Raw genomic sequence first — 110,579 nt, 5'->3', positions numbered from 1 at the left:
CTCTGCCCATGCACGACCTTGATCTCACCAGTCTTCGGCTCTTCGTCGCGGTCTGCGAGACGCGAAACATCGCGCGCGCCGCTGAACAGCACCACATCGTCGCGTCCGCGATCAGCAAGCGAATTGCCCAATTGGAGAGCACGTTGGGCAATGTGCTGGTGGAACGCAATCGTCGCGGTGTCGCCATCACCGGCGCAGGCGAGATCCTGTTGGAACATGCGCGGGGCATGCTCGCCGGCGCGGACCGGGTCGCGCGCGACATGGCTGCCTTTGGAAAAGGGATCAAGGGCCAGGTTCGTGTTCTCGCCACGGTCTCGTCCATTGCCGAGTTCCTGCCCGACGACATCGCTTCGTTCCTGCAGATCCCCGAGCATCGGGAGATCCGGATCGACATCGAGGAGGCCCTGAGCCGTGATGTCGTCAGCAGCTTGCGAGAAGGCCTGGCGCCTCTCGCAGTCTGCTGGGACGCTGCGGACCTCGAGGGCCTGCAGACACGGCCCTATCGGAACGACCATCTCGCGATCATCACGAGCCCATCGCATCCGATCGCCAGCAAGAAGCGGTGCGCATTCGAGGACACACTCGACTACGACCATGTGGGGCTGCCGGCATCGACAGCCGTCCACACGATGCTCGCGCGCGCTGCCGCCATCATCGGCAAGCCGATCAGCTACCGAGCGGTCGTTACGACCTTCGATGCGTCACTGCGCTGTGTGCGCGCGAACCTCGGTATCGCAGTGGTTCCGCGCGAGGTCGCGGAGCCCGTTGCCTCGACCTATGGACTCAAGGTGCTTCCGCTGACCGACCCTTGGGCAAAACGCAGCTTTGCCATCTGCTTCTATGACGAGAAGCGGCTCTCGCCGGCGGCGAGGGCGCTGGCTGCGCACTTGCAATCTTTGACGACAACGCGCCGGGCTCCCGCTCAACGTCCAGGGTAGCGAAGGGCATTCTGCCGTTCCAGTTCGGCATCTTCCTGCTGCCAAAACATCACTGGTACCGCCAGTTGATGAGGTCTAGAGTGGCTCCCATCAAGGAGACATGCTGCGCCACGCGTCCAGGCGCAGTGGGACACATGACCACATCACTATTGCTCGAGCCGATCGACTTCGGCCCCTACCGACTGCCCAATCGCGTCGTCATGTCGCCCATGACACGTAACCGCTCCCCAGGCGAATTGCCCAACGCGCTCAACGCGGAGTACTACGCGCAGCGCGCGACCGCCGGTCTGATCATCTCTGAATCGACGGCCATCTCGGCCGAAGGCCTGGGTTGGCCTGAGACGCCCGGCATCTTCACGGACGCGCAGCAGGCAGGGTGGAAGCGTGTGACCGAAGGCGTGCATCGCCACGGCGGGCACATGTTTCTCCAGCTCTGGCATTGCGGCCGCAACTCGCATCCATTGACCCAGCCAAGTGGGCAGATGCCGATCGGGCCGTCGGCCGTGCAGCCTTTCGGCACGGTGCGCACGCGCGAAGGCCGACTGCCGCTGCAGGTGCCGCGCGAGTTGCCCGTCGAGGAAGTCGGCCGCCTGATCGATGACTATCGAGCCGCGGCGCGGCGAGCCATGGCCGCTGGCTTTGACGGTGTCGAGGTGCATGCCGGCAATGGCTACCTGCTCGACCAGTTCCTGCGCGACTCGTCGAATCTTCGCACCGACGCCTACGGTGGCTCGCCCTTGAATCGTTGCCGCCTCATGCTCGAAGTGGTCGCTGCCGTGAAGGAGATCTGGGGTGCCGACCGCGTGGGCGTGCGGCTGTCGCCGACCAGCCCGTCCAACTACCAACTCTCCGACTCCGATCCCGGGTTGCTCCTGGCCACGGCCCTGGGTGGACTGAGCAGACTGGGCGTCTGCTACGTGGCCGTGGTCGAAGGGTCGTCGAATGCGCTGCCGCCGACGTGCGAACTCGACTACGCCGGGCTGCGGACCTTGTTCAAGGGCCGGTACATCGCGAACAACGCGTTCACCCAAGCCCGTGCCGAGGAGGTGCTGAGAGAGGGACGAGCTGACCTTGTCTCCTTCGGTCGCCTGTATATCGCGAATCCCGATCTGGTCCGTCGCTTCGCGCTGGATGCGCCGCTCAATCCCTTGAACAACGACAGCATCTACACGCCCGACCACCGCGGGTACACCGACTATCCCGCGATGGCCGTCGAGCCTGCGGCAACGGCCGACCAATGATTCGAAGACACACGAGAGACATCATGAACTTCTTCAAACACCTCGCCTTGCCGGTCTTGATCTGCGCCATTGGCGGCGCAGCCGGTGCCCAGAGCGGACCGTCCGACTACCCGACCCGGCCCCTCACGCTGGTGGTTCCTTACAGCCCGGGCGGCGGCGCGGACGTCATCGCGCGCGCCGTCGCCAAGACGATGAGCGAATCGCTGCGGCAACCGGTCGTGATCGACAACAAGCCGGGCGGCGCGGGCCAGATCGCGGCCGCGTACGTCGCGAAAGCACCGCCGGACGGCTACACGCTGCTGCTCAACGCCGACAGCATCTACACGATCAACCCTATGCTCAAAGGGAAATCTGCCGAAGATGCATTGGCCCATCTGAGTCCGATCGCCAACATCGTTGGTGCGCCCGTCGTGATTGCAGTCAGCGCTACCAGCCCGATGCAGGCGAAGACGCTCAAGGAACTGATCGCCTATGCGAAGCAGAGCAAGACGCCGTTGAGCTATGCCTCGCCCGGCATCGGCACTCCGCATCAACTGATCGCCGAAGCGTTGGGCAAGGCGACGGGCGTCCAGTGGACCCACGTCCCCTACAAAGGCACGGCGAATGCCATGACGGACCTGATCGGAGGCCAGGTCGATGTCCTCTTCGGCATGCCGGCAAGCGTGACGCCGATGGCCGAGGCTGGAAAACTGAAGGTCCTGGCAGTGACTTCCTTCGAACCGTTTCCGTTGCTTCCCGGAACGCCCACTGTGGCGCAGACCTACCCCAAAGTCGGCATGACGACGGTCGACATGGGGCTGGCGGCACCGCGCGGCACGCCCGCGGCGGTCGTCATCCGCTTGCACGACGAGGTCCAGAAGGCTCTCGTCGATGCGAGTGTTCAGCGCGTCATCCAGCAGAACGGCATGGTCGCCTTGCCTGGAACCACCAACGACTACATCACGCGCATGCGAGTCGCCCGTTCGGAGCGAGAGGTGATGATTCGCGACGCCGGGGTGACGTCTGACTGAACTGAACAGGGAGTTGAGTCGGTCGCCGCCTTCGACGATCCGCAGAACGGTTCGGCCGGCGATCCAGCAATGTGCTGTTGCGTGCCCTCGCTGAAAAGTCCGATGAGTTCCTACCATCGGTCCTCGATGGAAAACGGGCTCGGTGGCGCGGATCAATAGGGCGGGTTGACCACCACGTACTGCGATCCCTGCGGTTGGTACCACTGGCTGCCGCACTGCTGGTACACCATGCCGCCGTAGTTGACCGGGACACAGTTGGCCGGCACGGAGCGCACGACGGAGCCGACCACCGCCGAGGTGACCGCCACCGCGGCGCCAACGGCCACCGCGCCCGCGACCGGGTGGTAGTCATTGTCCCAACCGCCGCAGCAATTGTTGTTGCCGCTGACATTCACGTTGACGTTCCGATTGGCGTTGACGTTGGTGTTGGCGTTGACGTTGGTGTTGCGGCTGGCATTGACGTTGTTGGTCCGGTTGGTGTTGACGTTGTTCGCGCTCGTGCTCCGGACGTCATTGGTCCTTGCGTCGGCCCTGGTGTTGTTGACCTGCGCGGCCTGCCTGCCTCCGCCAGCGGCAGCGCCACCAGCGGCACCGGCGCGCGCCCCACCGCCACCGCCTGCGGCATTCGCGCGAGCGCCGCCACCGCCTCCCCCGGCGCTCGCGCGTGCACCTCCCCCACCTCCGCCACCTCCGCCACCTCCGCCTCCTCCGCCTCCACGACCACCTCCACCCCCACCTTCCCGCGCGGCCTCGGCCACAGGGGTCAACGCGAAGCTGAGCAGGGCCAGAACGCTCAGCGGAACCGCAAGCATCTTGCTGAATGATCCTTTCATGGTCGCGCTCCTCTATCTGGCCTTCGCCGGAACAATCTCGATGCGGGTCGCACCCTTGGGCGGGGTGAACCGGAACGTCGCTTCGTTGAACGCCGGCTTCAGGTTCCAGTCCATGAGCGTGATCGACTGCGGGCGCGCGTCATCACTGCGGTTGGTGATCACGAGCTTGCGCGGCAACGGCTTGCTGCCCGTCGTGATCCAGATCTGCCAATCGAAATCGCCCTGGCGAAAGGCGTAGTGCTCGCAGAGACTGTCCCCGATGATGTCCTGCCCTGCATTCATCGCCGAATCGATCTTGTCGACCGGGGCTGCCGGGGTTCCCCAGGTGAACAGGTCGGACAGGGGGATCTCGACGCCGTACCGTTCTTCGAGCTTGCCGACGAGCGCGCTGTTGGACTCGGAGAATTCGACCGTCGAGTAGTACTTCTGAGCGGGTGCATACAGGGTGACCGTGTGGCCGTCATAGATGATTTCGCGCTCGGAGCGAACGGTCCACATGCGGGCGCGAAGCTTGTTCGGACGCGCCGCATCGACCGTCGCGGACGCCGTGTGCATCAGTTTCTGGCCATCGCTCAGGACGCGTTCGCCCGTCAGCGAAGTCGTCGTCCGGAAGCGATCGAGCGTCTGCAGGTAGGCGCCCATGTCCTTCAAGGCCTGGATCGACGCCGGATCGACGGGGTTGGCGGCGGGCGGGGCCGCGGCCGGCGGGGTGGTTTGTGCCCCTGCAATCGGTGTCGCCAGCACGAGGGCGAGCACGGAGGGGACGAATCTTCCGAGTTTCATCTCGACTCCTTGGCGATGAATGGATGCCCCGAAGCGCCTGCCGAATGCCTGCGGCGACTCATCGATCGATCGACAGGGCCACTGCCTCGGTGTAGGTCGCGTGCACCTGATCGCCGACCTTGATCATCTTCAACTGATCGGGATCGCGTACCTTCAGGTCGACCTCGTACTCCGTCCCGCGCAACGTGATCATCTTGGTCTTTCTGTTCACGGCGACTACATTGGCCGTGACTTCGACCTCTCTGCCGAGCGATCCGCCGGGGCGTTCGCCTTTCACTGTCCTGCTGCCGGTGATCGGCGAATCGACCCTGCTGCGAATCTGGTCGCCGTCCTTTACCAAGGTGAGCGTCAACGCCTGTGCGTAGCGCACCGTCACCCGGTCGCCGACCTTGAGCTGTTCGAGGTTGCGCGCCTCGGGACCTATGGCCAGCGGTATCAGCTTGCCATGCGAATCCTTGAGGGTCACGTGGCGGGTCGGGAGATCGATGGCTTCGACGACACCGGTCAGCTTGACCAGTTCCTTGACGGTTCCGGAGCCGGGTTTGGTCGACGCCGTGATCTCTGCGCCGGATTGGTCTTTCGAGATGGCGAGGGGCAGCAAGGTGCCGAGGACCACGGAAACCGTGAGCGATGTCAGGAGCTTCATAAATGCCTTTCTCGACGTGGCGAGCCACGCTGGGAATTGTCGGCATCGCAGCAGCCGCTGTATTGACGTCTGTCAATCCGCGCCGAACTATCGGTCACCTGCCAGCTATGCTGGAGGACATGAATCCCAAGACGCTGCTCGTGGTCTATCACACGATGACCGGCGGCACTGCGCAGATGGCGCAGGCCGCTGCGGAGGGCGCGCGCGACGAGGCCGGCGTGCAGGTGCGACTGCTGCGTGCATCGGAGGCACAGCCGGACGACGTGCTCGGCGCGGACGGCTACATCTTCGCCACGCCTGAGAACCTCGCCGCGATGGCCGGGCTGATGAAGGACTTCTTCGACCGCTGCTACTACGCCGCGCTCGACCGCCTGAACGGCCGGCCCTATGCCACGCTGATCTGCGCCGGCAGCGACGGCCAGAACGCAGCGAGGCAGGTCGACCGTATCGCCACCGGCTGGCGGCTGAATTCCATCGCACCGCCGTTGATCGTCTGCACCCACGCACAGACGCCCGAGGCCATCGCGCGCCCCAAGCAGATCGGCGCGGACGACCTCGCGCGATGCCGCGAGCTGGGCGCGGCGCTCGCGGCCGGGCTGGCACTCGGGGTGTTCTGAGGCCGCGGGCGGTTGCCGGACTTCAGAACCGGTCCGCCAACCCCATCGCCGGATCGCTGACCGAATGTCGGCCGGTCTCGACCCGGCCGGCAAGGCGGCGGTAGAAGCTGGCGTCCGCGTCGCAGGTCACGGCGAAGTCGTACCACTGCCCGCTGCGGTCCAGGCTCCAGCGCATGCTCGTGTCGTCGCCGCCCTTGACGCGAACGGTCCACATGCCATCGCGGTCGCCGTCGTGGTCGCGGCGGTCGTTGTCATGGTCGTCCTTGCCGCCGCCATGGGTGTCGGGCAGCGGGTAGGCCTTGTTCGACTGCACGGTGAAGCGGCAATCGCGTCGACCGTCGTTGCGCAACTGCAGGTAGAGGTCGCCCCGGCGCGCGTCGTAGCCCACGCGGATCTCCGGCTCCGGTGCGCCTTCCGCGCGCAGACGGTTCAGGTCGCCCTTGAACTGGCGGTGAAAGCCGTTGGGGCCGAGCACCCACAGGTCGTACAGGCCCGCGTTGTCGGTCATCGCGGCCCAGTAGTCGCTGAGCTGCTTGCCCGCCTCGACCGCATAGCGGCGCGGCAGGCGGTCCGCCAGGTGCAGCTTGTCGTAGACGTGGAACACGGCGGCGGCCCGGCCGCTGTTGGCGAACAGAAGCTGCACGCGGCCGTTGCGCGAGTCGCTGCGCGCGCTGGCGTGCAGTTCGTAGGGGAGGGCGCGCGACGGGCGCACGCCGGTGGCCTGCACCGGCAGCACGGCGTCGGTGGGCGGGATGATTTTCGGCAGCGCCTGCTGCGCAGCCGTCAGCGCGTCGGCCTGGTCCTTCGTCTTGCGCCCGGCCAGGGTCGGCAGCGGCTCGTCGTTGGGGCGCTCGAAGTTGAAAGCGGTCGTGAGGTCGCTGCAGACGGCGCGGCGGTATCTGCTGATCTGCGGCTCGACGACTCCGAAGCACTTCTCGAGGAACATCAGGGTGGACGTGTGGTCGCAGACCTGCGAGTTCACCCAACCGCCGCGGCTCCAGGGCGAGACCACCCACATCGGCACGCGGGGGCCGGGGCCGTAGGGACGGCCGTCGATGGCGGGTTGGTTGGGGGTTGCCGGCGTGAAGTTGTGGTACTCGACGGCCACGTCGGCATCCGCCATCGTGGTGCCGCCTGCCAGCGAGCCGTCGGGATTGCGCGAGGGCACCGCGGGCGAGGGCAGGTGGTCGAAGAAGCCGTCGTTCTCGTCGAAGTTGATCAGCAGGACGGTCTTGCTCCAGACCTCCGGATTCGATGTCAGCGCGTCCAGCACCTGCTGCACGTACCAGCCGCCCTTCGCCGGGCTCGACGGTCCCGGGTGCTCGCTGTACGCGGACGGCGAAATGATCCACGACACCGCGGGCAAGGTGCCGTTCCTGATGTCGTCGCGGAAGGTTTCCAGGAAGCCGTAGGGCATGGTGTTGCCGAAACCCTTGGCCAGCGGGCTGAGCCCATCGTCGACCGACGCGTCGTAGAACGGCCCCGCTGCGGTGACCGGCTGCGTGATGTCCGTCGCCGCGACGTAGACAGGGCGGCGAGCGACCGGCATCTGCTCGATCGCGGCGCGCCAGTGGCGGAAGCCCATCATTTCGTTGCAGCCGTAGTTGTCGATCAGGCTCTGGTAGACCTTCCACTTCACACCGGCCTTCTCCAGGCGGTCGGCATAGGTGGTCCAGGTCCAGCCGTCGGTGGATGCGCCGATATCGTTGCCGCCGTTGAACTGGTTGTTCAAAGCCGCGACCTGGACCTTGCTGCCGTCGACCGGGCTCGTGCCGTTCGGGCCATTGGTGCCGCTCCAGTAGAAGAGCCGGTTGGCGATGGTGCCGGTGTGCATGCCGCAGTGATAGTGGTCGCACAGCGTGAAAGCTTCGGCCAGGGCGCGCTGGAACGGCACTTCCGCCGTGTCGTAGTAGCCCATCGACAGTGCGTTCTTCGCGTCCGGCCACTTGTACATGCGGCCATGGTCCCATGCCGCCTGCGAATCCGACCAGGTATGGGGCGTGCTGCCGGCGCGTTGGGCGTTGCCCTTGGTTTCGTCGAGGCGGTAGGGGACGTAGGTGGTGGGCGGCGTGGTCTTCGTATAGGTCTGGTGGAAGACGGTCTTGCCGTTGGGCGCCGGGACGGCGAAGCGGTCACCGTAGCCGCGAACGCCCTTGAAGGTGCCGAAATAGCTGTCGAAGGAGCGGTTTTCCTGCATCAGCAGGACGACGTGCTTGACGTCCTTGATGGTGCCGGTGTCGTGATGGGCGGGGATGGCCAGCGCGCGGCGGATGCTCGGCGGGAAGGCGGCGAGGGTGGCCGCGGCGATGCCGGTGCCGGTGGTGCTCTGGAGAAACTTGCGACGTGAGGTCATTGGTGCGTTGGGATGATGGATCGCCGCGGCGATTCGCGGCGTCGCAAGGCTAGGCAACGACCGTGACATTGCCATGTAGCGCAGATGACGTTGCGAGGGGACGACGATGACGCTGAGGGCGGTCAGAGTGGCCGCGATTGTTTCTCCGCGATGAACACTGCAGTTCGTTCTCTGGCGATTTCGTCCGGGCGAATTGCCTCAAACTCTCTTCACAGAGAGAAAAGCTATGAACACGACTTGGAACTTCATCTTGGCCGCCGCGGTCACCCTGGCATCCGCGGCGGGAATCGTCGGCGGTGAGGCCGCAAAGGGCGAACTGCGACTGGCCGAGGCGGCCACGTCGGTAGGTGCCGATTCAGCCGTGTTGGCCTGGCTGAGCGGCGACACGGCCACGGGCAAGACCACCTCGGTGGTGGTCGCCCAATAGGGGCAGCCGGTACAGCCGACCTCAAGCCATCAGTTGAGCCGCTGACCACCGCCCGCGTCGAACAAATGCGCCTGCTCGGCCACGGGGCAGAGCGCCAGCCGGTCACCCGGGCGCACAGCGATGCGCTCGCGAAACGCGGCCATCACAGGCTGCGCGCCAAGGCGTAACGCCACCTGGGTCTCGGAGCCTGTCGGCTCGACCACGATCACCTCCGCGGACGCGCCGCGGCCCGGATCGATCGTGAAGTGCTCGGGTCGCGTACCGTAGAGCACCCGGTCGCCGTGGAGCCCGCGCGAGACCTTTGCCACGGGGAGGCGCAGGCCGTCGTCGGTGAGCACGTGGGGAGCGCCATCGAGCTGAAGCCGTCCCGGGATGAAGTTCATCGCGGGCGAGCCGATGAAGCCGGCGACGAAGGCATTCCGCGGGCGGTCGTACAACTCCAGGGGCGCGCCGATCTGCTCCACCAGGCCATCTTTCAATACGACGATCCGATCGGCCATGGTCATGGCTTCGACCTGGTCGTGCGTGACGTAGACCGTGGTGGTCCCGAGGCGCTGGTGCAGCGCCTTGATCTCGGTGCGCATCTGGACCCGCAGCTTGGCGTCGAGGTTCGACAACGGCTCGTCGAAGAGAAAAGCCTGGGGCTGGCGCACGATGGCCCGACCCATGGCCACCCGCTGGCGCTGGCCGCCGGAGAGCTGGCGCGGCCGGCGCTGCAGCAGTTCGCCCAGGCCGAGGGTTTCGGCCGCCCGTTGCACGCGGCGCGCGATGTCGCCGGCCTGCACGCCCTGGATCTTGAGGCCGAAGCCCAGGTTCTGCGCGACCGTCATGTGCGGGTAGAGCGCGTAGTTCTGGAACACCATGGCGACGTCGCGGTCCCGCGGCGCCAGTTCGTTGATGCGCCGCGCATCGAGCAGGATCTCGCCGCCGTCGATGCTTTCAAGCCCGGCGATCATGCGCAGCAGGGTCGACTTGCCGCAGCCCGACGGCCCGACCAGCGCGACGAAGTCGCCATCGCGGATGTCGATGTCGATGCCGCGGATCACCGGCGTGCTGCCGAATTGCTTGGAGAGATTGCGAACGTTGATGGATGCCATGGTGGGAAATCAGTCCTTGATGCTGCCGGCCGTGAGGCCGCGTACCAGGTATTTGCGGACCAGCACGGTGAAGATGACGACCGGGAACATCACCAGCGTTCCGCTGGCGGCGATCTTGGTCCACTCCCAGCCTTCGTACTGCAGGAAATTGACGATTGCCACGGGCGCGGTGATTGCGTTCGTACGGGTGAGGATGAGCGCGTAGAAGAAGTCGTTCCACGAGAAGATGAAGCACAGCACCGCGGTGGCCGCCAGCCCCGGCGCGGTGAGGGGCAGCGACACCCGCCAGAACGCCTGCCAGACGCCGCAGCCGTCGATCCAGGCCGCCTCCTCCAGCGAGGCCGGCACGGCCTCGAAGAAGGTCTGCATGAGCCAGATGACGATCGCCAGGTTGAAAGTCAGGTAGACGATGGCCAGGCCGATGACCGTGTCCTGCAGGCCGAGATACTGGTAGGCAAGGAAGAACGGGATCGTGAACGCGATCGGCGGCGCCATCCGCGTCACCAGGATCCACAGCGCGATGCGGTCGCGGCCCTTGAAGTCCCAACGCGAGAGGGCGTAGGCGGCGGGCACGCCGATCAGCAGCGAGAAGCCGGTCGACAGCGTGCTGACCAGCAGGCTGTTCCAGAACGACTTCAGGAAATTGCCCCGGAGAAGACTGGTGAAGCCTTCGAGCGTGGGCACGAAGAAGAGGCGCTCGTCGAAGATGTCCGCCGCCGGCCGGAATGCGAGCTGTACCAGCCAGAGAAAGGGCGAAAGCACGAGCAGCAGCAGCACCGAAACGGTGATGGCGCGGGCATGGGCGGACCACCAGGCCAGAAGCCGCGAGCGCTTCGCCGATGGCCTTGCAACGGCAGGCCGGCGAACCGGGCGCTCGTCGCCGGCAGCCGGGCGCGCGTTGCCGCCCGCGTCGATGGCAGGATTAGCGCTTGTCATGATCACTCCAGCCCAGCCGGCCCACCAGCCAGCTCAGGATGAACACGCCGACCAGCATCACCGTCGCGATGGCGCTGGCATAGCCCCAATAGGAGAAGTTGAAGGCCTGGATGAAGCCGTAGTAGTTGGTGACCTCGGTGACGCTGCCCGGGCCGCCGTTGGTCAGCACGTAGATCAGCGGAAAGGCCTTGAAGCTGTCGATGAGCCGGAACAGCCCGCAGACGATGAGCACCGGGCGGATATACGGCAGCACGATGTAGCGGAACAGTTGCCAGCGACTGGCACCCTCCAGCGTGGCGGCTTCCAGCGGGTCGTCGGGAATCATCTGCAACGACGCCAGGACCATCAGCATGGTGAAGGGAAACCACTGCCAGGTGTCGGCCAGCGAGATGGCCCAGAGGGCGGTGTCCGGATTGGCGATCAGCGAACGCACCGGCCAGCCGAGCGCCTCGAGCGAGCGGTGGATCGGGCTCACGTCCGGCGTGTACATGATCTTCCAGATCAGCGCGACCACGATCGGCGGCAGGACCATCGGGATCAGGAACACGGTCCTGGCGCCTTCGAGCACCCGCGACTTTCCGTTCAGCAGCAGCGCAAGGCCAAGCCCGACGCCCAACTGCAGCGCCACGCTGGACGCCGAGAGCTTCAGTTGCACCGCGACGGATGCGAGGAAGCGGTCGTCGTGCAGCAGTTGCCGGTAGTTGACCAGCGGGTCGTCGAAGCGGAAGGTGCCCGAAGGATCGGTGAGCTGCAGCGGCGTGAAGCTCGCCACCAGCAAGGCGGCGGCCGGCACCAGCGTGATCAGCAGCAGGACGATGAGCGACGGCGACAGGCCGAGCAGGAAGGCGCGGCGCCGCTCTGCTTGCCAGTCGCTCGCGGCCATTGCATGCGACACACCCATGGCCTCAGAGCTTCGCGCCGGCGCGCTTGAGCTCCGCGATCGAATTGGCCTGTGCCTGCTGGAAGGCCTGCCTGGCCGAAAGTTGGCCGCTGGCGATCAGCTCGATCGCCTTGTTCAGCTGCTGGTCGACCTGGGGGTAGACCGAGACCGTGCGGTACTTCATGTGGCCGCTCTTGGCAGCCATTTCGATCGACTCGAGCGAGAGCTTCGCCAGATCGTTCCCGTTGATGACCTGCTTCTGGCGGAACTCGGCCGAGTCGATGTCGGAGCGCCGTGCCGGCGAGCCATAGCCCGCGGCGACGGCGCGCCGGGTGGTCTCCTTGCCGAGCGCCCACTGGATGAAGGCCCAGGCCGCTTCCTTGTTCTTCGACCCCGCCGGGATGCCGAGCGCATGCACGGCGGTGCCGGGGAAGCGGCCCGCAGGCCCCTTCGGCAGCGGACCGAACTTCACCGTGTCGATCGTCTTGGTGGTGCTGCGGTCGCCCAACTGGGCCAGGTAGAGCTGGCCTGCGTCCGCGAAGTTCGTCCGGCCCGACTTGAGCGCCTGCGTGACCTGGTCCGGTTGATAGGTGATCGCGCCGTCCGGGCCGAACTCCTTGAGCAGGTTGGCGTAGTACTCGCCCGCGGCGATGGCCTCGGGCGTGTCGAGTGTCGGGAACAGGTCGTCCGGTGCCTTGCGGAACACGTCGCCCCCGAATGCGTGCAGATAGGGCACGAAGGTCCAGCCATAGTGGTTGTCGCTCACGAAGCCGGCGACGCGCTCCTTCTTGTTGACCGCGCGAAGCACCTTGACGAGGTCGTCGGTGGTGTCTGGGAACGCGAGGCCCGCCTTCTGCACGAGATCGAATCGCGAAGAGGCGGACAGCAGCACTTCGGCCGTCCATGGAATCCCATAGAGTTTTCCGTCGCGCCCCGTCTCGGGCGCGCGGGCACCGGGCAGGAAGTCGTTCAGGTCCCAGTCGGCTGCGGTCAGGTTGGGGTTCTTGATGTAGTCGTCGAGCGGCGTCAGCCAGCCCGAGTTGATCCACCGGCTGGTGTAGATGTAGGTGACGTTGACGACGTCGTAGGCCGACCCCTTGGTCGACAGCTCCAGATCGGCGCGCTGGTTGTAGACGGGGAACGAAGGCGCATCGAAGTTGACCTTGGCGCCCGTGAGCGCCTCGAACTCGGGCAACCACTGCTGCAGCAGCTTGGGGTAGGCGGCGCTGAACGTCGAGACATTGAGCGTCACGCCGGAATACTTTTTCGCGCCGGCTTGCGCGTGCGCCAGTCCCGGAAGCAGTGCCGAAGCGCCGAGCGCGGCACCGGCCTGGAGCAGGCCGCGGCGTTGGCGGTCGAAGGTCGGGAATTCTTGTGTCATGGGAGTCGCCGGTTTCAGGCAGTAGCGGAAATGATTTCGTCGATGCGCTCGTCGTTGGTCGCCTCGGGGCGGCTGCGCGTGCGACTGCGCTGGCCATCGAGGCCCACCGCGGTGTCGCCGTGCACGGTCACGCGGCGCACCAGGCGGGGTTGGTTGCCGTAGTCGTTGATCGCGAAGTGCTGCGTCGCGCGGTTGTCCCAGATCGCCACGTCATCCTGCCGCCAGTTCCAGCGCACCGTGTTCTCGAGGCGCGTCACGCGGTTCTGCAGCAGCTCGAAGACGCGTGCCGACTCGGCGCTCGACAGGCCGACGAGCTTCTTGACGAAGTGGCCCAGCAGCAACGCCCGCTCGCCCGATACGGGGTGGACGTGCACCACGGGATGCTCAGCTTCGTAGACGGCGGAGACGAAGACCTTGCGGTGGTGGCGCAGGCGCTCTTCCTCGACCACCACGCGGTCGGCGCCGTAGTCGTAGTCGTTGCTGTGCACGGCCCACAGGCTGTCGGCCAGTTGCTTGAGCTGCGGCGGCAGGCGTTCGTAGGCGAGCGCCGTGTTGGCCCAGACGGTGTCGCCGCCGTAGGCGGGAATGGTCACGCCGCGCAGGATCGAGATCTTCGGAAAGGCATCGACGAAGGTCACGTCGGTGTGCCACGAATCGGCCCGGCCCCCGCCCTTGGAGGCATCGAGTTCGAACAGTTTCGTGCCCTGGGGCGAGGGCACGGTCGGATGCGCCACCGTGCGTCCGAAGCGCGCGCCGAAAGCCTGGTGCGATGCGTCGTCGAGATGCGTCTGGCCGCGGAAGAACAGCACCTTGTGTTTGACGAGGGCGGCGTTCAGTTGGTCGACCAGGTCCTGGGACAGGTCGGCGGTCAGCTTCAGGTTCTGGACCTCGCCGCCGATGTGGCCGGCCACGCGGCGAACGCGCAGGTCGCCAAAGCTCGTATCGATGGAAGAAGGTGCGTTGGTGCTCATCGGGAAACTCTCGGCTATTGGTTGGGATGAATCAGAGCGCGCGATTCTCTGGTGGCAATGCCCATCTCCGAACTACCGAATCGTTTCTTCCAAATGAGTGAATGATCTGAGGGGTGGCCGCCGCTGCGACTCAGGGCCTTATGCGTATTCCGATGAAGGTCGCTCTGAATTCTTCGTTCCCATTGCCTCCGGGCCATCGAAGAATCGTGCACTTTCCGTTGCCCTGGAGCGCACCGCATGTTGCACCGTCAAGCCCTTCTTCGCCTCGCCGCCGCGTTTCTGCTGGCTCCCCTCGTGTCGACCGCCGCACCGGCTGCCGGCGAACCTGTGTGGTTCGGCGTCAGCGGGCCGCTGACCGGACAGAACGCGCAGTACGGCGCGCAGTGGAAGGCCGGCTTCGATCTCGCGCTGGAGGACATCAATGCCAACGGCGGCATCAACGGCCGGCCACTGGCCTACGTGTTCGAAGACAGCCAGAGCGATCCACGGCAGGCCGTCGGCCTGGCGCAGAAGTTCGTGAACGACAAGCGCATCCAGATCGAGCTCGGCGATTTCTCCAGCCCCGCGTCGATGGCCGCTTCGCCGATCTATCAGCGCGCGGGGTTGGTGCAGTTGGGCTTTACCAACTCGCATCCCGATTTCACGAAGGGCGGCGACTACGTCTGGAGCCCTTCCATCAGCCAGGCCGATGCGCAGCCGCTGCTCGCCGATCTTGCCGTCAAGACGCTCGGCTTCAAGCGCGTGGCCGTGCTGTTCCTCAACACCGATTGGGGCCGGACCAGCCGCGACGTGTTCGTGAAGGCTGCGCAGGCACGCGGCGCGGAGGTCGTCATCGCGGAGGGCTACCAACCCGACGAGAAGGATTTCCGCTCCACGCTGGTGCGCGTGCGTGATGCAAACCCCGACGGCCTGGTGCTGATCTCCTACTACCCCGACGGCGCGTTGATCGCAGGGCAGGTGCGCAACGTCGGGCTCAAGCAACCGATCGCCGCGAGCGGTTCGGTCTATTCACCCAAGTTCATCGAACTTGGCGGCGCCGCCGTGAACGGGATCTACACCAACACGGCGTTCTTCCCTGACGAGCCGCGCGCCGAGGTGCAGGACTTCGTCAAGCGCTTCCGCGCGAAGTACGGCAAGGAGCCGGATGCCTTCAACGCCTATGCCTACGACGCCGCCGTCATCGCGGCCGCGGCGTTGCGCGAAGCGGGCCCGGGTGGCGACCGCAAGGCGGTGCGCGATGCCTTCTACAAGATCAGGGACGTGCCGAGCGTGGTCTTCGGCAAGGCCAACTTCGATCCCCAGACGCGTCGCGTGATCGGTGTGAAAAGCGTCGACCTCGTCGTGAAGGACGGCAAGTGGGCGCTTGGCGACGTGAAGAGCAGGGCGGCCGTCGCCTCTGTTCGTTGAGATTGCGAAGCCCGCGGTCCGCATGCACTCCTCGTTCGCTTCGTTCTTCGACTACACGGTCAACGGCCTGATCATCGGCAACATCTATGCGCTGCTGGCGGTCGGGCTGGCGCTGATCTTCGGCGTCTCGCACCTCATCAACTTCGCGCACGGGTCCGTCTACACGGTCGGGGCCTACATCGGCTGGGCCGCGATCACCTTCCTGCACACGCCGCTGCCGCTCACCATCGTGCTGGTGATGCTGGGCTCGGGCGCGCTCGGCATGCTGATCGAGCGCGTCGGCCTGCGTCCCCTGCAGGGCGCGGCACGCATCGCGCCGCTGCTCGCAACCATCGGCATCAGCTTCGTGCTCGACATCCTGGTGCAACTCATCGCGAGCCCCGACCCGCGTTCGCTGCCCACGCAATTGCCCGACTGGCGCTTGCGGATCGGCACCGGCACCATCGGCGCGCTGGACCTCCTGATAGCCGGCATCGGCCTGAGCAGCGCGGCGCTTCTCTTCGGATTCCTTCGCTTCACCAAGCTTGGATGGGCAGTGCGCGCCACCGCGCAGGACCGGGACGCCGCGCAGCAGATGGGCGTGGATGTGAACCGCGTGAACCAGAGCGTGTTCGCCGTCGCTTCGGCGCTGGGCGGCCTGTCGGGCCTGCTGGTCGGCATGTACTACAACAACATCAGCCCAGCCATGAGCTTCCAGGCCACGCTGAAGGGTGTGGTGGCGACGGTGGTCGGTGGTGTCGGAAACGTGCCGGGCGCGATCGTCGGCAGCATGCTGCTGGGCCTGACGGAGAGCTACGGCGTCGCCCTGTTCGGAACCCCGTACCGCAATCTATTCGCCTTTGTCCTGCTGCTGCTGATCCTGGTATGGAAACCGAACGGCTTGTTCGGCCGCAAGCGCGCGTTGCCGCCGGAGCCGCTCACCGGCACTTTCATCGCTCCGAGCAAGCCCTGGCGTGTGCCGCCCTGGCTCCTGGCGGCACTGTTCGTGGCGGCTGTGCTGCTCCCGCTCTTCGATCCGTCGCCGTACGTTCTGCAGACCTTGACCAACTCCTGGCTCTATGCGGCGTTGGCGCTGAGCCTCACGTTGGTGGCGGGCACGATCGGCCAGATTTCCTTGGGGCACGCCGGGTTGCTCGCCATCGGCGCGTACGCGTCGTCGCTGCTCGTGCTCGATCTGCACCTGCCGGTCGGCACCAGCATCATTCTGGCGGGGCTCATGACCGCGGTGCTCGGCACCGCCCTGATCTTTCCGGCATTCCGGCTGCGTGGGCACTATGTGTCGATCGCGACGCTGGGCATCGGCGAGATCGTGGCGCTCACCATCCTGAATTGGGAAAGCCTGACGCGCGGCCCCATCGGCGTCTCGGGCATTCCGCCACTCTCGCTGTTCGGCCGGGACGCCTCTTCGAACAGTGCCTTCTACTGGGCCGCGTTCGGTGCAATGGTGCTGCTCGCGCTGCTGCAGTGGCGTCTGCTGCGTTCGCATCTGGGGCGCACTTTCCGGGCCGTGCGCGAGGATGAGGTGGCGGCACGCGCCTACGGCGTGAGCCCCGACCGCTACAAGGCGCTGGCCTTCGGCTTCGGCGGCTTCGCGGCCGGCGTGAGCGGCGCCTTCACGGCGCACCTGTACTCGTACATCAACCACGAGACCTTCACCTCGCAGATATCCATCCTCGCGCTGACGATGGTGATCCTCGGCGGCCTCGGCAATATCAGCGGCGCCTTGCTCGGCGCCGTGGCGCTGGTGAGCCTGCCCGAGCTGTTCCGCGTCACGGCCGAGTACCGCATGCTGATCTACGGCATCGCGCTGCTGCTCCTCATCCGCTTCCGCCCGCAGGGATTGCTGGGCACCGTCTGAACTCCATCACACAGGACACGTACCATGAGCCACCTCAACGACTACCTTACCGAGAAGCGCGCCGCGGTGCTGGCTCGCAATGCCGCCATCGAAGCCGGCAGCGCACAGCCGCTCCAGCTCAAGGCCCATGTGCGCGCCGAAGGCCGCAGCGGCGTGCGCCGGCTGCGCATTCGCGATCACCAGGTCATCAGCGACAGCCCGCCCGATTTCGCGGGCTACAACCTCGGGCCCAGCTCGCCCGAACTGCAACTCGGCGTGCTCGGCACCTGCGTCACGCACATCTTCCTGATCCAGGCGGCGGAGCGACAGGTTCCGCTCGAAAGCCTCGAAGTCGAGGTGACCGGCATCATCGACCCGCGCGGCGGCAAGCCGGGGCATGAGCAGACGCCGATCTGGCCACACGAGATCGGCTACACGGTGCACATCGATTCACCGGCGAGCCGCGAAGACATCGACGCGCTGTTCGAGGCCGTCGAGCGCAACTGCCCGATCCTCAACCTGCTGCGCAATCCGCAGTCGATCCGTGCCGAGGTCAAGCTGGTCGATTCGAAGGCCGAGGCGGCGAATGCCGGCCGGAAGGAACCGGATGCCCTCGCTGCTTGAGATCTCCAGATTGACGCGACGCTTCGGCGGTCTCACCGCGGTCAACGCGGTCGACCTGCAGGTGGGCGAGGGCGAACTGGTCAGTGTGATCGGGCCCAATGGCGCGGGCAAGACGACGCTGTTCAACCTCGTGACCGGCCTCGACCAGCCCGACGGGGGCAGGGTGCATTTCGAAGGTGAGGACATCACCGGCTGGCCGGCGACACGGCTCGCGGAGCGCGGGCTCGCGCGAACCTTTCAGCACGGGCGCGTCTTCGCCAACCTCACGGTGCTCGACAACGTGCTGGTCGGCGCCCACACGCGGCTGCGCGCGGTGAAGCCGCGCATGGGCGGCGTGCCGGGCGTCGCGGCGCTGGCCGAGCTGGCAATGGCGTTGGTACACCCACCCTCGGTCACGCGCGAGGAGAAAGCGCTGCGCGAAGAGGCGCTCGCCATCATCGCGCTGTTCGGCGAGCGGCTCGCGCCGCGCATCGACCATCCTGCGTACAGCCTCTCGTACGCGAACCGGCGCCGCGTTGAGATCGCACGTGCGCTCGCGTTGAAGCCACGCCTGCTTCTGCTCGACGAACCCACGGCGGGCATGAACGAAAGCGAGACGGCCGAAATGCTCGAGATCATCCGAACGCTCAAGGCGCGCGGACAGACCATCCTGTTGATCGAACACAAGCTCGACCTCGTGATGCAGCTTTCGGATCGCGTCGTGGTGCTCGATGACGGCAGCAGGATTGCAGAAGGCCCGCCGGAAGCGGTGCGCAACGACCCCCGGGTGATCGAGGCCTATCTGGGTCATCGTCATGTCGGCAGCGCGCTGCGAGAGGCGGTGGCAGCATGAGCGTGCTGGCCACGACGATCGCCCGCACGGGTCTTGCACCGACGTCCGGATGGGGCGGAAGCCGGGACGAGGGCGCTTCCGGTCTGCCCGCCAGGTCGCAAGGCGAGGGCGGCAGGCATGCGTTGCTCGAACTCCGGCAGGTCAACAGTTTCTATGGTCCGGTGCAGGCGCATTTCGACCTCGACCTCGAAGTGCATCCCGGCCAGATCGTGAGCCTGCTGGGCGGCAACGCCAGCGGCAAATCGACCACGATGAAGGTCGTGCTGGGCCTGCTCAAGCCACGCTCGGGCCAGATTCGCTTCGACGGGCAATCGATCCTTGGTCTCGGCACGCCGCAGGTGATCCGGTGCGGCATCGGATCGGTGCCGGAGGCGCGCCGCCTGTTTCCGGCGATGACCGTGCGCGAGAACCTGCTCATGGGCGCCTACGCACGCAACGACCGCAAGGGCGTGGCCGAAGACCTGGCCCGCATGCTCGAACTCTTCCCGCGCGTGGCCGAACGCATCGAGTTCCAGGCGGGCACCCTGTCGGGCGGCGAGCAGCAGATGGTGGCGATGGCGCGCGCGCTCATGGGCCGGCCCAAGCTGCTCTGCATGGACGAGCCGACGATGGGCCTGTCGCCGCTGTACGTCGACAGGGTGCTGGAGCTCATCGCACGAATCAACGGGCAGGGCGTCTCCGTCTTCATGGTCGAGCAGAACGCGAGCCTGGCGCTGCAGATCGCGCACTACGGCTACGTGCTGCAGACCGGGCGCATCGTGCTTCAGGGTTCCGCCAGGGACCTGCTGGCCGACACGCGCATCCGCGACGCCTACCTCGGGGGCGGCGATGCCGCCCGGACCGCCTCCTGAAAGACTTGCCTCATGACACTTCAACTCGACCACATCGTCATCGCCGTCACCGACCTCGAAGCGAGCATCGCCGACTACACGGCACTCGGATTCAACGTTCAACGCGGCGGCGACCATCCCGGCCGGACGACGCACAACGCGCTCGTGGTCTTTGCCGACGGCAGCTACTTCGAGCTGATCGCATGGAAGTCCCCGGCACCCGAAGAACGCTGGTGGCAAGTGCTGCAGCGCCACGGTGAAGGCATCGTGGACTTTGCGCTGCTGCCGACCAGCACGGCCGAGACCGTGAAAGCAGCCGCCCGCCGCRGTCTCGTGCTGGACGGCCCGCTCGACGGCGGACGCTTGCGGCCCGACGGCGAGCGCCTGCGCTGGCAGACGGCACGGCCGCCATCGTCGGATCTTCCCTTTCTGTGCGGCGACATCACGCCGCGCGGCCTCCGCGTGCCGGAAGGCGATGCCCGTGTCCATCCCAACGGCGCGACCGGCGTGGCCAGCCTGGCGATCGCGGTGCGCGATCTCGATGCCACGCTCGGGCGCTACGGGGCACTCCTCGGTGATCCGGAAACCGCCGGATCCACGCGCGTCGGCAGCGCAGTCGCATTGCCCGGGGGACGCGCACGACTGGCGTTCATCGAACTTGGCGACAGCACGCTGGTGCTGTCTTCGACGCGCGGCGCACAGGCAGGCGTGGACGTCGAAGGCGAGGGCATCGACCCGATCGGCGCGCGACTGGCGCTGCACGGCGAAGGACCCTTCGCCGTCGTCCTTCGGACTTCGCTGGCCGGCGCGCCCCTTTCGCCGGACCTTGCGCGCACGCATGGCGCGAGCATCGAGTTCGAGGGGCGCGGCCAACCGCCGCGCCAGCACGCGGCTTCGGCCAGACCCGCCTTCCTTTGATCAGCCGATCCGCAGTCCAGGAGCCCCTCATCTTGTCTTCGCCTTCATTCGCCTCCGGCGTCACGCCGACAAAGAAGCGCCTCGGCTTCTTCAGCCGGCTTCTCGACGACGCGCCGGCCGCCGAACGCTATCGACTCGTCGCCGATCAGATCGCGCACGCCGAGGCCTTCGGCTTCGATTCCGCCTGGGTGGCGCAACATCACTTCCACGAGGCCGAAGGCGGGCTGCCGTCGCCTTTTGTCTTCCTGGCCCATGTGGCGGCGCGTACCCGCCGCATCCGTCTGGGCACGGGCGTCGTGACGCTCCCGCTGGAGAACGCCGTGCGCGTGGCCGAAGATGCGGTCGTGTTCGACTTGCTGTCGGGTGGCCGACTCGAATTCGGCGTCGGTACCGGCGGCACGCCTTCGTCGTTTGCTGCGTTCGGACTCTCCAGCGAAGCGCGTGCGGAGGTCTTCGCGCGGCATCTGGCGCTCGTGCGCGACGCATGGGCCGGACGGCCGCTGCCCGGTGGCGACCATCTCTATCCCTCGTCCCCGCAACTACTTGACCGGGTCTGGCAGGCGACCTTTTCCGAGAGTGGCGGCATTCGGGCGGGCGAGGCCGGTGATGGGCTGATGCTCTCGCGCACGCAGCCTCGGCCCGACAGGGCCCCGCGCGCATCGTTGGCCGAACTCCAGGATCCCATCATCGACGCGTATCTCGAGCGACTGCCTGCGGGGCGCCCGCCGCGCATCATGGGGTCCCGCTCGGTGTTCGTCGCCGACGATCGTGCAGAGGCGCTTCGGCTGGCTGAGCGGGGCCTGCGCCGCAGCGTCGCGCGCTTCGGCGACCCGAGCCGTCCCGGCGCAGACGCCTCGCTGCAGGAGCTGATTGCAGGTTACGACGTTCACGTTGGCACCGTCGACGACGTCATCGCCTCTCTGAGCGCGGACCGTGTGCTCGATCGCGTGACCGACATGGTGTTCCAGGTTCATTCGGTCGATCCACCGCATCCGCTCGTTCTTCGCTCGATCGAGCTCATCGCGACCCGGGTCGCACCGGCCCTTGGCTGGTCACGACCGGAGCCATCACCCGTTGTCAACAAACCAACCCAACCGCTCGCCGCATGACCACCAACGCATCGACATTCGACGTGATCGACCATCTGTCCGGCATCGCGTCGGGCCATCCTCTCGACGCGATACGCGCGGGGCGCGCGCAAGCGCGCATCCACAGCCAGCAGAGCCATCTGGCGTTGTTCGAGCCAAAGTTGCCCGCGGCGGGTGATTTCACCTTGGAGGAACGTTTCGCGGTCGCCACCTTCGTGACAGCCGTGCAGAGGCAGGCGCAGGCCAGCCGCTTCTATTTGGCCGGTCTCGCCCGACAAGGTGCCTCACAGCGCTTGATCGATGCGCTCCAGGCCGAGGCTGTCGCGGGCGCTGCGACGGGGCCGTACGGCCGGTTCCCGGCGGGCCCGCTGAGCGCAGAAGACGCGCCGGGGCCGTCGTGGCGCGTCAGCGATTCGGGGAGGGCCATCCTCGGCGCGCGCCTGTCGGCCGCACTGGTGCATGCGCACCTTCTTGTGTTCCATCCGAGGGACGCCGGCGCGCAGGATTTGCAGGCCCTGCTCGATGCCGGGTGGTCCCCGACCGACATCGTGACCCTGTCGCAATTGGCCGCGTTCCTCGCGTTCCAGGTGCGCGTGGTGACGGGCCTTCAGGTGTTGGCGGAACACCCGGCCACTGCGGGTTCAAAGCAGGAGCCGTTGGCATCATGACGCTCGCGACATTGAAACACCCAAGCAACATCCCGCCCAACGCGTTCACGCAGGACGAGCTCGATTGGCTTCCGTGGCTGCCGCCGTTGCGCGAAGACGAACTGACCGACCGTCACTGGGCGGGATTGGTGGACGCGTCACGCGCCAAGTCGCCGTACTTCATGCTGCTGGCACGCGACCCGGACATCCTCGGTGCCCGCACGCGCACCGACAAGGACATCTTCTACAACCCGGAAGCGGGCTTGCCGCGCGCGGAACGCGAACTCGCGGCCGCCGCGACCTCACGGTACAACGGGTGCATCTATTGCGCGTCAGTGCATGCGCGCTTCGCGTCGCACTTCTCTCGCCGCAGCGACGACATGCAGCGCTTGCTGGACGAAGGCGTGGGCACCGGCATCGATGAACGCTGGGACGCGATCGTCGAGGCGTCGGTGGCCTTGTCGTCAACGCCGATCGCCTTCGGCCCCGAGAACGTGGCGCGACTGCGCGCAGCGGGTCTGGACGACCTCGCGATCTCGGACGTCATTCATGGCGCTGCATTCTTCAATTGGGCGAATCGGCTCATGCTCTCTCTCGGAGAGCCAGCGGCAAGGAGCGCCCCTCGTTCCTGAGGCCGCATATGCGGAATCCCGATACCGAAAGAGCAAGACATTCGTTGGGCCTGCGCGTGCGCCTCCACACAATCGATTCGTTCATTCATTCATCTTTCCGGAGTCTTCATGACGACCTTGCGACTCGGCGATACCGCCCCCAATTTCACCCAGGATTCGAGCGAAGGCTCGATCGACTTCTACCAGTGGGCGGGAGATTCGTGGGTGGTGTTCTTCTCACACCCCGCCGATTTCACGCCCGTCTGCACGACCGAACTGGGCAAGACGGCCGCGCTGTCGGGTGAGTTCGCAAGGCGCGGGGTCAAGCCGATCGCGATCAGCGTCGATCCGGCCGACAAGCACAAGGAATGGATCGGCGACATCAACGACACGCAGAACACCACCGTCAACTTCCCGATCCTGGCGGACGCCGATCGCAAGGTGGCGAACCTCTATGACCTGATCCACCCGAACGCCTCCACCACGGCGACGGTGCGCAGCGTCTTCATCATCGACCCGAAGAAGGTGATTCGCACCACCATCACCTACCCGGCGAGCACCGGACGCAACTTCGACGAAATTCTTCGCGTGATCGACTCGCTGCAACTCACCGACAGCCACAAGGTCGCAACGCCGGCGAACTGGAACAACGGCGACGACGTCGTGATCATTCCGAGCCTGCAGGATCCGGCCGAGATCGCCGAACGCTTCCCGCAGGGCTACAAGGCCATCCGTCCCTACCTTCGCGTGACGCCGCAACCGAATTAGGTTGTCTCCTCGTCGTTTCCGAGCGACGTTCACGGGCCCCGGGGGTCCGTTTTTTTTTGCTGCGCGCCGGATTCTGGCGCTACGGAAGGAACCGATTGGCCGGCCGGGGCAGGCCGAGGTTCTCGCGCAGCGTCCGGCCCTCGTACTCGCGCCGGAAGATTCCACGCCGCTGAAGCTCGGGCACGACCCGATCCGCGAACGCGTCGAGTCCACCCGGGAGCCACGGAAACATGATGTTGAAGCCGTCGCTGCCCTCGGATTCCAGCCATTCCTGCATCTCGTCGGCGATGCTCTCCGCGGTGCCGACGAAGGCCAGTCCGCCATAGCCGCCCAGGCGTTGCGCGAGTTGCCGCACGGTGAAGCCTTCGCGCGCCACCAGCGCAATCACGCGCTCGCGGCTGCTCTGGCTCGCGTTGGTCTGCGGCACCTCGGGCAGCGGCGCGTCGGGATCGAACTTCGAGGCGTCATGGCCGAGCGCGATCGAGAGCGATGCGATCGCGCTGTCGTAGTGCACCAGGCTGTCGAGCCTGGCGCGAATGGCGCGCCWGGCTCGGCCTGCGTATCGCCGACCACCACGAAGGCGGCGGGCAGGATCTTCAGTTGATCGCGCTCGCGGCCGAGGGCGGCGAGACGGCCTTTGACGTCGGCATAGAAGCGCTGGCCCGCCTGCAGCGTGCCGTGGGCCGCGAAGATGACTTCGGCCGTCTCGGCTGCCAGTTGCCGGCCGGGTTCCGAAGCGCCGGCCTGGACGATGACCGGCCAGCCCTGCACCGGCCGCGCGATGTCCCACAGGCCGGTCACCACGTCGTAGAACTCGCGCGCCCGTGCATAGCGCTCGTCGTGCGGCATGTGGTCTTCACGGCCGAAGTTGAGCGCTGCGTCGGGATTCGAGGTGGTGACGATGTTCCACCCGGCGCGGCCATTGCTCAGGTGATCGAGCGAGGCGAAGCGGCGCGCGATGTGGAACGGCTCGTCGAAAGTGGTCGAGGCGGTCGCGACCAGCCCGATGTGCTCGGTGTGCTGGCTCAGCGCCGACAGCAGCGTGAAGGGCTCGAAGGAACTGACCGTGTGGCTGCGCTTTAGCGCTTCCATCGGCATGTTGAGCACTGCAAGGTGGTCGGCCATGAAGAAGGCGTCGAAGCGGGCGCCGGCGAGATTGGAATGGAACATAGATCAATACGTTGTTAAGAATCCACTTTTCAGTCGTTCGTGTTGGCCACGGTTGAACCTAACCTAGCGCCCATCGCCATCACGGCGTGACCTGCAATCCCTCAAAACAATGGAGCCATTTCATGTCATCGGACGTCGAAACCCTCGAACTGCCGGCCGCACTGGAGCAAGCCCAGGCCGCAGCGGAGCAACAGAACCTTCCCTTTGCCGGCGGCGTCACGCCGCCGGTTGCATGGCAACTCGTCCAGCGGCGCGAAGCCGTGCTGGTCGACGTCCGGTCGGGCGAGGAACGCAAGTTTGTGGGGCACGTGCCCGAGAGCCTGCACGTGCCGTGGGCCACGGGCACCGCGCTCACGCGCAACCCGCGCTTCGTGCGCGAACTGGAAGCCAAGCTCGCCAAGGACGGCGGCAAGGACGCCGTGGTGCTCCTGCTGTGCCGCAGCGGCAAGCGCTCGGCGCTCGCGGCAGAGGCCGCAACGAAAGCCGGTTTCAGCCATGTCTTCAATGTGCTGGAAGGGTTCGAAGGCGAGATCGACGCCAACCAGCATCGCGGCGTCGCCGACGGCTGGCGCTTCCACCGGCTGCCCTGGGTCCAGGACTGAGCACGGGACGCGCGCCACTCAGAGCGCGCGCCCGGGCGTAACCCATCGAGGAGGAAACATCGTGACTGGATTCGAGGTCGAGAAGCTTGTCGGGGCGCTGCGCAGCGTGCGCGGCGAATGGCGCGATGCGCAAAAGCGTTCGCGCGAACCGGCCGGCCGCGAGTTTCCATCGCGCGACGCCCTTTCCCGCGTGATCGAGCAACTCATGGGCGCGCTCTTTCCGATGCGGCTCGGCCCCTCCGACCTGCGCCACGACGGCGAGGATTTCTACGTCGCCCACACCCTCGATGCCGCATTGCACGCCTTGCTGGAGCAGGCGCGGCTTGAGCTTCACTACGTCGCGCGGCATGCGCCGCGCCCGGCGGAAGAGATCGATGCGCAGGCGCGCGAGGCGGTGCATGCGTTTGGTGCAGCCTTGCCGGGCATTCGGCGTTTGCTCGACAGCGACGTGATCGCGGCCTACCAGGGCGACCCCGCCGCGCACAGCGTCGACGAGGTACTGCTTTGCTATCCCGGTGTGCTGGCCATGATCTACCACCGTCTGGCCCATCAGCTCTATGGGCTGAAGCTGCCTCTGCTCGCCCGCATCGTCGCGGAACTGGCGCATGGCCAGACCGGCATCGACATCCATCCCGGCGCACGGATCGGCAGCGGCTTCTTCATCGATCACGGCACGGGTGTCGTGATCGGCGAGACCGCGGTGATCGGCCAACGCGTGCGGGTCTACCAGGCCGTGACGCTCGGGGCCAAGCGCTTTCCGTCCGACGGCCACGGTGTCCTTCAGAAAGGCCTGCCGCGCCATCCGGTGGTGGAGGACGAAGTCGTGATCTACGCGGGTGCCACGATCCTTGGTCGCGTCACGATCGGCCGGGGCGCGGTCATCGGCGGCAACGTCTGGTTGACCGCCGACGTGCCGCCCGGTGCCAGCGTGACCCAGGCCGGCGTGCAGAACGCGGCGCCGGCTGCCGAGCCTCTCGCGGCGTCGGTCCAGTGAACGCGCTGGTCGAGCGCTTCGGTCGACACTCGCCTTCAACCCTTTTCCTGAACCACGGAGTCTTCCCCTATGACAGCAACAGTCGGCGGAACGCACGCGCTCGGCGACAGCGCCGCGCGCCAGCTAGCCAATGCCACCAAGAGCGTTCCCCAGCTCGAGACGATCAGCCCGCGCTGGCTGACCCACCTGCTGCAATGGGTCCCGGTCGAGGCCGGTATCTATCGCCTCAACAAGGTCAAGAATCCCGAGTCGATCCAGGTCGTCTGCACCGCCAAGGAGAGCGAGAACCAGTTGCCGCGCACCTGGGTCGATTACGAAGAGCATCCGCGCGAGTACTACCTGAACGCCGTCAGCACTGTGCTCGACGTGCACACGCGCATCTCCGATCTCTACAGCAGCCCGCACGACCAGATCAAGGAGCAACTCCGCCTCACGATCGAGACGATCAAGGAGAACCAGGAGAGCGAGCTCATCAACAACCCCGACTATGGCCTGCTGTCGCAGGTGACGGACGAGCAGCGCATCTTCCCGTTGAGCGGCGCACCCACGCCCGACGACCTGGACGAACTGCTGACCAAGGTGTGGAAGGAGCCCGCCTTCTTCCTGACCCATCCGCTCGCGATCGCCGCGTTCGGCCGCGAGGCCACGCGCCGCGGCACGCCGCCGCCCACCGTGAGCCTGTTCGGCTCGCAGTTCATCACCTGGCGCGGCATTCCGCTGATTCCGTCGAACAAGGTGCCGGTGGCCGATGGCAAGAGCAAGATCCTGTTGCTGCGCGTGGGCGACAAGCGCCAGGGGGTGGTCGGGCTGTTCCAACCGGGTCTCGCAGGCGAACAGAGCCCGGGCCTGTCGGTGCGCTTCATGGGTATCAACAACCACGCGATCGCGTCCTACCTGATCTCGCTGTACTGCTCGCTTGCGGTGCTCACCACCGATGCGCTGGCGGTGCTCGACGATGTCGAGGTCGGCAAGTACCACGACTACTCCGTTCTCGACACCTACAAGTAAGAAGACGCACAGTGAGTACGTCCGACTTTCAACCCGGCCTGACCGAGGCGCCGTTCGACCCGGCGGTGCTCGCGCGCCTTGCGACGCAGCTCTTCGCTTCGCTGCCAGGGGATGTCGCGGCGCCGGCCGGCCTGCATTCGGCGAGAGGCTTGCCGGGCACGCCGCCTGCGGGCTTCGCGGGCGTTCCTGTTGTTCCGCCGGGCGTGCAGGCGCCAGCCAACATTGCGCCGCCAGGCTCTCCGCTGGTCAGTCCCGCCGGCTTCGGGCCGAGCGTGCCGGGCACGCCGATCCCGCAGGGGCAGATCCCCGGCACCAACCTGATCCCGGCCTCGCCGACGCAGATACTGTCGCTCGGCAACCGGGCACCGGCCCTGCTCGCTCACGCGACGTCCGCCAACGGTGTGCCGGACCAGGTGACCAGCGCCGTTCCCGCCTATGAGCCGCGCTTCGGCAGCGGCCTGCTCGGCGTGCCCGAAGCCCATGCGGCTTCGCCGTTCTACTTCCTCGGTGACGCCTACGGCCAGCCGTTGCCTGGGGGACGTGGTAGCGACAGCATGCCTCGCTTGCACGACGAACTCGGGAGCTATCCGTTTGCGCGATCCGGCAGCAGCGGGCTGCAAGGCCCGCCGACCTCGCCGCCGCCCGCCGCGCCGTCGGCATCGAGCGAGCCCAGGTACTACTTCGTCGACTCGGTGCGGCTTGCCAGCGGCCACGTCACGCCAGCCATGCCGTCCCCTCACGGCGACGTGCCGGTGGCGACGACCGGCCAGCGCCAACCTTTTGATGTCAATGCCGTTCGACGAGACTTCCCGGTGCTGCAGGAGCGCGTGAACGGCCGTCAGCTCGTGTGGTTCGACAACGCTGCGACCACGCAAAAGCCGCAGTCGGTGATCGATCGCATCAGCTACTTTTACGAACACGAGAACTCGAACATCCATCGCGCGGCCCACGAACTCGCTGCGCGCGCGACCGATGCCTATGAGGGTGCGCGCGAGCGCGTACGCAGGTTCATCAACGCGCCGGATGTGGACGAAGTCATTTTCGTGCGCGGCACGACCGAGGCCATCAACCTCGTGGCGAAGAGCTGGGGCGGCCAGCATGTGGGGGAGGGCGACGAGATCATCGTGTCCCACCTGGAACATCACGCCAATATCGTGCCGTGGCAGCAGCTCGCATCGGCCAAGGGCGCGAAGCTGCGGGTGATCCCGGTGGACGATTCGGGCCAGGTGCTGCTCGACGAGTACCGCAAGCTGCTCAACGACCGCACGAAGATCGTGGCGGTCACCCAGGTGTCGAACGCGCTCGGCACGGTGGTGCCGGTCAAGGAGATCGTGGAGCTTGCCCACCGCGCCGGTGCAGTGGCGCTGGTGGACGGTGCGCAATCGGTTTCGCACATGCGGGTCGATGTGCAGGACATCGGCGCGGACTTCTTCGTCTTCTCCGGTCACAAGGTGTTCGGCCCGACCGGCATCGGCGTGGTGTGGGGCAAGCGCGAGGTGCTCGAAGACATGCCGCCGTGGCAGGGCGGCGGCAACATGATTGCCGACGTCACGTTCGAGAAGACCGTGTTCCAGCCGATTCCGAGCAAGTTCGAAGCGGGCACAGGCAACATCGCCGATGCGGTGGGGCTGGGTGCGGCGATCGACTACCTGAACAAGGTCGGCATCGAGAACATCGCGCGCTACGAGCACGAGTTGCTGGTCTACGGCATGCAGCAACTCGGCGCCATCCCTGGCGTGCGGCTGATCGGCACCGCGGCCGACAAGGCCAGCGTGATGTCCTTCGTGCTGGACGGCTACAGCACCGAAGAGGTGGGCCACGCCCTCAACGACGAGGGGATCGCGGTGCGCACCGGGCACCACTGCGCGCAGCCGATCCTTCGGCGCTACGGCGTGGAGACCACGGTGAGGCCGTCGCTCGCCTTCTACAACACCTTCGACGAGATCGACCGTTTGGTGACGGTGGTACGGAGGCTGTCCGGGCAACGTCGCGCAGGCTGACAAGCCGATCGCGACGGCGCGGGGATCGGTCGGGCGCCCAGCAGATCAGGCCACGAGCCGTTGTGCCGGTTGCGCGTCGGCGGCGTCCCGCGCGCGCCGGGCCTCGTAGCTGCGCAGTTGTGCGTAGGCCAAGGGCAGAAGGACGGTGTCGGCGGTGGACCATCGCCCTCGGCGCAGGAAATCGCCGAGGATGTGATCGGCCTCGATCGGCGCGCCACGCTCGATGTCCTTCAGCAGTGAGGCTGTCAACGTCGAATCGGGCGCTGTCACCGTAGCGCGCGTCCGACCCACGGCTTCCGCGCTAGGGGGGAATCCGTTGTGCGCCGCGATCCGGCTGCATTCGTTCAGCAACTCGAGCGCCACGTCCTGCGCCCCTGCCTGCACGATGTCGCCCACGCTCGCGCGCATGAGGCTGGTGGCGCCGGCCAGCGTCGCGATGTGCACCCACTTCTCCCACATGGCCTGCAGGATCCTGTCGGTCGGCCGGCTGTCGAAGTGGGCCGATGCGAATGCGGTCGCGATGGCCTCGACGCGCGGACTCCGCACGCCGTCGAGTTCGCCGAAGGCGAGGGTGTGATCGCGGCTGAGATGCCGCACCGCGCCGCTCTCGTCGAGCGCGGCCGAGATCACCCCGAGGCCACCGAGCACCCTGCCGTAGCCGAAGCGTTCGGTCAGGCGGTCCAGATGGCGCAGCCCGTTGAGGAGCGGGAGGATGGCGGTCTCGGGGCCGACCGCGGGCGCGAACGCGGCGATCGTCCCTTCGAGGTCGTATGCCTTGCAGCCGACGATGACGAGGTCATAGGGCGCCTTGAGCTGGTGCGCGAGCACGGTCGGTGGCGACGGCAGGTGGAAGTCGCCCGCCGGGCTGTGGACGCTCAGGCCGCGTGTCGCCAATCGGGCGGCGCGCGCCGGGCGGACCAGGAAGGTCACGTCCTGCCTTGCCTGCAGCAGCCTGCCGCCGAAATAACCACCCAGGGCGCCAGCGCCCACCACCAGGATCTTCATCGATCGTCCTATGTCGAGTCTGTCGGTGCGCGAGTGCGCGCGCGTCCGGCAACGAGCGAGCGGACAGCCCGCGAATCGTCGCGTCGGTTCGAACAGCGTAGGCTTGTTCGCTCCGCTTGACCACGAAGGTTTCGGCATGTGCTCATGCAATTCGGATCTTGTGCCAGCGATTGCGATTGCATATTCGAAATTTTCAATTTCATCATTGCGCGGATGCTTGGTATCTTCACGGCCCGCTCATCAAGGAGAAAACACCATGCGCCGCCGCTCTCTCATCACAGCTGTACTCCTGACTGGTGCATTGCTGCCCATGCTCAGCGCTCATGCCGATCAGCTGGCCGACATCAAGAAGCGGGGCGAACTCGTGGTCGGCGTGCTCGGCACGGACGAGCCGGCCACGTTCATCGACCCCAAGACGCGCCGGATCGTCGGCTACGAAGTCGACCTGGCCGACGCCATCGCGCAAAAGATTGGCGTGAAGCCTGTGTTCAAGCAGATCGCTGTCGCCGCTCGCATCCCGGAACTGCAGCAGGGCCACGTGGACCTGGTCGCTGCCGGGCTGACCCACAACAAGGAGCGGGAGGCGCAGATCGACTTCTCGCTGACCACCTTCGTCACCGGCCAGAAGGCCATCGTGAAGAAGGACAGCGGCATCAACGAGGTGCCGCAGCTCGCAGGCAAGAAGGTCCTGACGATTCGCGGAGGCACGCAGGAGCCCAACCTGCGCAAGGCCGTGCCGGGTGTGGAGGTGGTCACCTTCGACACCAGCCAGCAGGCCTTCCAGGCGCTGCAGCAGGGCAAGGGAGTGGGCTACGTGGATGACGAGGCGGCGCTGTTGCGCAGCTACGCCAAGCTCGGTCCGCAGAAGACCCAGTACGTCGTGCTCAAGCAGAACCTGAGCACCGAATCGCTGGCGATCGGCATCAAGAAGGGCGAAACCGCGCTCAAGGCCGTGGTCGATGACACGCTGCGCGAACTCGAGAAGTCCGGTCAGGCCGAGAAGATCTTCTTCAAGTGGTACGGACCCGAAACCGCATCCGGCTTCCAGACCCGCGACTTCCGTCTCGAGACCGACAAGATCACCGAATGATGGCGGGCGCCGCGTCACGCCCACATGCCTCTTTTTGACTACTCGCTGCTGCTGAGCGGTCGGTATCACGACATGCTGATGGCGGGCCTCTGGCTGTCGCTTCAGCTGCTTGTGGCATCGCTGCTGTTCGCATTGCCGATCGCCGTCGCGGTGGCGTTGCTGCGCCTGTCCCCCGTGCGTTGGCTGCAAGGTCTGGGGTTTGCCTACGTGGAAGTGATCCGGAACATCCCGCTGCTTGCGCACATGCTCTTCTGGTACTTCGGCGCGCCCGAACTCCTGCCGAACGCGTTCAAGGAATGGCTCTACGCTCGCAACATCGAGGCGGTCAGCGCCGTGATCGCGCTGGCCCTGTACAGCGCCGCGTACATGGCCGAGGACATTCGCAGCGGCATTCGCAGCATCCCGGTGGTGCAGTTCGAGGCCGGCCGGGCGCTGGGCTTCGGGTTCCTCGCGACGATGCGGCGCGTGGTACTGCCGCAGGCCCTGCGCGTGACGGTGCCGCCCTTGATCTCGCAGACGCTCAACCTGTGGAAGAACACCTCCATCGCCACCGTGATCGGCGTGGCGGAACTGATGTACCAGGCGGGGCAGGTGGAAAGCGCGAGTTTCCGCAGTTTCGAGTCCTTCGCCTTCGCGACAGCTGCCTATCTGAGCGTGTCCATGCTGATCACGGCATTGGCCGGCTGGTACCAGCACCGGTTTCCGGTGCGCCTGGCATGACGGGAGCAGCGCATGCTTGAGCTGATCCGGACCTACTGGCTCTATTTCCTCGTTGGACAGTACCCCGAGGGGCCATTGGGGGGCCTGGTGCTCACGATGCTGCTGGCCAGCAGTGCGCTGGTGCTGGCCCTGCCTCTGGGCATCGTGTTCGGGCTGGCCCGCCTGAGCCCCTGGCGCTGGTTGCGCTGGCCTGTCACCGCACTGGTCTACGCGGTACGCGGCGTGCCGCTGCTGATGGTAGTGTTCTGGGCGTACTTCTTTCTGCCAAGCGTCACAGGCGTGAAGACCGATCAGTTCAGCACCATGCTGATCGCGCTCGTGGTATTCGATGCCGCATACCTCGCCGAGATCGTGCGCGCGGGTGTGCAGGGCCTTCCGCGTGGCCAGTCCGAAGCGGCGCGCGCGCTGGGCCTGGACTATGCGCGCACCATGAGACTGGTACTGCTGCCACAGGCGTTGCGCAGCATGCTGCCCTCGCTGGTGAACCAGTTCGTCTCGACCATCAAGGAAACGTCGCTGGGCTACATCATCGGCCTGGCCGAGGTGTCCTTCATCGCCACCCAGATCAACACGCAGGTCTTCACCCGGCCGGCCGAGGTGTACGGCATCCTGGGCCTGACCTATTTCGTGCTGTGCTTCGGCCTGTCGCGCGCCGCCTTCTGGCTCGAGCGCAGGCTCGCCGGGCGCAGCGTCCCCACCACAACGCATCCGGAGGTCTCCGCGTGATCGAACTGCAGGGCGTCAACAAGTGGTACGGGAGCTATCACGCGCTTGTCGATATCAATGAGACAGTGCGGGCCGGCGAAGTGGTTGTGGTCTGCGGTCCGTCAGGCTCCGGCAAGTCGACGCTGATCCGCACGCTCAACCGGCTGGAGCCCATCCAGTCCGGGCGCATCATGATCGACGGCGAGGACATCCATGCACCTGGCACGGACGTGAATGCCTTCCGCTCGCGCATCGGTTTCGTGTTCCAGCAGTTCAACCTGTTCCCGCACCTGACGGTGCTGGGCAACTGCACGCTCGCACCGATGCAACTGCGCGGCCTGTCACGCGCGCAGGCGCAGGAGCGTGCATTGGCCCTGCTTGCGCGCGTGGGGCTGGCCGCGAAAGCGAACGCCTGGCCGGCGGAACTGTCCGGAGGTCAACTGCAGCGCGTCGCGATCGCCCGGGCGCTAGCCATGCAACCACCCCTGATGCTGTTCGACGAGCCGACCAGTGCCCTCGACCCCGAGATGGTCGGCGAAGTGCTGCTCGTGATTCGGGACCTGGCCAACGACGGCATGACCATGGTGTGCGTCACGCACGAAATGGGCTTCGCGCGCGAGGTCGCGGACCGGATCTTCTTCATGGACCAGGGCAGGGTGCTCGAACGCGCAACACCCGATGATTTCTTCAATCGCCCACAGCATCCGCGGACACGGCAGTTCCTCGCCGATATTCGCTCGCCGTTCGCGGATTTCTCTAGCCGATCCTGAGCCGCGATCGCCTGGCGACCACAGCTCGACTTCCAGCATCGACAGCGGTGTGCGCGGCGCAAATCGCCCGCCCCGGATCAGGAGATACTCCATGTCGTCCTTTGACCTGCCCTTGCAATGTCCCTGACGCTTCTCTTCCTGCAACTCACCGTCATCCTCGTCACGGCACGCGCCTGTGGTCTCGCGCTGCGCGCGTTCGGCCAGCCCATGGTCATCGGCGAGATGGCGGCTGGGATCCTGCTCGGGCCGGTCGTGCTCGGCGCGCTGTTCCCGCAGTGGCATGCGCAACTCTTCCCGCCGGCGTCGCTGCCGGGGCTGTCTTCCCTGGCGACGATGGGCGTGGTGCTTTTCATGTTCATCGTCGGCGCCGAGCTCCGTGCGCCCAGCGGTATCGGGGGCCAGCTCAAGGCCGCAGGCTGGGTCGGACTGTCGAGCATGGCGCTGCCGATGGTGCTGGGCGTGGCGATCGCACCGGCGCTGCATCCGTCGCTGGCGCCGCCGGGCGTGGGCTTCTGGCCGTTCGCGCTGTTCCTGGGCGCGGCGCTGTCGATCACGGCGTTTCCGGTGTTGGCGCGCATCCTCAAGGACCGCAACATGACCCGCACCCGGGTCGGCCAGTTGTCACTGGGCGCCGCTGGCGTGGTGGACGCACTGGCCTGGGTGCTGCTCGCGCTGGTCGTTGCGTCGGCGAGCGCGGGCACCGGTCTTCAGGGCTTCGTGCGCATCGTGCTGGGCCTCGCGGTGATGGTGGCGGTGGTGTTGCTGCTCGTGAGGCCATTGCTGGCCCGGCAGCTTCGCAAGCACGCGCCCGACGGCGTGCCGCCGCCCATGACGCTGGCCGCGTTGCTCATCGGCCTCTTCGTCTGCGCGATGCTCACCGAATGGCTGCACCTGCATGCGGTTTTCGGTGCCTTCCTGTTCGGTATCGCACTGCCACGTGACGACCGGCTTCTGCACGCGCTGGTCGAGCGGATCGAGCCTCTGTCGATCGTCGTGCTGATGCCGATCTTCTTCGCGCTGGCCGGCCTGGGCACCACCACGGGCGCTTTCGCCGATGCCGGGCTCGGCGCGCTGGGCCTGATCCTGCTTGTGGCGTGCCTCGGCAAGATCGTCGGCGGCGCGGCCGGCGCGCGCGTGGCCGGCTACGGGTGGCGCGAGAGTCTCGCGACGGGTGCGCTCATGAATTCGCGCGGGCTCATGGAGTTGATCGTCATCAAGGTCGGCCTTGACGCGGGCCTGATCGGTGCCGAACTGTTCACGATGCTCCTGGTGATGGCGCTGGTCACGACGGCCGCAACCGGGCCGCTGCTGTCGCTGATCGGCCGACAGAGCGCTGACCCGGTCGACCAGGCCACGCACACCTAGGTCCGGCGGTCGCGTCGGGGCGTTTCTTCTTCGGTGGCGATGTCCACGTCATCCTTCTGTTCAGAGTTCAAAGGCAAGTTCGTTCATGGAAGCAAGGCAGCAGTGCGATGTTCTGGTAATCGGTGGCGGGCCGGCGGGTTCGACCATCGCGGCATTGTTGGCGCAGGAAGGCCGCCGGGTCGTGCTGCTCGAAAAAGAGCATCACCCGCGCTTCCACATCGGCGAGTCTTTGCTGCCGGGCAATGTGGCGCTGTTCGAGAAGCTCGGCGTCCGTGAGCAGGTCGAGAAGATCGGCATGCCGAAGTTCGGCATCGAGTTCGTCCCGCCGGACCTCGACTACTGCAGCTACGTGGATTTCTCCGAGGGGTGGGATTCCTCCAAGGATTCCGCCTGGCAGGTGCGGCGTTCCGAACTGGACACGCTGCTGTTCCGCAACGCGGAGCAGAAGGGCGCGATGACCCTCGAAGGCGCGAAGGTGCGGCAGGTGGACTTCGACGACGAAGGCGCCAACGTTCGCGCGGAGATCGAAGACGGCACGGCGCGTGAATGGCGCGCGCGCTTCGTGGTCGACGCCAGCGGCCGCGACACCTTGCTGGCCAACAAGTTCAAGTGCAAGCAGAAGAACCCCGACCACAACAGCACGGCGCTGTTCGGCCACTTCCGCAACGCGCGGCGCCTGGAGGGACGGCGCGAAGGCAACATCAGCATCTGCTGGTTCGAGCACGGCTGGTTCTGGTTCATCCCGCTGGCCGACGGCACGACCAGCGTCGGCGCGGTATGCTGGGCCTACTACCTCAAGGCGCGCGACAAGCCGCTGAAGGAATACTTCTTCGACACCATCGCGATGTGCCCCGAGCTGAAGGACCGCCTGAAGGACGCCACGCTGGTCGACGACAGGGTGCACGCCACCGGCAACTTCTCGTACTCCAGCACCCACGCCAGCGGCGAGCGCTATCTCATGGTGGGTGATGCCTACACCTTCATCGACCCGATGTTCTCCTCCGGCGTGTTCCTGGCGATGCAGAGCGCTTTCGACGGCGCGCAACTGGTGGCCACCGCGCTCGACCGGCCGGGCGAACTCGCGCCGGCACGTGTCGCGCTCGAGCAGCGCATGCGCGTCGGCCCACGCGACTACTCGTGGTTCATCTACCGCGTGACCAATCCGACGATCCGCGACATGTTCATGCACCCGCACAACGCCTTCAAGGTGAAGCAGGGCCTGATGTCGCTGCTGGCGGCCGACATCCACCACGGGCCGGCGTATCGCCGCTCGCTCTTCATGTTCAAGGTGATGTACTACATCGTGTCGCTGGTGAACTGGCGCCGCACCTACGCGGGCTGGGAGCGGCACCGCTTCAACATCCGCGACATGGGGCCGTTGAAGGGCGAGACGATTCAGCAGGCGGACTGACGGCCTGCCCTCGCGCCGGCATCGGTTGCGAAGGATGAGGGCGAGAACCTACATTCGCGTAGGCTTCGAACCGACCTGCGTCGATTTTCCGGCCGGCTATCGTCGACAGCTCTTGCCTGTTGTCCACGAGGTTTCCATGCCAGCCAATGCCCAAGTGCTCGGAAGAGTCGAATATCGCGCCGGCGACGGGCCGTCCATCGTCATCCCCCCTGGACCCATCGAGGTGCAGGTCTCCTTCGACAGCGCCGTCCTCAGTTGGGGCGATGGGGGTGCCGCGCAGACAACCGCGATTCCCATCGCCGAGTACCGGCGGTACGTCGCGGAGGGCGGCATCGTGGAAGACAAAGGCTGAGCAGCGGCATGACCACCAACGTTTCCCCTGAAGCGATCGACGCCGGCCCGGACCGGCTGTTGCAGGTCGGGGTCGACGGGTTGGATGACATCCTGGGCGGCGGCCTGACGGCGCACAGGCTCTATCTGCTGGAGGGCGCACCCGGCGCGGGCAAGACGACCGTGGCCATCCAGTTCCTGCGCGAGGGCGCCGCGCGCGGCGAGGCGGCGCTGTACGTCACGCTGTCGGAGACCAGGGCGGAACTCGATGGCGTGGCGCGCTCCCACGGCTGGGACATGCGGGGCATCGAGATTCGGGAAATGCTGCCGGCGCAGGATGCCCTCGAGCCGGACGACCAATACACGATGTTCCACCCGTCGGAGGTCGAACTGAGCGAGACCACGCTGCGCATCCTGGCGGACGTCGACGTGATCAAGCCGACGCGGGTCGTGTTCGATTCGCTGTCCGAACTCCGCCTTCTGGCCGGCGGCTCGCTGCGATATCGGCGGCAGATCCTGGCGCTCAAGCAGTTCTTCACCGGCCGGTTGTGCACGGTGTTGCTGCTCGACGACCTCACTGCGACGGACCAGGACCTCCAGGTGCAGAGCATCGCGCATGCCGTCATCCGGCTGGAGCAGCTGACCCCCGACTACGGTGCGGCCCGGAGGCGGCTGGTGGTCACCAAGTACCGAGGCAAGGAGTTTCGCGGCGGCTTCCACGACTACAAGATCGTTCGTGGCGGCCTGCGGGTGTTTCCCCGACTGGTGGCGGCGGAGCATGCGTCGCCCATGATTCAGACGCGCATTCCCAGCGACCTGCCTGCGCTCGACGAACTCCTGGGTGGCGGGCTCGAGAAAGGCACCAGCACGCTCTTCGTCGGCGCGCCCGGCACCGGCAAGTCGAGCGTGGCGGTGCAGTTCGCGATCGCTGCCGCACGACGAGGCGAATGCGCGGCGCTCTTCATCTTCGACGAGAGTATCAACACGTTGCGCACGCGCTGCGAAGGCATGGGGATGGATCTCGCGACCTACATGGATTCCGGGCACATACGCGTGCGGCAGATCGATCCGGCGGAGTTGTCGCCCGGCGAATTCGTTCACGAGATTCGCGTGGCCGTCGAGGAGCACGGTGCCACGGTGGTCATCATCGACAGCCTGAACGGCTATCTCAACGCCATGCCGGACGAGCGCTTTCTGATCGCGCAGTTGCACGAACTGTTGACCTATCTTGGGCAGCACGGTGTCGCCTCCATGCTGATCGGCGCCCAGCACGGCCTGATCGGCATGCAGATGCAGACGCCGGTCGATGCGAGCTACCTGGCCGATGCGGTGGTCCTGCTGCGCTACTACGAGTACCAGGGCGAGGTTCGGCAGGCCATCTCCGTACTCAAGAAGCGCGGGGGCGCGCACGAGCGCACGATCCGGTCGTTCTCGCTGACCTCCGAAGGCGTGCGCGTCGGCGAACCGCTGCGCAATTTCCGCGGCATCCTGTCGGGGATTCCGCTCCCGATCGACGGGGTCCGCTCCGAACCGTGAGCGAAGCGCCCTCCGAACTGGAGTTCCGCATCCTGCTGCGGGCGGCGACCTCCAGGGACGCCATGATGGCCAGCGCCGTGCTGGAGCGGACTTCGTTCGACCCGCACGTATGCGTCGACATGGGCGATCTCATGCGCGAACTCGCCAGAGGCGCAGGCGCCGTCATGCTGGCCGAAGAGGTGATCACCGGCACGGCGATCGCGGAGCTGAAGGTTGCGCTGGCGTCCCAGGGACCGTGGTCCGACCTGCCCGTGCTCGTGCTGGCCCGGCAGGGGGCCGACTCGCGGGCCATCGCCCATGTCATGGACGAGTTCGCCAACGTCACTGTCATCGAGCGACCGATGCGCGTGACGTCGCTCGTGAGCGCGGTGCGGACCGCCTTGCGCTCGCGCCGCCGGCAGTACGAGCTGCGCAGCCTGCTGGACGGCTTGCGCGACGCCGACCAGCGCAAGACGGAGTTTCTCGCCACGCTCGCGCACGAGTTGCGCAATCCGCTGGCGCCCCTGAGCACGGCCTTGTCGCTGCTCGCGCGCAAGAAGCCTTCCGCGGAGGAGTCCGGGAAGTACTACGAGCTCATGGGCCGCCAGGTGGAACACATGGTCCGGCTGGTGAACGACCTGATGGAGGTGTCGCGCATCACGCGCGGCAAGATCGAGCTCCAGATGGGATCGGTGCTGCTCGATGCGGTGATCGAGGACGCGATCGAGCTGAGCCGGCCGCTGGTCGAGCGGGCGGGGCACACGCTGTCCGTCGAATTGGGAGGCGAACCGCTCGTGGTGCGCGGCGATGCCGTCCGACTCACGCAGGTGTTCTCCAACCTCCTGAACAACGCGGCCAAGTACACACCGCCCGGCGGCCGCGTGCAGGTGATCGCGCGGCAGCAGGAGCGGCACGCCGTGGTCGAGGTCCGCGACACCGGGACAGGACTTTCCCCGGACATGCTGAAGTCGATCTTCGACATGTTCGTGCAGGTGAGCGGAACATCCAAGGCGGCGCAGGGCGGACTCGGCATCGGCCTGACGCTGGCCAAGAGCCTGGTCGAACTGCACGGCGGCAGCATTGAAGCCGCGAGCGAAGGCTTGGGCCGCGGCGCGACCTTCACGGTTCGGCTGCCGTTGGCGAAGAGCGCGCCTTCCGCGAGTACGCGCCGGACGGTGTCGCAGGACGGATGGGCACCTTCCATCGAAGGCGTCGTGCTCATCGTCGACGACAACCGCGATGCCGCCGACAGCCTGGCGGAGTTGCTCGAATCGATGGGCGCCGTCACCCTGGTCGCCTACAGCGGGGAAGAAGCATTGCAACTCGCCGCGGCGAACGAGATCGACATCGCGGTGCTCGATATCGGCATGCCCGGCATGGACGGCTGCGACCTGGCGCGGCATCTTCGTGCACAGCCCGATGGCGAGCGGATCGTTCTCGTCGCGCTGACGGGCTGGGGCCAGCAGGGCTACAAGGAGCGAATCGCGTCGGCAGGCTTCGATCACCACCTGCTGAAGCCCCTGAACCTGTCGGCATTCATGGCGCTGCTCAAGGGGCCGTAGGCTTGTCACGGCAATATTCACGTAGACAGCCGCCGTTCGCCAACCTTAGACTTATCTCATCCCTTCAGATTGAACATATTCAACGTGTCCATGCATTTGTCGATTTCGAATTTTCGATCCTGCGTTGCCTTTGAGCAGCGGAGTCGAATCATGTGGGGCATCTTCTAGTTCGCCCGCTCGCTTCGACCGGCTTCCCCCTCAAAGGCAACGAGTCCACCTCGTTGCCTTTTTGCTTTTCCGGACCTGAATCATGTTCAATCTTCTTGCAGACAAGGCCAGCAATCTCTTCGGATGGCGGACTGCGACGATCCTCGCCGTGTGTGCATGCGTCGCCGGCTGCGACCTCACGCCGAACGTCCTTTTCGTGGCGGACGGCAGCCCGGTTCGACTGCTGCAGCTCACCGATGCTCAGCAGGAGTGCACTGCGCCGAGCCGAGTCTGCTTTCTCTCGACCTGGGATGGACAGACGGCGCGCGGCTGCTGGTTGCGCGAGAAGGCGCAGGTTCGCGTGGTCTTTCCGAATGAGGAACAGACCGTGCCGTTGAACCTCTTTCGGCCGACGGCGTATGCGGAGTTCCGGCGGGTGTCGCTGGACTAGCCGATGCTGGCTGCCGGTCGAAGTTGCTGGGCACGGTGCATGTCGGCCACCGGGTGCACGCGCTGGATGGGTGCGCGCTGCACGTCGCGGCGCGCGATGCCTGCCACCTCCCTCACGAGGGCACGTGCGTCCCAATCGAGCGGCCAGCCCTTCCACAGGCGCAGCGCTCCGTTGACGAACACGCCTTCGATCTGGTCACGGTTGGCGAAGCGCACCAGTTCCCATGTCAGGTCCCAACTCGGAACGAACTCCGGAACATCGAGGTCGACGAGCAGGAAGTCCGCGGCCAGGCCCTCGGCGATGCGGCCCGTGACGGCACCCAGGCCCGCGGCCTCGGCGGCGCGATGGGTGCCATGGTCCAGCCACAGCCAGCCGCCGCCGCAGGACGAATCGCCGTTGGCCAGTCCGTGCGTGAGCCGCTGGGTGGCTTCCGCGGCATCCATCAGCCGGAAGCCGTCCGCGCGCGTGCCGTCGGTGCCCAGTCCGAAGGGAACGCCGAGCATGCCGAGCAGGCCGGCGTCGAGCACCGCATTGCCCTTCCACTGGCTCGCGACCGGGTTGTAGGCGACCGACGCGCCGCTGTCGCGCAGGAGGCCGACTTCGCGCGACGTCAGCAGCGTCGCATGAGCGAGGAGTGCCGAGGCGTTGAGCGCGCCACAGGCATGCAGCAGTTCGAGCGGTCGCAATCCGCGCGCAACCAGCGAGCGCTCGACGGCGGCCAGGTGCTCGTTCACGTGGGTCTGGAAGCGGCGACCGCTTTCCAGCGTGAGCGCCGCCACGTCGTGCAGCATGCGATCGGTTGCGGCTTCAGGGATCGAAATCGCGAGCGAGGGGTGCACCAGCGGATCGTGTTCGAGTCGGGCGAGAAAGGTGCTCGCGTTGTCGAGGATGCGCCGCGTGGCGGACTCGTTGCCGTCGAGCCCGGCGTCGTTGCAGATCATGCCGAGCACGCAGCGAATGCCGACATCGCGCGCCGCACCGGCGACCGCGTCCAGCCCGGCTTCGGAGCGTGTGCCGGCGTCGACCACCGTGGTGAAGCCGCCGCGCAGCGATTCCAATGCAGAAAGCTTCGCGGCGAGATAGGCCGCGTCGGCATCGAGCATCGATTCCATCGGCACCCAGATCCGGCGGAAGATTTCGGACGGCTCCCCGAAGGCCAGCGCCTTGCCGAAGGACTGCGTCAGGTGCGTGTGGGTGTCGACCATCCCGGGCATGAGGAGCCGCTGGGGCAAGGCGATCGGCGTCAATCGCGGGTGCGCCGCGACGACATCGGCCAAGGGGCCGACCGCGGCGAAGCGGCCGTCGCGGACCAGCACCGCCATGTCCTGCCTCGGTCCCTCGGGAAGCATCAGCCATTCGGGCGCCAGCAGCAGGTCGCCGCGGGTGTTCAAGAGTTCGGGAGAAAGCATGGTCGCTCCGGATGAAGGTTCAAGTCAGCAATAGCCATGCGAACCAAGCGCCAACCGCCAGCAGCAGCATGGAAACAAGGCGTTGGAGTTGTCGCGTGTCGAGGCGGGTCGCGGCGCGTTGTCCCGCGATGGAACCCGCCAGCATCAACACGCCGCACGAGGCTGCAAGTCGCAGGTCGAGCCGGCCCTCGAGCGCGTGGACCGTGCTGCTTGCGAGTGCCACCGGCAATTGAATAGCCTGCGCCGCAACCACCGAAAAAACGAGCGGCTGGCGCATCAGCATCAAGAGCGGCAGGACCAGCACCGGCCCGCCGGTGCCGGTGAGCGCGGAGCCCAGGCCCACCAGCACGCCCAGCGCCAGGAGCATTGGGGCCGCGAGGGGGGCGGCCGCGGACTCGGTGATCGTCGATCGCCGCAGGCCGCGCCAGCCCGAGAACAGCACCAGCACGGTCACGCCCGTCATCAGCGCGGCGGCCGGCATCCAGCGCACGAGCAGCGCGCCGGTGGCCGCCCCCGCGAGCCCGCCAACGAGCAGGGGGACACAGCGCGCGGCCAACGCTCGCTCGCGGCGGAGCGGCCCGAGCGCCACGAGCGCCGGCAAGGCGAAGCCCAGGGACGCAGCCGCAATCGCCTGTGGGAGCGGCACGCCGCCCAGCTTGGTCAGCACTGGAACCAGCAGAACGCCTCCGATGCCGCTGGCGCCGATCAGCCCGCCGGCCAGCAGGATGGCCGGCAGCACGATCCAGGCGCTTGTCATCGTCAACAGCATCGGGCGCTCCGGCCTATTCGGCCTTGATGCCGGCCGTCTGCACGACCCCGGCGATGGCCTTGCGTTCCTTCACGAGGTAGTCGGCGAAGGCCGGTCCGGTGATCAGTTGCGGCTTGACCGCGACGTCGGCGAGCTTGCGGGCGATCTCCGGGTCCTTGAGGGCGATGTCGAGTGCGGCGACCCAGGCGGAAGTGACTGCAGCCGGCGTTCCGGCCGGGGCCAGCACGCCGAGCCACGAGTCCATCTCGAGGCCCTTGAGTTCGGGCGTCTCGGCGAGCGCGGGGATCGCCGGCGCGCTGGGCGAACGGGCCAGCGACGTGACGCCGAAGGCCTTCACCTTGCCATCCCGGATGAAGGGCTGCGCGAGCGTGAGCGGCAGCACCGCGAGGTCGACCTGGCCGCCGGCCACGTCGGTCAGCACCTGCGGGCCAGCCTTGTAGGGCACATGCACGATGTCGATGCCGGCGCGCTGCTTGAACATCTCGGCCGTGATGTGCAGCGAGGTGCCGACGCCATCGGTGCCGAAGTTGAGCTGGCCCGGGTGCGCCTTCGCATACTGGATGAGCTCGCCGGCAGTGCGTGCGGACAGTGCCGTCTTGCCGATGAGGACGAAGGGAGAGGTGCCGACCGTCGCGACGGGCACGAAGTCCTTGAAGGTGTCGTAGCGCACGGCCGAAGGCGCCACCAGCGGCGCGACGTTCAACGGACTGGCCACCGCGAACAGCAGCGTGTAGCCGTCCGCCGGAGACCGCGCCACCTTCTGCGTGCCGATGGTGCCCGCCGCACCAGCCACGTTCTCGATCACCACCGGCTGCTTCAGCAACTCGGCGAGCTTTGGCGTGAGCAGACGCGCGGTGGCGTCGACGCCGCCGCCGGCAGAGAAGGGCACGATCAGCGAGATCGGCTTGTTGGGATAGCCTTCGGCGTGGACGGCACCGAAGCCGGCACCGAGCGCGAGCGCGGCGAGAAGGGGACGGAAGAAGGAGGCGCGGGTTGCATGCATGGTCATATCCTCGGTAGATGAACGAACGGGACAAGAAAAGCACCCTGATGGGGCGGAATCCTACTTGTTATGACAAGTTATAACAAGCTATGCAACCTGCATGCCAGGGGTTATCCTCGGCGCCGCCATGTCTGAACTTCCACAATCGCTGCATGCACAGCTCCGCGACGCCCTGCGTGCGCGCATCCTCGACGGCCGGCTCGCTCCGGGCGCCAAGCTCCCCTCCGAAGCCGAACTCACCGACGAGCATGGCGTGAGCCGAATCACGGTGCGACAGGCCCTGGGAGCGCTTCAGGCGGAGGGTCTCATCGTCAAGGTGCACGGCAAAGGTGCATTCGTGTCCCATCCCAAGGCGTCACAGAGCCTCAACCGGCTGGAGGGCCTGAACGAGGCCTTGGCGCTGGAGCAGCACGCAGTCAGCAGCAAGCGCCTCGCCTGGCGCGAGATCAAGGCGCCGCCCGCCGTGGCGCGGCAGTTGCAACTCGCTCCCGGCGAAAGCGTGTATCACCTGCAGACGCTGCGCTACCTCGATCGGGAGCCGTTGTCGGTCAACAACTCCTACTTGCCCCGCTTCCTCGGCGAAAAGCTGACGCGCGTCGATTTCTCTCGGCGCGACCTGATCGACGTCTTCGAGCACGAGGGCGGACTGAAGATCGGCGAGGCACAGATCGAGATCGGCGCAGGGCTGGCCCGTCCCCAGGATGCAAAGCTGCTGGGACTCGATCGCGGCGCGCCCGTCCTGGAGGTCGAGCGCCTGGTGCAGCTTGCGGACGGCCGGCCGATTCATGTTGAACTCGCGGTCTATCGCGCCGACACTTTCCGCTACAAGCTCAATTTGAGGCGTTAGGTTGGACTGGTCGGCGGGGCAGCCTTATCGGAGAATTCGGCAAATGGAACAGGAATGCCAACGATGCGAAAAGATCGCTGCTCACCCGCGCCGTCCGTGGGACGGTGCCTTCATCGAGCGTTCGGTGAGCAAGGATTTCAGGGGCGCATTGATTGCCCAGTGCGAGTGTCCGAAGTGCGGAGCGCTCTGGACTCGGACTGAGGATTCGATCAAGCAGTCCTTGAAGTGGACCAAGGTCAGCTAGGCGGCCGAGTCGCTCGCCGATGGCAGCATCGGGCCAGGAAACCTCAGACAGGTGAACGTTTCGATTTCAAACCGTAGTCTCGATCCAGCACCTCGAGCAGGTTGTTCTTCCCGCAAAGATGGCCTGCGCCAACGGCGACCAAGGTCTTTGTCGATTGCTTGGTGAACTCTGAAATCTTCAGCGCCCAGGCCCTGTTCCGACGGTCATACAGCGCCTGCTGCATTCGTCCAAACTTTGGAAGCTGGGCACCCGACAGCTTCGCAAGCGTTACGCGGTCGGCGTTTCGCCAGGCGTTGTAGAACGCGCGAAACATCGCAGCATTGCGGCTACCGTCAGAGAGTGGCATGCGGATCGCTTTTTCGATCTCCGCAGATGAGACACCGTCGAAAGCTGCCGCGAAGTCTTCAGCAGATTCCAGTCCAAGCAGAGGGCGAGGGTTTTCATTCAGCATCTCGCCGATGAGGCCCTCCACACCGCGCTCCGAATCGATGCCATTGAGATTTGCAACGAGCCATGCGGTGATGAGGTTGCACTCTTCGATTGGATCGATGGCCGCAGGCCAAATGCTTTTGAGTTGCTTGAGTGTCTCGGGGTCGAGCGAGGAGGTTGCGTAGCCTGGCATGCTCATCATCTTCTTGCCAGTCTCGGGGGTCATCTCAAGAACGATCCGGTCGGCCCAGGCGACCGATTGCTGCACGGCAGCCTCCCAGCCCACGCTGCCTTGCGGTACTGCATGAAGAGTCCCGATGATCCGTACCGAGTTTCCGACCAGATCGAATTGCATGAGCATTCCCGTCGTCAATGACCGCTGGATACCTCCAAAAGAAAATGCCCCGCTACCAATTTGATAGCGGGGCATCCAGAGGCCTTGCGGCTTGTAGTGGCTCCTCGACCTGGGCTCGAACCAGGGACCTACGGATTAACAGTCCGGCGCTCTACCGACTGAGCTATCGAGGAACAAGCCTCAAATTATAGCRTGGTTTTTTACGCTTCCAGCCGACGCACATCGAATCGAAACTTCAACGCAGAAATTTCTTCGCGTGCTGTGCGAGCTCGGAATCCGACGAAAACCTTATCGTTCATTTTCCCGGTACAGAGCGAGCAGTCTGGCCGCAGCGGCTTCGGGATCAGGATCTGCGACCAACGCGCGAACGACGGCGACCGAGCCGACGCCGGTCGCAAGTACTTCAGGCATGCGCGCGGCGTCGACACCGCCGATGCCGACTTGTGAATAGCCGCGCGTCAGTCGCGCATAGGCACCCAGGCGCGCGACGCCTTGCGGTGCGGTTGCCATCTGCTTCAGCGTGGTCGGATACACCGCGCCCATCGCGATGTAGCTCGGGCTGACCGCATCGGCGCGCACCATTTCCGCGTAGCCATGTGTGCTGACGCCCAGACGCAGGCCGGAGTCGCGAATTGTCTGGAGTTCCATCGGCGAAAGCGCGTCAAGGTCTTCCTGCCCGAGGTGAAGCCCATAGGCGCGTGCCTCGATCGCGACGCGCCAATGGTCGTTGATAAAGAGCAGGGCGTCGGTGCCTCGAACCGCTTCGACGGCCGCATGCACCTCGCGTGAAATCGCCTCGGCGTCGTTCGACTTGTATCGCAACTGCACCGTGGGCACGCCCGCACGCGCCATGCGTCCGACCCATTGCGCATCCGGAAGCACGGCGTAGAGGCCGAGCTTCATCGGGCACTGCGGGAAGGCATCGTCGCGCGAACCCGGCGGAAACGGACGCATGCCGAAGTCGGCGGGGTTTTCAGGCCATGCACCGGCATCGAACAGGCCGGTGCGCTGAATTTGCGCGTGCCAGGCGTTGGCCAGGCATTCGGCATCGACGTCGATGAACCCGAGCGTTGCGCAGGCCTGCCTGGCACCGCGATAGACGGCATCGTCGGATGTGAGAGAACCGAGAGAACCCGCCGAATTCGAGATTCCAAAGCGCGACGCATGCGCCGCGACGATGGCTTGCGCGATGGCGTTGGGGTCGGTCATTGCGTTCATTGCACTCATTGCACTCATTGCAGTCATTGCGAAGAAGCGTGATGCCAGAACGGCGTGCCGAGGACCGGCGTGCTCGGCTGGGCCGAGTCCTGCGCGGCCATCGCGCCCGCGCGATGCGCTTCGCGGCCCGCCTGCACCGCATCCGCGAACGCACCGGCCATCGCGACCGGATCCTGCGCCAAAGCGACGGCGGTGTTCAGCAGAACACCGTCGTAGCCCCACTCCATGACCTGGCAGGCATGCGAGGGAAGACCCAGTCCCGCATCGACGAGAAGCGGCACCGACAGCCGTTCGCGCAGCACTTGCAGAGCATAGGGATTGACGGGTCCGCGCCCGGTGCCGATCGGCGCAGCCCACGGCATCACCGCCTGGCAGCCGACGTCGACCAGGCGCTGGCACAGCACCAGGTCCTCGGTGCAGTAGGGCAGCACCTGAAAGCCGTCGCGGATCAACTGCGATGCGGCGTCGACGAGGTTCAGCGTGTCCGGTTGCAGGGTGTAGTCGTCGCCGATCAGTTCGAGCTTGATCCAGGCCGTGCCGAAGAGCTCGCGCGCCATCTGCGCCGTGGCGATCACTTCCTGCACGCTGTGGCAGCCGGCGGTGTTCGGCAGCACTGGCACGTCGAGGCGCCGCAGCAGGTCCCAGAAGCCGTTGTCGCTGCCGGAGGCGTTGGGCGTGGCGGTCTGGCGGCGCAGCGACGCGGTCAGCATCGCGGGCCTGGCGCGGCGGACCGCCGCCTCGAGAATGTCGGGCGAGGGGTAGCGCGCGGTGCCCAGCAACAGGCGGCTCTGGAAGGTCTGGCCGTAGAGGACGAGCGGGTCGGGGGTGGATTCAGTGGTCATGGCAGGTCCGGCTTTCTAGCCGCCCGTCACCGGGCGGATCACTTCGATGCGGTCATCGGGCTGAAGCAGATGCGATGCGTAGTTCGACCGCGGCACGAACTGACGATTGACCGCGGCAGCATAGGGCGGCGTCGCGTTGATGAGCGCGAGCGCATCCGACAGCTTCGCCTCGGGCGGCAGCGTGTGGGGCACGTCGTTGATCAGGATGTTCATGGCGTTGCGTTGTCCAGGCAGGTCGCCATGTCGAAGCGGCTCGCAAGCGCGGAGCGTCCGGTCGCGAGCAGTTCCATGGCGACGTCGAGGATGGCGGGTGCAATCATGAAGCCATGGCGGTAGAGGCCGTTGATCTGCATCACGCCCGGCCGCGGTTGCCGAATGGCGGGCAGGTTATCGGGGAGGGTGGGCCGGCATTGCGTGGCGATCTCGACGATGCGTGCTTCGGCGAACCCGCTGTGTACCGCGTAGGCGGCGCTCAGCAGTTCGAGTGTCGATCGCACGCTGGCCGGCGACATGTCATCCGACTCGATTTCCGTCGCGCCGATCACGAACAGATGATCCGGCTTCGGTGCGATATAGAGCGGATAGCGCGGGTGTACGAGGCGCGTGGGTCGCTGCAAGGCGACCTCCGGCGCATGCACGCGGATGACTTCGCCGCGCACGCCCCGGAGCGCATTCCACTGAGGGCGAGCGCCGAGGCCGCGGCAATCGATCACGCGTTCGGGCTGGCCGCCCGTGCCGGGTGCGAAATCGTCGATGGACCGTGGCGTGTGCCAATGCAGGCGAACCCCAGGCATCGCCTGAAGTGTCGCAAGCAGCGCCGCAAGCAGCCCACGATTGTCGAGCTGGCCCTCTTCCGGCAACAGCAGCCCCTGTGCGAAGCGCTGCCCGAGCGAAGGCTCGAGCGCCGCGATCCCGGCCGCGTCGAGCGACTTCATGGCGGGGAGCTCGGGCACGACTTCGCCGGTGCGGGCGAGGACGCGCGCCAGCCGCGCTGCCTCCGACGCGTCCTGCCGATGCCACACCACCAGCGTGCCTTCGCGCTGGAAGAAGACGGGCGCAGCCAGCGACGCGATCAGCGCAGGCCAGCGATCCAGCGCGTGATGGCCCATGCGCACCACGGACGGCGGCGCTACTGCGGACTCGGCCAGCGGCGCCAGCATCGCGGCAGCGACGCGGGCCGCCGCACCTTCGGCCTCCGGGCCGCCCGCTTCATACACGTCCACCTTGCACCCGCCCTGTGCCAACGTCACCGCGAGCAGCCGGCCCATGAGCCCGCCGCCAAGGACCGCGGCAGACCGGAACGGAAGTTCGAGACCCGTGCTCACGCCAGTTCCCCAACGCAACGCAAGAGCCCGGCGCATCCAAGACCAGAAATACCGCGGAACCGGCTTTGCCGGGTCGCAGGTATTGCCCCCCGGAGAGGGGGTGTCCGAGCCACACGAAGTGGGCGAGGCTGGGGGTAAGCTCCGTGCTCATGACTTATGCATCTTCGCGCTACGCACGTGTGCTCTCGATCGCAGGATCCGACAGCGGCGGCGGCGCCGGCATCCAGGCCGATCTCAAGACTTTCTCCGCGCTCGGGTGCTACGGCATGACGGCCATCACAGCGCTCACCGCCCAGAACACGCTCGGCGTGTCGGGAATTCACGGTGTGCCGTCGGCCTTTCTCAAGGCGCAGATTCAGGCCGTGGTCGAGGACATCGGTGTCGATGCCGTCAAGCTCGGCATGCTCCACGCGCCCGAAGTGGTCGAGGTCGTCGCGTGGGCCATAGACCACTACAAGCTCCCGAACGTGGTGCTCGACCCGGTGATGGTCGCCACCAGCGGCGACCGGCTGATCGCGGCGGAAACCGTCCAGGGCCTCGTGCGCGAGCTCTTTCCTCGTGCGGTGGTGGTGACGCCCAACCTGGACGAGGCGGCATTGCTGATCGGCCACGCGATCGACGGTGTCGATGCGCTCGACGACGCAGCCAGCGAGTTGCTGGCGCTGGGCGCGAATGCCGTCCTGCTCAAGGGCGGACACCTGCCGGGCGACGATGTGGTCGACCTGCTGGCCGAGGCGAGCGGTGATCGCCTGCGACTGGCATCGACGCGCATCGCCAGCCGCAACCTCCACGGCACCGGCTGTACCCTTTCGTCGGCCATCGCCGCGCACCTGGCGCTCGGCTACGACTTGCCGCAAGCCGTCGAACGCGCGCGCGGCTACGTGGTCGCCGCCATGGCGGCGGGCGCGGATGTGAAGGTCGGTGAGGGCCACGGACCCCTCAACCACGGCTTTGCGCCAGTGCCGATGGTCCGCCTGCCGGCGATGGTCGCGTGAACCATGCCAGCACGAAAGTGATCGCCAGGGTCGGCAAGGCCGAGCCCCACTGAGGCGCCCACGCGGCGCAGGCGTGGTAGATCGCGATGCCGCCGATCCAGATGGCAGCGGCTGCGATATCCACACGGCGCGAGCCCACCGTCGCGACGCTGCCGGTGCCCAGCCGCCCGAGGATCACGCCGTAGAGCGGAACGAAGACCGAACTCAGCAGCAGCAGGAAGGGTTCGAGCGAGTGCATCGGCAGCACCAGCGCCAGGGCGATGCAGACCGAAGCGAGCATCAGGCCCCAGCGGCGCACGCTCCAGCGTGGCTGCAGGCTGTGGGAAGAGACCGAGCCCGAGTACACGTCGCCATAGGCATTGTCGAGTTCATCGATCAGGATCAGGCCCAGCGCGACCAGTCCGCCCTGTGCGAGCAGGAGCGCCGTGACCAGGTCCGTGCCGGGTTCCGCGACGCTCACCACCATCACGCCCAGTGCATAGCACCAGATGTTGGCCACCGCGTAGCCGACCCAGGTCCCGCTGAAGGCGCTGCCCAGGCCACCCGAACTGCGCTTGCCGTGGCGCGCGTAGTCGGCCACCAGCGGTAGCCAGGAGACAGGCATGGCGATCACGAGGTCGAGCGCGCCGAACATCCCCATGCTGCCGTCGCCCGGTCGCGTCCAGAAGGCTTCCAGGCCCTTGGCGTGCAGCCGCGTCGCGAATTGCCAGGTCAACCAGATGAGCGAGAGCACCACCAGAGGCAGCCCGAACCGGCTGACGAAGCGGCGAACCAGCTTGACCATCGAGCCCGCCAGCAAGGCGAGCAGGACGGCACCCCAGAGCAGCGTCGTCATCAGGGAGCCCAGGTTGCCGTCGAGCGACCAGCCGAAGGCCTGCCGCCCGATGGCCTGCGTGCCCTCGCGCATGATCACGATTTCGAAGGTGGTCCAACCGATCAGTTGGACGATATTGAGCACCACCGGAAGCCGGGCGAAGGCGCTGCCGTAGGTGGCGTGCATCAGGCCTGCGCTGGCGAGTCCGCTTTCGCAGCCCAGGCGCGCGGTCCATGCCAGCAGGCCCGCGCCGATGCACGAGCCGAGCACGATGGCGACGACGGCATCGCGCGTGCCGACCGCCGGCACCAGGTAGGCGCCGATCTGCATGACCAGGAGGCCGACGCCGAGGCTGAACCACAGCGCCATGTGGTCGTGCCATCGAAAGACGCGGCCGGCCTCGCGCAGCGGCGTCAGCGCCTCGTTGGCACCAGCCGGTGCGGGATCGTCGTGTGTGTTTGCCATCCATTTGCTCCCATGCAAATTGTTGGCAGGTGGGCGAGGCCCGGCGGTGGGACCGGCACGCGAGAGAACGTGACGGCCGCTGGACCAGCTTCCCTGCGCGAGGATTACCTCGGGCCGAAGATTCAAGTGAATCCTCCGGCCCCGACCACTTCTGGCCGAGTCAGGTTCAAAGGGACTTTCTCAGCCGACCATCGGTCAGCACCCCTAGCGACGTGCCATTGTAGGGCGGACACGAAAAAGCCCGCCGAAGCGGGCTGTGCAGGGCCGGGCCGTCCGCGGCGGCCAGCTGGAAATCAAGCGTGCCGCACGACGCTCTGCGGGTCGAGGGGCACAGCATCGAGTTGATCCGCCCCCGTCGACTGAAGGGAAGGTCCCGAATCGCCGCCGAACTGCGGCGGGAAAAAGCGTTTCGTCAGGCGCAGAACCACCCAGAACAAGGCCGTGACCACAACGGCCAGCAGCAGGCCGCCGAGGATGTCGAACGGGAAATGAACCCCGACGTAGACGCGCGCCCATCCGGTCATCGCTGCGATGACGAACATCGCAAGGCCGGCCGTGCGCAGAGGCGGGCGCATGCACAGGACCAGCGCAACGGTGAACATCACCGAGGCGTGCGCGCTCGGCATCGAGCCGCGCGCGCCGTGCAGGATGTGCGCCGGGCTCAGGCCGAGCATGAAGGGGCGTGGTGCGTTGATGGCATTGGCCAGCATATGGGCGGCGATTGCCGCGACGGCGGCTGCAGCCAGCGTGCCCATGCAGTAGGAGCGTTGTGCGGGTTTGCGCCATACGGCCCAGGCCATGATCGCCACGCAGGCCCAGGGTGATCTTTCAGCGATGACGGACGCCATCCACAGGAGTTGAGGATGGGGCGCAGAGCCCGCGGCCAGCCACTGAAAGAGGGAAATGTTCAGCGCCTGCATCCCGGAATCCTAGGCTGGCGCGATGTCGACAGCGTGAATCGGATATTCACATCCCGTTCAGGGTCGCAACGGCGCGTGCACCCCTGCGTCACACAGGGATCAGTGCTTGACGCCGAGCAGCGCATGCAGGCGCGTGCTGGTCGTCGTGTATTGCAGCGGGATCGACTTGTCGGGAAACACGACCGCGGTCGCACCCCAGGCGGCCAGCGTGGCTTCGTGGAAGCCGCAGACGATCAGTTTCTTCTTGCCCGGATAGGTGTTGATGTCGCCGACCGCGAAGACGCCGCGTTCGCGCGTTTCGAACTTCTCGGTGTCGACCGGCACCTGCTTGCGCACCAGATCCAGGCCCCAGTCGGCGACGGCTCCCAGGCGAGGGGAAATCCCGAGGCAGCCGACCAGTGCATCGAATGGCAATGAGATGGTTTGCCCATCGGGCGTGGCGATTTGCAGTTGGGCGTCGTCGAAGGCAACCGGCTGCCCGACGGCCAGGCGCATCGTTCCTGCGGCGATTCGCTCTCGCAAGGCCGCGACCGTCGCGTCCTCGGCCTGGAAGACGTCGCGCCGATGCAGCAGCGTGACCTGCTTCGCGATCGGCACGAGCGCCAGTGCGGTATCGAGCGCGCTGTCGTCGCCGCCGTTGACCACCACCGTCTGTCCGGCAAAGCGATCGAGCGCGTCGGGGTGGTAGAAAAGCTTTGTTCCTTCCAGCCGTTCGATGCCTTCGACGGCGATGCGCTTGGGGACGAAGGCGCCGACGCCCGCAGCAACGAACACGGTCCTGGCGAGGAAAACGTTGCCCTTGCTGGTACCCAGCAGAAGACGCCCATCGTCCTGACGGGCGAGCGTCGCGACCTGCTCGCCCAGGTGGAATTGCGGCTTGAAAGGCGCGATCTGCCGTTGCAGCGATTCCACGAGACCCCTGCCGGTGGTCACCGGGGTGCCCGGGATGTCGTAGATCGGTTTGTCGCCATACAGCTCGACGCACTGGCCGCCGATACGGGGCAGGGCGTCGACGATGCGGCAGGAGATTTCAAGCAGGCCCAGCTGGAAGGCCTGGAACAGCCCGACCGGACCCGCGCCGATGATCAGCGCGTCGGTCTCGATGGGGCTTGCCGCAGTGCTCAGCGCACCAGCTCCGAGACCTTGTCGGTCTTGTCTTTCCATTCGTCCGCATCGGGCAGCGCCGGCTTGCGCTTGGTGATGCTCTTCCACCCATCGGCCACCGCCAGCTCGGCGTTGATCTTGATGAAGGCCAACTGGTTGGCGGGAAGGTCTTCCTCCGCGTAGATCGCGTTCACGGGGCACTCGGGAATGCAGACCGCGCAATCGATGCACTCGTCGGGATCGATCACCAGCATGTTCGGCCCTTCACGGAAGCAATCGACGGGGCAAACGTCGACGCAATCGGTGTATTTGCAGCGGATGCAGGATTCGGAGACGACGTGGGTCATGGTTCTAGGCTGGCGGGAGGAAAGATCGGGAAAACCCCGAATTTTAGGGCTTTGTGGGCGCAGGCCGCACCAGCACGGCAGCGGAGGTCCTGTGGGAGGCGGTGTCGACGAGGATCAGCGACCCCAACGTGCGCGACTGGGTGAAGGGCAGCACGGCCAGCGGCTGCTGCAGGCTGAGCACGACGTCGCCGATCGCATTGGCTTCGAGCTGGTCGGCCGGCTCGGAGTCCAGCGTCGTGATGTTGACGCGATCCACGATGCGCGCCACCTTGGCCTTGACCCAGCGGTGGCCCTGGAGCGCCCAGTAGACACGCCCTGCCACCAGCGGTTCGTCGTCGAGCCAGGCGATGGTCGCCGTGATTTCGCGCGCCGGCTCGAAGGCGCCGGGTTCCAGCAGCCAGTCGCCGCGTGAGACATCGAGTTCGCGGTCCAGCACGATGCCGGCGCTGTGGCCCGCATGCACGGCCTTGGGCTGGCGGGTATGGCTCAGCACTTGCGCCACGGTGGCGGACTGGTTGCTCGGCAGTACGGTGACGCGCTGGCCGGGCTCGACGTGCCCGCTGGCGACGCGACCCCAGAAGACCCGACGGCCACGCGAGGTGTCGGCCGAGGCGGAGAACTTCTCGACCCATTGCACGGGGAAGGCGAAGGGCACGGCCTCGTCCTGCGCGGTGACCGGCAGTTGCTCCAGCAGTTCGAGCAGGCTCGGGCCTTCGTAGCCTGCCCAGTCGACATGGCGCGAAGCGACGTTCCAGCCCTTGAGCGCCGAGATCGGCACGGTGGCGGCGACCTTCACACCCGCGGCTTCCGCAAAATTCGCGAGCGCCTCGGATATACGCTCGAAAGCCAGTTCGGCATCGTCGATGGCGTCGAGCTTGTTCACCGCGAACACGATCGACTGCACGCGCAGCAGATGGCACAGCAGGGTATGGCGACGGGTCTGCGGCAGCAGCTCGCGCCTGACGACTTCGCCGTCGCCGCATTCGGCCGCCCAGGCCAGCTTGGTGGCATCGACCAGCACCACGGCCGCGTCGGCGCTCGAAGCGGCCGTGACCATGTTGCGCGTGTACTGCTCGTGGCCCGGCGCATCGCCGATCACGAACTTGCGGTGCGCGGTCGAGAAATAGCGGTAGGCCACGTCGATGGTGATGCCCTGTTCGCGCTCGGCCGACAGGCCGTCGGTCAGCAGCGCCAGATCGGTCTCGCCGCCGCGTTGCACGCCCGCCAGTTGGTCCTGCAGCACGGTCTTGCTGTCGACCAGCAGGCGCCCGATCAGCGTGCTCTTGCCGTCGTCGACACTGCCGCAGGTGATGAAGCGCAGGGCAGCGCCGGTCTCGGCGTGCGTTGAAGTTGCTGGCGATTGGGTTGCGATCGTCATCAGAAGTAACCGTCTTTCTTTCGCTTTTCCATGGAGGCTTCGGACGTCTTGTCGTCCATGCGCGTCGCGCCGCGTTCGCTGACGTCAGCCGCCAGCGTTTCGATCACCACGTCGCCGGCGTCGGCGGCGAGGCTGTCGACCGGGCACGTGCAGGTGATGTCGCCCACGGTACGGAAGCGCACGTCGCGCACCTCGACCTGCTCGCCATCGCGCGGCGGCGTCAGCTCAGTCACCGGCACCAGCAGGCCGCGGCGCTCGACCACTTCGCGCTTGTGCGTGTAGTAGATCGAGGGCAGGGCGATGTTCTCGCGCTCGATGTACTGCCACACGTCCAGTTCGGTCCAGTTCGAGATCGGGAACACCCGGAAATGCTCGCCCGGTGCAAGACGCGTATTGAAAAGCGTCCACAGCTCGGGACGCTGGTCCTTGGGCTGCCATTGGCCGAAGCTGTCGCGGTGCGAAAAGATGCGCTCCTTGGCGCGGGCCTTTTCCTCGTCGCGGCGGGCGCCGCCAATCAGCGCGTCGAACCGGAATTCCTCGATTGCTTCGAGCAGCGTGACCGACTGGTGCACGTTGCGCGATTCGTCCGGATGCGCCAGGCGCACCGTGCCGCGCTTCATCGAATCCTCGACGTTGCGCACAATGAGTTCGGCGCCGAGTTCCTTGGCGCGCGCATCACGGAAGGCCGTCACTTCGGGGAAGTTGTGGCCGGTGTCGATCATCAGCAGCGGGTAGGGGATGCGGCCGATGCCGAAGGCTTTCTCCGCGCACTTGAGCAGCACCAGCGAATCCTTGCCGCCCGAGAACAGCAGCGTGGGCCGCTCGAAAGAGGCGGCCACCTCCCGCAGGATGAAGATGGTCTCTTCTTCCAGTGCGTCGAGCTGCGTGTTGGACAGGCGCGCGAGCGACTGCGTGGTGTTCAGCAGCAGGTCGGGTTCGGTTCGGGCATTCATGGAAATGGGGCGCTCAGAGAGTGGATCGGATACGACGTGGGACATCAGTGCGCGAGGTGCAGACCGCATTCCCTGTTGTCCTCGCCCTTGGTCGGATCGAGATAGTCGAAGTTGTTCGGCAGGCCATGCGCCTGACAATAGTCGTACAGATCCTTCGACGACCAGTGCAGCAGCGGCGCGACCTTGATCAGGCCATCGGGATTGATGCTGACCGGATCCATCTGCGCGCGCACGGCCGTGTCGGTGGCCCGCAGCGCGGTGAACCAGACCTGCGGCGCCATCTCGCGCAGCGCGCGTGCGAAGGGCTCCAGTTTCACCTCCTCGGTGAAGGCGGCGTGGCGCGGATCGTCGAGCGCCGGCGTCGGGCCTTCCACCGCTTCGCGATGCGCTCGCGAGCGCCGGGGCACGAAGATGCGCAGATCCAGCTTCAGCAGCTTCGTCACCTCGTCGGCGAAGCGGTAGGTGGCGTCGGTGTTGTAGCCGTTGTCCATCCAGACCACCGGCACGTCGGGCTTCGCGCGCGTGACCATGTGCAGGATCACCGCCTCGAAGGGCCGGAAGTTGGTGGTGATGATCGACGGCCGGTCCAGGCCGATGGCCCAATCCACAAGGCCTTCGGCGTTGCGGCCCAGCTTGGCGTTGACTTGTGCGAGATCGATGCTCATTTGGCGAAGTTTTCGGTGGGGCAGGGGGCGTGCTGGCGGCTCGCTCAGGCGCGCTTGAAGATCGGCGTGGCTTGCACCGCGTCACCTTGATAGAAGGCGGCAAAACGGTCGAACTGGCGCTGCGCGGCGGAGGCGTCCACGCCTTCCTTCAGCACGGCGCTCGAAAAACCGGTGCGTTGCATCTGCACCAGTTGGTCGATCAGCACGTCCCCGGTGGCGCGGATGTCGCCCTTGAACCCGAGTCGACGGCGCAACAGGAAGGCCTGGCTGTAGGCGCGCCCATCGGTGAACTTCGGAAAGTCCAGGTCGATGCGCTCCACGTCGTCGAGGCACACCTCGATCGCCAGCGGGTCGGCGTCATTGGGCAATTGCATGACGTTCGGGTCGCCGTTGTCCACGTGGTCTTCGGCAGCGATCAGTTGAAGCGTCTTGTTCATGCCGCCTCCTCGACCTTGAAGCGCGCGCCGTTGGCGGCGGCCTTGAAAGGCTCGATGCCGACGCGCCGCAGCGCATCGATGAAGGTCTCGCCCGTCTCGCGGGTGTCGCGGTAGGTGTTGAGCACGGCCTCGATCACGTCGGGCACTTCGGCCGCCGAGAACGAGGGGCCGACCACCTTGCCGGGCTGCGCCGCACCGCTGAGCGCGGAGCCGTCGGAGCCGCCCAGAGTCACCTGGTACCACTCCTTGCCGTCCTTGTCGACGCCGAGGATGCCGATGTGCCCGCTGTGGTGGTGGCCGCATGAATTGATGCAGCCGCTGATGTGCAGGTCGATCTCGCCGAGGTCGTCGAGCTCGTCCAGGTCCTGGTAGCGCTCGGTGATGGCTTCGGCGATCGGGATCGATCGCGCGTTCGCCAGCGCGCAGAAGTCACCGCCGGGGCAGGCGATCATGTCGGTCAGCAGGTGCACGTTGGCGCTTGCGAAGCCGGCTTCGCGTGCGGCCAGCCACAGGGCGTGCAGGTCTTCGGCATGCACCCAGGGCAGCAGCAGGTTCTGGTCGTGCGTGACGCGGGCTTCGCCGGCGCTGAACCGCTCGGCGAGCCGGGCGGCCGTGTCGAGCTGGTCGGCGGAGGCATCGCCGGGCGCCTGCAGGCGACGCTTGAAGGACAGCGTGACCGCGCGCAGCGCCGGGTTCTTGTGCGGCGCGACGTTGCGCGCCAGCCAGCGCGCGAACATCACGTCGTCGGCGGCCTGCGCACGCAGGTCGGCGTCGGTTTCCTCGGCGCTGCGGAATACACGGGTCGCCAGCGTCGGCGGCACGAAAGAAGCGCTCACGCGGTCGAGTTCGGCCTGCGTCACCGTGTGCGGCGCGCCGTCGTGCTCGATGATCTGCTTGTACTCGGCCTCGACATCGTCGATGTAGCGCTGGCCCTCGGCCTTCACCAGGATCTTGATGCGCGCCTTGTAGATGTTGTCGCGTCGTCCGTAGCGGTTGTAGACCCGGATCACCGCTTCGAGGTAATTCATGATCTGGTTCCATGGCAGGAACTCCCGCAGCACGGTGCCGATGATCGGCGTGCGGCCCATGCCTCCGCCGACCTGCACGCGGAAGCCCAGTTCGCCCGCGTCGTTCTTCAGCAGGTGCAGGCCCACGTCGTGCCAGCCGGTGGCGGCACGGTCTTCCGTGGCGCCGGTGATCGCGATCTTGAACTTGCGCGGCAGGAAGGCGAATTCGGGGTGAAGCGTGCTCCACTGGCGCATGATTTCCGCAAAGGGACGCGGGTCCGCGATCTCGTCGACCGCTACGCCGGCGCGCTCGTCGCTGGTGATGTTGCGGATGCAGTTGCCGCTGGTCTGGATGCCGTGCATGTCGACCGAGGCCAGCAGGTCCATCACATCGGCCGATTTCGACAGCGGGATCCAGTTGTATTGCACGTTCTGGCGCGTCGTGAAGTGCGCGTAGTGCGTCGGCAGCTTGTGCGAGCCGAGCTTGCCCTGGGTGGCGATGGCGGTCTTGTAGACCTCGGCCTCCGGCTCGTCGTATTCGCGGGCGATCTTCGCGAGCACGCGCAGCTGGCGGCTCGACAGTTCGCCGTAGGGCACGGCCACGCGCAGCATCGGCGCATAGCGCTGGACATACCAGCCGTTTTGAAGCCGCAGGGGGCGGAACTCATCCTCGGCGAGCTTGCCCGTTTGCCAGCGTTCGAGCTGGTCGCGGAATTGAGCCGCGCGCAGGTGCACGAACTGGCGGTCGAAATCTGTGTATTGGTACATCGTGTGTCAGTTGCTGGAAGGCGGTGCCTCCACAGCCTCGTCAACGGGAGCGAGGAATGTAGAAGCGCGCCTTATGGAAACAAACTATTTTTTGGTTCGCGCCTTATGCGGATAAGCATATTCACCAGTCTCCATGCGGGTTTGCGGGCGATTGAATGCTTATTCCGGATAAGGCGGGCGACTTCGGGCTCGCCGTTTGGGAGCGACGGGTCCCGGTTCGAATCCCGGTGAGATTCTAGGAAAGGACGCGCCTGCGCGTGCGCGTCATTGTCATTGCGTGGCGTTGATGCCGCCGTGCGGCAGCGCTAGCCCCGGTGCGGCGCGGCGGGTGCCGGCGCGAAGGCATCCTGGATGTCCTCGAGCCCGCGTCCGCGCGTCTCGATGCCGCTTCGGAGCAGCAACACGGCAGCGACGGCCATCGGCACGGCGATGAGCAAGGCCGACAGGGTGAAGTGCCCGAACACGCCCAGCACGCCGAAGGCCGCACCGAGGATGCCGCCGAACTTCGAACTGGCCGCGATCACGCCCGAGCCGGTGCCCCGCAGATGCACCGGATAGATCTCCGCCGCATAGGGGATCAGCATCGCGATCACGCCGCTCGAACTCACCAGCAACAGGGCGGTGGTCAGCACCATGGCCATGTCCGATCGCACCTGCGCGAGCCCGAGCCCGCAGAACACCAGCAAAGTCGCCGCCGTCAGCACGATGAAGAGCACCAGCGCCTTGATGCTGCTCCAGCGGTGGTAGAGCCAGATCACGAGGGCGATGCCGGGCAGCGCCAACAGCGCGGAGCGTGCCAGCAGGGCGCTGGCGGCGCTGGCGTCCATGCCCATGCTGCCGAGGTTGGTCGGCAGCCACAGCAGGAAGCCGAAGTTGACGAGTCCCCAGGCCACGCCGCAGACGATCAGGCCCCAGGTGATCCTCGCATGGCCGCCGTGCAGCAGTTGGCCCATGCCGCCCGCCGGCACTTCCTGTTCGGCCACGACCGCCGGCACGTCTTCGGCCGGAGCGGTGGCAGCACCGGTGCCCGCGAATCTTGCGAGCACGGCACGCGCCTCGGTGTCGAGCCCTGCATTCGACAGGAACCGAGGCGATTCCGGGATGTAGCGCCCCAGGAACACGATGAGCAATCCGGTGGGCAGGCCGAGCAGCCACAAGGCCCGCCAACTGAACTCCGGCACCAGCAGCGCAGCCGAGCCCGCCGCCAGCAGGTAGCCGGCCGACGTGCCGATACCGCCCAGCGCCACCAGCAACCAACCACGGTGTGCGGCGGGCACGGTCTCGGCCATCAGCGTGAAGGTGATCGGCAGCAGTCCGCCGGCGGATGCGCCCATCAGGAAGCACATCACCAGGTTCCAGCCGAAGGAAGGCATGGCGCCGCAGATCGCGGTGCCGATGAACATGAGCGCGGAGAGCAGGATGGCCGATCGCCGTCCGAAGACATCCGCCAGCCGCCCCCAGACGACCGAGCCGACCGTGGTGCCGGTGAGTGCGACCAGCGCGAGCACGCCGGCCGTTTCCTTGTTGATCTCGTACTCGCGCGTCATGCCCGGCATCACGAAGCCCAGCGTCGCCGGCTTCAGCACGTCGACCGCCAGCGCGATCACCAGCACGATGACGAGCTTCCAGTGCTCGCGGTTCAGGGGCACGCCGTCGGCCACATGGAATTGCAGGTGGCTGTCGTGGTGCAGGCTCTTGTGCATCTGGGCGATGCGCGGCATCAGCCCGTAGGCCGCGAGCAGCACGCCGAGGGGAATCATCGCCATGCCGGTCAGCATGGTGGCGTCCATTTCCATGCCGACCATCTGGTAGCCGGTGTACCTGCCCATCATGAACATGGGTACATGGGCGAGCACGCCGCCGATGATGGCGAGACAGCCGATCCAGAAGGCGAGCGGGTGATGGAAATTGAAGTTCTGCGGTTTCACTGGGCGTTCTCTCGAGCCCGGATGTTACCGGCGCGCCCGGTACCTGCCGCGACCTAGAGTACGAACTGCGTCACCGTGATGTAGTGGCAGAGGGTGCCGCCGAGCACGAACAGGTGCCAGGTGCCATGCGCATGGCGCCAGCCGCGGGGATTGCGATAGAAGACCGTGCCCGCCGAATACAGCGCGGCGCCGATCAGCAGCCATGTCAGGCCTTCGCTATCGAGGCGCGCGACGAGCGGCGCGCCGACCAGCACGCCAAGCCAGCCCATGCCCATGTAGAGCAGCAACGAGGTCTTCGGAGGCTCGCCCGGTCGCAACTCGCGCCCGATGCCGAAGATCGCCGCGGCCCAGATTGCAGCCAGCAGCGCCCACCCCCACGAACCCTGCAGCGTGACCAGCGCGAAGGGCGTGTAGCTGCCCGCGATGAGCAGGTAGATTGCACAGTGGTCCACCCGCTGCCAGAAGAGCTTGACGCGGCCGCGTGTGCTGTGGAAGAGGGTCGATGCCGCGTAGAGCGTCATCATCGAGATCGCGAAGACCAGCGCGCTGGCCATCTTGGCGGGGTCTCCATCCGGCATCGTCTTGGCGAGGAGCGCCGCGGAACCCGCCGTCGCCAGCAACAGGCCGAGCAGGTGGCTGTATCCGTTGAAGCGTTCGCCGCGGTACATGGTGTCGCCCAGGTGAGGTGGATGAGGAGCTTTCGAGTGGGCCGCAGCTTTGCTGCAGCGTGATGACATCAGACCCGAGTCGGCGCTGCCGCGCATCAACCATTGGCGCTGGCGAATCGGCCAGCCGTACCTGCGCGAACCCCGTTGCATCTGCCTATCGGCAGAGCAGGTGCGTATGACCTGGGTATGCCCTGTGCCTGCGGGCGACCGTGACATCCGTCACGAACCGCCCATCTACCTATCCACCGGCGTTATCAGCGGCGATCGCCATACAACATGAACAACTGGTTGGCCAGATGCCGGGGATGCTTGCCGACGGGATCGGCGTCCTCGTCTTCTTCGCCGGGGCCGTCGAAGCGGTCCGGTTCGACCTCGGTCTGCGCGGCGCGGCCACTGAACGCACTGAGATGGAGCCGAAGCGACGGCTCGAAGTCGGGTTGGGGCATGGCGAGAGGCATGGCGTGTTCTCCTTGTGCCTGTGTGCAAGGACGGTAAGCCGATACGCAGCGACCCGGTTGTAGGAACCCGGGCCCGGCGCAACGACCGCGCGGCTGATTCGACGCTTCCGTGGGTCCTACGAAATCGCATCCTTGTCCGCTGCGTCGTACATCGCTTTGCGCCAAACGGCCGTCTGAAGTGAAATTGGCCGCTGGCGACCCCCAACCACAGGAGACCTCATGCCCGCGTTCAACACCGTCCTCATCGACAAGGATCCGCAGCATCCGCGCATCGCCCGCTTGCTGCTCAACCGTCCCGACAAGCTCAACGCCATCGGCAATACGACGCCTTCGGACATCCGGCACGCAGTCGAATGGGCGCAGGCCGAGGACGAGGTGCACGTCATCGTGGTCGAGGGGGCGGGCCGGGCCTTCTGCGCCGGCTACGACCTGGGCGAGTACGCGGAGGGCAAGGACCTCGACGGCACCGCTGACCACCCGTGCCGGCAAGAGAAGACGCCGTGGGACCCGATGCTCGACTACGCCGCCATGAAGGCCAACACCGATGACTTCATGTCCTTGTGGCGCTGCACCAAGCCAACCATCGCCAAGGTACATGGTTACGCCGTGGCGGGCGGCAGCGACATCGCCTTGTGCTGCGACCTGCTGGTGATGGCCGACGACGCGAAGATCGGCTACATGCCCACCCGCGTCTGGGGCTGCCCTACGACGGCGATGTGGACGTACCGGCTCGGGGCGATGCGTGCCAAGCAGCTGATGTTCACGGGAGACACCATCACCGGAACGCAAGCCGCCGAATGGGGCCTGGCCAATTTCTCTGTGCCCGCCGACCGGCTCGACGAAGCCACCTTGCAGCTCGCACAGCGCATCGCGGGCGTTCCGCGTTCGCATCTCATGATGCACAAGCTGGTCGTCAACCAGGTCTGGCACTCGATGGGGTTGGAGCAGTCGCAGATGTTCGCCACCGTGTTCGACGGCATCACGCGCCACAACCCCGAAGGAATGTGGTTCCGCCGTCAAGCGGAGGTGGAAGGCTTCAAGAGCGCCGTTGCGTGGCGCGACAGCGGCAGGCCAATCCCGGAAGGCGACGAGGCGAGGGCGCTGGTGGCGGATCTCGAGGCGCGGCTGGCCCGGGCCAGGGCTGCGCTCGACGGCGCGTAGATCAGCAGCAGCGCGCGCCGCCCTTGCCGTAGCGGCGCTCGATCACCCGCGCGCAGTACTCGTTGCGCGACAGGACCGGCGCTCCCGGATGGAGCGCCTCGGCATGCGCCAGGTAGCGCTCGTAATCCGGCATGCCGAAGACCTGCCGGCACACCGAACAGATGCTGCGGATGTTCTGGCCCAGCCAGCGCTGCGTGCCCGCTTCGCGCTCGTCCGGCACGGCGTTCATTGAGTAACCTCCGTGCTCCGCACTGCGGTGCGAGCTTGCCTGGAGCGGTCCGGCGCGGCGCTCATGGCATGGCTCCCTGCGCGCCCGCTATGGGCGGAATCTCCTGCGCGGTCGGCTTGGCCTGTTTCAAGGCCTGCATGCAGATCTTGGCCGCGAAGACGCACATCGCCACCACCAGCAGCACGAAGAAGCCGCAGACGACCGCGTCCAGGTAGTTGTTGAAGGCCACGCGCTGCATCTCCTCGATCGACTTGGCGGGCGCGATCAGCGTGCCTTGCGCGGCCGCGTCGCCGAACTTGTGCGCCAGCGCGAGGAAGCCGATCGCCGGGTCGGGATGAAAGATCTTCTGCACGCCCGCGGTCAGCGTCGTGACCAGCAGCCAGGCCGTCGGCACCAACGTGACCCACACGTAGCGCTGGCGCTTCATCTTCACCAGCACGCTGGTGCAAAGCAGCAGGGCGATGCCGGCCAGCATCTGGTTGCCGACGCCGAAGAGCTGCCACAGCGTGTTGATGCCGCCGAGCGGATCGACCACGCCCTGGTACAGGAAGTAGCCCCACATGGCCACGCAGAGTGCGGTCGCGACCAGGTTGGCCGGGAGAAATTCGGTGTTGCCGAGTGGCTTGTACACGTGGCCCAGCATGTCCTGGATCATGAAGCGGCCGACCCGCGTGCCGGCATCGACCGCGGTCAGGATGAACAGCGCCTCGAAGAGGATGGCGAAGTGATACCAGAAGGCTTCCATCGACTTGCCACCGAAGGCCTGCCCGAGGATCTGCGCCATGCCCACCGCCAGGGTGGGTGCCCCGCCGGCGCGCGAAAGGATGCTGGTCTCGCCGATGTCCTTGGCCGTCTGCGTGATCAGCTCCGGCGTGATGACGAAGCCCCAGCTCGAAATCACCTGCGCGGCGTTGGCGGCGGTCGTGCCGATCACCGCGGCGGGTGCGTTCATCGCGAAGTAGATGCCCGGATCGAGCACGCTCGCGGCGGTGAGCGCCATCACCGCGACGAAGGATTCGGCCAGCATCCCGCCGAAGCCGATGAAGCGCATGTGCGATTCCTTCTCGATCATCTTGGGCGTCGTGCCGGATGAGATCAGCGCATGGAAGCCCGAGACCGATCCGCAGGCGATGGTGATGAAGAGGAAGGGAAAGAGCTTGCCCGAGAAGACGGGCCCGGTGCCGTCGATGAAACGCGTCGTCGCCGGCATCGCGAGCATCGGCGCGACGTAGTAGATGCCGAGCGCCAGCGCGACGATGGTGCCGATCTTCAGGAAGGTGCTCAGGTAGTCGCGCGGCGCGAGCATCAGCCACACGGGCAGGCTCGCGGCGATCGCGCCGTAGATGATCAGCGCCCACGCGAGCTGCGGGCCGGTGAGGGTGAACAGCGGCCCCCAGGTCGGGCTTTCGGCCACCGCACGCCCGAGAAAGATCGAGAACAGCAGCAGCACGACGCCGAATGCCGAGGCTTCGCCGACGCGCCCCGGCCGGATGATGCGCATGTAGACGCCCATCAGCAGCGCGATCGGGATCGTCGCGAAGATGGTGAACAAGCCCCACGGGCTGCCGGTGAGCGCCTTGACCACGATCAGCGCCAGCACCGCCAGGATGATGATCATGATCGCCAGCACGCCGATCAGCGCGAGCGTGCCGGGGACGGGGCCCAGCTCCATCTTGATCATCTCGCCGAGCGACTTGCCGTCGCGGCGCACGGAGGCGAAGAGCACGATGAAATCCTGCACCGCGCCGGCCAGCACCACGCCAGAGAGGATCCACAGCGTTCCGGGCAGGTAGCCCATCTGTGCGGCAAGCACCGGACCCACCAGCGGACCCGCGCCGGCGATGGCGGCGAAATGGTGGCCGTAGAGCACCCATTTGTTCGTCGGCACGTAGTCCATGCCGTCGTTGTGGCGGATGGCGGGCGTCGGGCGCGAGTCGTCCAGGCGCAGGACTTTCTCGGCGATGAACTTGCTGTAGAAGCGGTAAGCGATGAAGTAGACGCACAGCGCCGCGGTGACCAGCCACACCGCGTTGACGCTTTCGCCGCGGCCCAGCGCCAGTGCGCCGAAGGAGAGAGCTCCGACGATGGCCACTGCGGGCCACAGCAGGAGGGATGTGAGCTTGTTCATGTCGCCGCTCCCCTCACGAAAAAGAACCGGACCGCCCATCATCCCGCTGCCGCGCCCCTCGCGCAAGGCGCGAAGTCGTCCGTCCCGCAACCGGGCGAAATGACTACGGCCTATGGGATATAGACCTACGCCCTCACAAAGTAATACATAAGTAGTCTGACGACACTGAAGGCAGATTTTGGGAGCGACCGTGGAACGAACCAGAAAAGGGGAGCTGGCCCAACTGCATCGCGCGGTCGTGATCAGCCGCCTTGCCGTCGATGCCGCGCGCGGGGAACTCATCGAGGCGCTGGGCGACTGGATGTGCGGAAGCGACAGCCCGCCGCCGAACCCGGAGGAAATCGCGGAACTGGCGCGCCTGGTCGAGGCGCAGGAACGGGCGGAAGCGAACTACGCGGGCTGCATTGCCGCGTTGTGCGAGGAGTGGGTTGCGCACGCAAGCCGCAGGCGGGCCTGAGTCGCAGGCGGGCCTGAGTCGCCCGACCCACGGGTCAGAAGGAGCCGAATGCCGTCCCGACGGCAACCACGGCGATGAGCGCGATCAAGGCGCCCACGATACCCACCATCACGATGTCGAAGTAGCTTTCGCGGTGGCCCGTGCCGCATACCGCGAGCAGGGTAACGACCGCGCCGTTGTGCGGCAGGCTGTCGAGCGTGCCGGCACCGATCACCGCCACGCGGTGCATGAGCGCCGGATCGATGCCGGTGGTCGCGGCCAACTGCATGTAGGTGGCGCCCAGCGCATCGAGCGCAATCGTCAGGCCGCCGGAGGCCGAGCCGGTCAGCGCGGCGAGGATGTTGGTCGACAGCGCGAGCGACACCAGCGGCCCGCCGCCGATGCCCAGCACCCAGTCGCGCACCATCTCGAAAGCGGGCATGGCGGCGACCACCGCGCCGAAGCCCACCAGGCTGGCCACGCACACCACCGGCAGCACCGAGGCGTTCGCACCCGCGTCGACCGTCGCGCGCAGCGAGGGCAGGCGCTTCCAGTTCAGAACCACCAGCAGGACGATGGCAGTGGCCAGCGCAACCAGGACGGCCCAGACGCCGCCCACATTCGCCAGGGTGATGCTTCCGAAGCGCGGCTCTTCGAGATAGCTCGTGTCCAGGCTCGGCAGCACGACCAGCGCCATCAGCAGGTTCACGATGACCACGACCACGAGCGGCAGCAACGCGACGACGATGCCCGGCTGCCCGGCGCCGTGCTCGCCGTGTTCGACCTCGGCGGGGTCGAAGCTGCCGGAGGTGGTGGCGCGCTCGCGTACCACCGGGTCCTCGGCGGCGCTGACGTGCTTGTCGACCGAGACGGGCTCATAGCTTTCCCCGGCTCGGCGCGCGACCCCTTCGGCGCGGCGCAGCCACCACATGCCGAAGCCGAGCATGATCGCCGCCGCCATGACGCCCAGGCCCGGCGCAGCGAACGCCGTGGTGCCGAAGAAGGGCATGGGGATCGCGTTCTGGATGGCCGGGGTGCCCGGCAGCGCGGACATCGTGAAGGTGGACGTGCCCAACGCAATGGCCGCCGGCATCAGCCGTGCCGGAATGTCCGCCGCGCGGAACAGCGCATGCGCCATCGGCGCAAGAACGAAGAAGGCGACGAAGAGGCTCACGCCGCCGTAGGTCACCAGCGCACCGGCCAGCACCACGGCCAGCATTGCCCGCTTGGGGCCCAGCTTCTCGGTCATGAAGCGCGCAATGGTCTGCACCGATCCGCTGTCGTCCATCAGCTTGCCGAACACCGCGCCGAGCAGGAAGAGCGGAAAGAACTGCGCCAGGAAGCCGGCGGCCGAACTCATGAAGGTCTGCGTCCAGTGCGCGAGCAGCGGCTCCCCTGCGAACAGCGCCGCGATCAGGGCTGCGGCCGGCGCCAGCACGAGCACGCTCCATCCGCGGTAGGAGAGCCAGATGAGCAGGCCCAGGCCTGCGAAGATGCCTGCGAGACCCATGGCTCAGACTCCTTCGAGCAATGCGTCGAGATCGAGCGTCGAACGCTTGCCGATGTCGCCCACATGCGCTTCGATGAAAGCACTCGCGGAGCGCCGCCCCTCGTCGCGCAGTTTGCACAGGAAGGCCCACTCCGCGATCATCTTCGACGAGTAGCCCAACTCCAGCATCGCATCGGTGGCGATGCGATGGATGCGCATGCGCGCCCATGCGGCGCCCTCGCCGGTGCCGGGGTCCGCCACCTGGTGCAGCATGGCGATCATGCGCAACTCCTTCAGCAGTGGCGAGTTGAACGAAATCTCATTGAGGCGGTTGTTGATTTCCTGCGCGCTGCGCGGCAGGCCCGGCCGTTCGACCGGATTGATCTGCACGAGGATGGTGTCGCTCGACTGGCACTCGCGGATCAGCGGGGTCATCGTCGGATTGCCGGCGTAGCCGCCGTCCCAGTACGGGTCACCCTCGATCTCGACCGCATGGAACATCGACGGCAGGCAGGCCGATGCCAGCAGCACGTCGGGGCCGATCTCGGCATTGCGGAACACGCGGCCGCGGCCGGTGCGCACGTTGGTCGCCGTCACGAAGAGCTTGATCGGCGACGAGGCAAGGCGCTCGAAATCGATCAGGTCGGCCAGGATGCCGCGCAGCGGATTCATGCCCTGCGGATTCAGGTCATAGGGCGACCACAGGCGCGTCGCCATCTCGATCGCCACGAAGGCGGGCGAATTGTCGAGTGTCCAGGTGCCGCTCATCATCTCCGCCCAGCCACGCCGGAACGGACTGAAGCGGGCCGCGTCCGACACGCCGCGCCAGAAGTTCTCCAGGGCTTCGCGCGCACCCTCGGCGCCACCCCCCGCGTAGCCGCAGGCCAGGACAGCCGCATTCATCGCGCCGGCGGATGTGCCCGAGATGCCATCGACGCGCATCCAGGGTTCCTCCAGCAGTCGGTCGAGCACGCCCCATGTGAAAGCGCCATGGGAACCGCCGCCTTGCAATGCAAGGTCGATAGGCAAGGTTTTCAATGAAGTCCTCCTGGTGCGCAGCGCAATACGCTGCTGGACGGCACCTCCACCGTCCATTGGCCCAAGGTGCATGGTCGCTTCGAACGATGACGGGTCTGCGTCATGGCCCCCGGCCCCACTCTAGGGAGTCCCTGTCGCGAGTGCAACAGATCGATTTGTCGCGGATCAGTCCGATACGCGCCGCACCACCACGGAAGCGTCCAGCCCTTCGTAGGCATCGGGGTCGCCGTACCAGCTGCCGGAGATGGGCGCTGCCAGCGCGGGATCGCGTGCCACGCCGACGCGGATGAGCTGGCCGCCGCTGCCCATGAGGTTGTTGGTCGGGTCGAAGGCGATCCATCCCGCGCCGGGCAGGTAGGCGTGCAGCCACGCATGGGTGCTTCCCGCGCCCGTCATGGAATCGCCGGGTTCGGCGGCGCCGGTGTCAAGCGCGGCGTCGTACAGGTAGCCCGAGACAAAGCGGGTCGCGACGCCCAGCCGGCGTGCGGCTTCCATCATCAGGAGCGCGTAGTCGCGGCAGCTTCCGCCGCCCAGCGCGAGCGTCTGCAGCGGCGTCTGGGTGCCTTCCTCGTCGCGCGGGGTGTATTTCAGGCTCTGGCCGATGTGCGCGTTCATTCGCGCGAGCACGTCACGCGTGCTGTTGGGTTCGTCGGTGTAGAGGAACTGATGGGCCCAGCGGATCAGCACGCCATCCGGATCGTCATAGTGCGGTCGCAGGTAGTGCTCGAGATCGAGCCGTTCCTGCACCGAATAGGCGAAGGGCAGCATCTCCGCGGACGGATCGAGCGACAGCGTGTCCAGCGGCGCATCCACATGCTCGATGGTGAAGGAGCAGACGATGCGAAGTTCCAACGCTTCGCCCATCGGCTGCACCAGCGCGATCGAGTTCGAATAGGGGTCCTGGATCATCCTCACGTGCGCCTGCGGACTCACCTGCAGGTCGGTGGCGAGAACGCGCAGGTCGTGGCTGTCGCGCGGCCTGAACATCACGCGATGCAGGCCGAAGGTGACCGGCGCCTTGTAGCGGTAGATGGTGGTGTGGGTGATGTCGTAGTGCGTGGGCATGGCGGATTGTGCTGCCGGCGGCATCGCGGCCCAAACTGTTCGATCAGGCCTCGGGCCAGGCACGTCGCGTGTCCAGTGCTTGCGCAAGCTTCGCGGGCAGCGGCAGCGGCTCGCGGTGCCAGTGCGCGGCCAGCAACTCGGCGCAGAGCGCGGCGAAGCTCAGTCCGCGTGAGCCCAGCGCGGTGCAGAGCCAGACGCCATCGGCGGATTCGGGTGACAGGGGGCCGACCAATGGGCGGCGGTCAGCGGAGGCGCAGCGCACACCGACCCATGTGTTCGTCTGGCCGTGGGCAAAGGCAGGCGCCAATTGGGCCGCTGCATCGGGATGGAGGCGCGCCAATCGTTCTCGATTGAATTCGGTGTCGGCAGCGCGTGGGGCGACATCGCTGCTGTCGCGGTCGAAAGTGGCGCCGGTGAGCCACAGGAGCCCTTCGGCGGTCGGCACATGCGAAACCAGATGACCGTCGCCGTTGAGTGGCGAGGTCGGCAGGTGGGAACCGGCGGGGACGTGGCCCCATTCCACCTGGCCGCGCACGGCTTGCAGCGGCAATCCCGGCGCGAGTGCGCGGCTTTCGAAGCCGCCCGCGATGACGACACGATCGGCTTCCGCGAGCAAAGTGTCGTCCGCGGCGCGTACCGCCCAGCGTGTGCCTGAGGCATCGACGCGCTCGATGCGCGCCACGCGGCATCCCGTCCGGACGTGAATGCCAGGCATCGCCAGCCAGGCCTCAACCAATTGGGGCGGCCGAACCCAGGCGCCGCGTGCGTGCCAGAGCGCGACAGTGTCGGGCGACAGGCCCGCTTCGCCGAGCTGCGTCCGGGATGCGTGCCACGACTCGTTCGGCCCGTCGACGGACCAGCCTTCCGGCAGTCGATCGTCGCCCGCCGCCCTGCGTTCGAGCACGCCACTGGCGCGCCAATCGATGCCTTCGGCGAGCAACTGCTCCAATTGCTGCCAAGTCGCCCGGATGCCGGCGCGTGTCAGCCGCGAGAGAAGGGCGTCGTCGGGCGAAACGTGGGGCGACAACATGCCCGCCGGCAAGCCCGAAGCGCCAGCCCCGGGACGATCGGCCGCGTCGAGCACTTCGACCTCCCAGCCGCGACGCGCGAGACTCGCCGCGACGGCGGCGCCCGCCAGACCCGCTCCGATCACCACGCACCGCCCGGCCGCGGCCGCGGGCAAGGGCGCCGGCCCGCGGCGACGGACCTGCCAGGCCGGCTCGAACACGCCCTGCAGACAATCGCGCTTGGGCGGCAGTCCAGGCGCCTTCGTGAGTTGAAAGCCGTTCTGCGCCAGGGCGTCACACACCGAACGCGCGATCGTCCAGGTCGCGACACGCGTCCCCCGCCGGGCGAAGCGCGATACGGCCTTGAGCGTCTCGGCAGACCACATCGCCGGGTTGCGTTGCGGGCTGAACCCATCGAGAAAGATGCTGTCGGCCTCGAAGCGCTGCGCGCGCAACATCGCCTGCACATCGCCGATGCAGAGCGTGAGCAGCACCCGGCCCTCGTCGAGCCAGAGTCGATGGAAACCCGGCAGCAGGCCATGCCACTGTGCCGCGACGCTCTCGGCAAGCCCGATCAGTTCGGGATAGGCCGATGCGGCACGCAGCAGGTCCTCCCGCGAGACCGGAAAGCCTTCGACCGAAACGAAATTCAGCAGTCGGGACCGATGCGGATCGGCCCGCCACGCCTGCCAGGTTGTCAGAAAGTTGAGGCCGAAGCCGAACCCGGTTTCGAGAATCCGCCATTGCGGCTGTCCCGCCCAAGCGGCAGGCAGCCCGCAGCCCGCCAGGAAGACGTGCCTGGCCTGCGCCAACGCGCCGGTTTCGGTGTGATAGATGTCGTCGAACCGGGCGCTGCGCGGAACCCCGTCCGCGCGCCAGTCGACTGCCTCGCAAACGGCCACTGAAGTCTACGGGGAGCGTTTCAACATCAGAAATACCGCGGAACCGGCTTAGCCGGGCCGCAGGTATTGCCCCCGGCAGGGGGTGGGCGAAGCGACACGAAGTGCGCGCAGCCTGGGGGCGAGCTTCATGTCGGAGGTACGTATCCCTGCGCGACGTCGGCGCCGTCGCCGAAAAAGTGCTTTTCCATCTGGCGCGCCAGGTATTGGCGGGCGCGCGCATCCGCCAGGTTCAGGCGGTTTTCATTGACCAGCATGGTCTGCTGCTTGAGCCACGCGGCCCAGGCTTCCTTGCTGACGTTCTCCCACAGGCGCTTGCCGAGTTCGCCTGGATAGGGCGGAAAGTCGAGACCCTCGGCCTCTTTGCCGAGCTTGATGCACTGAACCATGCGTGCCATTGGGATGCCTTTGTGGGTGTCTTAGTTGATTTCGCTATTTAGAACTGAGAACTCAGTCGTTCCCGTTTCCATATGCCGTATCCAGAATACGTGGCTTCAGCTTTATGCCATTTGTGAGCACAAGACCATGAGCCTTCGCCGCGACTTTATCAAGCTTTCCCTCGGCGCCGCCGCAGCAGCCAGCATCGCCCTGACGACATTGCCGTCGTTCGCGCAGGGCGTGACCTTGCTCAACGTGTCCTACGACCCGACGCGCGAACTCTATGTCGACTACAACCAGGCCTTCGTCAAGTACTGGAAGGCCAAGACCGGCCAGGACGTGACGATCAAGCAGTCGCATGGCGGCTCCGGCAAGCAGGCGCGCTCGATCATCGACGGCATCGATGCCGATGTCGCGACGCTGGCGCTGGCCGGCGACACCGATGCGCTCGTGACGCACGGCGGTCTGGTCAAGCCCGACTGGCAGAAGCGTCTCCCGCAGAATTCTGCGCCCTACACCTCGACCATCGTCTTCCTCGTGAAGAAGGGCAATCCCAAGGGCGTGAAGGACTGGGACGATCTGGTGAAGCCGGGTGTGCAGGTGATCACCCCCAATCCCAAAACCTCGGGCGGCGCGCGCTGGAACTACCTCGCCGCGTGGGAATTCGCCAGGCGCAAGTACGGCGGCGACGACAAGGCCAAGGAGTTCGTCGGCAAGCTTTACAAGAACGTGCCCGTGCTCGACACCGGCGCGCGCGGCTCGACCATCACCTTTGTGCAGCGCGGCGTGGGCGACGTACTGCTGGCCTGGGAGAACGAGGCCTTCCTCGCGCTGAAGGAATTCGGCCCGGACAAATTCGACATCGTCGTGCCGTCGATCAGCATCCTGGCCGAACCGACAGTCACTGTGGTGGACAAGGTCGTCGACAAGAAGGGCACGCGTGCCGTCGCCGAGGAATACCTGAAGTACCTGTATTCCGACGAAGGCCAGGACATCGCGGGCCGCAACTACTATCGTCCGACCTCCGAGAAGGCCAAGGCGAAGTACGAGAAGCAGTTCCCCAAGCTCACGCTGTTCACCATCGATCAAGGGTTCGGCGGCTGGGCGAAGGCCGACAAGGCGCACTTCGCCGACGGCGGGTCGTTCGACCAGATCTACATGAACAAGTAGCTCGCCCCCAGGCTGCGCGCACTGCGTGTCGCTTCGCCTACCCCCTGACCGGGGGCAGGCTGGCCGCTTCCGCTGCGCGGGCGCGGCAGCCTTCCCGAGTACCGTTGTCCTTGAAAGTGAATGTTGTGACAGTTCTTCTGATCGCTGGTAGTCCTTCTGCGCCTTCGCGCTCTGCAGTCTTGCTCGACGCCGTGGCGGCGCGGCTCGCCGAGCGCGATGTGCCGGTCGAGCGTCTTGCGATCCGTGAACTCGCAGCGCATGCATTGCTGCTTGGCGAGGCCTCGCATCCCTCGGTGCAGCAAGCCGTTGAGCGGGTGCGGCGCGCCGACGTGATCGTGATCGCGACGCCGGTCTACAAGGCGGCCTACAGCGGTGTGCTCAAGGTATTCCTCGACTTGCTGCCGCAGTCGGCACTCAAGGGGAAGACGGTGTTGCCGCTGGCCACCGGTGGCAGTCCGCATCACATGCTGGCGCTCGACTATGCGCTGCGGCCGGTGCTGCAGTCGCTCGCGGCGCGACACATCCTGCCGGGGGTCTATGCGACCGACGGGCAGGTGACGCTGCAGCCCGAGGGCGCCTATCAGCTGCAGGCGGACCTCTCGCAGCGGCTCGACGATGCGGTCGACACCCTGGCGAGCGAGGGCCTCAAGCTGCCGCCGAACTGGGGCTTCGAGGCGGTTGCGTTCGAGCAGGTGCGATGTAGCGTCTGACGGCGCTCTCGACCTCTTTCGCTTCCAACCCATCCCGTTCGATTTCTTCGCCGCAGTGCGGCGCGGGACCCGCTTTGCCCGAAACAACCGCCAACCTCCACCGGAAGGAACGCAAATGACCCAGCATTCATCGACTCGCCGACAACTGATCCGCGGCGCCGCAGCGGTGATCGCACTGCCGTCGCTGTCCGCCTTCGCACAGGCGCCTGCGCGGCAACTTCGCATCGGTAACCAGAAGGGCAACCTGAGCCTGCTGAAGGGCAGGGGCACGCTGGAACAGCGTCTCGCGCCGCTGGGCGTCTCGATCAAGTGGACGGAGTTCACCGCGGGCCCGGTGCAACTCGAAGCGCTCAACGTGGGATCGATCGATTTCGGTGACGTGGGCGAGGCGCCGCCGATCTTCGCGCAGGCGGCCGGCGCTCCCTTGGCCTATGTGGCCGCCACCGTGCCACGTCCGCAATCCGAGGCGGTCCTGATTCCCAAGGGCTCGTCGATCCAGTCGGTGGCCGATCTCAAGGGCCGGAAGGTCGCGCTCAACAAAGGCAGCAACGTCCACTACTTCCTGGTCAAGCTGCTTGAGAAGCACGGTCTTAGCTACGGCGACGTGAACGTCGTCTTCCTGCCGCCGGCAGATGCGCGCGCCGCCTTCGAGAAGGGATCGATCGACGCCTGGGTCATCTGGGATCCCTTCCTCGCTTCCGCCGAGAAGACGCTCGACGCCAAGGTGCTGGCCGACGCCAGGGGCGTGGTGGGCAACCGGGCCTACTACTTCTCGTCGCTCGACTATGCGCAGAAGAACGCGGATGTCATCAAGGTCCTCATCGAGGAACTCGACAAGGTCGACCAATGGGCGCAGGGCAACCTGGGCGCGTTCGCGACCGAGCTCTCCGCGATCTGGGGCATCCCCAAGCCCGTGGTGGACATCACGGTGGGGCGCACGAAGTTCGGCACCACGCCGATCACCAAGGCGATCCTCGGCGAGCAGCAGCAGATTGCGGACACCTTCTTCGCGCTCGGACTGATCCCGCGCAAGATCCGCCTGCTCGACGCGGCCGCAGGCAACCTGGCCTGAACGGACGGAGGTATCGCCATGACCGCTGTACGTCCGAACGCCTCCATCGCGCGTCGCCGTCTGCTGCAACTGCTCGCACTTACCGCGGGCAGTTGGGGATTGGGCGCTCCCGTTGCGCTGGCGCAGCCCGCCGCCTCGTCACTGCCGTCCGAACCGCTGCAGCAGTTGCGCATCGGCTACCAGAAATCCGCCGCCAACCTCGTGATCGCCAAGCAATCGGGCTGGCTCGAGAAGCGCTTTCCGCAGACGAAGATCGCGTGGATCGAGTTTCCCGCAGGGCCGCAACTGCTCGAAGCGCTGTCGGTAGGCAGCCTGGAATTCGGGCTGACCGGCGATTCGCCGCCCGTCTTCGCGCAGGCGGCCGGAAAGGATCTTGTCTATGTCGGTGCCGAGCCGCCGAAGCCCGACAGCTCCGCGGTGCTGGTTCTGAAGGAATCGCCGCTCCGGACGCTCGCCGATCTCAAGGGGCGCAAGGTGGCGCTGCAGAAGGGATCGAGCGCGCACTACCTGCTCGTGCGCGCGGTCGAGAAGGCTGGCCTGCAGTGGACCGACATCCAGCCGGTCTACCTGGCGCCGGCCGATGCGCGCGCCGCCTTCGAACGCGGGAGCGTCGATGCCTGGGCGATCTGGGACCCGTTCTATGCGGCAACCGAACTCGCGATCCAGCCGCGCACGCTGACGACCGGGCGAGGGCTCTCGGGCAACAACTCGTTCTACCTGGCATCCCGCGCACTCGCCGAGCGGCATCCCGCTGTGATATCCGCACTCTTCGAGGAGCTGACACGCGCGGATCGTCTTGTTCAACAGGATCGTCCAGCGGCCATCCGTCTCATCGCCGAATTCAGCGGACTCGACGCCGGCATCGTCAACCTCTTTCTTCAGCGCCGGCCACCTTCGCCCGTGGGACCGATCCAGCCGGTGACGGTCGCGGACCAGCAACGGGTCGCGGACGCCTTTTTCAAGCTGGGGCTGATTCCCAAACCCGTGGAGGTTGCCCGCATCGTCTGGCGGCCCGACAGCAGCCGGCTCGCCGCCGCCAAACCCTGAGAGCGCATTTGTCATGAACATCCTCTGGTTCCTCCCCACCCACGGCGACAGCCGCTACCTCGGTTCCACCGAAGGCGCGCGCACGGTCGACCTGGCCTACCTGCAGCAGATCGCTGGCGCTGCCGACAAGCTTGGCTACGAAGGCGTGCTGATTCCAACGGGCCGGTCGTGCGAAGACCCGTGGGTGATCGCGTCGAGCCTGATCGGCGCGACCTCGCGGCTCAAGTTCCTGGTCGCGGTGCGGCCGGGTCTGCATCAGCCGAGCCTCGCCGCGCGCATGGCGGCGACCTTCGACCGGCTCTCGGGCGGGCGCGTGCTGGTGAACCTCGTGACCGGTGGCGACCAGGCCGAACTCGAAGGCGATGGCGTGTTCCTCGACCATGCGGCCCGCTACGAGCAGTCGGCCGAGTTCATCCGCATCTGGCGCGAGATCATCGCGCGCAGCCATGAGGGGCAGAGCTTCGACTACGACGGCCAGCACCTGAGCGTGAAGGGCGCCAAGCTTCTGTTTCCGCCGACGCAGAAGCCGTATCCGCCGGTGTGGTTCGGCGGGTCTTCCGCCGCGGCGCACGAACTGGCGGCCGAGCAGGTCGATGCCTACCTGACCTGGGGCGAGCCTCCGGCCGAAGTCGCGAAGAAGATCGCCGACGTGCGCGAGCGCGCAGCCCGGAAGGGCCGCACGATGAAGTTCGGCATCCGCCTGCACGTCATCGTGCGCGAGACGGAGGACGAAGCCTGGCGCGCCGCCGAATCGCTGATCAGCCGCGTCAACGACGAGACCGTGATCCGGGCGCAGGCCGCTTTCGCGCGCATGGATTCCGAAGGGCAACGACGCATGACCGCTCTGCATGCGGGCGGCGCGAAGCGCACGCGTGCCGATCTGGAGATCAGCCCGAACCTGTGGGCTGGCGTGGGCCTCGTGCGTGGCGGCGCGGGCACGGCGCTGGTGGGCGATCCGAAGACCGTTGCGGCTCGCATCGAGGAATACGCGGCGCTCGGCATCGACAACTTCATCTTCTCGGGCTATCCGCATCTCGAAGAGGCCTATCGCTTTGCCGAACTGGTGTTCCCGCTGCTGCCGCGCAAGCAGCGTCCGGGGCTGCCGGGCGAGACGCTCACCGGGCCGTTCGGCGAGGTGGTCGCCAACCTGGATGCGCCTTCGCGCCTTCTCTCCCAAAGCTGAGGCCTCCATGACCGAACAAGTGCAGACCTTGCCAGCCGCCGCCCCCTCGCTGAATGCCGCAAAGGCCAAGGCCTTCGGCATCGGTGTCGCCAGACGCCTCATTCCCTGGCTCGTGCCAGTGGGCCTGATCGTGGTGTGGCAGATCGCCTCGTCCCTTGGCTGGCTCTCGACGCGCGTGCTGCCGGCGCCTGTCGACGTGGTCAAGGCCGCGTGGACGCTCGCGGTGTCGGGCGAGTTATGGACCCACGTGAAGGTGAGTGCAGGGCGTGCGCTGGCGGGGCTTGCCATCGGCGGCGGGCTCGGGCTCGCGTTGGGCCTTCTCACGGGATCGGTGCGCTTCTTCGAGACGCTGCTCGATTCGAGCATCCAGATGGTGCGCAATATCCCGGCGCTGGCGCTGATTCCGCTCGTGATCCTCTGGTTCGGCATCGACGAATCGGCCAAGCTCTTCCTGATCTCGGTGTCGGTGTTCTTCCCGATCTACCTCAACACCTTCCATGGCATCCGCAATGTCGATCCGCAACTGATCGAGATGGGCCGCACCTACGGGCTCACGCGCTGGCAGCTCTACAGGGAGGTGATTCTTCCGGGCGCGATGTCCTCGATCCTCGTGGGCCTGCGCTTCTCGCTCGGCCTGATGTGGGTGATCCTGATCGTGGCCGAGACCATCTCGGCGCAATCCGGCATCGGCTATCTCACGATGAATGCGCGGGAGTTCCTGCAGACCGACATCGTGCTCGTGGGCATCCTGCTCTACGCACTGCTCGGCAAGCTGGCCGACCTGTTCGCCCGCGGCCTGGAGCGCTGGTGGCTGCGCTGGCATCCGGGCTATCGCGTCGCGAAATGAAGGAGCAATGAAGATGACTCACGCACTTTCCAGGACGAGCGCCGTCGTTGAATCAACGAACGAAGACGGCGCGGGCGGCGTCCGGCTCGACATCCGGGGGCTGTCCAAGTCCTACGGCGAACGCGAAGTGCTGCGCAACACGCAGCTCTCGATCGAGCCGGGGCAGTTCATCGCCATCGTGGGCCGCAGCGGTTGCGGCAAGAGCACCTTGCTGCGGCTGATCGCGGGTCTCGAAGAGGCCTCCGCCGGTGCGCTCTACACCGACGGCAAGGCCATCGACGGCCTGCATGACGACACGCGGATCATGTTCCAGGAAGCCCGCCTGCTGCCTTGGCGCCGCGTGCTCGACAACGTGACGCTGGGCCTGCCGGCAGAGAGTCGACCGCGCGGCGAGGAGGTGCTGGCGCAGGTCGGCCTCGCCGAGCGGGCGGGTGAATGGCCTGCGCGCCTGTCGGGCGGGCAGCGGCAGCGCGTGTCGCTGGCGCGGGCATTGGTGCATCACCCGCGCTTGTTGCTGCTCGACGAGCCGCTCGGCGCGCTCGATGCGTTGACGCGCATCGAGATGCACCGGCTCATCGAGAACCTGTGGCAGCGCCATCGCTTCACCGCGCTGCTGGTCACGCACGACGTGCAGGAAGCCGTTGCGCTTGCGGACCGCGTGATCCTGATCGAGGACGGGCGCATCGCGCTGGACGAAATCATCTCGCTGGCACGCCCGCGCTCGCAAGGCGATCCGGCTTTCGCGGCGATCGAGAAACGCATCCTCGATCGCGTGCTGCAGAAGCCTGAAAGCGCAGAGCCGGCCAACGACACGCGTTGGGCCGACGGTCCCGCGCACGTTCTGCGTTGGGCTGTGTGAGAGATCACCCCCAGGCTTGCCCACTTCGTGTGGCCGCCCACCCCCTCGCCGGGGGCAATCCCAGCGGCCCGGCGGAGTCGGTTCCGCGGGATTTCTGATTTGCCTTTTTCAACCCAAGGAGTATTTCCATGTCCATTCAAGCCATCAACGTTCGCAACCAGTTCAAGGGCAAGGTCCGCGAGATCATCCGCGGCGATGTCGTCTCCGAAGTCGACGTCGAAACTGCATGGGGCATCGTGACCTCGGTCATCACCACGCGCTCGGTCGACGAGCTGCAGCTCAAGCCCGGATCGGATGTGGTTGCATTGGTGAAGTCGACCGAGGTGTCGATCGCCAAGCTCTAAAATGGGGATGATCCATCTCTCAGATATTCACCAGATTTACGATGGCCCGAGCGGGCCGGTCGAGGCTCTCAAGGGCATCGATCTCAAGGTGGCGCCGGGCGAGGTTTTCGGCGTGATCGGGCGCAGCGGGGCGGGCAAGAGCTCGCTGGTGCGTACCATCAATCTTCTCAATCGACCCGTGCGCGGCAGCGTGCGCGTGGACGGCCGCGAGCTCACTGCGCTCGACGATGCCGAACTGCGCGCCGCGCGCCAGGGCATCGGCATGATCTTCCAGCACTTCAACCTGCTGGCCTCGCGCACCGTGTACGACAACGTGGCTCTGCCGCTCGAACTCGCGGGCCTGCCCGCGTCGGGCATCAAGGCCCGCGTCGAGCCATTGCTTGAACTGGTCGGCCTCACCGGACTCCGCGACCGCTACCCGGCTCAGATCAGCGGCGGACAGAAGCAGCGCGTGGGCATCGCGCGGGCGCTGGCCAACCGACCGAAGGTGCTCCTGTCCGACGAGGCCACCTCGGCACTCGACCCCGAGACCACGCGCTCGATCCTCGCGCTGCTGCAGCAGATCAACCGCGAGTTCGGCCTGACGATCGTGCTCATCACGCACGAGATGCAGGTCATCAAGCAACTCGCCCAGCAGGTCGCTGTGATCGACCATGGCCGCATCGTCGAGCAGGGCGCCGTGCTCGATGTCTTCACGCGCCCGCAGCACGAAACCACGCGCAGCCTGCTCGACGACATCGCGCCGCAAGCGCTTCCTGAAAGCGTCCTCGCGCGGATCCGTGCCCTGATGCTCGACGGCGGCAGCCACGCGCCGCAACTGCTGCGCCTGGCCTTTGCAGGCGACGACGCGGCCGACCAGCCGCTGCTGTCTCAAGTGATTCGCCGCTTCGGCATCGACCTGTCGATCGTGCATGGGCAGGTCGACGAGATCCAGGGGCGGCCTTTCGGTTCGCTCGCGGTGCTCGCGCGTGGCGCGGGCGAGTCGGTGGCGTCGGCCGTCGCATACCTGCGCGGCGCCGGCGTGGTGGTGCAGGAGGTGGCGCATGTTTGACGTCTTCACCGGCCCCATGCTGGAACTCTTCGCGAGCTCGCTGTGGGAAACCATTGTGATGGTCGGCATCTCGGGCTTGATCGGTGCAGCGGTCGGTGTGCCGCTCGGCGTGTACCTGCATCTCACGGACGCGGGCGGCGTGCTCGCGAACCGTCCCGCCAATCGCATCGTGGGGGCTATCGTCAATGCGGTGCGCTCCACGCCCTTCATCATCCTGCTCGTGGCGATCATTCCGCTCACGCGCCTGTTGACGGGCTCGTCGATCGGCACGGCCGCAGCGGTGGTGCCGTTGAGCATTGCGGCCGCGCCTTTCGTTGCGCGGCTGGTCGAGACCTCGCTGCGCGAAGTCGACCGCGGGCTCGTCGAAGCGGCGCAGGCCATGGGCGCAACCACGGGCCAGATCGTCTGGAAGGTGCTGTTGCCCGAAGCCTTGCCCGGCATCGTGGCGGGCGTGACCATCACCTTCGTGAGCCTCACCGGGTACTCGGCGATGGCGGGTGCGATCGGCGGCGGCGGCCTGGGCGACCTGGGCATCCGCTACGGCTACCAGCGCTTCCTGCCCGAAGTGATGCTTGCGGTGGTGATCGTGCTGATCCTCTTCGTGCAGGCGCTGCAGAGCGGCGGCGATTGGCTGGTACGCAGGCTGAGTCATAAGTAGCTCGCCCCCAGCCTCGCTCACTGCGTGTAGCCGGACACCCCCTGCCGGGGGCAATCCCTTCGGCCCGGCAAAGCCGGTTCCGCGGGATTTCTGGCCTCGGTTGCTAGCTAGGTTGTTTATTTCTTTCTCTCCCATAAGGACACGTTTCATGCATCCATCCAAACGCAAGCTTCTCCAGTCGATCGTCGCCCTGACGATCGCGTCGGGCTTTGCGGCCGTGCCGGCATTCGCGCAGGACAAACCGATCAAGATCGGCGTCACGGGCGGTCCGCACGCTCAGATCTTCGAACAGGTGAAGAAGGTCGCCGAGAAGGACGGTCTCAAGATCCAGATCGTCGAGTTCAGCGACTACGTGCAGCCCAACGCCGCGCTGGCCGCAGGCGATCTCGATGGCAACAGCTACCAGCACAAGCCTTACCTGGACCAGCAGGTCAAGGACCGAAACTACAAGCTCGTGGACGTGGCCACCACGGTCAACTTCCCGATCGGCATCTATTCGAAGAAGGTCAAGAGCCTGAAGGACCTGAAGGAAGGCGCACGCTTCGGCATGCCGAACGACCCGACCAATGGCGGTCGCGTGCTGCTGCTGTTGCAGGACCAGGGCCTGATCAAGCTCAAGCCCGAAGCCGGCCTCAAGGCCACGCCGCTCGACGTGATCGAGAACCCGAAGAAGATCAAGTTCATCGAGGTCGATGCCGCGCAACTTCCGCGCACGCTCGACGACGTCGATGCCGCGGGCATCAACACCAACTTCGCGCTCTCCGCGGGCCTCAACCCGGTCAAGGATGCGATCGCCAGGGAAAGCGCCAAGAGCCCCTACGTGAACATCCTGGTCGTTCGCGAAGCGGACAAGGGCAAGCCGTGGGTTGCCAAGCTGGTGAAGGCCTATCACTCGGACGAAGTGCGCAACTTCATCCAGGACGAGTTCAAGGGATCGGTGCTCGCGAGCTGGTAGGGCGGCCGCTGCCAGGGAATCCTGCGCAGTAACCCGTCCGTGGTGGGGTTTTGTGCGATGCTGCATGGTCGAGCCCCCACCACGGAGGACATGGCATGTCTCACTTCGACGTCAGCGACATCGTCGTCGCCCTGCACGCCGCGCGCGACGAATGGCGCGATTCACAGAAACGCTCGCGCGAGCCCGGCAGCCGAGAGTTTCCGTCGCGCGATGCGCTGGCCGGCATCGTGGAGTCGCTGAAGGGCGCGCTTTTCCCCATGCGGCTCGGCCCGCCCGAGCTGCGGCACGAAAGCGAGGACTTCTACGTCGGGTACACGCTGGATTCGGCATTGCAGGCGCTGTGGACACAGGCTTCGCTCGAACTGCGCTACATGGCGCGCCACCAGCCACGCGCTTCCGATGCGATCGACGCGGAGGCCACCGCCGCAGTGCGCGAATTCGCGGCTGCGCTGCCCGGCATCCGCCGCCTGCTCGATGGCGATGTACTCGCGGCCTTCCAGGGCGACCCTGCGGCGCGAAGCGTCGATGAAGTGCTGCTGAGCTATCCGGGCATCCTCGCGATGATTCACCACCGCCTGGCGCACCGACTCTACGGCCTCGGCCTGCCGCTGCTCGCGCGCATCGTGGCCGAACTGGCGCACAGCCAGACCGGCATCGACCTCCACCCGGGCGCGCAGATCGACGCCGGCTTCTTCATCGACCACGGCACGGGCGTCGTGATCGGCGAGACGGCGGTGATCGGCAAGCGCGTGCGCATCTACCAGGCCGTGACGCTGGGCGCGAAGCGCTTCCCGACCGATGTCGAAGGCAATCTGCAGAAAGGCTTGCCGCGGCATCCGGTGGTGGAGGACGACGTCGTGATCTATGCGGGCGCGACCATCCTCGGCCGCGTCACGCTGGGCAAGGGCGCGACCATCGGCGGCAACGTGTGGATCACCGATGACGTACCGCCCGGCGCCAGCGTGTCGCAGGCGAGCCTGCAGAATGCACCGCTGCGGCGGCCCGCATGATCGGTTTTTCCAGATAGTGTCTTGTGCGCTACGCATAGTGCGTCGCGATTTCCTTCAATCACCGTCAAGGAGTTTGCATGGCCCAGAAAAAGATTGCCGTTGTCATCGGCAGCTTGCGCAAGGATTCGTTGAACCGGAAGCTTGCGCTCGCCGTCGCGCATCTCGCACCCTCCGATTTCACCTTCGAGCACGTGCAGATCGATGACCTTCCGCTCTATAACCAGGACCAGGATGGCAATCAGGCCCCGGCGGTCAAGCGTCTCAAGACCGAGATCGCGGCGGCGGACGGCGTGCTGTTCGTGACGCCCGAATACAACCGCGCGATTCCCGGTGTGTTGAAGAACGCAATCGACAATGCCTCGCGCCCGTACGGGCAGAGCGCATGGGCGGGCAAGCCCGCAGGCGTCCTCGGCATTTCGGTCGGCCAGATCGGCACGGCCGTCGCTCAGCAGCAGCTGCGCACCGTGCTGGCCTATCTGGACATGCCGACCCTCGGCCAGCCCGAGGTCTTCCTGCAGAACAAGGAAGGTCTCTTCGACGACAAGGGCCATGTCGCCGAAGGCGCCACCAAGAAGTTCCTCCAGGGCTGGGTCGACAAGTACGTGGCCTGGATCAAGGACCACTCGAACTGAGCGCGAGCCGCTTCAGTCTCCGACCAGCGCGAGCACGCGCAGGGGACTGCCCGATCCGCCCTGGATCTTCAGCGGTGCCGCCAAGATCATCGAGCCCGTCGGCGGCAGCTGATGAAGGTTGGTCAGGCATTGCAGTCCGTAGCGATTGGCGCCGTGCATGAGCGTGTGGCACGGGTAGGGCAGCGGCCATGCGTGGGCCTGTCCCGCGTCGGTGTTGATGGTTTCGACGCCGAAGCCGTGGACCTTGCGCTGCGCGATGAGCCATTCGACCGCTTCCTGCGTGGGGCCGGGCGTGTGTGCGCCGTCCTCGCGCAAGTTCAGGAACGCGGCCGGGTCGCTCGCACGCCTCGACCAGTCCGTGCGAAACAGCACCCAGGCACCGGCCGGAATGCGGCCATGTCGTGATTCCCAGGCTTCGAGAAAAGAGACGGTCAACAGCCAGTCAGGGTCGCCAGCGACTTCAGCGCTGGCATCGACCACCACGGCCGGAGCGACGAAGTTCCGGACCTCGATGGTGTCCACGCTGTTGTTCGGATGGTCCTTGCCGCTGATCCAGTGCACCGGTGCGTCGAAGTGCGTCCCCGTGTGCTCGCCGCAGGAGAAGTTGTTCCAGTACCACCCGGGCCCGGCCTCGTCGTAATGCGAGATCCTTTCCATCGTGAACCCCCACACCTGCCCGAACTGGGGCGGCAGTTGCAGCGCCGGAAAGTCCGGCGACAAGGTCTGGGTGAGGTCGACGATGCGAATGCGGCCTTCGAGCAGGTCGGTTGCGAGACGGTCAAGAGTGGCATGTGCCATGGGTGCGGATCTCCGTGGGATGAGTCGAAATGGGCGCGGCGGCTGGGCCGCCCGAGAGGGGCGTATAGCCCGTTTTCCAGTAGACGAGCGCGCCGTCGTGGGGCGCGTCGGCGCGTATTGCGCGCACGCGGCCGAGCACCACGCAGTGGCCATGACGCTCGAAGCATTCCTCGATGTCGCAGGCGAAGGCAGCCGCCGCGCCGTCGAGCAGCCAGGCGTCTTCGACGAGATGCCACTTCGATCGCGCGTAGCGTCCCTCGGCCTGGATGCCGTCGCGTCCCGAGAAGCGCTCTGCCACCACCTGCTGGTGCTCGGCCAGGACGTTGACCCCGAACCGGCCGTGCCGGCGCATCAAGGGCCAGGACGACGACTCGGCGTTGACGGACACCAGCAGCACTGCTGGTGCCACCGAGAGCGAGACGACGGATGTGGCGGTGAATCCCGAGCGTGCGCCGAGGGCGCCCACGGTGATGACGCTCACGCCGCCGGCCAGCCGTCGCATGGCGGTACGGAAGGCCTGGCCATCGACCGGTTCGGGCAGGTCACGCATCGCGAAGGCCATGGGCGCGGAGGATCGGGAGGACGGTGTCCCGGAAGTACGGGAACTCCTCGACATAGTCCACGAAGGACAGCGTGGTCCCGCTGAATCCCGCTTCGGCCAGGCTGAGGATCCCCTGCGCCACTTGCTCCGGCGTGCCGACAAGCGGAAAGCCCCCATGCCCGGCCGCCATGCGGTCCCGGATCAGCGCCAGCAGATCGTGAGGGAAGGATTGGGCGTGCGCAAACTGGAGATTGACCAGGTTGTCCACGGCCGCCCAGTCCGCATGCACCTGACCGAAATGCGAAAGATAGGCGCGTGCCTCCGCCTCGGTCGGCCGGCAGACCACGTGTGAGAACGTCAGCACCCCGACGTCACGCCCCTTGGCGTTGGCCGAGCTTCGCAACTCGGCCACTTCGTCCTTCGAGCGGACGAGATCGATGGCCGGCGTGAAGAGGAAGTTGGCGTTGCGGGTCGCAAATTCGCGTCCGAGACCGGAGCCCGCCGCGTTGAGGATCGGCGGCAGCTCGCCGTAGGGCTTCGGGTGGCTGTGGATGCCCTTGAGCTGGAAATGCGCGCCGTCCCAGTCGAAGACGCCCGGCTCCTGCCACAGCTTGCGCACGAGCTGGTACCACTCCTCGGCGTACGCGTAGCGGGTCTCGTGGTCCGGAGGGAGCTTCAAGCCCAGTGCCTCGTATTCCGGGTTGTTCCAACCCGCGACGATGTTCAGGCCGGCGCGGCCCTGGCCGAGCTGGTCGATGGTCGCGATCTGCTTGGCCACGACCACCGGATGGTTCGCCGCGGTATGCGTGGTGGCGAACACCGTCAACTGCTTCGTCTGCGCGACCAGCCCGGTCGCCCAGGTCACGGTCTCCAGCACGTCGCCGTGGAAATTGGTTTCGCCGCCATAGCCGATCCAGCGCGCAATGGGCAGCATGAAGTCGATGCCCGCGTCGTCGAGCAGCCGGGCGAGCTTCAGGTTGTTGTCCCAGGTGTTCTGCCAGCGTTCCGGCACCTTGGTGACGGACATGCCGCTGGAGCAGTTGGAGGCGAATGTGCCGAGGAGGAAGTGCTTGCGTTGAAGGAGGGGGGTGGACTGGATTGGCATGGGGCGTGCATGTGTGAACTTCGATGGGTCCACGATAAGGACGCGGCGCTGGGGCGATGTCCCGGGCGTGCAAGTGCTGTCCCATGCGTGCAAGTCTTTGCGCCGCCGTGCGATCGAGGCGCTGGACGGCCGAGGGTTATCCCCGAAGTCCGACCCGGGCCCGACCGCCCAGTATCGGGAATCGTTGATGGCGATTCAGAAACCAGACAGTCCGGAGAGCGCGTGATTCAAGCTTCAGTTGCTCAGGCCCCCGTGGTTCGGGTCGGCCACTTTCAGACTTCAGATCTCGATGAAGCGCGCAGCCGCGTCACGCAGGTGTTCTGCGATCACAAGCTGTCGGTCATTGGCAGCCGGCAGCGCGTCAGGGCCTCGATGCACTATCGAGGCATCGGGGCGCTGGGACTGGGACGCATGGGCTACGGCGCCACGGTGGCGATCGACCCGGGGCAACTGCAGAGCTTCTACCTGGTCCAGATCCTCCTCAAGGGGAGCGAGGGGGTGCGCACGGTCGGCGAGACCGTGCAGTCGACCAGCACCGTGGCATCGGTCGTCAGTCCCAGCGAACCTATGACGATGCTTCACCACGAAGGCTGCGAGAAGCTGTTCGTGCGCGTGGAGCGCGCCGCGCTCGAAAGGCAATGCGCCAGCCACCTCGGCCGGCCCTTGCGCAACCCGGTCGTCTTCGCACCGGGGATGCCGCTCGAACAACCTCGCGCCGCGGCATGGGTGCGTTGGGTCCGCTGGCTGTTCGAGGAACTCGGCGACGATCTTTCGAAGAGCTCGCCCTGGGTCGATTCCCCCTTGCTGGCCTCGCAGATCGAGCAGGCCGGCATCGCCGCGCTGCTGCAATGCCAGCCGCATTCGTATCGTGAGGTCCTCGGCGCGGCGGACCACGGCGTCTCGCCAGGTTTCGTTCGGCGCGCGGAAGCCTACGTCGACGAGCATGCGCACGAGCCGATCTCGGTCGCGGACCTCGCCGGCCATGTGGGCGTCAGCACGCGCGCGCTCTTCCTCGGGTTCCGGAAGTATCGGAACACCACGCCGATGCGCCACATCGCGGATGTGCGGATGGCGCGCGTGCGCGACGAACTGTCGCTGGGTCGACTGCCCGGCGAAACGGTGCGCGATGTTGCCTTGCGGTGGGGTTTCGCCCACCTCGGTCATTTCAGCGCGCGCTATCGCCAGAAGTACGGAGAGTTGCCCTCCCAAACGCTGAACCGCTGAGACCTCGCGGTGTCAGCGGTTCTTGCGGAGCGCACCGTCGGGCGGTGCGCGATCAGCAACGTGGATTACGCAGCCAGTGCGGCGACGTCCTGATTGGCCGCCTTGCCGGTCGCCACGGCGATATCGGCGCGGGCCAAATCCAGGGCCGCAGCCTTGGGAGCATCGCCCATCGCCACGCCTTCGGCACGCACGAAGCGCACGTCGGTCACGCCGAAGAAGCCGAACACAACCTTCAGGTAGCTCTCCTGGTGTTCCATCGCCTGACCGCCTTCGCTGGTCGAGTAGATGCCGCCACGTGTCGAGGCGACGATCAGGGTCTTGCCCGTGGCCAGGCCGACCGGGCCCTTGTCGGTGTACTTGAAGGTGCGGCCGGCTTGTGCCAGGCGGTCGATCCAGGCCTTGAGTTGGGTCGGCACCGTGAAGTTGTAGAGCGGGGCGCCCACGACGATCACGTCCGCGGCGAGGAACTGGTTCACCAGGCGCTCGGAGACTTCATTCTCGTGGCGCTGGGCTGCGGTCGGCTCGGCTTGCACGCCGACCTTGATGCCGAGCGCGTCGGCGCTGAAGTGGTTGGGGGTGTCCACGGCAAGGTCGAGGTAGTCGACGGTCGTGTGAGGATGGGTCTTGCGCCATTCGGCCACCACTTCGGCAGTGAGTTGGCGGGAAACGGAGTTGGTGCCCAGGACGCTGGAATCGACGTGCAGCAGTTTCATGATCAACTTTCTTGAAAAGTGCCGGCACTCAATCGGTCGGCGTGGGAAGAATTCTATTTTTGTGGCGATTAATTGATAAGTCGGCAAAAATGGCCTAATTCGTTCCATGAATAGGACAATGAAGCGATGCAAGACCTGAACGACATGGTGTTTTTTGCGGAAGTCGCAGAGCGCGGTGGTTTTGCCGCAGCGAGCCGCGCGCTAGGCATCCCGAAGTCGCGGCTCTCGCGGCGCGTGGCTGACCTGGAGGCCGAACTCGGGGTGCAACTGATGCAGCGCAGCACCCGGCGCCTGTCGCTCACGCCAGCCGGCGAGATCTACCTGCGGCATTCCGCCGCGATGCGCGACGCGGCCCAGGCCGCCTCGGAAGCGGTCGCGCAGGTGCAGACCGAGCCGAGCGGCACCGTGCGGCTGAGCTGTCCCGTGACCCTGGCGCAAAGCAGTGTCGGCCCGCTGATGCCGCAGTTCATGGCGCGCTATCCGGCAGTGCGCGTCGAGATGCGTGTGCTGAACCGGCCTGTCGATCCGGTCGAAGAGGGCGTGGATCTGGCGCTGCGCGTGCGGCCCGAGATCGAGGACAGCGCGACCCTGGTCGCGAAGACCTTCGGCATCAGCCGGGGCATCCTGGTCGGCAATCCTGAGCAACTCCGGCGCCAGGGGCCGGTGCTGACGCCGGCCGACCTGCACAAGATCGACACGGTCTCGATGTCCACCGGCGACGGTCGCACCAATTGGCGGCTCGAGGGCCCCGCGGGCAAGGTGGTCGTGCATACGCACACGCCGCGCTATGTCGCGGACGACCTGCTGACGCTCAAGTTCGCGGTCGTCCAGGGGATCGGTGCGTCGGTGCTGCCGGACTATATGTGCCGAGGTGAACTCAAGTCGGGCGCCTTGGTGGAGGTGCTCCCAGGCTGGGGACCGGCGCCGGGCATCACCCACGTCATGTTCCCGGCGCGCCGTGCGCTGGTTCCGGCGGTCCGGCGGCTGATCGATTTCCTGGTCGAGAACCTCGACAGCGACGAGCCGCACGACCTCGCAGGCTGATCCCTTATGCGAAAAATGCCATATTCAAACAAGTAGATATTCGTTTGTCATTGAAGCAATACTTCGCAGAATCGCCGGCTTCCCCCTAGACAAGCGACCCCGTGTGACCCAACCCACCATCGTGATCGTGCCCGGCTGGCGCGATTCCGGCCCCGGCCATTGGCAAAGCCTGTGGGCCGAGCGGATGCAGGGCGCGGTGCGCGTCGAGCAGGACGACTGGATCACCCCGAGCCGCGCGGCCTGGGTCGCTTCGCTCGAAAAGCTCATCCTCGACAGCCCGGATCCGGTCATCATCGCCGCGCACAGCCTGGGCTGCATCGCGACCACGCACCTGTCCGAAGCCGCTGCGGCGCGCATCAGCGGCGCCCTGCTGGTTGCGCCGGCCGATCCGGAGCGCCGCGCCGTGCTGTCGGATTTCGCGCCCGTACCCTACGCCAGATTGCCGTACCGCAGCATCGTGGTCGCGAGCAGCAATGACCCCTATTGCCCCGTGCGGCTCGCTGGCGCGTATGCCCGCGCCTGGGGCAGCGAATTCGTTCGGATGCAGAATGCCGGCCACATCAACATCGAATCCGGACACGGCGACTGGCCCCTGGGCCTGGCCCTGCTCCAATCCCTGACAGACGAGCCGACCACCCTCATGGGCGGCTCGCGCAATTTCGAACCTTTGGCAACTCTATGACTTCCAGAATCAAGACGGTCCTCGGCGCTTTGGTGCTCGCCGCCAGCGGCGCCGCTTCGGCCCAGACGACGCTTCTCAATGTTTCCTACGACGTGGCGCGCGAGTTCTACAAGGACTACAACGCCGCATTCGTCGCCAACTACAAGAAGACGACAGGCAAGGAGGTCAAGATCGACCAGTCGCACGCTGGCTCGAGCGCCCAGGCGCGCGCCGTGGCCGACGGCCTGGAGGCCGACGTGGTGACCATGAACACCACCACCGACATCGAATTCCTCGCCAACGCGGGCGTGGTCGCCAAGGACTGGGCCAAGCGCTTCCCCTACAACGCGGCGCCCACCACGTCGACGATGCTGTTCCTGACGCGCAACGGCAACCCGAAGGGCATCAAGGACTGGGACGACCTGATCAAGCCCGGCGTGCAGGTCGTGGTCGTCAACCCGAAGACCGGTGGCAACGGCCGCTACGCCTACCTCGCGGCCTGGGGCTACGTGAAGAAGAAGGGCGGCACCGACGCGCAGGCGGCCGAGTTCGTCGGCAAGCTGTTCAAGAACGTGCCCATCCTGGCGCGCGGCGGCCGCGACGCGACGACCGCGTTCCTGCAACGCAACATCGGCGACGTGCTGATCACCTTCGAATCCGAAGTGGTCTCGATCGATCGCGAGTTCGGTGCGGGCAAGGTCGATGCCGTGTATCCGTCCATCAGCATCCTGGCCGAGAACCCGGTCGCGGTGGTAGAACGCACCGTCGCGAAGAAGGGCACGGGTGAACTCGCCAAGGCCTATCTGGACTACCTCTACTCCGACGAGGCGCAGGAGATTGCCGCCAAGCACGCGCTGCGTCCGCGTTCTGAAGCCGTGCTCAAGAAGTTCGCCGCGACCTTCAAGCCGGTGCAGCTCTTCACGGTGCAGGAGCTGTTCGGCAGCCTCAGCGAAGCCCAGAAGGTGCACTTCAATGACGGCGGCCAGTTCGACAGGCTCTACACGCCCGGCGCGAAGTAAATGAGCGCAGCGCCGAACCGCTTCAAGCAAGCGAAGGCCCCCTCGGGGGGCAGCGACGACGCGTCAGCGCGGAGCGTGGGGGCCCGATGAGCGGTGCTGTTTCCTCGGCGCTGCCGTCCTCGGCGGCGCCGCTTGCGCGTGCGGGCAACACAGGGGTGTCCCGACGCGTGCTGCCGGGCTTTCACCTGACGCTCGGCTATGCGGTGCTGTACCTGAGCCTGATCGTCCTGATCCCGTTGTCGGCGCTGGTCTTCAAGACCTTCACGATGGACTGGGAGCACTTCTGGGTGGCAGTGACGGCGCCGCGCGTCATGGCGTCCTACCGACTGACCTTCGGGGCGTCACTGATCGCTGCCCTCGTCAACCTGGTGTTCGGCTTGCTCGTCGCATGGGTGCTCGTGCGCTACAAGTTCCCGGGCAAGCGGATCGTGGATGCGCTGGTTGACCTGCCATTCGCGTTGCCGACGGCCGTGGCCGGCATTTCGCTGACTGCGCTGCTGGCCGGCAATGGCTGGGTCGGGCAGTTCCTGGAACCGATGGGCATCAAGCTGGCCTTCACGCCGGCGGGTGTCGTGATCGCCCTGATCTTCATCGGCTTGCCCTTCGTCGTGCGCACGGTGCAGCCCGTTCTCGAAGACACCGAGAAAGAACTCGAAGAGGCCGCGACCAGTCTCGGCGCAACGCGCCTGCAGACCTTCACGAAGGTGATCCTCCCGTCGATCATGCCGGCACTGCTGACCGGCTTCGCGATGGCCTTCGCGCGCGCGATCGGTGAGTACGGCTCGGTCATCTTCATTGCCGGCAACATGCCGATGATCTCGGAGATCACGCCGCTGATCATCATCGGCAAGCTGGAGCAGTACGACTACGCGGGTGCAACCGCAGTGGCACTGGTAATGCTGGTGATCTCGTTCGTGCTGCTGCTGGTCATCAATGGCCTGCAGGGATGGCAGCGCCGTCGTTCGGGAGCTTCGACATGAGCGCGAACGCCAGGACCATTCGCCGCGCCAAGGCAGGGACGACCGAAGCGGCATGGGTGCGCTGGACGCTGATCGGCATCGCGATGGCGTTCATGTTCCTGTTCCTCGTGCTGCCGCTCGCCGCTGTCGCCGCCGAAGCCTTGCGCAAGGGGTTCGGTGCTTACGTCGATGCGTTGAAGGAGCCGGATGCCTGGAGCGCCATTCGCCTGACCTTGCTGACGGCGGCGATCGCCGTGCCGTTGAATCTCGTCTTCGGCATCGCGGCCGCGTGGGCCATCGCGAAGTTCGAATTCCGCGGCAAGGCCTTCCTCACGACCCTGGTGGACCTGCCCTTCGCCGTATCGCCGGTCGTGGCGGGCCTGATCTACGTGCTGGTGTTCGGTGCGCAGGGCTGGTTCGGCCCGTGGCTCGCGGCGCACGACATCAAGATCATCTTCGCCGTGCCCGGCATCGTGCTGGCGACGGTGTTCGTGACCTTCCCGTTCATCGCGCGCGAACTGATCCCGCTCATGCAGGCGCAGGGCACCGAGGAGGAGCAGGCCGCGATCGTGCTGGGCGCGACCGGTTGGCAGACCTTCTGGCGCGTGACGCTGCCCAACATCAAGTGGGGCCTCATCTACGGCGTGATCCTCTGCAACGCGCGGGCCATGGGCGAGTTCGGCGCGGTGTCGGTGGTGTCCGGCCACATCCGCGGCCAGACCAACACCATGCCGCTGCACGTGGAAGTGCTCTACAACGAATACCAGTCCGTCGCCGCGTTCGCGGTGGCTTCGCTGCTGGCGATCCTGGCGCTGGTCACGCTCGTCATCAAGTCCTTCGTCGAATGGCGCCACGAGCGCGAGATGAAGGCGCTCGCCGACCTGCCGCCCGAGCGCCCGCAGGCCGTTGCGACCTGAAAGAAAGAAATCATGAGTATCGAAATCCGCAACGTCAGCAAGCAGTTCGGCGACTTCCACGCGCTGCGCGATGTGAACCTCGACGTGTCGTCGGGCGAACTGGTCGCATTGCTCGGTCCCTCGGGCTGCGGCAAGACCACGTTGCTGCGCATCATCGCGGGCCTGGAGACGGCCGATGCGGGCAGCATCCTGTTCTCGGGCGAAGACACCACCGACGTCCATGTGCGCGAACGCCAGGTCGGCTTCGTGTTCCAGCACTACGCACTGTTCCGTCATATGACGGTGTTCGAGAACGTGGCCTTCGGCCTGCGCGTCAAGCCGCGCAGCACGCGCCCCAGTGAAGCGCAGATCAAGGCGAAGGTGCATGACCTTCTCAAGCTGGTGCAACTCGACTGGCTGGCCGACCGGTACCCGTCGCAGCTTTCCGGCGGCCAGCGGCAGCGCATTGCACTGGCCCGTGCGTTGGCGGTTGAACCCAAGGTGCTGCTGCTCGACGAGCCTTTCGGCGCGCTCGACGCCAAGGTGCGCAAGGAACTGCGCCGCTGGCTGCGCCGCCTGCACGACGAACTGCACGTGACCAGCATCTTCGTCACCCACGACCAGGAAGAAGCGCTCGAAGTGGCGGATCGCGTGGTGCTGATGAACAGCGGCCGCGTCGAACAGGTCGGCTCCCCGCAGGACGTGTGGGACCACCCCGCGAGCCCCTTCGTCTACGGTTTCCTCGGCGACGTGAACCTGTTCCACGGCCGCGCGCATGAAGGCGAGGTGCATGTCGAAGGCATCCGCATCGACACGCAGGAGCGCGCATTCCGCGACGGCAAGGCGCTGGCCTATGTCCGTCCGCACGATCTGACCGTCGAACGCTATACCGCAGGCGCGACCGGCATCGTCGCGACCTTGAGCCGCGCCATCGTCGTCGGCCCCATCGCGCGACTGGAACTCGAGCCTGTCGAATCGAATCCAGATAATCCGGGCTCCGGAACCATCATCGAAGCGCAACTCCCTGCGCAACAGTTCCGGGACCTGGGCCTGAAGGAAGGCGACACCGTCGTCGCCACACCGCGCAAGGCCCGGGTGTTCGTTGAGGAATGGGTTTCACCTTGATCGATTGGTATTTTGGTGCGCCGCGGCGCGCGTTCGCGCTGATCGTCGCCGCTTGCGTGGCGATGCTGGCATTCGGCATGTACCTGCAGCACGTGGTCGGCCTCGAGCCGTGCCCGATGTGCATCGTGCAGCGCTATGCGCTGGTGCTGGTCGCGATCTTCGCGGCCCTTGCTGCCGCCAGCAGCCGGAGGGGGCTGCAAGTGACCGGATCGCTGCTCGGGCTCATCATGGCCGTGGGCGGTGCCTACACCGCCGCGCGTCAGAGCTGGCTGCAATGGCATCCGCCGGAAGTGGTGTCCTGCGGCCGCGACATCTACGGGATGATCGAGACCTTCCCGCTGCAGCGGGCGCTGCCGATGATCTTCCGAGGCGCCGGCGACTGCTCGCAAATCGACTGGACCTTCCTCGGCCTGTCGATCGCGAACTGGTCCTTCATCGCCTTCACCGTCTTCGCGCTGCTGCTGCTGGTCCTGCTCTTCCGCAGCACCCCCCGCAACGCCCCCTGACGCCGGCGCCCCCATTCCAGAAACACCGCAGAACCGGCTCCGCCGGGCTGCAGGTGTTGCCCCCGGCAGGGGGTGGAGAGCGACACGAAGTGCGCGAGCCTGGGGGCGAGCTACAAGGGCAGGGTGTCAAAGGCTGCATAGGCGGTTGCCAGCCAGGTCTTCACGCGCTGGCGTTCGAGCAACCCCAGCGCGTGCGGCCCTTCGCGGTCGTTGACCGCCTTCCAGAAGCTCGTATTGCGCGCATCGATCTTGCGCATGCTGGCGTCGTGCAGGCGGGGCAGGGCGATCACGCGCGCGCCGTTCGCTGCCGCCTTGCTGAGCGACTGCGACCCGAGCAGCAGGCCGAAATCGTTGCCGCGGCCATAGTTCTGCACCACGATGTAGTTGGGCTTTTCGCCGAAGGTGTCGATGAGCACGCCGAGCAGATCGCTCGAATCCTTGCCGTCGTCGAGCACGTGCCAGAAGTTGACTGCCACGCCGAGCTCGGCGAACACGTCGAACAGGTCGGACTCCTTGATCCATCTCGAAAGCGGCGCAAGCGTCTGGGCCGCGAGGTCGACGATCACGCTTTGCTGCGGATTGGTCTCGAAGCCGTTCACGACCGTGTCGAGACCTTCGAAGCTGTCCACCACCACCGGCGAGGCGAAGCCTTCGTAGAAGCGGGTGAAGGAGCTGTGCGAGCGATCGGTGTCGAAGCCGACGAAAGGTCGGCTGTGATCGATGAAATACTGCGCCAGGACCCGTGCGGTGACCGACTTGCCGACACCGCCCTTTTCGCCGCCGATGAAGTTGATGGAGCTCATGAGGTTCCTGGATGAAATGGGTTTGGACTTTTGCGAATCATTCTAGGGGCGGTGCCCCCGTGGAGCGCTTCGTTGCAATGTTTGCTCATTAAAATACTCAAAACTCAAAATTGCATATCTTGATGAGCAAAAAAGATTGACTTGATCATCTGTTTTGCGCAATATCATTCTCATCCTCGTACTTTGCACAATTTGATGAGCATGACCAATCTCGCCGCAATCGGCCACTTCCTGCGTCAGGCGCGCAAGGATCGCGCCATGACGGCCTCCGAACTCGCGTTGCAGGCCGGCATCTCCCGCAATACGCTCGGCGCGCTCGAGGCCGGGCGCGGCAACGTCGAGCTCAACACCTTGCTCGCGCTGCTCAGGACCCTCGGGCTGGAGATGCAGTTCGTGCCGCAGGTCGTCGCCGACCTGACCCGCGGCGACCTGGACACCAAGCCCACGGGCCTGCAGGACGAGGTGAGCAGCCTCATGCCGAGGTCTCGCAGAGGCTCGTCGGCCAGGCAGGTCCCGTGAGCGTCGTACGGTCGTTGAGAATCCGGCGCGGCAGGACCGATGTCGGGTCCCTGTTCGGCCTCGACGACGGGCGCGTCTACTTCCGCTTCGACGACGCCTATGCGAAGAATCCGGCACGGCCGGTGCTGTCGCAGCTCTATGTCGTCGCCCCGCCCATCTCGGGCGGCGGCGAACGCGCGGCGCAGGCGATCGCGGAAGCCGAGGCCGCCACCGTGGCGCAGTTGCTGGACCCGGCCCTGGACGTGAACCGGGGCGATGGCAAGTTCGGCTTGCCGCCCTTTTTCCAGAACCTGCTTCCCGAAGGACCACTGCGCAAGCAGCTCGTCGGCGACCTCGGCCTGGAAGTGAACGACGAACTCGGCCTGCTGGCCGCCTGCGGCGCCGATCTCCCCGGCGACGTCTGGGCGGACGCGGAAATGCTCGACGAAGTCGCCCTGGGCCGGCTGATCGGCCAGAGCCGCGACAGCTACGAGATGAGTTCGGGGCAGGTGCCCACGCCGCAGCAGACTTCGATCTCCGGCGTCCAGCCCAAGGTGGCACTGGTCGACGGCGGCCCTGGACGCTACGTGATGCGTTCGAAGCAATCGGACCAGAAGCACTTCATCGGCAAGCTGCCGACCTCCGAATACGACCGGCTCCCCGAGGTCGAGTACAGCTCGTTGAAGCTGGCGGCCGCGGCCGGCGTGAACACCTGCGAGTTCTCGCTGCAACCGCTGTCCGCCATTGCGGACCAGTTGCCCTACGCCTTGCAAAAGGACGAGCGCAACTTCCTCCTCGTGTCCCGCTTCGACCGCGACGTCGACACCGAGACCCGGCGCCTGCATATGGAAGACTTCGCGCAGGTCACCGGCACGCCGTCCGAATACAAGTATTCGGGTACCTACGCCGCGATCGGCCTGCTGCTCAAGCGGCGCTCGGCCAAGGGCGAGGCCGACGTGGCCGAGCTGTTGCGTCGCATCAAGGTGTCAGAGTTGCTGGGCAACTACGACGCGCACCTGAAGAATTTCAGCCTCGTCTATCCGCCGGGGCAGGCGAGGCCCGAACTGTCGAAGGCCTACGACATCGTCGCGTATGGCGTGTACTTCAAGGGATCGGGGCACGGCCTGCAGTTCTTTCCGGGCCAGAAGGACCGGAGCCTGCTGACGCCCGGCACGTTGCGCCAGCTCGCCAATGCCTGGGACATCCCGGAGAAGCAGCTCTCCGAAGTCGTCTCGGATTGCGTCGACCGGGCGATGCGGACCTGGCCCGGCCTGTTGCAGACGCTGCCGCTCACACGCACCCACCGGGAGCGCCTGGCCGAGCACATCGAAACCAGTACGAGCGTCGCGTCATGGCGAAAGCGTCATCCCGACGCGGAGTGGTTCTAGGGCTTCAGTTCGTCAGTCATCGGGCGTCAGCCACCGGCATCAGTTCTTTGGAACCATCGAGAAAAAGGGCCCGAGACTACCCAGGAACCAGTTCTGGCTGAAGTCCAGCGCGGCGCGGCGGTACTTCTCGTCGGCCTGCGCGGCCAGCAGGTCGAGCCGCGCGACCACCTTGGAGAGTTCGCGATCGACCAGCAGGTTGCGCCCGCGCTCGCTGATCTCGGTCGCGAGCAGCAGAGGCTGGCCGTCGGGGCCGGTCTTCGAGCCGATGAGCCACAGCGAAATCTCGACATTGCGCGCGGCGCGGAAGCTGTTCTCGGCATTGACGCCGTCGAGCATCGTCTGCTCCCAAGTGTTGCCGTTCGCCTGCTTGAGCAGCGACGCCCACCCGACCACCAGCGCCGCGACGCGATCGCCCTCGTAGGGGTGAGGGCCGGTGTCGAAGGCGAGGCGAATGGCGTCGATGCCGGTAGCACCGCGCAGTTGGGGCAGGGCGGTGTCGTGCGTGATCGAATCCCAGGTGCGCTGGATCGCATCGTCGGCGCCGGTGGCCCACTTGCGCCATTCCCGGGGATTGCGCCGATACAGCGACACCTGCACCCGCCGAACGGACTGGAGGTTGTCGCGCAGCGCCAGGTTGGCGATGCGGTTGGTTCCGGTCTGGAGCCATTCCTGGTTGGCATACGGCGCGGCGCGCTCGGTGGTGGTGGTCGTGCAGGCGGCCAGACCCACGATCGAGACGATCGCGGCAAGCAGCCAGGCCCGGCGTTGTACAGGGGGGAAAACGGGGGGCTCGTGCATGGCTCGCACGTTATCATCCTCGCCTCAGGTGGCGGCCGATCTTCCGGGTCCAGGCCAGCGAAATCCCCTTACAAATCAACACCTTGCCTTAAGGCCGACCCGCCGTGCGTCTCAATTCCATCAAGCTTTCCGGCTTCAAGTCGTTCGCCGAACCCACCAATTTCCTGCTGCCGGGCCAACTCGTGGGCGTGGTCGGTCCCAACGGTTGCGGCAAATCGAACATCATGGACGCCGTGCGCTGGGTGCTCGGCGAATCGCGCGCCTCCGAACTGCGCGGCGAGTCGATGCAGGACGTCATCTTCAACGGCACGACCACGCGCAAGCAGGCGAGCCGTTCGAGCGTCGAACTGGTGTTCGACAACGCCGACCACCGCGCCGGCGGCCAGTGGTCGCAGTTCGCTGAAATCGCGGTCAAGCGCGTGCTGACCCGCGACGGCAATTCCAGCTACTACATCAACAACCAGCCGGTGCGCCGCCGCGACGTGCAGGACGTGTTCCTCGGCACCGGACTCGGGCCGCGCGCCTACGCCATCATCGGCCAGGGCACGATCAGCCGGATCATCGAATCGAAGCCCGAGGAACTGCGACTCTTCCTCGAAGAGGCGGCCGGCGTCTCCAAATACAAGGAACGCCGCCGTGAGACCGAGAACCGCCTCGGCGACACCCGCGAGAACCTCACGCGCGTCGAAGACATCCTTCGCGAGCTCAACAGCAACCTCGAAAGACTGGAGAAGCAGGCCGAGGTCGCCGCGCGCTACAACGCGCTGACCGCCGACGCCACGCGCAAGCAGCACCAGTTGTGGTTCCTCAAGCGCACCGAAAGCGAATCCGACCAGGCCCGCGTCAAGGCCGACGCCGAGAAAGCCATCAACGACCTCGAATCGCGCACGGCCGACCTGCGCCACATCGAGGCCGAACTCGAAACCGTGCGGCAGGCGCACTACGCCGCCGGCGACCAGGTCAACCAGGCACAAGGCAAGCTGTACGAGGCCAGCGCCGAAGTCGGCCGGCTCGAAGGCGAGATCCGCTTCGTCGTCGAAGGCCGCCAACGTGTCGAGCAACGCCTCGTGCAATTGCGCGAACAGATCGCACAGTGGAGCACCCGCCGCGAAGATGCCGAAGCCGAGATCGAGACCCTGGCCGGCCAGGGCGTGAACGCCGAGGAGCAGGCCGAACTGCTGGCCGCCCAGCTCGAAGAGCATGACGCGCGCATGCCCGAACTGGAGGACGCGCAACGGCGCGCGCAGGACGAAGCCAACGCCCAGCGCGCGACCGTCTCGCAAGTACAGCAGCAGATCCAGGTGCTTGCGGCCGACCAGCGGAACATCGAAGAGCAAAGCCGCCAGCTCAACCAGCGTGCCGAGCGCTTGCGCACGGACCAGAACGCGCTGGCAGCGCCCGACGAAGCACGACTGCGCGATCTCCAGGAACAACTCGCCGCCGCGCAGGAAGCGTCCGCCGAAGCCGATGCGCGCTTGCAGGACCTGCAGGAGGCCGTGCCGCAACTCGACGACGACCGCCGCACGCGCCAGCAGGCCGTCAACACCGAAGGCGCCCGCCATGCCGAACTGTCGGCGCGGCTCGAAGCGCTCAAGGCGCTGCAGGAGAAGGTCAAGACCGACGGCAAGCTCGCGCCCTGGCTCGCCAAGCATGGCCTCGACAGCCTGCAGGGCCTGTGGAGCCGTATCCATATCGAGCAGGGCTGGGAAAACGCCCTCGAATCCGCCCTGCGCGAGCGCCTCGGCGCGCTCGAAGTCAGCCGGCTCGACATGGTGCGCGCCTTTGGCGGCGACGCACCGCCAGCCAAGCTGGCCTTCTACACGCCGCCCGTGGCGGGCGTGCCGCAAGGTGCATCGGCGTTCCCACGCTTGTCCGACCTGCTGCGGCTGAGCGACGCCGGCCAGCAGGCCCTGCTGACTGAGTGGCTGCATGGCTGCTTCACCGCGGAAACGCTCGAAGACGCCCTGGCCCAGCGCGACAAGCTGCAAGCGGGCGAGGCGATCTACGTCAAGAGCGGCCACGCGGTCACGGCGCACAGCGTGAGCTTCTATGCCCAGGACTCGGAGCAGGCCGGCTTGCTGGCGCGCCAACAGGAAATGGAGAACCTGGAGCGCCAGTTGCGCGCCCAGACGCTGATCGCCGACGAATCGCGCACAGCGCTCGCCCGTGCGGAGGCCGCTTACGGTGACGCCGCCCAACGACTGGTCGCGGCGCGCCGCGAAGCTGCCGACACGCAATCGCGTGCCCACGAGCTGCAAGTCGAAACCCTGCGCCTCTCGCAACTGGCCGAGCAGACGCGTGCCCGCAGCGAGCAGCTGTCCAACGACCTGGGCGAGGTGAACGCCCAGCTCGAAGAGTTGCAGGAACGGCGCGTCGCTGCCGAATCGCGCTTCGAAGAGCTGGACATGCAGCTCGCTGACAGCCAGGAGCGCCACGCCCAATTGGATGAGCGCGTGATCGAGGCCGGCCGCGCACTGGCCGCCAGCCGCGAGCAGCACCGCAGCCTGGAACGCCAGGCGCAGGAAGCGACCTTCGCCCAGCGCACGCTCGAAGCGCGCCGCGGCGAACTCAGCCGAGCCATCGAAACGGCCACGCAGCAGACCGTGTCGTTGAACGAGGAAGACGAACGCGCCCGCGCCGAACTGGGTCGCCTGTCCGACGCGGCGGCGCAGGCCGGCCTGCAGGATGCGCTGTCGCTCAAGCTCGAACGCGAATCCGCGCTCGGCGCCTCGCGCAGCCAGTACGACGACCTCACGCTCAAGCTGCGCGCCAGCGACGAACGCCGTCTGCAGCTCGAACGCGAACTCGATCCGCTGCGACAGCGCATCACCGACTTCCAGCTCAAGGAGCAGGCCGCACGCCTGGGCTTCGAGCAATACCAGCAACTGCTGACCGATGCCCAGGCCGATCTCGAAGCGATCGCGCTGTCGATCGAGACCGACAAGGTGCGTCTCACTGGCCTGCAAGGCGAAATCGATCGCCTGAACCGCGAAGTGGCATCGCTCGGCGCCGTCAATCTCGCCGCGCTGGATGAACTGAACGTGGCGCGCGAGCGCAAGACCTTCCTCGATGCGCAGTCCGCCGACCTGAACGAAGCGATAGGCACGCTGGAAGACGCGATCCGCAAGATCGATGCGGAGACGCGCGACCTGCTCGGCGGCACCTTCAAGGTCGTCAACGAGCACTTCAGCCGCATGTTCCCGGAGCTTTTCGGTGGCGGCAATGCCCGCCTCATGATGACCGGCGACGAGATCCTCGACTCCGGCGTGCAGGTGATGGCGCAGCCCCCTGGCAAGAAGAACCAGACCATCCACCTGCTGTCGGGCGGCGAGAAGGCGCTGACGGCCATCGCGCTCGTGTTCGCGATCTTCCAGCTCAACCCCGCGCCGTTCTGCCTGCTGGACGAAGTGGATGCGCCGCTCGATGACGCCAACACCGAGCGCTATGCCAAACTCGTGACCGCCATGAGCCGCGAAACCCAGTTCCTCTTCATCAGCCACAACAAGATCGCGATGGAGATGGCCGAACAGCTCATCGGCGTGACCATGCAGGAGCAGGGCGTGTCGCGCATCGTGGCCGTGGACATGGAAGAGGCCAAGTCGATGGTCGAAGCGGCCTGAGCAAGCGCGGTTCATGAGCAGTCTCACCGTCGCCCTCGCCATCCTTGGCGGACTCGTCCTTGCCACCGTGGTCGGCTACAACGCCTGGACCTCCCATCGCAACGCGCCACGGCAACCCGATGCCAAGGACAGCGAACCGCCCGAATCGGAGCCGCCCCGGCAGGACGACCAGGAGCCCGTGTTCCACGTCGATCCGCACCAGGTGCCCGGCAACGAGCGGCACGAGCCGCTGTTCGACCCGGACCTGCCGGCACCCGCCGCGCTGGCGATGCCCTCGGCCGACCGCCGCGGCGGCCTCGATCCGCTGATCGACGTGATCGCGCCGGTCTCGCTCGATGGCCTCGCCTCGGGCGATGCCGCTATCGCCGCCATGCCGGCCACGCGCCGGGCGGGCAGCAAGCCGGTCGCGGTCGAAGGGCTCAACGAACACACGGGTGAATGGGAACCGGCGGTGCCCGGCCAGCGCTACGGCGCGTTCCAGGTCGGCGTGCAGATGGCGAACCGCACGGGCGCGCTCAACGAGATCGAATATTCCGAGTTCGTCGTCAAGGCACAGGCCTTTGCCGACGCGGTCAACGGTGCGCCGGAGTTTCCCGAAATGCTCGACGAAGTGGGGCGGGCACGAGAGCTCGACCAGTTCGCGAGCACGCACGATGCGCAACTGAGCTTCGTGCTGCGCGCGCGGCATGCCGCCTGGAGTCCCGGCTATGTGCAGCAGAATGCCGCGCGTCTGGGCTTCGTGGCCGGGATCATCCCGGGTCGCATGGTGCTGCCCGCGGGTGAAGTGGGGCTGCCGCCGATCCTCGGTTTGTCTTTCGATACCCAGGCCGCGTTGGCCGACGATCCCGCGCAATCGGCGATCCGCGAACTGACGCTGAGCCTCGACGTGCCGCAGGTCGATCGCGGCGAGCGGCCCTTCGAGCGCATGCGCGAAGCCGCGGCCACGCTGGCGCGCGAGATGGATGGCATCGTCACCGACAGCGACGGCCAGCCCCTGCGCGACGAGACGATGGACGTGATCGGGGGCGACCTGGAGCAGCTGTATGACACGCTCGATACGCGCGATCTTTCCGCTGGTTCACCGCTCGCACGTCGACTATTCAGCTAAGGGCTTTCATGATGACGAAGCATGCAGACGCAGCGCGCGAGGCCGCCGCATTGAGCGAGCAGCTGCATCGCCACGCGCATCTCTACTACGTGCTCGACGCGCCCGAGTTGCCGGACGCGGCGTACGACAAGCTCTTCCAGCGCCTTCAGGCGATCGAGGCCGAATTCCCGGATCTGCGCACGGCCGATTCGCCGACACAGCGGGTGGGTGGCAAGCCGCTCGACGGATTCACGAAGGTGCGCCACAAGGTGCCGATGCTGTCGATCCGCACCGAGACCGACATCACGCCCGGCGGCGCCAGCGCCTTCGATGCGCGCGTGCGCAAGGAACTCGGCCTGGCCGAGGACGCGCCGCAGGTCGAGTACGTCTGCGAACTGAAGTTCGACGGTCTGGCGCTGAATCTTCGCTACGAGAACGGCGTGCTGGTGCAGGCCGCGACCCGCGGGGACGGCGAGATCGGTGAGGAAGTCACGCAGAACATCCGCACTGTCCAGCAGATCCCATTGCGGCTCCAGGGCAAGCCTTCGGAGATTCCGCCGGTGGTGGAAGTGCGCGGCGAGGTCTACATGCGGCGCGACGATTTCGATGCGCTCAACGAACGCCAGCGCGAGAAGATCGCGGCAGGCCAGAAGAACGAGAAGGTCTTCGTCAACCCGCGCAACGCCGCGGCCGGCGCGGTCCGTCAGCTGGACCCTGCGATCGCCGCTGCGCGGCCATTGAGCTTCTTTGCCTACGGCCTCGGCGAAGTCACGCCCCCCGACCAGGGAGGACCGGATTGCCCGACCCAGTTCGACTGGCTCCAGAGGTTCCATGCCTGGGGTTTTCCGGTCGCGACGCAGACCACCCGGGCGCGCGGCGCGATCGAACTGATCGCCTTCCACGAGACGATGGGACGCCAGCGCGACGCGCTGCCCTACGACATCGACGGCGTCGTCTACAAGGTCGACAGTGTCGAGTTGCAGCGCCAGCTCGGCTTCGTCTCGCGCGAACCCCGCTGGGCCGTCGCACACAAGTACCCGGCACAGGAACAACTGACCGAGGTGCTGGCGATCGAGGTGCAGGTCGGGCGTACCGGCAAGCTCACCCCGGTGGCCAAGCTGGCGCCGGTGTTCGTCGGTGGCGTCACCGTGACCAACGCCACGCTGCACAACGAGGACGAGGCGCGTCGCAAGGACGTGCGCGTGGGCGACACCGTCATCGTGCGACGCGCGGGCGACGTCATTCCCGAGGTGGTGGGTGTGCTGCCGGAGAGCGCTGCGCGACCCGACGATCAACGCGGCCCCGTGTTCACCATGCCGCGCAAGTGCCCGGTCTGCGGCTCGGACGCCTTGCGCGAAGAGGGCGAGGTCGATTACCGCTGCACCGGCGGCCTGTTCTGCGGCGCACAACGCAAGGAGGCGATCCTCCACTTTGCGGCACGGCGCGCGCTCGACATCGAGGGCCTGGGCGACAAGCTGGTCGAGCAGCTGGTCGACGCCAACCTGATCCGCACCCTGCCCGATCTTTACAAGCTCGGCTTCAGTACGCTGGCCGGTCTGGACCGCATGGCGGACAAGTCGGCGAAGAACATCGTCGATGCCCTGGAGGCTTCGAAGAGAACCACGCTGCCGCGCTTCCTGTTCGGCCTGGGCATCCGGCACATCGGCGAGAGCACCGCGAAGGATCTGGCCAAGCACTTCGGCAAGCTCGACGCGATCATGGATGCGACCGAGGAGCAGTTGCTCGAAGTGAACGACGTAGGTCCGGTGGTCGCAACCAGCCTGCGCACCTTCTTCGACCAGCCGCACAACCGTGAGGTTGTCGAGCAGCTCCGCGCTTGCGGCGTGCACTGGGAAGAGGGCGAGCCCGCCGCACGGGCGCCGAAGCCGCTGGCGGGAAAGACCTTCGTCATCACCGGGACGCTTCCTACACTGGGCCGCGACGAGGCCAAGGACAAGCTTGAAGCAGCCGGCGCCAAGGTAGCCGGCTCCGTGAGCAAGAAAACCGACTACGTCGTGGCCGGTGCCGAAGCCGGCAGCAAGCTCGACAAGGCGCGCGACCTGGGCGTGACGGTGATCGACGAAGCGCAGATGCTCGGGATTCTCGAAAAAGGTCTACCGTAGAGCCTTCGGGAATTGCCCTGTCAACAGCGCCGCTCGCGGCCCGTTGAGCAGCAGGAAGACCCAGGAGGCTCGAATGAACCGGATTCGCTCTCTGTCAGCCGGCATCGCCATCGGCGCCACCGCTTTTCTCGGCGGCTGCGTGGCGCCGGGCCCTTACTACACCAGCAGCGGCTATCCGTACTACGTCGACCCGGGGCCGGTGGTCGTATCGCCATCGCTCTACGTCGGCGGAGGCTGCTGCTGGGGCAATTACTGGGGTTGGGGCGGCGGCTATTGGGGACGTCCCGCCTACTGGGGTGGGTACTACGGGCGCTCCGGCTACTACGGCGGCTATTACGGGCGTGGCGGCTACTACGGCCGGCCCGGTTACTACGGCGGTGGCGGTGTCTATGCCCGCGGCGGGGGCTACTACGGAGGCGGGCGCGGCGGCAGGCGATAGTGGCACCGCGCGGCCTCGTCCCACGCTCCGCCGCGATAATCCCGCGATGGCCATCCGCGAAATCCTCAAGATGGGCGACCCTCGCCTGCTGCGCATTGCGCAGCCGGTCGCCGCCTTCGATACCGACGAACTGCACCTGCTGGTGCACGACATGTTCGAGACCATGCACGCCGTCAACGGTGCCGGACTGGCCGCACCGCAGCTCGGCGTCGACCAGCAGGTCGTGATCTTCGGCACCGACGCGGTCAATCCACGCTACCCGGACGCGCCGATCGTGCCGCGAACCGTGCTGGTCAACCCGGTCATCACACCGATCGGCACCGAGGAAGAGGAGGGCTGGGAGGGATGCCTCTCGGTGCCGGGCCTGCGCGGCGTGGTGCCGCGCTTCGCCAACATCCGGTACACGGGCTTCGACCCGTATGGCGACCCCATCGATCGCACCGTAAGCGGCTTTCACGCCCGCGTGGTCCAACACGAGGTGGACCACCTGCTGGGCAAGCTATACCCGATGCGCGTGCGCGACTTCTCGCGCTTCGGCTACACCGAAATCCTGTTCCCAGGCCTAGATGCCGCCGAGGACGACTGAGTTCGTCCGAAACAGCCAAGCCCAGAAATCCCGCGGAACCGGCTTCGCCGGGCCGCAGGGATTGCCCCCTGCAAGGGGGTGGAGAGCGACACGAAGTGCGCGAGCCTGGGGGTGGAACCAAGAATCCCGCGGAACCGGCTTCGCCGGGCCGCGGGGATTGCCCCCTGCAAGGGGGTGGAGAGCGACACGAAGTGCGCGAGCCTGGGGGTTAGTTATACCTTCCGCCCGTGCCGGCGACGCTGAAGCGTCCGGCGCCCAGGAGCGCGACGGCCAGTGCGGAAAACAGGAACAGGCCCTGAAGTTCCAGTGCCCAACCACCGCTCTTGCCCAGGTTGCCGATGTCCTTGAGGTGCACGAGCCAGATCGCGACCAGCATGTTGATGACCGTGATCCACGCCGCCGGCCGCGTGTAGATGCCGACGATCATCAGTACCGGCGCCACGATCTCGCCGATATAGACGAGGTAGGCCAGGGCGCCCGGCAGACCATGGGCGGTGATCATCCCCTCGATCCCGCCGACGCCCGTGCTGAGCTTGCTGATGCCGTGGAGCAGGATGAGGATGCCGAGCGCGAGGCGCAGGACGAGTTTGCCGGTGTCGTCGGAACGGATCATTTGAAAAAGCCTTTCAGTTGAAAAAACAGGCGCGATTGTGGTCTATAAGAGCGACCTCTTTGAGAATGCGCTTCCAACCGGTGGTTCCTTGGCAGACTCCGGCGCCGGCCCGTAAACTGCCCGCTGCTTCCATACGAGAGAGAGGATCCCCGAATGAATCAACGCATCCGCCCGGCGCTCGCCGCCGTCGCCGCCACCCTGGCCTTCGTCGCCGCGCCCGCCTTCGCCGGCAAGACACTCGACGCCGTCAAGCAGCGCGGCACCGTCAAGTGCGGCGTGACCAATGGCGTGGCCGGCTTCTCGGCGCCCGACACGCAGGGCAACTGGTCCGGACTGGACGTCGACACCTGCCGCGCCATCGCCGCGGCGGTGCTGGGCGACGGCACGAAGGTGGAGTTCGTCCCGCTCAACTCACAGCAGCGCTTCTCGGCCCTGCAGGCCGGTGAGATCGACATCCTCGCGCGCAACACCACCTGGACCCTGACGCGCGACGCATCGCTCGGCTTCAACTTCACGACCATCACCTACTACGACGGCCAGGGCTTCCTGGTGCCTAAGAAGATCAAGGTGACGAGCGCCAAGCAACTCAAGAACGCCACCATCTGCACGCAGTCGGGCACGACCAACGAGAAGAATGTCGCCGACTACTTCAAGGCGCAGAACATCCCGGTCAAGACCGTCGTGTTCGAGAGCTTCGAGGCCTCGTTCAAGGCCTTCTTCGCCGGCCGTTGCCAGGCCTTCACGACGGACACGTCCGCACTCGCGGGCCTGCGCAACAAGGAAGCGCCCAATCCCGACGACTACGTCATCCTGCCTGAGTTGATCTCCAAGGAGCCCCTCGCGCCGCTGGTGCGACGCGGCGACGACGAATGGTTCGCCATCGCCAAGTGGGTGCCGAATGCGCTCATCGAGGCCGAGGAGTTCGGCATCACGCAGGCCAACATCGACGAGCTCAAGACCAGCAGCAAGGATCCGGCACAACAGCGCCTGATCGGCACCGGCGACGACCTCGGCAAGCTGCTGGGGCTCGACAAGGACTGGTCCTATCGCGCCATCAAGGCGGTGGGCAACTACGGCGAGGTCTTCGAGCGCAACGTCGGTCCGAAGTCGGTGCTGAAGCTGCCGCGCGGATCGAACAACCTGTGGAACAAGGGCGGGCTGATGTACGGATTGCCGGTTCGATGAGCGCGGCGCCGGGCCGTCCGGCGCCGGATGGGCGACGCGCCGTCTGGCTGGCGTGGGCGGCTCAGGCGTTGTTGATTGCCGCAGTGGCCGGGGGCGCTTTCTGGCTCGTGCACCATGCGCTGGAAGTCTTGCGCGCCCGCGGTGTTCGTTCCGGCTTCGACTTCCTCCTGCAGCCGGCCGGCTTCGAGATCTCCGAGGGCTGGCTCGACTTCCACGCGGGCCAGCCGTTCTGGCGTGCCTTTCTGGCGGGTCTCATCAACACCATTCGCGCGGCCATTCCCGCCGCCGTGGTGGCGGTCCTGCTGGGCACGCTGATCGGCATCGGCCGGCTCGCACCACACGTGCTGGTGCGCGGCCTGTGCGGCGCCTATGTCGAGACGATACGCAACGTGCCGCTGCTGGTGCAGTTGCTGATGCTGTACTTCGCGCTCACCCAACTGTTGCCCGATTCGACCGAACCGCTCGAACTGCTGCCCGGCTTCTGGCTCAGCAAGGACGGGCTGTCGATGCCCTGGCCCGTGAGGGAGGAGGGTGCCCTGTGGCCCAGCCACTTCGAGTGGCCGGAGCGTGGCAGCTTCAACGTGAGCGGCGGCGCGGCGTTGAGTCCCGAATACCTCGCGATCGTGATTGCGCTGGGGCTCTACACGGCTTCATTCGTCGCGGAGATCGTCCGGGCCGGCATCACCTCCGTATCGCAGGGCCAGAAACTCGCGGCGCAGGCATTGGGGCTGTCGCCGTGGCAGCAGCTGCGCCTGGTGGTGATGCCGCAAGCCTTGCGCGTGATCGTGCCCGCGCTCACCAACCAGTTGCTGAGCCTGACCAAGAACTCGTCGTTGGCCGTGGCAGTCGGCTACCCGGAACTGGTGTCGATCGCCAATACCTCGCTCAACTCCACCGGCCGCGCCTTCGAATGCATCGCCGTGATCATGGTGGTGTACCTCGCGCTGTCGCTCCTCATCTCCGGCGGCATGAACCGCTACAACGCACGGGTCGCGCTGAGGGGGTGGCGATGATCGGCGCGACGCGTCCGGCCATCGCGTGGCGGCAGGAATTGTGGGGATCGCCGCTGCGCATCGCATCGACAGTGGCGCTGGTCCTCCTGTTCGCCTGGGCCGGCGTTCACGCCGTGGATTGGGCGGTACTGCATGCGGTATTCCGCCCCGATGCCGACGCCTGCCGGGCGGTTCAACACGGCGCCTGCTGGGGCGTGATTGCCGAGAAGTGGCGTCCGATCCTGTTCGGGCGCTATCCGTATGAGGACCAATGGCGGCCCGCGATCGCCGTCACAGTGCTGTCACTGACCACCATGCTCAGCGCTTGGCCGCGTACCTGGCGCTGGTGGCTGTTGCCGCTGTGGGTCGTGGCGCTCGGGTTCTTCGCCGTGCTGATGCGTGGCGGTTTCGTGGGCCTCGAGTTCGTCCCGACGAATCGCTGGGGCGGACTGCCGTTGACCATCGGGCTGGCGGTCGTGGGGCTGGCGCTTGCCTTCCCTTTGGCGCTGTTGCTCGCGCTGGGGAGGCGTTCGCAATGGCCGGTCGTTCGCACGCTGTGCGCGACCTACATCGAACTCGTGCGCGGCGTGCCGCTGATCTCGGTGCTGTTCATGGCCTCGTTCCTGCTGCCGCTGCTGTGGCCCGCGGGCTGGCAGCCCGACGTGCTGCTGCGCGTGCTCGCAGGTTTGTCGCTGTTCGTCGCAGCCTACCTGTCCGAGATCATCCGCGGCGGCCTTCAGGCAGTGCCGCGAGGACAGACGGAGGTCGCCATGGCGCTCGGATTCGGCCGCTGGCCGGTGCAGCGCGACATCATCCTGCCGCAGGCCCTGCGACTCGTCGTGCCGGCGCTGACCAACAACGTGGTCGGCACGCTGAAGGACACCTCGCTCGTCACCGTGGTGGGCCTGTTCGAGCTGACGGGCGCGCTAGGCCTCGCCCTCGGCGGCGATCCGACCTGGCGGCCGTTCTACCTCGAGGGGTATCTCTTCATCGCGCTGGTGTACTGGGTGTTGTGCTTCGGGCTGTCGCGCTACAGCGTGTGGCTGGAGCGGCGGCTGGCAGCCGGGCGCGACTAGATTTTCGTCGACTACTCCGGGGATGATGGTGCCAGCCGCCGAAGGTCCTTGTAGCCCGTGTTGAACTCGTTCCAGTCGTCCTGGGTCCATTCCGCCCAATTGAGACTCCTGCCGTCTTCGGTCCTGCCGACATACCGCAACTCGAGATACTTGCCGGTCCAACGGCAAGCGTGCACGCAGTGCAACTGAACGTGGTGGTCAACAAAATCGGGGGACAACGCGAAGTTGCAATACTCATCGTTTCGAATGCTGGGATAGACGACAGCGTCGATATTCTTCTCATGAAGCCAGAAGTGACTTATCGCAGCGGTATCGCTGTAATCCTCTCTGCGAAACTGCATCGGGGTCTGCTGCATTCTGTCCCAGGTCTCGTCTGGCCTTCCTGCCAGTGCATCTGAATTGCGAACATGCTCACGCAACTCGTTGCGAAGATCCGCCCATCGACTGGGGGCGCAAAACTGATCGTGGATCAAGAGCATGAGTTCGATGTCAGCCGGAATCGGCATCTTGAAGACCGCGAGGTGCAACCAATCGCCGATTTTTATGTGCAGCTCGTCAAGCACCACGGCCGGGGACTCACCCGCATAGAAGACCGGAAAGCCGGGAATATTGGCGCGGCCGTATGTCAGGCAGTATTCGGCCGGCGGGTACGAGAAATGGTTGGCCTTCGGGGTAAGGTCTTTCGGGTCCACCGTTCTGCCGCGAAAGAACACCATGCGCACACCTTGAAGAACGGAGCTTCCTACATCGCCTAGACCATAGGTCTCCCTGATCAGGTGGTACTTGGCGACGGTCGCTTGATGGAGGGCGTGTCTGGTCATGCGGCGACTCCGTGTCGATCCCAGGGCCTCCCTGCAAACCGTTCGAGCAGGAGGTTCAAGGTTGAAATCCGCTGAAGCAAAGCCGCGATTTCAGGCGCAGCGGCGTGGCATCCAAGGCAAGCTCCTCAGGCAGCCAGCGCTTCGAGCAGTTCCGTCTCGATCGCGAGTTGCGCCCGCTGGCCCTGCAGTTCCGGCCCGCTGATCAGGAAGGTGTCCTCGACACGTTCGCCAAGGGTTGTCACCTTGGCGAGTTGCAGGTTGAGGTGGTGCCGCGCCAGCACGCGCGCCACCGAATACAACAAGCCCGCGCGATCGCTCGCGGAGATGTTCAGCAGCCAGCGCTGGGCTTTCTCGTCCGGCAGCAGGCTGATGCGCGGCTTGATAGGGAAGCTGCGCACCCGGCGAGAAACGCGCCCTTTGCTCGGCGCAGGCAGCGGGCCGGCCTCGCTCAGCGTCTTGGCCAGTCCGGTCTCCACCATGTTGATCAGGTCGCGGTAGTGCTCAGGGATGAAGGTGGTGACCACCTGGAAGGTGTCGAGCGCGAAGCCGTTGGTCGCGGTATGCACCTTGGCGTCGAGGATGCTGAAGGACGACTGGTCGAAGTAGCCGCAGATGCGCGCGAACAGGTCGGGCTGGTCCGGCGTGTAGACCGCGACCTGCAAGCCTTCTCCGACCGGCGACAGCCGGGCCCGGACAAGGGGCGGCGTGTGCGGGTCGATCGGC

General features: G+C 66.2%; 110 protein-coding genes, 1 tRNA gene and 1 pseudogene (1 of these 112 running past the window's edge). 64 read left to right on the top strand and 48 right to left on the bottom strand.

The window, feature by feature from the left end; all coding sequences use genetic code 11:
- Nucleotides 1-8 precede the first annotated feature (8 nt).
- The 3 genes from AC1D3B_RS21165 (at nt 9) to AC1D3B_RS21155 (ending at nt 3,189) form a co-directional block, all read left to right on the top strand.
- Nucleotides 9-938 (top strand): LysR family transcriptional regulator, encoded by a 930-nt coding sequence (locus AC1D3B_RS21165; RefSeq protein WP_478192637.1) that lies wholly within the window; start codon nt 9-11, stop codon nt 936-938.
- Between the two features lie 134 nt (nt 939-1,072).
- Nucleotides 1,073-2,179 carry an alkene reductase gene (locus tag AC1D3B_RS21160; RefSeq protein WP_478192636.1) on the top strand — a complete coding sequence of 369 codons (1,107 nt, stop codon included), beginning with the start codon at nt 1,073-1,075 and terminating at the stop codon, nt 2,177-2,179.
- A 23-nt stretch (nt 2,180-2,202) separates the two neighbouring features.
- Entirely contained in the window at nt 2,203-3,189 is a 987-nt protein-coding gene (locus AC1D3B_RS21155) for a Bug family tripartite tricarboxylate transporter substrate binding protein (RefSeq protein WP_478192635.1), read from the top strand.
- Nucleotides 3,190-3,341: 152 nt separating this feature from the next.
- Here AC1D3B_RS21155 and AC1D3B_RS21150 read toward each other — a convergent pair whose 3' ends face one another.
- From AC1D3B_RS21150 to AC1D3B_RS21140, 3 genes are read right to left on the bottom strand one after another with little or no spacing between them, the layout of a single operon-like run.
- Nucleotides 3,342-4,022, bottom strand: a complete 681-nt coding sequence (locus AC1D3B_RS21150) for a hypothetical protein (protein WP_478192634.1) — start codon at nt 4,020-4,022, stop codon at nt 3,342-3,344.
- 12 nt (nt 4,023-4,034) lie between these two features.
- A complete protein-coding gene (locus AC1D3B_RS21145) occupies nt 4,035-4,805 on the bottom strand; it encodes a DUF2092 domain-containing protein (RefSeq protein WP_478192633.1) in 771 nt (256 codons plus the stop codon).
- A 58-nt stretch (nt 4,806-4,863) separates the two neighbouring features.
- Nucleotides 4,864-5,451, bottom strand: coding sequence for a hypothetical protein (locus AC1D3B_RS21140; RefSeq protein ID WP_478192632.1), 588 nt, complete (start codon nt 5,449-5,451; stop codon nt 4,864-4,866).
- 119 nt (nt 5,452-5,570) lie between these two features.
- Between AC1D3B_RS21140 and AC1D3B_RS21135 the strand changes: the two genes are divergently transcribed.
- The gene (locus tag AC1D3B_RS21135) at nt 5,571-6,068 is read left to right on the top strand and encodes a flavodoxin family protein (RefSeq protein ID WP_478192631.1); all 498 of its coding nucleotides are present in this window, start codon (nt 5,571-5,573) and stop codon (nt 6,066-6,068) included.
- A 22-nt stretch (nt 6,069-6,090) separates the two neighbouring features.
- On the opposite strand, the gene AC1D3B_RS21130 is transcribed toward AC1D3B_RS21135, so the two are convergent.
- Nucleotides 6,091-8,421 carry a phosphocholine-specific phospholipase C gene (locus AC1D3B_RS21130; RefSeq protein WP_478192630.1) on the bottom strand — a complete coding sequence of 777 codons (2,331 nt, stop codon included), beginning with the start codon at nt 8,419-8,421 and terminating at the stop codon, nt 6,091-6,093.
- Between the two features lie 226 nt (nt 8,422-8,647).
- On the opposite strand from AC1D3B_RS21130, the gene AC1D3B_RS21125 reads away from it, so the two are divergent.
- On the top strand, nt 8,648-8,848 hold the full coding sequence (locus tag AC1D3B_RS21125; RefSeq protein ID WP_478192629.1) for a hypothetical protein: 201 nt from the start codon (nt 8,648-8,650) through the stop codon (nt 8,846-8,848).
- Nucleotides 8,849-8,877: 29 nt separating this feature from the next.
- Here the strand turns inward: AC1D3B_RS21125 and AC1D3B_RS21120 are convergent, their stop codons facing one another.
- Genes AC1D3B_RS21120 through AC1D3B_RS21100 form a run of 5 tightly spaced genes read right to left on the bottom strand, consistent with a single transcriptional unit; the run spans nt 8,878 to nt 14,113 of the window.
- Nucleotides 8,878-9,945 (bottom strand): ABC transporter ATP-binding protein, encoded by a 1,068-nt coding sequence (locus tag AC1D3B_RS21120; RefSeq protein ID WP_478192628.1) that lies wholly within the window; start codon nt 9,943-9,945, stop codon nt 8,878-8,880.
- Nucleotides 9,946-9,954: 9 nt separating this feature from the next.
- Nucleotides 9,955-10,881, bottom strand: a complete 927-nt coding sequence (locus tag AC1D3B_RS21115; RefSeq protein ID WP_478192627.1) for a carbohydrate ABC transporter permease — start codon at nt 10,879-10,881, stop codon at nt 9,955-9,957.
- Nucleotides 10,868-11,782 carry a carbohydrate ABC transporter permease gene (locus tag AC1D3B_RS21110; protein WP_478192626.1) on the bottom strand — a complete coding sequence of 305 codons (915 nt, stop codon included), beginning with the start codon at nt 11,780-11,782 and terminating at the stop codon, nt 10,868-10,870. Before AC1D3B_RS21110 ends, AC1D3B_RS21115 begins: the two co-directional genes overlap by 14 nt.
- Nucleotides 11,783-11,786: 4 nt before the next feature.
- Nucleotides 11,787-13,142, bottom strand: a complete 1,356-nt coding sequence (locus AC1D3B_RS21105; protein ID WP_478192625.1) for an ABC transporter substrate-binding protein — start codon at nt 13,140-13,142, stop codon at nt 11,787-11,789.
- Between the two features lie 14 nt (nt 13,143-13,156).
- Nucleotides 13,157-14,113 (bottom strand): TauD/TfdA dioxygenase family protein, encoded by a 957-nt coding sequence (locus tag AC1D3B_RS21100; RefSeq protein ID WP_478192624.1) that lies wholly within the window; start codon nt 14,111-14,113, stop codon nt 13,157-13,159.
- Between the two features lie 237 nt (nt 14,114-14,350).
- On the opposite strand from AC1D3B_RS21100, the gene AC1D3B_RS21095 reads away from it, so the two are divergent.
- From AC1D3B_RS21095 to AC1D3B_RS21050, 10 genes are all read left to right on the top strand, one after another.
- Nucleotides 14,351-15,520 (top strand): ABC transporter substrate-binding protein, encoded by a 1,170-nt coding sequence (locus tag AC1D3B_RS21095; protein ID WP_478192623.1) that lies wholly within the window; start codon nt 14,351-14,353, stop codon nt 15,518-15,520.
- A gap of 22 nt (nt 15,521-15,542) precedes the next feature.
- Nucleotides 15,543-17,378, top strand: coding sequence for an ABC transporter permease (locus AC1D3B_RS21090; RefSeq protein ID WP_478192622.1), 1,836 nt, complete (start codon nt 15,543-15,545; stop codon nt 17,376-17,378).
- Between the two features lie 24 nt (nt 17,379-17,402).
- Nucleotides 17,403-17,981, top strand: coding sequence for an OsmC family protein (locus AC1D3B_RS21085; RefSeq protein WP_478192621.1), 579 nt, complete (start codon nt 17,403-17,405; stop codon nt 17,979-17,981).
- Nucleotides 17,965-18,813, top strand: a complete 849-nt coding sequence (locus tag AC1D3B_RS21080) for an ABC transporter ATP-binding protein (RefSeq protein WP_478192620.1) — start codon at nt 17,965-17,967, stop codon at nt 18,811-18,813. The genes AC1D3B_RS21085 and AC1D3B_RS21080 overlap by 17 nt, the downstream gene beginning before the upstream one ends.
- Nucleotides 18,810-19,664 (top strand): ABC transporter ATP-binding protein, encoded by an 855-nt coding sequence (locus AC1D3B_RS21075; protein ID WP_478192619.1) that lies wholly within the window; start codon nt 18,810-18,812, stop codon nt 19,662-19,664. Before AC1D3B_RS21080 ends, AC1D3B_RS21075 begins: the two co-directional genes overlap by 4 nt.
- 12 nt (nt 19,665-19,676) lie before the next feature.
- The gene (locus AC1D3B_RS21070; RefSeq protein WP_478192618.1) at nt 19,677-20,561 is read left to right on the top strand and encodes a VOC family protein; all 885 of its coding nucleotides are present in this window, start codon (nt 19,677-19,679) and stop codon (nt 20,559-20,561) included.
- A 32-nt stretch (nt 20,562-20,593) separates the two neighbouring features.
- Nucleotides 20,594-21,670: a putative FMN-dependent luciferase-like monooxygenase gene (locus AC1D3B_RS21065; protein WP_478192617.1), complete on the top strand. Its 1,077-nt coding sequence runs from the start codon at nt 20,594-20,596 to the stop codon at nt 21,668-21,670.
- Nucleotides 21,667-22,317 carry a CMD domain protein gene (locus tag AC1D3B_RS21060; protein WP_478192616.1) on the top strand — a complete coding sequence of 217 codons (651 nt, stop codon included), beginning with the start codon at nt 21,667-21,669 and terminating at the stop codon, nt 22,315-22,317. Before AC1D3B_RS21065 ends, AC1D3B_RS21060 begins: the two co-directional genes overlap by 4 nt.
- A complete protein-coding gene (locus AC1D3B_RS21055) occupies nt 22,314-22,928 on the top strand; it encodes an alkylhydroperoxidase domain protein (RefSeq protein WP_478192615.1) in 615 nt (204 codons plus the stop codon). The genes AC1D3B_RS21060 and AC1D3B_RS21055 overlap by 4 nt, the downstream gene beginning before the upstream one ends.
- 108 nt (nt 22,929-23,036) lie before the next feature.
- Complete coding sequence (locus tag AC1D3B_RS21050) at nt 23,037-23,675, top strand: peroxiredoxin (RefSeq protein ID WP_478192614.1); 639 nt, start codon at nt 23,037-23,039, stop codon at nt 23,673-23,675.
- Nucleotides 23,676-23,754: 79 nt separating this feature from the next.
- On the opposite strand, the pseudogene AC1D3B_RS21045 reads toward AC1D3B_RS21050, so the two are convergent.
- A pseudogene (locus AC1D3B_RS21045) lies at nt 23,755-24,842 on the bottom strand (LLM class flavin-dependent oxidoreductase); the annotation flags it as partial.
- 125 nt (nt 24,843-24,967) lie between these two features.
- Between AC1D3B_RS21045 and AC1D3B_RS21040 the strand changes: the two are divergent.
- The 4 genes from AC1D3B_RS21040 (at nt 24,968) to AC1D3B_RS21025 (ending at nt 29,449) form a co-directional block, all read left to right on the top strand.
- A complete protein-coding gene (locus AC1D3B_RS21040) occupies nt 24,968-25,447 on the top strand; it encodes a rhodanese-like domain-containing protein (RefSeq protein ID WP_478192613.1) in 480 nt (159 codons plus the stop codon).
- Between the two features lie 61 nt (nt 25,448-25,508).
- Nucleotides 25,509-26,441 (top strand): serine O-acetyltransferase EpsC, encoded by a 933-nt coding sequence (epsC, locus tag AC1D3B_RS21035; protein WP_478192612.1) that lies wholly within the window; start codon nt 25,509-25,511, stop codon nt 26,439-26,441.
- 69 nt (nt 26,442-26,510) lie between these two features.
- The gene (locus tag AC1D3B_RS21030) at nt 26,511-27,449 is read left to right on the top strand and encodes a family 2A encapsulin nanocompartment shell protein (protein ID WP_478192611.1); all 939 of its coding nucleotides are present in this window, start codon (nt 26,511-26,513) and stop codon (nt 27,447-27,449) included.
- 11 nt (nt 27,450-27,460) lie between these two features.
- Nucleotides 27,461-29,449 (top strand): family 2A encapsulin nanocompartment cargo protein cysteine desulfurase, encoded by a 1,989-nt coding sequence (locus AC1D3B_RS21025; RefSeq protein ID WP_478192610.1) that lies wholly within the window; start codon nt 27,461-27,463, stop codon nt 29,447-29,449.
- Between the two features lie 45 nt (nt 29,450-29,494).
- Here the strand turns inward: AC1D3B_RS21025 and panE are convergent, their stop codons facing one another.
- Nucleotides 29,495-30,454 (bottom strand): 2-dehydropantoate 2-reductase, encoded by a 960-nt coding sequence (gene panE, locus AC1D3B_RS21020; RefSeq protein WP_478192609.1) that lies wholly within the window; start codon nt 30,452-30,454, stop codon nt 29,495-29,497.
- A gap of 256 nt (nt 30,455-30,710) precedes the next feature.
- On the opposite strand from panE, the gene AC1D3B_RS21015 reads away from it, so the two are divergent.
- From AC1D3B_RS21015 to AC1D3B_RS20970, 10 genes are all read left to right on the top strand, one after another.
- Entirely contained in the window at nt 30,711-31,544 is an 834-nt protein-coding gene (locus tag AC1D3B_RS21015) for an ABC transporter substrate-binding protein (RefSeq protein ID WP_478192608.1), read from the top strand.
- A gap of 24 nt (nt 31,545-31,568) precedes the next feature.
- Nucleotides 31,569-32,264, top strand: coding sequence for an amino acid ABC transporter permease (locus tag AC1D3B_RS21010; RefSeq protein ID WP_478192607.1), 696 nt, complete (start codon nt 31,569-31,571; stop codon nt 32,262-32,264).
- A gap of 12 nt (nt 32,265-32,276) precedes the next feature.
- Nucleotides 32,277-32,990, top strand: coding sequence for an amino acid ABC transporter permease (locus AC1D3B_RS21005; protein ID WP_478192606.1), 714 nt, complete (start codon nt 32,277-32,279; stop codon nt 32,988-32,990).
- Entirely contained in the window at nt 32,987-33,739 is a 753-nt protein-coding gene (locus AC1D3B_RS21000) for an amino acid ABC transporter ATP-binding protein (RefSeq protein WP_478192605.1), read from the top strand. Before AC1D3B_RS21005 ends, AC1D3B_RS21000 begins: the two co-directional genes overlap by 4 nt.
- A 117-nt stretch (nt 33,740-33,856) precedes the next feature.
- Entirely contained in the window at nt 33,857-35,104 is a 1,248-nt protein-coding gene (locus AC1D3B_RS20995; RefSeq protein WP_478192604.1) for a cation:proton antiporter, read from the top strand.
- 85 nt (nt 35,105-35,189) lie between these two features.
- Complete coding sequence (locus AC1D3B_RS20990; RefSeq protein ID WP_478192603.1) at nt 35,190-36,515, top strand: NAD(P)/FAD-dependent oxidoreductase; 1,326 nt, start codon at nt 35,190-35,192, stop codon at nt 36,513-36,515.
- Between the two features lie 136 nt (nt 36,516-36,651).
- Nucleotides 36,652-36,867: a hypothetical protein gene (locus AC1D3B_RS20985; protein WP_478192602.1), complete on the top strand. Its 216-nt coding sequence runs from the start codon at nt 36,652-36,654 to the stop codon at nt 36,865-36,867.
- A gap of 8 nt (nt 36,868-36,875) precedes the next feature.
- Nucleotides 36,876-38,381 (top strand): ATPase domain-containing protein, encoded by a 1,506-nt coding sequence (locus AC1D3B_RS20980; RefSeq protein ID WP_478192601.1) that lies wholly within the window; start codon nt 36,876-36,878, stop codon nt 38,379-38,381.
- Entirely contained in the window at nt 38,378-39,922 is a 1,545-nt protein-coding gene (locus tag AC1D3B_RS20975) for a hybrid sensor histidine kinase/response regulator (RefSeq protein WP_478192600.1), read from the top strand. The genes AC1D3B_RS20980 and AC1D3B_RS20975 overlap by 4 nt, the downstream gene beginning before the upstream one ends.
- Nucleotides 39,923-40,172: 250 nt before the next feature.
- Nucleotides 40,173-40,520 (top strand): hypothetical protein, encoded by a 348-nt coding sequence (locus tag AC1D3B_RS20970; protein ID WP_478192599.1) that lies wholly within the window; start codon nt 40,173-40,175, stop codon nt 40,518-40,520.
- Here AC1D3B_RS20970 and AC1D3B_RS20965 read toward each other — a convergent pair.
- From AC1D3B_RS20965 to AC1D3B_RS20955, 3 genes are read right to left on the bottom strand one after another with little or no spacing between them, the layout of a single operon-like run.
- Nucleotides 40,517-41,929: an amidohydrolase family protein gene (locus AC1D3B_RS20965; protein WP_478192598.1), complete on the bottom strand. Its 1,413-nt coding sequence runs from the start codon at nt 41,927-41,929 to the stop codon at nt 40,517-40,519. The genes AC1D3B_RS20970 and AC1D3B_RS20965 overlap by 4 nt on opposite strands.
- Before the next feature lie 19 nt (nt 41,930-41,948).
- On the bottom strand, nt 41,949-42,698 hold the full coding sequence (locus AC1D3B_RS20960) for a sulfite exporter TauE/SafE family protein (RefSeq protein WP_478192597.1): 750 nt from the start codon (nt 42,696-42,698) through the stop codon (nt 41,949-41,951).
- 13 nt (nt 42,699-42,711) lie between these two features.
- Entirely contained in the window at nt 42,712-43,701 is a 990-nt protein-coding gene (locus AC1D3B_RS20955) for a Bug family tripartite tricarboxylate transporter substrate binding protein (protein ID WP_478192596.1), read from the bottom strand.
- A 127-nt stretch (nt 43,702-43,828) separates the two neighbouring features.
- Here AC1D3B_RS20955 and AC1D3B_RS20950 point away from each other — a divergent pair, with 127 nt between their 5' ends.
- On the top strand, nt 43,829-44,548 hold the full coding sequence (locus tag AC1D3B_RS20950) for a GntR family transcriptional regulator (RefSeq protein ID WP_478192595.1): 720 nt from the start codon (nt 43,829-43,831) through the stop codon (nt 44,546-44,548).
- Nucleotides 44,549-44,835: 287 nt separating this feature from the next.
- On the opposite strand, the gene AC1D3B_RS20945 is transcribed toward AC1D3B_RS20950, so the two are convergent.
- From AC1D3B_RS20945 to AC1D3B_RS20920, 6 genes are all read right to left on the bottom strand, one after another.
- On the bottom strand, nt 44,836-45,576 hold the full coding sequence (locus AC1D3B_RS20945; protein WP_478192594.1) for a TraB/GumN family protein: 741 nt from the start codon (nt 45,574-45,576) through the stop codon (nt 44,836-44,838).
- Between the two features lie 97 nt (nt 45,577-45,673).
- Nucleotides 45,674-45,749 (bottom strand) — tRNA-Asn (locus AC1D3B_RS20940).
- 115 nt (nt 45,750-45,864) lie between these two features.
- Nucleotides 45,865-46,794 (bottom strand): thiamine phosphate synthase, encoded by a 930-nt coding sequence (locus tag AC1D3B_RS20935; RefSeq protein ID WP_478192593.1) that lies wholly within the window; start codon nt 46,792-46,794, stop codon nt 45,865-45,867.
- 23 nt (nt 46,795-46,817) lie between these two features.
- A complete protein-coding gene (locus tag AC1D3B_RS20930) occupies nt 46,818-47,636 on the bottom strand; it encodes a thiazole synthase (RefSeq protein WP_478192592.1) in 819 nt (272 codons plus the stop codon).
- A 15-nt stretch (nt 47,637-47,651) separates the two neighbouring features.
- Nucleotides 47,652-47,849 (bottom strand): sulfur carrier protein ThiS, encoded by a 198-nt coding sequence (gene thiS, locus AC1D3B_RS20925; RefSeq protein WP_478192591.1) that lies wholly within the window; start codon nt 47,847-47,849, stop codon nt 47,652-47,654.
- Nucleotides 47,846-48,961 (bottom strand): FAD-dependent oxidoreductase, encoded by a 1,116-nt coding sequence (locus tag AC1D3B_RS20920; RefSeq protein ID WP_478192590.1) that lies wholly within the window; start codon nt 48,959-48,961, stop codon nt 47,846-47,848. Before AC1D3B_RS20920 ends, thiS begins: the two co-directional genes overlap by 4 nt.
- A 149-nt stretch (nt 48,962-49,110) precedes the next feature.
- Here AC1D3B_RS20920 and thiD point away from each other — a divergent pair, with 149 nt between their 5' ends.
- Nucleotides 49,111-49,956, top strand: a complete 846-nt coding sequence (gene thiD, locus AC1D3B_RS20915; protein WP_478192589.1) for a bifunctional hydroxymethylpyrimidine kinase/phosphomethylpyrimidine kinase — start codon at nt 49,111-49,113, stop codon at nt 49,954-49,956.
- On the opposite strand, the gene AC1D3B_RS20910 is transcribed toward thiD, so the two are convergent.
- The 12 genes from AC1D3B_RS20910 to AC1D3B_RS20855 form a co-directional block, all read right to left on the bottom strand.
- Entirely contained in the window at nt 49,901-51,235 is a 1,335-nt protein-coding gene (locus AC1D3B_RS20910) for a purine-cytosine permease family protein (protein ID WP_478192588.1), read from the bottom strand. The two genes, thiD and AC1D3B_RS20910, sit on opposite strands and share 56 nt — an antisense overlap.
- A 293-nt stretch (nt 51,236-51,528) precedes the next feature.
- Nucleotides 51,529-52,155: a phosphatase PAP2 family protein gene (locus AC1D3B_RS20905; protein WP_478192587.1), complete on the bottom strand. Its 627-nt coding sequence runs from the start codon at nt 52,153-52,155 to the stop codon at nt 51,529-51,531.
- Nucleotides 52,156-52,254: 99 nt separating this feature from the next.
- A complete protein-coding gene (locus tag AC1D3B_RS20900) occupies nt 52,255-53,319 on the bottom strand; it encodes an NAD(P)/FAD-dependent oxidoreductase (RefSeq protein WP_478192586.1) in 1,065 nt (354 codons plus the stop codon).
- The gene (fdxA, locus tag AC1D3B_RS20895; RefSeq protein ID WP_435517900.1) at nt 53,277-53,606 is read right to left on the bottom strand and encodes a ferredoxin FdxA; all 330 of its coding nucleotides are present in this window, start codon (nt 53,604-53,606) and stop codon (nt 53,277-53,279) included. The genes AC1D3B_RS20900 and fdxA overlap by 43 nt, the downstream gene beginning before the upstream one ends.
- Nucleotides 53,607-53,649: 43 nt before the next feature.
- Nucleotides 53,650-54,984, bottom strand: a complete 1,335-nt coding sequence (locus AC1D3B_RS20890) for a sulfate adenylyltransferase subunit 1 (protein ID WP_478192585.1) — start codon at nt 54,982-54,984, stop codon at nt 53,650-53,652.
- Nucleotides 54,984-55,937: a sulfate adenylyltransferase subunit CysD gene (gene cysD / locus AC1D3B_RS20885; RefSeq protein WP_478192584.1), complete on the bottom strand. Its 954-nt coding sequence runs from the start codon at nt 55,935-55,937 to the stop codon at nt 54,984-54,986. Before cysD ends, AC1D3B_RS20890 begins: the two co-directional genes overlap by 1 nt.
- Before the next feature lie 44 nt (nt 55,938-55,981).
- Nucleotides 55,982-56,602, bottom strand: coding sequence for a phosphoadenosine phosphosulfate reductase domain-containing protein (locus AC1D3B_RS20880; RefSeq protein ID WP_478192583.1), 621 nt, complete (start codon nt 56,600-56,602; stop codon nt 55,982-55,984).
- A 44-nt stretch (nt 56,603-56,646) separates the two neighbouring features.
- On the bottom strand, nt 56,647-57,039 hold the full coding sequence (locus AC1D3B_RS20875) for a DUF934 domain-containing protein (RefSeq protein WP_478192582.1): 393 nt from the start codon (nt 57,037-57,039) through the stop codon (nt 56,647-56,649).
- Complete coding sequence (locus tag AC1D3B_RS20870; protein WP_478192581.1) at nt 57,036-58,814, bottom strand: nitrite/sulfite reductase; 1,779 nt, start codon at nt 58,812-58,814, stop codon at nt 57,036-57,038. The genes AC1D3B_RS20875 and AC1D3B_RS20870 overlap by 4 nt, the downstream gene beginning before the upstream one ends.
- A 305-nt stretch (nt 58,815-59,119) precedes the next feature.
- Complete coding sequence (locus AC1D3B_RS20865; RefSeq protein WP_478192580.1) at nt 59,120-60,742, bottom strand: MFS transporter; 1,623 nt, start codon at nt 60,740-60,742, stop codon at nt 59,120-59,122.
- 53 nt (nt 60,743-60,795) lie between these two features.
- Nucleotides 60,796-61,410 carry a PAQR family membrane homeostasis protein TrhA gene (gene trhA, locus AC1D3B_RS20860; protein ID WP_478192579.1) on the bottom strand — a complete coding sequence of 205 codons (615 nt, stop codon included), beginning with the start codon at nt 61,408-61,410 and terminating at the stop codon, nt 60,796-60,798.
- A 254-nt stretch (nt 61,411-61,664) separates the two neighbouring features.
- Nucleotides 61,665-61,868 carry a hypothetical protein gene (locus AC1D3B_RS20855; RefSeq protein ID WP_478192578.1) on the bottom strand — a complete coding sequence of 68 codons (204 nt, stop codon included), beginning with the start codon at nt 61,866-61,868 and terminating at the stop codon, nt 61,665-61,667.
- A gap of 219 nt (nt 61,869-62,087) precedes the next feature.
- Here AC1D3B_RS20855 and AC1D3B_RS20850 point away from each other — a divergent pair, with 219 nt between their 5' ends.
- Nucleotides 62,088-63,029 carry a crotonase/enoyl-CoA hydratase family protein gene (locus AC1D3B_RS20850; RefSeq protein WP_478192577.1) on the top strand — a complete coding sequence of 314 codons (942 nt, stop codon included), beginning with the start codon at nt 62,088-62,090 and terminating at the stop codon, nt 63,027-63,029.
- Nucleotide 63,030: 1 nt separating this feature from the next.
- Here AC1D3B_RS20850 and AC1D3B_RS20845 read toward each other — a convergent pair whose 3' ends face one another.
- Together AC1D3B_RS20845 and AC1D3B_RS20840 are read right to left on the bottom strand one after the other, a co-directional pair.
- Nucleotides 63,031-63,258, bottom strand: coding sequence for a YbdD/YjiX family protein (locus AC1D3B_RS20845; RefSeq protein WP_478192576.1), 228 nt, complete (start codon nt 63,256-63,258; stop codon nt 63,031-63,033).
- Between the two features lie 61 nt (nt 63,259-63,319).
- Nucleotides 63,320-65,386: a carbon starvation CstA family protein gene (locus AC1D3B_RS20840; protein ID WP_478192575.1), complete on the bottom strand. Its 2,067-nt coding sequence runs from the start codon at nt 65,384-65,386 to the stop codon at nt 63,320-63,322.
- A gap of 190 nt (nt 65,387-65,576) precedes the next feature.
- On the opposite strand from AC1D3B_RS20840, the gene AC1D3B_RS20835 reads away from it, so the two are divergent.
- A complete protein-coding gene (locus AC1D3B_RS20835) occupies nt 65,577-65,843 on the top strand; it encodes a hypothetical protein (protein WP_478192574.1) in 267 nt (88 codons plus the stop codon).
- Nucleotides 65,844-65,877: 34 nt separating this feature from the next.
- Here AC1D3B_RS20835 and AC1D3B_RS20830 read toward each other — a convergent pair whose 3' ends face one another.
- From AC1D3B_RS20830 to AC1D3B_RS20810, 5 genes are all read right to left on the bottom strand, one after another.
- A complete protein-coding gene (locus AC1D3B_RS20830; protein ID WP_478192573.1) occupies nt 65,878-67,332 on the bottom strand; it encodes a GntP family permease in 1,455 nt (484 codons plus the stop codon).
- A 3-nt stretch (nt 67,333-67,335) separates the two neighbouring features.
- On the bottom strand, nt 67,336-68,322 hold the full coding sequence (locus tag AC1D3B_RS20825; protein ID WP_478192645.1) for a patatin-like phospholipase family protein: 987 nt from the start codon (nt 68,320-68,322) through the stop codon (nt 67,336-67,338).
- Between the two features lie 192 nt (nt 68,323-68,514).
- Nucleotides 68,515-69,414, bottom strand: a complete 900-nt coding sequence (locus AC1D3B_RS20820) for a transglutaminase family protein (protein WP_478192572.1) — start codon at nt 69,412-69,414, stop codon at nt 68,515-68,517.
- Nucleotides 69,415-69,457: 43 nt separating this feature from the next.
- Complete coding sequence (gene mnmC, locus AC1D3B_RS20815) at nt 69,458-71,323, bottom strand: bifunctional tRNA (5-methylaminomethyl-2-thiouridine)(34)-methyltransferase MnmC2/FAD-dependent 5-carboxymethylaminomethyl-2-thiouridine(34) oxidoreductase MnmC1 (RefSeq protein ID WP_478192571.1); 1,866 nt, start codon at nt 71,321-71,323, stop codon at nt 69,458-69,460.
- Nucleotides 71,324-71,448: 125 nt separating this feature from the next.
- Nucleotides 71,449-71,718, bottom strand: coding sequence for an oxidative damage protection protein (locus tag AC1D3B_RS20810; RefSeq protein WP_435517872.1), 270 nt, complete (start codon nt 71,716-71,718; stop codon nt 71,449-71,451).
- 127 nt (nt 71,719-71,845) lie between these two features.
- Between AC1D3B_RS20810 and AC1D3B_RS20805 the strand changes: the two genes are divergently transcribed.
- The 13 genes from AC1D3B_RS20805 to AC1D3B_RS20745 all read left to right on the top strand — a co-directional run bounded on the left by AC1D3B_RS20805 (nt 71,846) and on the right by AC1D3B_RS20745 (nt 83,236).
- Entirely contained in the window at nt 71,846-72,868 is a 1,023-nt protein-coding gene (locus AC1D3B_RS20805) for a sulfate ABC transporter substrate-binding protein (RefSeq protein WP_478192570.1), read from the top strand.
- 125 nt (nt 72,869-72,993) lie between these two features.
- A complete protein-coding gene (gene ssuE / locus AC1D3B_RS20800; RefSeq protein WP_478192569.1) occupies nt 72,994-73,578 on the top strand; it encodes an NADPH-dependent FMN reductase in 585 nt (194 codons plus the stop codon).
- 115 nt (nt 73,579-73,693) lie between these two features.
- Nucleotides 73,694-74,650, top strand: coding sequence for a sulfonate ABC transporter substrate-binding protein (locus AC1D3B_RS20795; RefSeq protein ID WP_478192568.1), 957 nt, complete (start codon nt 73,694-73,696; stop codon nt 74,648-74,650).
- A gap of 18 nt (nt 74,651-74,668) precedes the next feature.
- The gene (locus AC1D3B_RS20790) at nt 74,669-75,697 is read left to right on the top strand and encodes a sulfonate ABC transporter substrate-binding protein (RefSeq protein WP_478192567.1); all 1,029 of its coding nucleotides are present in this window, start codon (nt 74,669-74,671) and stop codon (nt 75,695-75,697) included.
- A 13-nt stretch (nt 75,698-75,710) separates the two neighbouring features.
- Nucleotides 75,711-76,880: an FMNH2-dependent alkanesulfonate monooxygenase gene (gene ssuD / locus AC1D3B_RS20785; RefSeq protein WP_478192566.1), complete on the top strand. Its 1,170-nt coding sequence runs from the start codon at nt 75,711-75,713 to the stop codon at nt 76,878-76,880.
- Between the two features lie 7 nt (nt 76,881-76,887).
- Nucleotides 76,888-77,727: an aliphatic sulfonate ABC transporter permease SsuC gene (ssuC, locus tag AC1D3B_RS20780; RefSeq protein WP_478192565.1), complete on the top strand. Its 840-nt coding sequence runs from the start codon at nt 76,888-76,890 to the stop codon at nt 77,725-77,727.
- A 13-nt stretch (nt 77,728-77,740) separates the two neighbouring features.
- A complete protein-coding gene (locus tag AC1D3B_RS20775) occupies nt 77,741-78,586 on the top strand; it encodes an ATP-binding cassette domain-containing protein (RefSeq protein WP_478192564.1) in 846 nt (281 codons plus the stop codon).
- Between the two features lie 128 nt (nt 78,587-78,714).
- A complete protein-coding gene (locus AC1D3B_RS20770) occupies nt 78,715-78,930 on the top strand; it encodes a TOBE domain-containing protein (protein ID WP_028250350.1) in 216 nt (71 codons plus the stop codon).
- Between the two features lie 7 nt (nt 78,931-78,937).
- Nucleotides 78,938-79,981, top strand: coding sequence for a methionine ABC transporter ATP-binding protein (locus AC1D3B_RS20765; RefSeq protein ID WP_478192563.1), 1,044 nt, complete (start codon nt 78,938-78,940; stop codon nt 79,979-79,981).
- On the top strand, nt 79,974-80,639 hold the full coding sequence (locus tag AC1D3B_RS20760; RefSeq protein WP_478192562.1) for a methionine ABC transporter permease: 666 nt from the start codon (nt 79,974-79,976) through the stop codon (nt 80,637-80,639). The genes AC1D3B_RS20765 and AC1D3B_RS20760 overlap by 8 nt, the downstream gene beginning before the upstream one ends.
- Nucleotides 80,640-80,787: 148 nt before the next feature.
- The gene (locus tag AC1D3B_RS20755) at nt 80,788-81,594 is read left to right on the top strand and encodes a MetQ/NlpA family ABC transporter substrate-binding protein (RefSeq protein WP_478192561.1); all 807 of its coding nucleotides are present in this window, start codon (nt 80,788-80,790) and stop codon (nt 81,592-81,594) included.
- Between the two features lie 95 nt (nt 81,595-81,689).
- Nucleotides 81,690-82,604: a serine O-acetyltransferase EpsC gene (gene epsC, locus AC1D3B_RS20750; protein WP_478192560.1), complete on the top strand. Its 915-nt coding sequence runs from the start codon at nt 81,690-81,692 to the stop codon at nt 82,602-82,604.
- Nucleotides 82,605-82,681: 77 nt separating this feature from the next.
- The gene (locus tag AC1D3B_RS20745) at nt 82,682-83,236 is read left to right on the top strand and encodes an NADPH-dependent FMN reductase (protein WP_478192559.1); all 555 of its coding nucleotides are present in this window, start codon (nt 82,682-82,684) and stop codon (nt 83,234-83,236) included.
- A 12-nt stretch (nt 83,237-83,248) separates the two neighbouring features.
- On the opposite strand, the gene AC1D3B_RS20740 is transcribed toward AC1D3B_RS20745, so the two are convergent.
- Genes AC1D3B_RS20740 through AC1D3B_RS20730 form a run of 3 tightly spaced genes read right to left on the bottom strand, consistent with a single transcriptional unit; the run spans nt 83,249 to nt 85,680 of the window.
- Complete coding sequence (locus tag AC1D3B_RS20740; RefSeq protein WP_478192558.1) at nt 83,249-84,034, bottom strand: cyclase family protein; 786 nt, start codon at nt 84,032-84,034, stop codon at nt 83,249-83,251.
- The gene (locus AC1D3B_RS20735) at nt 84,015-84,596 is read right to left on the bottom strand and encodes a flavin reductase family protein (protein ID WP_478192557.1); all 582 of its coding nucleotides are present in this window, start codon (nt 84,594-84,596) and stop codon (nt 84,015-84,017) included. The genes AC1D3B_RS20740 and AC1D3B_RS20735 overlap by 20 nt, the downstream gene beginning before the upstream one ends.
- Nucleotides 84,577-85,680 (bottom strand): LLM class flavin-dependent oxidoreductase, encoded by a 1,104-nt coding sequence (locus AC1D3B_RS20730; RefSeq protein WP_478192556.1) that lies wholly within the window; start codon nt 85,678-85,680, stop codon nt 84,577-84,579. The genes AC1D3B_RS20735 and AC1D3B_RS20730 overlap by 20 nt, the downstream gene beginning before the upstream one ends.
- 222 nt (nt 85,681-85,902) lie before the next feature.
- Between AC1D3B_RS20730 and AC1D3B_RS20725 the strand changes: the two genes are divergently transcribed.
- The gene (locus AC1D3B_RS20725) at nt 85,903-86,904 is read left to right on the top strand and encodes an AraC family transcriptional regulator (protein WP_478192555.1); all 1,002 of its coding nucleotides are present in this window, start codon (nt 85,903-85,905) and stop codon (nt 86,902-86,904) included.
- Nucleotides 86,905-86,969: 65 nt separating this feature from the next.
- Here AC1D3B_RS20725 and AC1D3B_RS20720 read toward each other — a convergent pair whose 3' ends face one another.
- Nucleotides 86,970-87,617, bottom strand: coding sequence for an FMN-dependent NADH-azoreductase (locus tag AC1D3B_RS20720; RefSeq protein ID WP_478192554.1), 648 nt, complete (start codon nt 87,615-87,617; stop codon nt 86,970-86,972).
- A 126-nt stretch (nt 87,618-87,743) separates the two neighbouring features.
- Here AC1D3B_RS20720 and AC1D3B_RS20715 point away from each other — a divergent pair, with 126 nt between their 5' ends.
- The 7 genes from AC1D3B_RS20715 (at nt 87,744) to AC1D3B_RS20685 (ending at nt 93,827) form a co-directional block, all read left to right on the top strand.
- On the top strand, nt 87,744-88,661 hold the full coding sequence (locus AC1D3B_RS20715; RefSeq protein ID WP_478192553.1) for a LysR family transcriptional regulator: 918 nt from the start codon (nt 87,744-87,746) through the stop codon (nt 88,659-88,661).
- 103 nt (nt 88,662-88,764) lie between these two features.
- Nucleotides 88,765-89,343 (top strand): RBBP9/YdeN family alpha/beta hydrolase, encoded by a 579-nt coding sequence (locus tag AC1D3B_RS20710; RefSeq protein WP_478192552.1) that lies wholly within the window; start codon nt 88,765-88,767, stop codon nt 89,341-89,343.
- Nucleotides 89,340-90,341 carry a sulfate ABC transporter substrate-binding protein gene (locus tag AC1D3B_RS20705; protein ID WP_478192551.1) on the top strand — a complete coding sequence of 334 codons (1,002 nt, stop codon included), beginning with the start codon at nt 89,340-89,342 and terminating at the stop codon, nt 90,339-90,341. The genes AC1D3B_RS20710 and AC1D3B_RS20705 overlap by 4 nt, the downstream gene beginning before the upstream one ends.
- Nucleotides 90,342-90,427: 86 nt before the next feature.
- A complete protein-coding gene (gene cysT / locus AC1D3B_RS20700; protein ID WP_478192550.1) occupies nt 90,428-91,321 on the top strand; it encodes a sulfate ABC transporter permease subunit CysT in 894 nt (297 codons plus the stop codon).
- A complete protein-coding gene (gene cysW, locus AC1D3B_RS20695; RefSeq protein ID WP_478192549.1) occupies nt 91,318-92,217 on the top strand; it encodes a sulfate ABC transporter permease subunit CysW in 900 nt (299 codons plus the stop codon). The genes cysT and cysW overlap by 4 nt, the downstream gene beginning before the upstream one ends.
- Nucleotides 92,218-92,229: 12 nt before the next feature.
- The gene (locus AC1D3B_RS20690; protein ID WP_478192548.1) at nt 92,230-93,321 is read left to right on the top strand and encodes a sulfate/molybdate ABC transporter ATP-binding protein; all 1,092 of its coding nucleotides are present in this window, start codon (nt 92,230-92,232) and stop codon (nt 93,319-93,321) included.
- Nucleotides 93,306-93,827, top strand: coding sequence for a disulfide bond formation protein B (locus AC1D3B_RS20685; RefSeq protein WP_478192547.1), 522 nt, complete (start codon nt 93,306-93,308; stop codon nt 93,825-93,827). Before AC1D3B_RS20690 ends, AC1D3B_RS20685 begins: the two co-directional genes overlap by 16 nt.
- Before the next feature lie 110 nt (nt 93,828-93,937).
- Here AC1D3B_RS20685 and AC1D3B_RS20680 read toward each other — a convergent pair whose 3' ends face one another.
- Nucleotides 93,938-94,630, bottom strand: a complete 693-nt coding sequence (locus AC1D3B_RS20680; protein ID WP_478192546.1) for a P-loop NTPase family protein — start codon at nt 94,628-94,630, stop codon at nt 93,938-93,940.
- Nucleotides 94,631-94,831: 201 nt separating this feature from the next.
- On the opposite strand from AC1D3B_RS20680, the gene AC1D3B_RS20675 reads away from it, so the two are divergent.
- Both AC1D3B_RS20675 and AC1D3B_RS20670 read left to right on the top strand, forming a co-directional pair.
- Nucleotides 94,832-95,149: a helix-turn-helix transcriptional regulator gene (locus AC1D3B_RS20675; RefSeq protein ID WP_478192545.1), complete on the top strand. Its 318-nt coding sequence runs from the start codon at nt 94,832-94,834 to the stop codon at nt 95,147-95,149.
- Nucleotides 95,146-96,516, top strand: coding sequence for a type II toxin-antitoxin system HipA family toxin (locus tag AC1D3B_RS20670; protein WP_478192544.1), 1,371 nt, complete (start codon nt 95,146-95,148; stop codon nt 96,514-96,516). The genes AC1D3B_RS20675 and AC1D3B_RS20670 overlap by 4 nt, the downstream gene beginning before the upstream one ends.
- A gap of 39 nt (nt 96,517-96,555) precedes the next feature.
- On the opposite strand, the gene AC1D3B_RS20665 is transcribed toward AC1D3B_RS20670, so the two are convergent.
- Nucleotides 96,556-97,314 carry a hypothetical protein gene (locus AC1D3B_RS20665; protein ID WP_478192543.1) on the bottom strand — a complete coding sequence of 253 codons (759 nt, stop codon included), beginning with the start codon at nt 97,312-97,314 and terminating at the stop codon, nt 96,556-96,558.
- 104 nt (nt 97,315-97,418) lie between these two features.
- Here AC1D3B_RS20665 and smc point away from each other — a divergent pair, with 104 nt between their 5' ends.
- The 5 genes from smc to def all read left to right on the top strand — a co-directional run bounded on the left by smc (nt 97,419) and on the right by def (nt 105,169).
- Nucleotides 97,419-100,934 (top strand): chromosome segregation protein SMC, encoded by a 3,516-nt coding sequence (smc, locus tag AC1D3B_RS20660; protein ID WP_478192542.1) that lies wholly within the window; start codon nt 97,419-97,421, stop codon nt 100,932-100,934.
- A gap of 13 nt (nt 100,935-100,947) precedes the next feature.
- Nucleotides 100,948-102,042: a cell division protein ZipA C-terminal FtsZ-binding domain-containing protein gene (locus tag AC1D3B_RS20655; protein WP_478192541.1), complete on the top strand. Its 1,095-nt coding sequence runs from the start codon at nt 100,948-100,950 to the stop codon at nt 102,040-102,042.
- 11 nt (nt 102,043-102,053) lie between these two features.
- On the top strand, nt 102,054-104,144 hold the full coding sequence (gene ligA, locus AC1D3B_RS20650) for an NAD-dependent DNA ligase LigA (protein WP_478192540.1): 2,091 nt from the start codon (nt 102,054-102,056) through the stop codon (nt 104,142-104,144).
- A 73-nt stretch (nt 104,145-104,217) separates the two neighbouring features.
- The gene (locus AC1D3B_RS20645) at nt 104,218-104,583 is read left to right on the top strand and encodes a hypothetical protein (RefSeq protein WP_478192539.1); all 366 of its coding nucleotides are present in this window, start codon (nt 104,218-104,220) and stop codon (nt 104,581-104,583) included.
- A gap of 46 nt (nt 104,584-104,629) precedes the next feature.
- The gene (gene def / locus AC1D3B_RS20640) at nt 104,630-105,169 is read left to right on the top strand and encodes a peptide deformylase (RefSeq protein WP_478192538.1); all 540 of its coding nucleotides are present in this window, start codon (nt 104,630-104,632) and stop codon (nt 105,167-105,169) included.
- Between the two features lie 208 nt (nt 105,170-105,377).
- Here the strand turns inward: def and AC1D3B_RS20635 are convergent, their stop codons facing one another.
- A complete protein-coding gene (locus AC1D3B_RS20635; protein ID WP_478192537.1) occupies nt 105,378-105,782 on the bottom strand; it encodes a DoxX family protein in 405 nt (134 codons plus the stop codon).
- A gap of 153 nt (nt 105,783-105,935) precedes the next feature.
- On the opposite strand from AC1D3B_RS20635, the gene AC1D3B_RS20630 reads away from it, so the two are divergent.
- Genes AC1D3B_RS20630 through AC1D3B_RS20620 form a run of 3 tightly spaced genes read left to right on the top strand, consistent with a single transcriptional unit; the run spans nt 105,936 to nt 109,035 of the window.
- Nucleotides 105,936-106,967, top strand: a complete 1,032-nt coding sequence (locus AC1D3B_RS20630; protein ID WP_478192536.1) for an amino acid ABC transporter substrate-binding protein — start codon at nt 105,936-105,938, stop codon at nt 106,965-106,967.
- A complete protein-coding gene (locus AC1D3B_RS20625; protein ID WP_478192535.1) occupies nt 106,964-107,980 on the top strand; it encodes an amino acid ABC transporter permease in 1,017 nt (338 codons plus the stop codon). The genes AC1D3B_RS20630 and AC1D3B_RS20625 overlap by 4 nt, the downstream gene beginning before the upstream one ends.
- The gene (locus AC1D3B_RS20620; RefSeq protein WP_478192534.1) at nt 107,977-109,035 is read left to right on the top strand and encodes an amino acid ABC transporter permease; all 1,059 of its coding nucleotides are present in this window, start codon (nt 107,977-107,979) and stop codon (nt 109,033-109,035) included. Before AC1D3B_RS20625 ends, AC1D3B_RS20620 begins: the two co-directional genes overlap by 4 nt.
- 11 nt (nt 109,036-109,046) lie before the next feature.
- Here AC1D3B_RS20620 and AC1D3B_RS20615 read toward each other — a convergent pair whose 3' ends face one another.
- Together AC1D3B_RS20615 and AC1D3B_RS20610 are read right to left on the bottom strand one after the other, a co-directional pair.
- Nucleotides 109,047-109,856, bottom strand: coding sequence for an RES family NAD+ phosphorylase (locus AC1D3B_RS20615; protein ID WP_478192533.1), 810 nt, complete (start codon nt 109,854-109,856; stop codon nt 109,047-109,049).
- 125 nt (nt 109,857-109,981) lie between these two features.
- A protein-coding gene (locus AC1D3B_RS20610; RefSeq protein WP_478192532.1) for a [protein-PII] uridylyltransferase crosses the window boundary here: on the bottom strand, nt 109,982-110,579 show its end. The gene runs 1,988 nt beyond the window's last position; 598 of the gene's 2,586 nt are visible here — the last part of the coding sequence; its start codon lies off the right edge, out of view — the gene reads right to left on this strand; its stop codon occupies nt 109,982-109,984.

Source organism: Variovorax sp. P5_A3 (assembly GCF_056400665.1).
Note: the sequence above shows the minus strand (reverse complement) of the source record. Positions and strands in the feature narration are given on the sequence as shown.

Coding starts and splice junctions, on each gene's coding strand:
- AC1D3B_RS21165 (WP_478192637.1), top strand. CDS start 9: ATGCACGACCTTGATCTCACCAGTCTTCGGCTCTTCGTCGCGGTCTGC.
- AC1D3B_RS21160 (WP_478192636.1), top strand. CDS start 1,073: ATGACCACATCACTATTGCTCGAGCCGATCGACTTCGGCCCCTACCGA.
- AC1D3B_RS21155 (WP_478192635.1), top strand. CDS start 2,203: ATGAACTTCTTCAAACACCTCGCCTTGCCGGTCTTGATCTGCGCCATT.
- AC1D3B_RS21150 (WP_478192634.1), bottom strand. CDS start 4,022: ATGAAAGGATCATTCAGCAAGATGCTTGCGGTTCCGCTGAGCGTTCTG.
- AC1D3B_RS21145 (WP_478192633.1), bottom strand. CDS start 4,805: ATGAAACTCGGAAGATTCGTCCCCTCCGTGCTCGCCCTCGTGCTGGCG.
- AC1D3B_RS21140 (WP_478192632.1), bottom strand. CDS start 5,451: ATGAAGCTCCTGACATCGCTCACGGTTTCCGTGGTCCTCGGCACCTTG.
- AC1D3B_RS21135 (WP_478192631.1), top strand. CDS start 5,571: ATGAATCCCAAGACGCTGCTCGTGGTCTATCACACGATGACCGGCGGC.
- AC1D3B_RS21130 (WP_478192630.1), bottom strand. CDS start 8,421: ATGACCTCACGTCGCAAGTTTCTCCAGAGCACCACCGGCACCGGCATC.
- AC1D3B_RS21125 (WP_478192629.1), top strand. CDS start 8,648: ATGAACACGACTTGGAACTTCATCTTGGCCGCCGCGGTCACCCTGGCA.
- AC1D3B_RS21120 (WP_478192628.1), bottom strand. CDS start 9,945: ATGGCATCCATCAACGTTCGCAATCTCTCCAAGCAATTCGGCAGCACG.
- AC1D3B_RS21115 (WP_478192627.1), bottom strand. CDS start 10,881: ATGACAAGCGCTAATCCTGCCATCGACGCGGGCGGCAACGCGCGCCCG.
- AC1D3B_RS21110 (WP_478192626.1), bottom strand. CDS start 11,782: ATGGGTGTGTCGCATGCAATGGCCGCGAGCGACTGGCAAGCAGAGCGG.
- AC1D3B_RS21105 (WP_478192625.1), bottom strand. CDS start 13,142: ATGACACAAGAATTCCCGACCTTCGACCGCCAACGCCGCGGCCTGCTC.
- AC1D3B_RS21100 (WP_478192624.1), bottom strand. CDS start 14,113: ATGAGCACCAACGCACCTTCTTCCATCGATACGAGCTTTGGCGACCTG.
- AC1D3B_RS21095 (WP_478192623.1), top strand. CDS start 14,351: ATGTTGCACCGTCAAGCCCTTCTTCGCCTCGCCGCCGCGTTTCTGCTG.
- AC1D3B_RS21090 (WP_478192622.1), top strand. CDS start 15,543: ATGCACTCCTCGTTCGCTTCGTTCTTCGACTACACGGTCAACGGCCTG.
- AC1D3B_RS21085 (WP_478192621.1), top strand. CDS start 17,403: ATGAGCCACCTCAACGACTACCTTACCGAGAAGCGCGCCGCGGTGCTG.
- AC1D3B_RS21080 (WP_478192620.1), top strand. CDS start 17,965: ATGCCCTCGCTGCTTGAGATCTCCAGATTGACGCGACGCTTCGGCGGT.
- AC1D3B_RS21075 (WP_478192619.1), top strand. CDS start 18,810: ATGAGCGTGCTGGCCACGACGATCGCCCGCACGGGTCTTGCACCGACG.
- AC1D3B_RS21060 (WP_478192616.1), top strand. CDS start 21,667: ATGACCACCAACGCATCGACATTCGACGTGATCGACCATCTGTCCGGC.
- AC1D3B_RS21055 (WP_478192615.1), top strand. CDS start 22,314: ATGACGCTCGCGACATTGAAACACCCAAGCAACATCCCGCCCAACGCG.
- AC1D3B_RS21050 (WP_478192614.1), top strand. CDS start 23,037: ATGACGACCTTGCGACTCGGCGATACCGCCCCCAATTTCACCCAGGAT.
- AC1D3B_RS21040 (WP_478192613.1), top strand. CDS start 24,968: ATGTCATCGGACGTCGAAACCCTCGAACTGCCGGCCGCACTGGAGCAA.
- AC1D3B_RS21030 (WP_478192611.1), top strand. CDS start 26,511: ATGACAGCAACAGTCGGCGGAACGCACGCGCTCGGCGACAGCGCCGCG.
- panE (WP_478192609.1), bottom strand. CDS start 30,454: ATGAAGATCCTGGTGGTGGGCGCTGGCGCCCTGGGTGGTTATTTCGGC.
- AC1D3B_RS21015 (WP_478192608.1), top strand. CDS start 30,711: ATGCGCCGCCGCTCTCTCATCACAGCTGTACTCCTGACTGGTGCATTG.
- AC1D3B_RS21010 (WP_478192607.1), top strand. CDS start 31,569: ATGCCTCTTTTTGACTACTCGCTGCTGCTGAGCGGTCGGTATCACGAC.
- AC1D3B_RS21005 (WP_478192606.1), top strand. CDS start 32,277: ATGCTTGAGCTGATCCGGACCTACTGGCTCTATTTCCTCGTTGGACAG.
- AC1D3B_RS20995 (WP_478192604.1), top strand. CDS start 33,857: ATGTCCCTGACGCTTCTCTTCCTGCAACTCACCGTCATCCTCGTCACG.
- AC1D3B_RS20990 (WP_478192603.1), top strand. CDS start 35,190: ATGGAAGCAAGGCAGCAGTGCGATGTTCTGGTAATCGGTGGCGGGCCG.
- AC1D3B_RS20985 (WP_478192602.1), top strand. CDS start 36,652: ATGCCAGCCAATGCCCAAGTGCTCGGAAGAGTCGAATATCGCGCCGGC.
- AC1D3B_RS20980 (WP_478192601.1), top strand. CDS start 36,876: ATGACCACCAACGTTTCCCCTGAAGCGATCGACGCCGGCCCGGACCGG.
- AC1D3B_RS20970 (WP_478192599.1), top strand. CDS start 40,173: ATGTTCAATCTTCTTGCAGACAAGGCCAGCAATCTCTTCGGATGGCGG.
- AC1D3B_RS20965 (WP_478192598.1), bottom strand. CDS start 41,929: ATGCTTTCTCCCGAACTCTTGAACACCCGCGGCGACCTGCTGCTGGCG.
- AC1D3B_RS20960 (WP_478192597.1), bottom strand. CDS start 42,698: ATGCTGTTGACGATGACAAGCGCCTGGATCGTGCTGCCGGCCATCCTG.
- AC1D3B_RS20955 (WP_478192596.1), bottom strand. CDS start 43,701: ATGCATGCAACCCGCGCCTCCTTCTTCCGTCCCCTTCTCGCCGCGCTC.
- AC1D3B_RS20950 (WP_478192595.1), top strand. CDS start 43,829: ATGTCTGAACTTCCACAATCGCTGCATGCACAGCTCCGCGACGCCCTG.
- AC1D3B_RS20945 (WP_478192594.1), bottom strand. CDS start 45,576: ATGCAATTCGATCTGGTCGGAAACTCGGTACGGATCATCGGGACTCTT.
- AC1D3B_RS20935 (WP_478192593.1), bottom strand. CDS start 46,794: ATGAACGCAATGACCGACCCCAACGCCATCGCGCAAGCCATCGTCGCG.
- AC1D3B_RS20930 (WP_478192592.1), bottom strand. CDS start 47,636: ATGACCACTGAATCCACCCCCGACCCGCTCGTCCTCTACGGCCAGACC.
- thiS (WP_478192591.1), bottom strand. CDS start 47,849: ATGAACATCCTGATCAACGACGTGCCCCACACGCTGCCGCCCGAGGCG.
- thiD (WP_478192589.1), top strand. CDS start 49,111: ATGACTTATGCATCTTCGCGCTACGCACGTGTGCTCTCGATCGCAGGA.
- AC1D3B_RS20910 (WP_478192588.1), bottom strand. CDS start 51,235: ATGGCAAACACACACGACGATCCCGCACCGGCTGGTGCCAACGAGGCG.
- AC1D3B_RS20905 (WP_478192587.1), bottom strand. CDS start 52,155: ATGCAGGCGCTGAACATTTCCCTCTTTCAGTGGCTGGCCGCGGGCTCT.
- AC1D3B_RS20900 (WP_478192586.1), bottom strand. CDS start 53,319: ATGGAAAGACAAGACCGACAAGGTCTCGGAGCTGGTGCGCTGAGCACT.
- fdxA (WP_435517900.1), bottom strand. CDS start 53,606: ATGACCCACGTCGTCTCCGAATCCTGCATCCGCTGCAAATACACCGAT.
- AC1D3B_RS20890 (WP_478192585.1), bottom strand. CDS start 54,984: ATGACGATCGCAACCCAATCGCCAGCAACTTCAACGCACGCCGAGACC.
- cysD (WP_478192584.1), bottom strand. CDS start 55,937: ATGAATGCCCGAACCGAACCCGACCTGCTGCTGAACACCACGCAGTCG.
- AC1D3B_RS20880 (WP_478192583.1), bottom strand. CDS start 56,602: ATGAGCATCGATCTCGCACAAGTCAACGCCAAGCTGGGCCGCAACGCC.
- AC1D3B_RS20875 (WP_478192582.1), bottom strand. CDS start 57,039: ATGAACAAGACGCTTCAACTGATCGCTGCCGAAGACCACGTGGACAAC.
- AC1D3B_RS20870 (WP_478192581.1), bottom strand. CDS start 58,814: ATGTACCAATACACAGATTTCGACCGCCAGTTCGTGCACCTGCGCGCG.
- trhA (WP_478192579.1), bottom strand. CDS start 61,410: ATGTACCGCGGCGAACGCTTCAACGGATACAGCCACCTGCTCGGCCTG.
- AC1D3B_RS20855 (WP_478192578.1), bottom strand. CDS start 61,868: ATGCCTCTCGCCATGCCCCAACCCGACTTCGAGCCGTCGCTTCGGCTC.
- AC1D3B_RS20850 (WP_478192577.1), top strand. CDS start 62,088: ATGCCCGCGTTCAACACCGTCCTCATCGACAAGGATCCGCAGCATCCG.
- AC1D3B_RS20845 (WP_478192576.1), bottom strand. CDS start 63,258: ATGAACGCCGTGCCGGACGAGCGCGAAGCGGGCACGCAGCGCTGGCTG.
- AC1D3B_RS20840 (WP_478192575.1), bottom strand. CDS start 65,386: ATGAACAAGCTCACATCCCTCCTGCTGTGGCCCGCAGTGGCCATCGTC.
- AC1D3B_RS20830 (WP_478192573.1), bottom strand. CDS start 67,332: ATGGGTCTCGCAGGCATCTTCGCAGGCCTGGGCCTGCTCATCTGGCTC.
- AC1D3B_RS20820 (WP_478192572.1), bottom strand. CDS start 69,414: ATGCCCACGCACTACGACATCACCCACACCACCATCTACCGCTACAAG.
- AC1D3B_RS20810 (WP_435517872.1), bottom strand. CDS start 71,718: ATGGCACGCATGGTTCAGTGCATCAAGCTCGGCAAAGAGGCCGAGGGT.
- AC1D3B_RS20805 (WP_478192570.1), top strand. CDS start 71,846: ATGAGCCTTCGCCGCGACTTTATCAAGCTTTCCCTCGGCGCCGCCGCA.
- AC1D3B_RS20795 (WP_478192568.1), top strand. CDS start 73,694: ATGACCCAGCATTCATCGACTCGCCGACAACTGATCCGCGGCGCCGCA.
- AC1D3B_RS20790 (WP_478192567.1), top strand. CDS start 74,669: ATGACCGCTGTACGTCCGAACGCCTCCATCGCGCGTCGCCGTCTGCTG.
- ssuD (WP_478192566.1), top strand. CDS start 75,711: ATGAACATCCTCTGGTTCCTCCCCACCCACGGCGACAGCCGCTACCTC.
- ssuC (WP_478192565.1), top strand. CDS start 76,888: ATGACCGAACAAGTGCAGACCTTGCCAGCCGCCGCCCCCTCGCTGAAT.
- AC1D3B_RS20775 (WP_478192564.1), top strand. CDS start 77,741: ATGACTCACGCACTTTCCAGGACGAGCGCCGTCGTTGAATCAACGAAC.
- AC1D3B_RS20770 (WP_028250350.1), top strand. CDS start 78,715: ATGTCCATTCAAGCCATCAACGTTCGCAACCAGTTCAAGGGCAAGGTC.
- AC1D3B_RS20765 (WP_478192563.1), top strand. CDS start 78,938: ATGATCCATCTCTCAGATATTCACCAGATTTACGATGGCCCGAGCGGG.
- AC1D3B_RS20760 (WP_478192562.1), top strand. CDS start 79,974: ATGTTTGACGTCTTCACCGGCCCCATGCTGGAACTCTTCGCGAGCTCG.
- AC1D3B_RS20755 (WP_478192561.1), top strand. CDS start 80,788: ATGCATCCATCCAAACGCAAGCTTCTCCAGTCGATCGTCGCCCTGACG.
- epsC (WP_478192560.1), top strand. CDS start 81,690: ATGTCTCACTTCGACGTCAGCGACATCGTCGTCGCCCTGCACGCCGCG.
- AC1D3B_RS20745 (WP_478192559.1), top strand. CDS start 82,682: ATGGCCCAGAAAAAGATTGCCGTTGTCATCGGCAGCTTGCGCAAGGAT.
- AC1D3B_RS20740 (WP_478192558.1), bottom strand. CDS start 84,034: ATGGCACATGCCACTCTTGACCGTCTCGCAACCGACCTGCTCGAAGGC.
- AC1D3B_RS20735 (WP_478192557.1), bottom strand. CDS start 84,596: ATGGCCTTCGCGATGCGTGACCTGCCCGAACCGGTCGATGGCCAGGCC.
- AC1D3B_RS20730 (WP_478192556.1), bottom strand. CDS start 85,680: ATGCCAATCCAGTCCACCCCCCTCCTTCAACGCAAGCACTTCCTCCTC.
- AC1D3B_RS20720 (WP_478192554.1), bottom strand. CDS start 87,617: ATGAAACTGCTGCACGTCGATTCCAGCGTCCTGGGCACCAACTCCGTT.
- AC1D3B_RS20715 (WP_478192553.1), top strand. CDS start 87,744: ATGCAAGACCTGAACGACATGGTGTTTTTTGCGGAAGTCGCAGAGCGC.
- AC1D3B_RS20705 (WP_478192551.1), top strand. CDS start 89,340: ATGACTTCCAGAATCAAGACGGTCCTCGGCGCTTTGGTGCTCGCCGCC.
- cysT (WP_478192550.1), top strand. CDS start 90,428: ATGAGCGGTGCTGTTTCCTCGGCGCTGCCGTCCTCGGCGGCGCCGCTT.
- cysW (WP_478192549.1), top strand. CDS start 91,318: ATGAGCGCGAACGCCAGGACCATTCGCCGCGCCAAGGCAGGGACGACC.
- AC1D3B_RS20690 (WP_478192548.1), top strand. CDS start 92,230: ATGAGTATCGAAATCCGCAACGTCAGCAAGCAGTTCGGCGACTTCCAC.
- AC1D3B_RS20685 (WP_478192547.1), top strand. CDS start 93,306: ATGGGTTTCACCTTGATCGATTGGTATTTTGGTGCGCCGCGGCGCGCG.
- AC1D3B_RS20680 (WP_478192546.1), bottom strand. CDS start 94,630: ATGAGCTCCATCAACTTCATCGGCGGCGAAAAGGGCGGTGTCGGCAAG.
- AC1D3B_RS20675 (WP_478192545.1), top strand. CDS start 94,832: ATGACCAATCTCGCCGCAATCGGCCACTTCCTGCGTCAGGCGCGCAAG.
- AC1D3B_RS20665 (WP_478192543.1), bottom strand. CDS start 97,314: ATGCACGAGCCCCCCGTTTTCCCCCCTGTACAACGCCGGGCCTGGCTG.
- AC1D3B_RS20655 (WP_478192541.1), top strand. CDS start 100,948: ATGAGCAGTCTCACCGTCGCCCTCGCCATCCTTGGCGGACTCGTCCTT.
- ligA (WP_478192540.1), top strand. CDS start 102,054: ATGACGAAGCATGCAGACGCAGCGCGCGAGGCCGCCGCATTGAGCGAG.
- AC1D3B_RS20645 (WP_478192539.1), top strand. CDS start 104,218: ATGAACCGGATTCGCTCTCTGTCAGCCGGCATCGCCATCGGCGCCACC.
- def (WP_478192538.1), top strand. CDS start 104,630: ATGGCCATCCGCGAAATCCTCAAGATGGGCGACCCTCGCCTGCTGCGC.
- AC1D3B_RS20635 (WP_478192537.1), bottom strand. CDS start 105,782: ATGATCCGTTCCGACGACACCGGCAAACTCGTCCTGCGCCTCGCGCTC.
- AC1D3B_RS20630 (WP_478192536.1), top strand. CDS start 105,936: ATGAATCAACGCATCCGCCCGGCGCTCGCCGCCGTCGCCGCCACCCTG.
- AC1D3B_RS20625 (WP_478192535.1), top strand. CDS start 106,964: ATGAGCGCGGCGCCGGGCCGTCCGGCGCCGGATGGGCGACGCGCCGTC.
- AC1D3B_RS20620 (WP_478192534.1), top strand. CDS start 107,977: ATGATCGGCGCGACGCGTCCGGCCATCGCGTGGCGGCAGGAATTGTGG.
- AC1D3B_RS20615 (WP_478192533.1), bottom strand. CDS start 109,856: ATGACCAGACACGCCCTCCATCAAGCGACCGTCGCCAAGTACCACCTG.